Annotated in this window: 103 protein-coding genes, 1 tRNA gene, 1 other RNA gene, 10 pseudogenes and 1 riboswitch (2 of these 116 only partly in view); of the genes and pseudogenes, 43 read left to right on the plus strand and 72 right to left on the minus strand. The window is 41.2% G+C overall.

All coding sequences use genetic code 11. The features are described 5' to 3' along the window. The 5 genes from MY9_RS10065 to MY9_RS10085 form a co-directional block, all read right to left on the minus strand. Window positions 1-1037 carry the beginning of a non-ribosomal peptide synthetase gene (locus MY9_RS10065; RefSeq protein WP_014664165.1) on the minus strand. It extends 6643 nt beyond the left edge of the window, so only the first 1037 of its 7680 coding nucleotides appear in the window; it begins with the start codon at window positions 1035-1037; its stop codon lies beyond the left edge, outside the window. Between the two features lie 24 nt (window positions 1038-1061). Further along, entirely contained in the window at window positions 1062-8744 is a 7683-nt protein-coding gene (locus tag MY9_RS10070; RefSeq protein ID WP_014664166.1) for a non-ribosomal peptide synthetase, read from the minus strand. A 359-nt stretch (window positions 8745-9103) separates the two neighbouring features. Next, window positions 9104-10579, minus strand: coding sequence for a D-alanyl-D-alanine carboxypeptidase/D-alanyl-D-alanine endopeptidase (dacB, locus tag MY9_RS10075; protein WP_014664167.1), 1476 nt, complete (start codon window positions 10577-10579; stop codon window positions 9104-9106). Between the two features lie 33 nt (window positions 10580-10612). Then, window positions 10613-11590 (minus strand): aldose 1-epimerase, encoded by a 978-nt coding sequence (galM, locus tag MY9_RS10080; RefSeq protein ID WP_014664168.1) that lies wholly within the window; start codon window positions 11588-11590, stop codon window positions 10613-10615. Between the two features lie 133 nt (window positions 11591-11723). Then, on the minus strand, window positions 11724-13115 hold the full coding sequence (locus tag MY9_RS10085) for an MATE family efflux transporter (RefSeq protein ID WP_014664169.1): 1392 nt from the start codon (window positions 13113-13115) through the stop codon (window positions 11724-11726). Window positions 13116-13399: 284 nt separating this feature from the next. On the opposite strand from MY9_RS10085, the gene iseA reads away from it, so the two are divergent. Next, complete coding sequence (gene iseA, locus MY9_RS10090) at window positions 13400-13945, plus strand: DL-endopeptidase inhibitor IseA (RefSeq protein ID WP_014664171.1); 546 nt, start codon at window positions 13400-13402, stop codon at window positions 13943-13945. Window positions 13946-14035: 90 nt separating this feature from the next. Here the strand turns inward: iseA and MY9_RS10095 are convergent. The 3 genes from MY9_RS10095 to MY9_RS10105 form a co-directional block, all read right to left on the minus strand. Then, window positions 14036-14108 (minus strand) — tRNA-Arg (locus MY9_RS10095). 52 nt (window positions 14109-14160) lie between these two features. Further along, the gene (locus MY9_RS10100) at window positions 14161-14706 is read right to left on the minus strand and encodes a site-specific integrase (protein ID WP_014664172.1); all 546 of its coding nucleotides are present in this window, start codon (window positions 14704-14706) and stop codon (window positions 14161-14163) included. Between the two features lie 315 nt (window positions 14707-15021). Beyond that, a complete protein-coding gene (locus MY9_RS10105; protein ID WP_003231472.1) occupies window positions 15022-15252 on the minus strand; it encodes an excisionase family DNA-binding protein in 231 nt (76 codons plus the stop codon). A 184-nt stretch (window positions 15253-15436) separates the two neighbouring features. On the opposite strand from MY9_RS10105, the gene ggt reads away from it, so the two are divergent. After that, entirely contained in the window at window positions 15437-17200 is a 1764-nt protein-coding gene (ggt, locus tag MY9_RS10110; RefSeq protein ID WP_014664173.1) for a gamma-glutamyltransferase, read from the plus strand. Window positions 17201-17326: 126 nt separating this feature from the next. On the opposite strand, the gene MY9_RS10115 is transcribed toward ggt, so the two are convergent. Next, on the minus strand, window positions 17327-18184 hold the full coding sequence (locus MY9_RS10115; RefSeq protein WP_014664174.1) for a LysR family transcriptional regulator: 858 nt from the start codon (window positions 18182-18184) through the stop codon (window positions 17327-17329). Between the two features lie 129 nt (window positions 18185-18313). On the opposite strand from MY9_RS10115, the gene MY9_RS10120 reads away from it, so the two are divergent. Then, complete coding sequence (locus MY9_RS10120) at window positions 18314-19303, plus strand: zinc-binding dehydrogenase (protein WP_014664175.1); 990 nt, start codon at window positions 18314-18316, stop codon at window positions 19301-19303. A 59-nt stretch (window positions 19304-19362) separates the two neighbouring features. On the opposite strand, the gene gltD is transcribed toward MY9_RS10120, so the two are convergent. Next, complete coding sequence (gene gltD / locus MY9_RS10125; RefSeq protein ID WP_014664176.1) at window positions 19363-20844, minus strand: glutamate synthase small subunit; 1482 nt, start codon at window positions 20842-20844, stop codon at window positions 19363-19365. Between the two features lie 16 nt (window positions 20845-20860). Beyond that, the gene (gltB, locus tag MY9_RS10130) at window positions 20861-25420 is read right to left on the minus strand and encodes a glutamate synthase large subunit (RefSeq protein ID WP_014664177.1); all 4560 of its coding nucleotides are present in this window, start codon (window positions 25418-25420) and stop codon (window positions 20861-20863) included. 146 nt (window positions 25421-25566) lie between these two features. On the opposite strand from gltB, the gene gltC reads away from it, so the two are divergent. Next, window positions 25567-26469, plus strand: a complete 903-nt coding sequence (gene gltC, locus MY9_RS10135; RefSeq protein ID WP_014664178.1) for a glutamate biosynthesis transcriptional regulator GltC — start codon at window positions 25567-25569, stop codon at window positions 26467-26469. 49 nt (window positions 26470-26518) lie between these two features. Here the strand turns inward: gltC and proB are convergent, their stop codons facing one another. From proB to MY9_RS10155, 4 genes are all read right to left on the minus strand, one after another. Beyond that, on the minus strand, window positions 26519-27634 hold the full coding sequence (gene proB / locus MY9_RS10140) for a glutamate 5-kinase (RefSeq protein WP_014664179.1): 1116 nt from the start codon (window positions 27632-27634) through the stop codon (window positions 26519-26521). Then, a complete protein-coding gene (proC, locus tag MY9_RS10145; protein ID WP_010886524.1) occupies window positions 27631-28524 on the minus strand; it encodes a pyrroline-5-carboxylate reductase in 894 nt (297 codons plus the stop codon). The genes proB and proC overlap by 4 nt, the downstream gene beginning before the upstream one ends. A gap of 147 nt (window positions 28525-28671) precedes the next feature. Further along, the gene (rtp, locus tag MY9_RS10150) at window positions 28672-29040 is read right to left on the minus strand and encodes a replication termination protein (protein WP_003220337.1); all 369 of its coding nucleotides are present in this window, start codon (window positions 29038-29040) and stop codon (window positions 28672-28674) included. Between the two features lie 289 nt (window positions 29041-29329). Continuing rightward, the gene (locus tag MY9_RS10155) at window positions 29330-30046 is read right to left on the minus strand and encodes a 3-ketoacyl-ACP reductase (protein WP_040082991.1); all 717 of its coding nucleotides are present in this window, start codon (window positions 30044-30046) and stop codon (window positions 29330-29332) included. A gap of 152 nt (window positions 30047-30198) precedes the next feature. Here MY9_RS10155 and MY9_RS10160 point away from each other — a divergent pair, with 152 nt between their 5' ends. From MY9_RS10160 to MY9_RS10170, 3 genes and pseudogenes are all read left to right on the plus strand, one after another. Beyond that, window positions 30199-30504, plus strand: coding sequence for a DUF948 domain-containing protein (locus MY9_RS10160; protein ID WP_014664180.1), 306 nt, complete (start codon window positions 30199-30201; stop codon window positions 30502-30504). A 69-nt stretch (window positions 30505-30573) separates the two neighbouring features. Continuing rightward, window positions 30574-31345: pseudogene (locus MY9_RS10165) on the plus strand (hypothetical protein). A 41-nt stretch (window positions 31346-31386) separates the two neighbouring features. Next, window positions 31387-31920, plus strand: coding sequence for a GNAT family N-acetyltransferase (locus tag MY9_RS10170; protein ID WP_014664182.1), 534 nt, complete (start codon window positions 31387-31389; stop codon window positions 31918-31920). Between the two features lie 184 nt (window positions 31921-32104). Here MY9_RS10170 and MY9_RS10175 read toward each other — a convergent pair whose 3' ends face one another. The 3 genes from MY9_RS10175 to MY9_RS10185 form a co-directional block, all read right to left on the minus strand. Beyond that, on the minus strand, window positions 32105-33349 hold the full coding sequence (locus MY9_RS10175; RefSeq protein WP_014664183.1) for an MFS transporter: 1245 nt from the start codon (window positions 33347-33349) through the stop codon (window positions 32105-32107). Window positions 33350-33443: 94 nt separating this feature from the next. Then, complete coding sequence (locus tag MY9_RS10180) at window positions 33444-34907, minus strand: FGGY-family carbohydrate kinase (RefSeq protein WP_014664184.1); 1464 nt, start codon at window positions 34905-34907, stop codon at window positions 33444-33446. A gap of 4 nt (window positions 34908-34911) precedes the next feature. Further along, window positions 34912-35946 (minus strand): 2-hydroxyacid dehydrogenase, encoded by a 1035-nt coding sequence (locus MY9_RS10185; protein ID WP_081483623.1) that lies wholly within the window; start codon window positions 35944-35946, stop codon window positions 34912-34914. Between the two features lie 95 nt (window positions 35947-36041). Then, a riboswitch (SAM riboswitch) is annotated at window positions 36042-36133 on the minus strand. 145 nt (window positions 36134-36278) lie between these two features. Between MY9_RS10185 and MY9_RS10190 the strand changes: the two genes are divergently transcribed. Further along, on the plus strand, window positions 36279-38321 hold the full coding sequence (locus tag MY9_RS10190) for a molybdopterin oxidoreductase family protein (RefSeq protein WP_014664186.1): 2043 nt from the start codon (window positions 36279-36281) through the stop codon (window positions 38319-38321). A gap of 103 nt (window positions 38322-38424) precedes the next feature. Further along, the gene (locus MY9_RS10195) at window positions 38425-38718 is read left to right on the plus strand and encodes a hypothetical protein (protein WP_014664187.1); all 294 of its coding nucleotides are present in this window, start codon (window positions 38425-38427) and stop codon (window positions 38716-38718) included. A 353-nt stretch (window positions 38719-39071) separates the two neighbouring features. On the opposite strand, the gene MY9_RS10200 is transcribed toward MY9_RS10195, so the two are convergent. Continuing rightward, window positions 39072-39476 (minus strand): UPF0715 family protein, encoded by a 405-nt coding sequence (locus MY9_RS10200; protein ID WP_014664189.1) that lies wholly within the window; start codon window positions 39474-39476, stop codon window positions 39072-39074. Between the two features lie 275 nt (window positions 39477-39751). Here MY9_RS10200 and MY9_RS10205 point away from each other — a divergent pair, with 275 nt between their 5' ends. Beyond that, on the plus strand, window positions 39752-39877 hold the full coding sequence (locus MY9_RS10205) for a hypothetical protein (protein ID WP_014664191.1): 126 nt from the start codon (window positions 39752-39754) through the stop codon (window positions 39875-39877). Between the two features lie 43 nt (window positions 39878-39920). Continuing rightward, window positions 39921-40208, plus strand: a complete 288-nt coding sequence (locus MY9_RS10210) for a YozQ family protein (protein WP_014664192.1) — start codon at window positions 39921-39923, stop codon at window positions 40206-40208. A gap of 114 nt (window positions 40209-40322) precedes the next feature. Here the strand turns inward: MY9_RS10210 and MY9_RS10215 are convergent, their stop codons facing one another. Beyond that, window positions 40323-42008: a methyl-accepting chemotaxis protein gene (locus tag MY9_RS10215; protein WP_014664193.1), complete on the minus strand. Its 1686-nt coding sequence runs from the start codon at window positions 42006-42008 to the stop codon at window positions 40323-40325. Window positions 42009-42314: 306 nt separating this feature from the next. Here MY9_RS10215 and hpaB point away from each other — a divergent pair, with 306 nt between their 5' ends. Then, window positions 42315-43766, plus strand: coding sequence for a 4-hydroxyphenylacetate 3-monooxygenase, oxygenase component (hpaB, locus tag MY9_RS10220; RefSeq protein ID WP_014664194.1), 1452 nt, complete (start codon window positions 42315-42317; stop codon window positions 43764-43766). 37 nt (window positions 43767-43803) lie between these two features. Here hpaB and exlX read toward each other — a convergent pair whose 3' ends face one another. Together exlX and MY9_RS10230 are read right to left on the minus strand one after the other, a co-directional pair. After that, entirely contained in the window at window positions 43804-44502 is a 699-nt protein-coding gene (gene exlX / locus MY9_RS10225; protein WP_014664195.1) for an expansin ExlX, read from the minus strand. A gap of 270 nt (window positions 44503-44772) precedes the next feature. Further along, window positions 44773-45450 (minus strand): YoaK family protein, encoded by a 678-nt coding sequence (locus MY9_RS10230; RefSeq protein WP_014664196.1) that lies wholly within the window; start codon window positions 45448-45450, stop codon window positions 44773-44775. Between the two features lie 172 nt (window positions 45451-45622). Here MY9_RS10230 and MY9_RS10235 point away from each other — a divergent pair, with 172 nt between their 5' ends. Together MY9_RS10235 and MY9_RS10240 are read left to right on the plus strand one after the other, a co-directional pair. After that, window positions 45623-46660 (plus strand): polysaccharide lyase family 1 protein, encoded by a 1038-nt coding sequence (locus tag MY9_RS10235; protein WP_014664197.1) that lies wholly within the window; start codon window positions 45623-45625, stop codon window positions 46658-46660. Between the two features lie 231 nt (window positions 46661-46891). After that, a complete protein-coding gene (locus MY9_RS10240; protein ID WP_014664199.1) occupies window positions 46892-47572 on the plus strand; it encodes an SOS response-associated peptidase in 681 nt (226 codons plus the stop codon). Window positions 47573-48071: 499 nt separating this feature from the next. On the opposite strand, the gene oxdD is transcribed toward MY9_RS10240, so the two are convergent. From oxdD to MY9_RS10255, 3 genes are all read right to left on the minus strand, one after another. Beyond that, entirely contained in the window at window positions 48072-49250 is a 1179-nt protein-coding gene (gene oxdD / locus MY9_RS10245) for an oxalate decarboxylase (protein ID WP_014664201.1), read from the minus strand. A gap of 122 nt (window positions 49251-49372) precedes the next feature. Further along, a complete protein-coding gene (locus tag MY9_RS10250) occupies window positions 49373-49861 on the minus strand; it encodes a YdhH/YoaO family protein (RefSeq protein ID WP_014664202.1) in 489 nt (162 codons plus the stop codon). 161 nt (window positions 49862-50022) lie between these two features. Continuing rightward, window positions 50023-50784 carry a GNAT family N-acetyltransferase gene (locus tag MY9_RS10255; protein ID WP_014664203.1) on the minus strand — a complete coding sequence of 254 codons (762 nt, stop codon included), beginning with the start codon at window positions 50782-50784 and terminating at the stop codon, window positions 50023-50025. 333 nt (window positions 50785-51117) lie between these two features. On the opposite strand from MY9_RS10255, the gene MY9_RS10260 reads away from it, so the two are divergent. Then, window positions 51118-51477 carry a hypothetical protein gene (locus MY9_RS10260; protein WP_014664204.1) on the plus strand — a complete coding sequence of 120 codons (360 nt, stop codon included), beginning with the start codon at window positions 51118-51120 and terminating at the stop codon, window positions 51475-51477. A gap of 349 nt (window positions 51478-51826) precedes the next feature. On the opposite strand, the gene MY9_RS10265 is transcribed toward MY9_RS10260, so the two are convergent. Next, a complete protein-coding gene (locus tag MY9_RS10265) occupies window positions 51827-52321 on the minus strand; it encodes a hypothetical protein (RefSeq protein WP_014664205.1) in 495 nt (164 codons plus the stop codon). Between the two features lie 85 nt (window positions 52322-52406). Further along, on the minus strand, window positions 52407-53318 hold the full coding sequence (locus MY9_RS10270) for a VanW family protein (protein ID WP_014664206.1): 912 nt from the start codon (window positions 53316-53318) through the stop codon (window positions 52407-52409). 334 nt (window positions 53319-53652) lie between these two features. Here MY9_RS10270 and MY9_RS10275 point away from each other — a divergent pair, with 334 nt between their 5' ends. The 3 genes and pseudogenes from MY9_RS10275 (at window position 53653) to MY9_RS10285 (ending at window position 55305) form a co-directional block, all read left to right on the plus strand. Then, the gene (locus MY9_RS10275; protein WP_014664207.1) at window positions 53653-54135 is read left to right on the plus strand and encodes a DUF2975 domain-containing protein; all 483 of its coding nucleotides are present in this window, start codon (window positions 53653-53655) and stop codon (window positions 54133-54135) included. Window positions 54136-54145: 10 nt separating this feature from the next. Then, a pseudogene (locus MY9_RS10280) lies at window positions 54146-54402 on the plus strand (helix-turn-helix domain-containing protein). A gap of 105 nt (window positions 54403-54507) precedes the next feature. After that, complete coding sequence (locus MY9_RS10285) at window positions 54508-55305, plus strand: DUF817 domain-containing protein (RefSeq protein ID WP_014664209.1); 798 nt, start codon at window positions 54508-54510, stop codon at window positions 55303-55305. A 127-nt stretch (window positions 55306-55432) separates the two neighbouring features. Here the strand turns inward: MY9_RS10285 and MY9_RS10290 are convergent, their stop codons facing one another. Then, window positions 55433-56305, minus strand: a complete 873-nt coding sequence (locus MY9_RS10290; protein WP_014664210.1) for a LysR family transcriptional regulator — start codon at window positions 56303-56305, stop codon at window positions 55433-55435. A 100-nt stretch (window positions 56306-56405) separates the two neighbouring features. Here MY9_RS10290 and MY9_RS10295 point away from each other — a divergent pair, with 100 nt between their 5' ends. After that, the gene (locus MY9_RS10295; protein WP_014664211.1) at window positions 56406-57284 is read left to right on the plus strand and encodes a DMT family transporter; all 879 of its coding nucleotides are present in this window, start codon (window positions 56406-56408) and stop codon (window positions 57282-57284) included. A 166-nt stretch (window positions 57285-57450) separates the two neighbouring features. Here the strand turns inward: MY9_RS10295 and MY9_RS10300 are convergent, their stop codons facing one another. Continuing rightward, the gene (locus MY9_RS10300) at window positions 57451-57882 is read right to left on the minus strand and encodes a hypothetical protein (RefSeq protein WP_041521356.1); all 432 of its coding nucleotides are present in this window, start codon (window positions 57880-57882) and stop codon (window positions 57451-57453) included. Between the two features lie 326 nt (window positions 57883-58208). Between MY9_RS10300 and MY9_RS21135 the strand changes: the two are divergent. After that, a pseudogene (locus MY9_RS21135) lies at window positions 58209-58373 on the plus strand (class A beta-lactamase); the annotation flags it as partial. Window positions 58374-58606: 233 nt separating this feature from the next. Here MY9_RS21135 and MY9_RS10305 read toward each other — a convergent pair. Beyond that, on the minus strand, window positions 58607-58972 hold the full coding sequence (locus tag MY9_RS10305; RefSeq protein ID WP_041521357.1) for a DUF3221 domain-containing protein: 366 nt from the start codon (window positions 58970-58972) through the stop codon (window positions 58607-58609). A gap of 370 nt (window positions 58973-59342) precedes the next feature. On the opposite strand from MY9_RS10305, the gene MY9_RS10315 reads away from it, so the two are divergent. Then, window positions 59343-59606 carry a hypothetical protein gene (locus MY9_RS10315; protein WP_014664216.1) on the plus strand — a complete coding sequence of 88 codons (264 nt, stop codon included), beginning with the start codon at window positions 59343-59345 and terminating at the stop codon, window positions 59604-59606. A gap of 410 nt (window positions 59607-60016) precedes the next feature. Here MY9_RS10315 and ppsA read toward each other — a convergent pair whose 3' ends face one another. After that, window positions 60017-62617 carry a phosphoenolpyruvate synthase gene (gene ppsA, locus MY9_RS10320; RefSeq protein WP_014664217.1) on the minus strand — a complete coding sequence of 867 codons (2601 nt, stop codon included), beginning with the start codon at window positions 62615-62617 and terminating at the stop codon, window positions 60017-60019. A 334-nt stretch (window positions 62618-62951) separates the two neighbouring features. After that, complete coding sequence (locus tag MY9_RS10325; protein ID WP_041521358.1) at window positions 62952-63506, minus strand: SMI1/KNR4 family protein; 555 nt, start codon at window positions 63504-63506, stop codon at window positions 62952-62954. A 128-nt stretch (window positions 63507-63634) separates the two neighbouring features. Between MY9_RS10325 and MY9_RS10330 the strand changes: the two genes are divergently transcribed. Next, the gene (locus MY9_RS10330; protein WP_148267353.1) at window positions 63635-65071 is read left to right on the plus strand and encodes a flavin monoamine oxidase family protein; all 1437 of its coding nucleotides are present in this window, start codon (window positions 63635-63637) and stop codon (window positions 65069-65071) included. Window positions 65072-65675: 604 nt separating this feature from the next. On the opposite strand, the gene MY9_RS21565 is transcribed toward MY9_RS10330, so the two are convergent. Beyond that, complete coding sequence (locus tag MY9_RS21565; RefSeq protein ID WP_014664221.1) at window positions 65676-66029, minus strand: hypothetical protein; 354 nt, start codon at window positions 66027-66029, stop codon at window positions 65676-65678. After that, window positions 66019-66098: pseudogene (locus MY9_RS21435) on the minus strand (hypothetical protein). Before MY9_RS21435 ends, MY9_RS21565 begins: the two are co-directional and overlap by 11 nt. Before the next feature lie 149 nt (window positions 66099-66247). Here MY9_RS21435 and MY9_RS22120 point away from each other — a divergent pair. Then, window positions 66248-66322, plus strand: a pseudogene (locus tag MY9_RS22120) (hypothetical protein); the annotation flags it as partial. Between the two features lie 86 nt (window positions 66323-66408). On the opposite strand, the gene MY9_RS10350 reads toward MY9_RS22120, so the two are convergent. The 4 genes from MY9_RS10350 to xynA all read right to left on the minus strand — a co-directional run bounded on the left by MY9_RS10350 (window position 66409) and on the right by xynA (window position 69280). Next, window positions 66409-66810, minus strand: coding sequence for a UPF0715 family protein (locus tag MY9_RS10350; protein WP_014664222.1), 402 nt, complete (start codon window positions 66808-66810; stop codon window positions 66409-66411). A gap of 86 nt (window positions 66811-66896) precedes the next feature. Beyond that, a complete protein-coding gene (locus MY9_RS10355) occupies window positions 66897-67091 on the minus strand; it encodes a hypothetical protein (protein ID WP_014664223.1) in 195 nt (64 codons plus the stop codon). Window positions 67092-67278: 187 nt separating this feature from the next. Next, on the minus strand, window positions 67279-68181 hold the full coding sequence (locus tag MY9_RS10360; RefSeq protein WP_014664224.1) for a CPBP family intramembrane glutamic endopeptidase: 903 nt from the start codon (window positions 68179-68181) through the stop codon (window positions 67279-67281). Window positions 68182-68638: 457 nt separating this feature from the next. Then, window positions 68639-69280 carry an endo-1,4-beta-xylanase XynA gene (xynA, locus tag MY9_RS10365; protein WP_014664226.1) on the minus strand — a complete coding sequence of 214 codons (642 nt, stop codon included), beginning with the start codon at window positions 69278-69280 and terminating at the stop codon, window positions 68639-68641. 752 nt (window positions 69281-70032) lie between these two features. On the opposite strand from xynA, the pseudogene MY9_RS21570 reads away from it, so the two are divergent. Beyond that, window positions 70033-70592 (plus strand): annotated as a pseudogene (locus MY9_RS21570) (transposase); the annotation flags it as partial. Window positions 70593-70725: 133 nt separating this feature from the next. Here MY9_RS21570 and MY9_RS10370 read toward each other — a convergent pair. The 4 genes and pseudogenes from MY9_RS10370 to MY9_RS10395 form a co-directional block, all read right to left on the minus strand. Further along, entirely contained in the window at window positions 70726-72015 is a 1290-nt protein-coding gene (locus MY9_RS10370; protein ID WP_014664230.1) for a Na+/H+ antiporter NhaC family protein, read from the minus strand. 478 nt (window positions 72016-72493) lie between these two features. Continuing rightward, the gene (locus MY9_RS10380; RefSeq protein ID WP_373925666.1) at window positions 72494-72829 is read right to left on the minus strand and encodes a hypothetical protein; all 336 of its coding nucleotides are present in this window, start codon (window positions 72827-72829) and stop codon (window positions 72494-72496) included. Window positions 72830-73659: 830 nt separating this feature from the next. Further along, window positions 73660-73974 (minus strand): XkdW family protein, encoded by a 315-nt coding sequence (locus MY9_RS10390; protein ID WP_014664233.1) that lies wholly within the window; start codon window positions 73972-73974, stop codon window positions 73660-73662. A gap of 91 nt (window positions 73975-74065) precedes the next feature. Then, window positions 74066-74407: pseudogene (locus tag MY9_RS10395) on the minus strand (hypothetical protein). Between the two features lie 72 nt (window positions 74408-74479). Here MY9_RS10395 and MY9_RS21900 point away from each other — a divergent pair. Together MY9_RS21900 and MY9_RS21905 are read left to right on the plus strand one after the other, a co-directional pair. Continuing rightward, window positions 74480-74719, plus strand: coding sequence for a hypothetical protein (locus tag MY9_RS21900; RefSeq protein WP_081483625.1), 240 nt, complete (start codon window positions 74480-74482; stop codon window positions 74717-74719). A 251-nt stretch (window positions 74720-74970) separates the two neighbouring features. Beyond that, window positions 74971-75081, plus strand: a pseudogene (locus MY9_RS21905) (hypothetical protein); the annotation flags it as partial. Window positions 75082-75192: 111 nt separating this feature from the next. Here MY9_RS21905 and MY9_RS10400 read toward each other — a convergent pair. The 4 genes and pseudogenes from MY9_RS10400 to MY9_RS10415 all read right to left on the minus strand — a co-directional run bounded on the left by MY9_RS10400 (window position 75193) and on the right by MY9_RS10415 (window position 77235). Beyond that, window positions 75193-75747 (minus strand): annotated as a pseudogene (locus MY9_RS10400) (SMI1/KNR4 family protein). A gap of 58 nt (window positions 75748-75805) precedes the next feature. Further along, window positions 75806-76058, minus strand: a pseudogene (locus MY9_RS10405) (SunI/YnzG family protein). Between the two features lie 268 nt (window positions 76059-76326). Beyond that, window positions 76327-76815, minus strand: a complete 489-nt coding sequence (locus tag MY9_RS10410; protein WP_014664236.1) for a hypothetical protein — start codon at window positions 76813-76815, stop codon at window positions 76327-76329. Between the two features lie 168 nt (window positions 76816-76983). Further along, window positions 76984-77235, minus strand: coding sequence for a hypothetical protein (locus MY9_RS10415; RefSeq protein WP_014664237.1), 252 nt, complete (start codon window positions 77233-77235; stop codon window positions 76984-76986). 145 nt (window positions 77236-77380) lie between these two features. On the opposite strand from MY9_RS10415, the gene MY9_RS10420 reads away from it, so the two are divergent. Beyond that, window positions 77381-77563, plus strand: coding sequence for a hypothetical protein (locus MY9_RS10420; protein ID WP_014664238.1), 183 nt, complete (start codon window positions 77381-77383; stop codon window positions 77561-77563). 433 nt (window positions 77564-77996) lie between these two features. Here MY9_RS10420 and MY9_RS10425 read toward each other — a convergent pair whose 3' ends face one another. Beyond that, window positions 77997-78743 carry an SDR family NAD(P)-dependent oxidoreductase gene (locus MY9_RS10425; protein ID WP_014664239.1) on the minus strand — a complete coding sequence of 249 codons (747 nt, stop codon included), beginning with the start codon at window positions 78741-78743 and terminating at the stop codon, window positions 77997-77999. Between the two features lie 169 nt (window positions 78744-78912). On the opposite strand from MY9_RS10425, the gene MY9_RS10430 reads away from it, so the two are divergent. Next, a complete protein-coding gene (locus MY9_RS10430) occupies window positions 78913-79263 on the plus strand; it encodes a winged helix-turn-helix transcriptional regulator (protein ID WP_014664240.1) in 351 nt (116 codons plus the stop codon). Further along, window positions 79238-79480 (plus strand): hypothetical protein, encoded by a 243-nt coding sequence (locus MY9_RS21755; RefSeq protein WP_014664241.1) that lies wholly within the window; start codon window positions 79238-79240, stop codon window positions 79478-79480. Before MY9_RS10430 ends, MY9_RS21755 begins: the two co-directional genes overlap by 26 nt. Window positions 79481-79847: 367 nt before the next feature. Here the strand turns inward: MY9_RS21755 and csaA are convergent, their stop codons facing one another. The 7 genes from csaA to MY9_RS10470 all read right to left on the minus strand — a co-directional run bounded on the left by csaA (window position 79848) and on the right by MY9_RS10470 (window position 84639). Then, window positions 79848-80180, minus strand: a complete 333-nt coding sequence (csaA, locus tag MY9_RS10440) for a chaperone CsaA (RefSeq protein WP_014664243.1) — start codon at window positions 80178-80180, stop codon at window positions 79848-79850. 64 nt (window positions 80181-80244) lie between these two features. After that, a complete protein-coding gene (locus tag MY9_RS10445; RefSeq protein WP_080478332.1) occupies window positions 80245-80970 on the minus strand; it encodes a helix-turn-helix domain-containing protein in 726 nt (241 codons plus the stop codon). Between the two features lie 14 nt (window positions 80971-80984). Continuing rightward, the gene (locus MY9_RS10450; protein ID WP_014664245.1) at window positions 80985-81728 is read right to left on the minus strand and encodes a GNAT family N-acetyltransferase; all 744 of its coding nucleotides are present in this window, start codon (window positions 81726-81728) and stop codon (window positions 80985-80987) included. Between the two features lie 76 nt (window positions 81729-81804). Continuing rightward, a complete protein-coding gene (locus tag MY9_RS10455; RefSeq protein WP_014664246.1) occupies window positions 81805-82380 on the minus strand; it encodes a TetR/AcrR family transcriptional regulator in 576 nt (191 codons plus the stop codon). 5 nt (window positions 82381-82385) lie between these two features. After that, window positions 82386-83087 (minus strand): MBL fold metallo-hydrolase, encoded by a 702-nt coding sequence (locus MY9_RS10460; RefSeq protein WP_014664247.1) that lies wholly within the window; start codon window positions 83085-83087, stop codon window positions 82386-82388. 77 nt (window positions 83088-83164) lie between these two features. Then, window positions 83165-83647: a GyrI-like domain-containing protein gene (locus MY9_RS10465; RefSeq protein WP_014664248.1), complete on the minus strand. Its 483-nt coding sequence runs from the start codon at window positions 83645-83647 to the stop codon at window positions 83165-83167. 53 nt (window positions 83648-83700) lie between these two features. Then, window positions 83701-84639 (minus strand): helix-turn-helix transcriptional regulator, encoded by a 939-nt coding sequence (locus tag MY9_RS10470; protein WP_014664249.1) that lies wholly within the window; start codon window positions 84637-84639, stop codon window positions 83701-83703. A gap of 206 nt (window positions 84640-84845) precedes the next feature. Between MY9_RS10470 and csk22 the strand changes: the two genes are divergently transcribed. Beyond that, complete coding sequence (gene csk22 / locus MY9_RS10475) at window positions 84846-85391, plus strand: mother cell-specific sporulation protein Csk22 (RefSeq protein WP_014664250.1); 546 nt, start codon at window positions 84846-84848, stop codon at window positions 85389-85391. A gap of 26 nt (window positions 85392-85417) precedes the next feature. Here csk22 and czrA read toward each other — a convergent pair whose 3' ends face one another. Continuing rightward, window positions 85418-85741 (minus strand): Zn(II)-responsive metalloregulatory transcriptional repressor CzrA, encoded by a 324-nt coding sequence (gene czrA, locus MY9_RS10480; protein ID WP_003231284.1) that lies wholly within the window; start codon window positions 85739-85741, stop codon window positions 85418-85420. Between the two features lie 192 nt (window positions 85742-85933). On the opposite strand from czrA, the gene MY9_RS10485 reads away from it, so the two are divergent. Then, entirely contained in the window at window positions 85934-86611 is a 678-nt protein-coding gene (locus tag MY9_RS10485; protein ID WP_014664251.1) for a lysozyme family protein, read from the plus strand. A gap of 88 nt (window positions 86612-86699) precedes the next feature. Here MY9_RS10485 and MY9_RS10490 read toward each other — a convergent pair whose 3' ends face one another. Together MY9_RS10490 and MY9_RS10495 are read right to left on the minus strand one after the other, a co-directional pair. Continuing rightward, window positions 86700-87236, minus strand: coding sequence for a DUF420 domain-containing protein (locus MY9_RS10490; RefSeq protein ID WP_003231280.1), 537 nt, complete (start codon window positions 87234-87236; stop codon window positions 86700-86702). A 137-nt stretch (window positions 87237-87373) separates the two neighbouring features. After that, complete coding sequence (locus tag MY9_RS10495) at window positions 87374-88156, minus strand: VLRF1 family aeRF1-type release factor (protein WP_014664252.1); 783 nt, start codon at window positions 88154-88156, stop codon at window positions 87374-87376. Window positions 88157-88326: 170 nt separating this feature from the next. Here MY9_RS10495 and MY9_RS10500 point away from each other — a divergent pair, with 170 nt between their 5' ends. The 5 genes from MY9_RS10500 to desR all read left to right on the plus strand — a co-directional run bounded on the left by MY9_RS10500 (window position 88327) and on the right by desR (window position 92935). Next, window positions 88327-88824 (plus strand): N-acetyltransferase, encoded by a 498-nt coding sequence (locus tag MY9_RS10500; RefSeq protein ID WP_014664253.1) that lies wholly within the window; start codon window positions 88327-88329, stop codon window positions 88822-88824. Between the two features lie 63 nt (window positions 88825-88887). After that, window positions 88888-89865: a S66 family peptidase gene (locus MY9_RS10505; RefSeq protein ID WP_014664254.1), complete on the plus strand. Its 978-nt coding sequence runs from the start codon at window positions 88888-88890 to the stop codon at window positions 89863-89865. Between the two features lie 161 nt (window positions 89866-90026). Then, window positions 90027-91085 (plus strand): fatty acid desaturase DesE, encoded by a 1059-nt coding sequence (gene desE / locus MY9_RS10510; RefSeq protein ID WP_014664255.1) that lies wholly within the window; start codon window positions 90027-90029, stop codon window positions 91083-91085. Between the two features lie 119 nt (window positions 91086-91204). Then, complete coding sequence (desK, locus tag MY9_RS10515) at window positions 91205-92317, plus strand: two-component sensor histidine kinase DesK (RefSeq protein WP_014664256.1); 1113 nt, start codon at window positions 91205-91207, stop codon at window positions 92315-92317. A gap of 18 nt (window positions 92318-92335) precedes the next feature. Beyond that, entirely contained in the window at window positions 92336-92935 is a 600-nt protein-coding gene (desR, locus tag MY9_RS10520) for a two-component system response regulator DesR (protein WP_014664257.1), read from the plus strand. A 571-nt stretch (window positions 92936-93506) separates the two neighbouring features. Here desR and MY9_RS10525 read toward each other — a convergent pair. The 6 genes from MY9_RS10525 to MY9_RS10550 all read right to left on the minus strand — a co-directional run bounded on the left by MY9_RS10525 (window position 93507) and on the right by MY9_RS10550 (window position 98628). Next, on the minus strand, window positions 93507-94370 hold the full coding sequence (locus tag MY9_RS10525) for a LysM peptidoglycan-binding and 3D domain-containing protein (protein ID WP_014664259.1): 864 nt from the start codon (window positions 94368-94370) through the stop codon (window positions 93507-93509). A gap of 247 nt (window positions 94371-94617) precedes the next feature. Then, window positions 94618-96393, minus strand: a complete 1776-nt coding sequence (gene recQ / locus MY9_RS10530; protein ID WP_014664260.1) for a DNA helicase RecQ — start codon at window positions 96391-96393, stop codon at window positions 94618-94620. Between the two features lie 141 nt (window positions 96394-96534). Next, a non-coding RNA gene (gene ssrS, locus MY9_RS21150) (6S RNA) lies at window positions 96535-96721 on the minus strand. 232 nt (window positions 96722-96953) lie between these two features. Continuing rightward, window positions 96954-97580 carry an FMN-dependent NADH-azoreductase AzoJ gene (azoJ, locus tag MY9_RS10540; RefSeq protein WP_014664261.1) on the minus strand — a complete coding sequence of 209 codons (627 nt, stop codon included), beginning with the start codon at window positions 97578-97580 and terminating at the stop codon, window positions 96954-96956. A gap of 149 nt (window positions 97581-97729) precedes the next feature. Further along, a complete protein-coding gene (locus tag MY9_RS10545; RefSeq protein WP_014664262.1) occupies window positions 97730-98221 on the minus strand; it encodes a TraR/DksA family transcriptional regulator in 492 nt (163 codons plus the stop codon). A 74-nt stretch (window positions 98222-98295) separates the two neighbouring features. Further along, entirely contained in the window at window positions 98296-98628 is a 333-nt protein-coding gene (locus MY9_RS10550; protein ID WP_041521361.1) for a hypothetical protein, read from the minus strand. 76 nt (window positions 98629-98704) lie between these two features. Here MY9_RS10550 and MY9_RS10555 point away from each other — a divergent pair, with 76 nt between their 5' ends. Continuing rightward, window positions 98705-98932, plus strand: a complete 228-nt coding sequence (locus MY9_RS10555; RefSeq protein ID WP_014664264.1) for a hypothetical protein — start codon at window positions 98705-98707, stop codon at window positions 98930-98932. Here the strand turns inward: MY9_RS10555 and yocM are convergent. Next, window positions 98919-99395 carry a salt stress-responsive protein YocM gene (gene yocM, locus MY9_RS10560; RefSeq protein ID WP_014664265.1) on the minus strand — a complete coding sequence of 159 codons (477 nt, stop codon included), beginning with the start codon at window positions 99393-99395 and terminating at the stop codon, window positions 98919-98921. The genes MY9_RS10555 and yocM overlap by 14 nt on opposite strands. A gap of 66 nt (window positions 99396-99461) precedes the next feature. On the opposite strand from yocM, the gene MY9_RS10565 reads away from it, so the two are divergent. Then, window positions 99462-99725 (plus strand): hypothetical protein, encoded by a 264-nt coding sequence (locus MY9_RS10565; protein WP_004399338.1) that lies wholly within the window; start codon window positions 99462-99464, stop codon window positions 99723-99725. Between the two features lie 4 nt (window positions 99726-99729). Then, window positions 99730-99963, plus strand: a complete 234-nt coding sequence (locus tag MY9_RS10570) for a hypothetical protein (protein WP_014664266.1) — start codon at window positions 99730-99732, stop codon at window positions 99961-99963. Window positions 99964-100041: 78 nt separating this feature from the next. Here MY9_RS10570 and MY9_RS10575 read toward each other — a convergent pair whose 3' ends face one another. Then, window positions 100042-100386: a PH domain-containing protein gene (locus MY9_RS10575; protein WP_003220141.1), complete on the minus strand. Its 345-nt coding sequence runs from the start codon at window positions 100384-100386 to the stop codon at window positions 100042-100044. A gap of 354 nt (window positions 100387-100740) precedes the next feature. Continuing rightward, window positions 100741-100944 carry a DUF6501 family protein gene (locus MY9_RS10580; RefSeq protein ID WP_003231245.1) on the minus strand — a complete coding sequence of 68 codons (204 nt, stop codon included), beginning with the start codon at window positions 100942-100944 and terminating at the stop codon, window positions 100741-100743. A 229-nt stretch (window positions 100945-101173) separates the two neighbouring features. Between MY9_RS10580 and dhaS the strand changes: the two genes are divergently transcribed. The 3 genes from dhaS (at window position 101174) to MY9_RS10595 (ending at window position 105495) form a co-directional block, all read left to right on the plus strand. After that, window positions 101174-102661, plus strand: coding sequence for an aldehyde dehydrogenase DhaS (gene dhaS, locus MY9_RS10585; protein WP_014664267.1), 1488 nt, complete (start codon window positions 101174-101176; stop codon window positions 102659-102661). 100 nt (window positions 102662-102761) lie between these two features. Then, the gene (gene sqhC / locus MY9_RS10590; protein ID WP_014664268.1) at window positions 102762-104660 is read left to right on the plus strand and encodes a sporulenol synthase; all 1899 of its coding nucleotides are present in this window, start codon (window positions 102762-102764) and stop codon (window positions 104658-104660) included. Then, window positions 104650-105495, plus strand: a complete 846-nt coding sequence (locus tag MY9_RS10595; RefSeq protein ID WP_014664269.1) for a superoxide dismutase — start codon at window positions 104650-104652, stop codon at window positions 105493-105495. The genes sqhC and MY9_RS10595 overlap by 11 nt, the downstream gene beginning before the upstream one ends. Window positions 105496-105528: 33 nt before the next feature. Here MY9_RS10595 and MY9_RS10600 read toward each other — a convergent pair whose 3' ends face one another. Further along, on the minus strand, window positions 105529-106866 hold the full coding sequence (locus MY9_RS10600) for a sodium-dependent transporter (protein WP_041521362.1): 1338 nt from the start codon (window positions 106864-106866) through the stop codon (window positions 105529-105531). Window positions 106867-107085: 219 nt separating this feature from the next. Between MY9_RS10600 and MY9_RS10605 the strand changes: the two genes are divergently transcribed. Beyond that, on the plus strand, window positions 107086-108051 hold the full coding sequence (locus tag MY9_RS10605; protein ID WP_014664271.1) for a bile acid:sodium symporter family transporter: 966 nt from the start codon (window positions 107086-107088) through the stop codon (window positions 108049-108051). Between the two features lie 47 nt (window positions 108052-108098). Here the strand turns inward: MY9_RS10605 and odhB are convergent, their stop codons facing one another. The 5 genes from odhB to MY9_RS10630 form a co-directional block, all read right to left on the minus strand. Further along, the gene (gene odhB, locus MY9_RS10610) at window positions 108099-109352 is read right to left on the minus strand and encodes a 2-oxoglutarate dehydrogenase complex dihydrolipoyllysine-residue succinyltransferase (RefSeq protein WP_014664272.1); all 1254 of its coding nucleotides are present in this window, start codon (window positions 109350-109352) and stop codon (window positions 108099-108101) included. A gap of 15 nt (window positions 109353-109367) precedes the next feature. Continuing rightward, on the minus strand, window positions 109368-112202 hold the full coding sequence (gene sucA / locus MY9_RS10615) for a 2-oxoglutarate dehydrogenase E1 component (protein ID WP_014664273.1): 2835 nt from the start codon (window positions 112200-112202) through the stop codon (window positions 109368-109370). A 228-nt stretch (window positions 112203-112430) separates the two neighbouring features. Further along, on the minus strand, window positions 112431-114347 hold the full coding sequence (locus MY9_RS10620) for a vWA domain-containing protein (RefSeq protein WP_014664274.1): 1917 nt from the start codon (window positions 114345-114347) through the stop codon (window positions 112431-112433). Window positions 114348-114357: 10 nt separating this feature from the next. After that, entirely contained in the window at window positions 114358-115272 is a 915-nt protein-coding gene (locus tag MY9_RS10625) for an AAA family ATPase (RefSeq protein ID WP_080478239.1), read from the minus strand. A 63-nt stretch (window positions 115273-115335) separates the two neighbouring features. Then, window positions 115336-115343 carry the 3' end of a superoxide dismutase family protein gene (locus MY9_RS10630; protein WP_014664276.1) on the minus strand. Its footprint extends 583 nt past the window's final position, so only the last 8 of its 591 coding nucleotides appear in the window; the start codon falls outside the window, past its right edge — the gene reads right to left on this strand; the stop codon is at window positions 115336-115338.

Genomic DNA, 115343 nt, shown 5'->3' on the forward strand with positions numbered 1-115343 from the left:
AATGGACTATGGTTTTGAATGTCATAAAGCGGATAATACCCGTGCTGTTCAGATGATAAAAAATCCTCCTGCACAGATTTGGCCAGCGAAGAAAACGTCATGCCCTCAGCAGATCGAATTCGCACTGGGACCGTATTAATAAACAAGCCGACCATTGATTCAATCCCGTCAATCGCTGACGGACGTCCAGAAATAACGGAGCCAAAAACGACATCATCAGCGGCATTATATCGATGGAGAAGCATGCCCCAAATACTCATAAACAACGTGTTTAGTGTGACTCCCCATTTTTGGGCGGCCGCAGTCAGTTTCTCAACCATTTCCGGCGCTAAAGAAAATCGGACCTGAGCGGCTTCGTAATCCCTGTCCGCTGGGCGGCTCTTTATCCGGGGAATAGAAGCAGTATTCCCGTACTCCTTCAAATATCCGCTCCAATAAGCAGCAGTCTCTTCTTGATCTTGTTCTCCGAGCCATTCAATATAACGGCTGTACGGCACCGTCCTGCCAAGTTGTACAGGTGAGTTATTTTTGAGTGAATCATACATGATGAAAAACTCTTTCAGAATAATGCCGAGACACCAGCCATCCATAATGATATGGTGATGTGTCCAGACACATGTATATTGGCTGTCGCCTCTATCAAAAAGGGCAAGGCGCATTAATGGATCTTTTTGCAAATCAAATCCTTTTTCCCGATCCTTGGTCATAAAAGCATCAATCAGCGTCTGCTGGTCTTGATCAGCCAGGCGAGAAATATCTTCTCTATATACTGTCAATTCACGGTTTGACAAGACTACCTGCTGCGGCCCTGTAAGATCTGGTACTTCTTTAATGAAAATTGTTCTGAAAATATCATACCTTGAGACAAGAAGGTTTAAGCTCTTTTGAAACGAGTCGATGCATAGATTGCCTGTGATCGTAAACGAGGTCTGTTCGACATAGGCTTTTGAGCTGAAATCCATCAGTGAATGAAACAGCATTCCTTCTTGCATGTGCGATAACGGATAAATATCTTGAATTTGCGCCGATTGTGCCATCAATTCCACACACCTTTTCAAAAGTTAAAGATCTTTCACCAAATTTTCGATGCTAGATAATGCAGACAACGTTAATTCCTTATTGCTGAAATCACTCAGCGTTTTTTCGCGTGCTTTTTTCTGTGAACAATGCTCAATCGTCTCGATAAGATGCCTGTGAAAACGATCCATAAAGCACTCAATCGAGTGTTTGCTGAATACTTGGGTGTATACCGCTTTTACGTGAAGCCGTCCGTCTGTAATGAGAGCATTGATGTCCAGCTCATATTCTCGTTCTCTCTCACCCGCTATTTCGTAACGGGGCTGGTAATATGACAATTGAAACGTTTCAGCTTCCTTCTCTTCGCTAAATTGGCCGAGATAATTAAAGCTGACCTCAGGCTCTTTATGACGCAGTTCTCCTATGTGTGTTAACAATCCGTAACCAGTTCCTTTGTTTGGGACTCTTCTCAGCATATCTTTTGTCATCTTAATTCGGTATGCGAGCGGATCCTCGAAAGGCTCGGGAATACCCATGTCTAGCAGAATAGGATAAATGGAAGTAAACCAACCAACTGTCCGTGAAATATCAATGTTTGGCACATGCCCTTCTCTACCGTGTCCCTCAGTGCTAATCAGGATTCGGTCATGCCCTGTCCATTCAGAAAGCGCCATTCCTAAAGCTGTAAGCAAAAGTTCGTTGACATCAGTGCCATAGGCTTGCTGAGTTTCAAACAGCAATTTTTCAGTCCAGTCTCCGGATAGCACAAACGCTTGTGCATCGCTGTTCATTTGGAGTCTGCCCGGCACATTTTCTATGTCCTTAGGAAGAAAAGCAGTGTGAGCGTCTAAAATCGTTTGCCAATACGTTTTTTCTGAAAGCAATTGTTTACTTTCAGCTATTTGGGCAAGACCATTGGCGTAGGACAAATAAGAATCGGTTTTTGGCGGCAATTGGATTTCTTGTTTTTCTAAAGCCTGCTGGTATGCCGCCGCTAAATCCTCAAGCAGAATCCTCCAAGAAACACCATCCATCACTAGATGATGAAGCGTAATCAAAAGATGATCCCCTTCTGACGTTTTAAACAAACCTGCTTGCAGCAGAGGCCCTTGTTGTACATTCATTTTGCTTTGAATGACGGTTTCCTCAGCCGCTAGTTTTTCATCAAGGTGAGTCCTTTCCAGCGATGCTTTTGTCCAATCTGAAATATAAAGGCCAAATAGTTCATTATCCTTGTGATTGATTCCGCGATTAAACGGAATGACATAGCCGCTTTGGTCACGTTGGAAAATCATGCGAATGGCATCATGATGCTCGGTTATTATACGCAGCGCTAGACGAAGCGCGTTAGCATTGAATCCTTTTTCACTGAAAAGCATGACGGACTGGTTGTAATGATAGTGAAAAGCATGGTCCTGTCCGAAAAATCTTCTCTGAATCGGGGTGAGTTCAGCTTCACCTTCCACAGGTCCCTGGTCCGCTTGAGATGCCAATGGTGTGATATGTCCGCATAGTTCTTGAATCGTTGAATAACGGAATAAGTCGCGTATTGTCATGCTCCAGCCTTCAGCTGCCAGCCGTGCTGCCACTTGTAATGCTTTAATTGAGTCTCCGCCAAGCTCAAAAAAGGAATCGTGAATGCCGACTCGTGACATGCTCAGTACATCTTCCCATATGTACGCCATCGTTTTTTGCATGTCGTCAACTGGTGCAGTATATGGACGAGACAACACGTCATTTGGAGCCGGCAAGGCATTTCTGTCCAGCTTTCCGTTTAGGGTCAGCGGCATGTTTTCTAAAGGAATCAGATGTGCAGGAATCATATACGCTGGCAGCTCCTTTGTTAAAGCAGAACGGAGAGCATTCGTATTGACATCTGAAGGCACAATGTATGCTGCCAAACCTGCATGTCCATTTTTATCATGCTGAACGGCAACAGCAGCTTCTCTGACAAGCCCCGTTTGAAGCAAAACACTTTCAATTTCTTCTGTTTCAATTCTGTATCCATTTATCTTCACCTGATAATCCATTCGGCCAAGAAGCCGGATCGTTCCGTTCGGAAGGAAGCAGGCGCGATCGCCGGTTCTGTACAGCCTTTCTCCAGAGACAAATGGATTTTCTGTAAATTTCATTTTCGTTAAGTCAGTTTTATGATGATAGCCTTTCGCAACACCTGCCCCGCCGATGCACAGCTCGCCGGCAACACCGATCGGCTGAATTTGATCAGTCTGGCTGAGTACGTACATGCGTACATTCGGCAGAGGGCTGCCGATTGGTACGGTATCGCCCGTACACTCTTCACCCATACTTGTTTCATAAAAGCTCGAATCAATGGTTGCCTCTGTGACACCATAGCTATTGATGATGCGCATGCTTTGACCAAAGCGGTCTGTCAATGTTTTGAAATCTTGAGCTTTCACCATGTCGGAACCAAGAATCAGTATGTCTAGGTCAGAAAGCTTGAGCTTGTTACGGTATATATACTCCATAAGCGGGATAATGAGAGCCGGTGTTGACTCCATTATCGTAATTCGCCGGGCGCTCATGATTCCATATAATTCAGCAGGTTCCAGCCTCTTTTCATCTGAACAAATGATTAGCGTCCCGCCGTTTATCAATGATCTCGCCAAATCTCCTGAAAAGACATCGAATGAAAAGCTCGCGATTTGAAGCAGTCTGACAGGCTTCCGATCAAGCTCATAAATTTGACGCCAAGCAAGAGCAGCATGAGTAAAGTTCTGATGGGTGACAATCACACCTTTAGGCGCACCCGTCGTTCCTGACGTATAAATGATATATACCTCCTCTTCAGGAGCAGGAGATAAGTTAAGGTTGCAGTTACTTTCTTCATAAGAGCTCTCATCGTCAAGGCAGATGTGATACATCTCAGATTCAGGCGAGTTCGAAATCAAATGCTCCAACTCTCTCTGTAAAAGAAGAATATCTGCCCCGCTATCACGAAGAATGTATTCAATACGAGCTTTTGGATAGTGTGAATCGATTGGGATATACACTCCGCCAGCTTTCATCACTGCCAGCACGCCAACAATTGCATCAATGGACCGCTTGGCTAAAACTGCCACAGTTGGCTTCGGACCTTTTCTGTTTTGCAATGTTCGTGCCAGACAATTGGCTCTTTCATTTAGAAGCCGATAGCTAATCTCTGTTTCGTTATCAATAACAGCTATATGTTCTGGAATTTCTTCAGCTTTCGCCTCAAATATGCGATGAAAAGGAACATCACTTTGAGCAAATTCAACTTGAGTTTTGTTAAATGTAGTGAGAATTTTTTGTTCTTCTTCACTAAGTATATTTATTTGTGAAAGCCTTGTTTCAGGATTAGAAATGACCGCATGCAGTAATTCGATAAAATGAGCTGCCCAGCGTTCAATCGTATCTTTCAGGAACACTTCTGTACTAAATTCCAATTCGCAGCATACGGCTTCATCTGTTTCGGTTGCTATTAACGTGATATCGAATAAAGAAATGTGATGTGCGAATGTGGCAGGCCGGACTGTTATCTCTTCGAGATCCATCTCCTGCTTTTCCATATTTTGAAGGATAAACATCGCATCAAATACTGGATTCCGGCTCATATCCCTTGTCAATTCAAGCTTATCGACAAGCTCTTCGAACGGATAATCCTGATGTTCATAGGCTTCCAATGCAGTGTCGCGCACTTCCTGCAAATACTGTACAAACGGCTTCCCGCCCTCCGGGCGTGCCCGCAGCGCCAGCGTGTTCACAAACATGCCGAGTATCGGCTCGAGATCCTTGTGCGGCCGGCCGGCAATTGGCGAGCCGACGATGATATCTTCCTGTCCGCTTAAGCGTGACAATAACGCTGTGTAGGCCGAAAGGAGCACCATGTACAGTGTGCTTCCATTCTCCCGTGCCAGCTTGTGGAGCCCTGATGCCGCTTCTTGATCAAGCGTAAACGAGACCTTGTCACCCGCAAAGCTTCGCACCGGCGGGCGGGGTTGATCAGCCGGGAGATCCAGCACCGGCAGCTCGCCCTCGAGCTGCTTCAGCCAGTACGCCTTCTGCGTTTTGTATGTGTCTCCTGTTTTGAATCCTTCTTGCCATACGGCATAATCTTTATATTGAATATGAAGCGCCGGAAGGGTCCGGTTGTTGTACAGCTTTCCGAATTCCTGAATCAGAATGTTGACGGAAACACCGTCTGAAATGATGTGATGCATATCAACCAGCAAAAGGTGCCGCTCATCTGATATCTTTACGATTTGGGCACGGAACAGCGGCGCTTGGCTGAGATCAAACGGCTTGATAAACGCGGCTGCGGCCTCCTGTTCAGTTTGGTCGCCGAGAACTGTCGTCTGTAATGTGAACGGCACCTCGTCATGGATGCGCTGCACAGGATCGCCGCCTCCATCCTGTTCAAAGGAGGTCCGAAGCGACTCGTGGCGATTGATCAGCTCTTTGAAAGCCCTGTCCAGCCTTTCGGGATTGAGCTTTCCTTCCAGCTCCAATACCGCCGGCATATTGTAGCCTGTCCCCCCGTCCTCCAGCTGCTGAAGGACATAGATCCGCTTTTGGGCAGATGAAACCGGATAGGTCTCACGCTGTTCCGTCGGCTTTATTGCTTCATATGGACTGTCCGTTCCTTCACGGATAACAGAAGCCAGTCCTTCTATCGTCGGATGAGCAAACACATCTTTCAGCGGCACCTGTACATCAAATTCTTTTGAGATTCGGGAGACAAGCGCCGTTGCTTTTAAGGAATGTCCTCCGCGGTCAAAGAAGTTGTCGTGAATCCCGACAGGGCCGTTTTTCAGGACGTCTTCCCACAGCTGGGCAAGCTTCATCTCGGTCACATTTCTTGGCGCTGTGTAGGTCTCTGCATCTGCCGCTTCGCCAGGAGCTGGCAGGGCGTTCCGGTCCAGCTTTCCGCTTGGTGTAACCGGCCACTGTTCCATCTCGATCATATGGGCTGGGATCATGTAGCCCGGCAGCCGTCTCTCAAGCTGCGCCCGCACTTCGTTTCTCAGGAGTCCTTCTATATAAGCGCATAATTCCGGCTCGCCGCTGTCTGTCCGTACGGTAACGGCCGCTTCCCTTATGCCTTCTATGCTTCTAAGCGCCGCTTCAATTTCTCCGGGCTCAATCCGGTAGCCACGGATTTTCACCTGATCATCCGTGCGGCCGAGGAATTCCATATTCCCGTCAGGGAGCCAGCGGGCTATATCCCCTGTTTTGTACATGCGTTCCCCCGGGTAAAATGGGTCCTCAAGAAAACGCTCCTCTGTTAAGGCCGGCCGATTCAAATAGCCTCTGGCCACCCCCGCTCCGGCAATGTACAGTTCACCGGAGACACCTAAGGGCTGTACGGCTAAATGGGGATCTAAAACATACAAACGCGCACCGGGTACAGGCTTCCCGATCGGAATCCTAAAGCGGTCCCTGTCCCGCTCTGGGTCCAACATGTAGAATGCCGCGTCAACCGTTGCTTCTGTCGGCCCATAGCCATGGATCAGCGATACCTCAGGCAATAAAGAAGCAAATCGCGCTGCCATACGGGGTGCAAGCGGTTCACCTCCGGCGAATACACGCTTCAGGCTTGTCCCGTCACTTAGTGTTGCGATTTCCGCTTGATCGAGAAAACTGTTCAGCATAGCCGGAATAAAATGAACCGTTGTCACGTTTTCCTGATGAATGGCTTTTACGATCAATGCCGGATCTTTCTCCCAGCCCGGAGGAAGCAGATAAGCCGAAGCACCGGAAAGCGACCACCAAAACAGCTGCCACACAGACGCATCAAAGGAAAAAGAGGTTTTCACCATAACAATGTCATCTTCCTGAAGCGGAAACTGGTGCTGCATGCCGGTCAGAAAGGAAACAGCCTGGCGGTGCTCGACGGCTACCCCTTTTGGCTGCCCGGTGGAGCCAGACGTATAGATGACATAGGCGAGAGATTCGTCGCTAACAGAAGCAGACATATGACGTTCTGTTTCTTCACGCGCAAGAGATAACATGTCAACCTCAAGCGTCTCTCCAGAAAAGCTCGGCGCAAAACATCCTGGCTGTGTCAGCAAGAGAGCCGCCCCGCTGTCTTTCAGCATGTAGCTCAGCCGCTCTTCTGGATACTCAGGATCAAGCGGCAAATACGCCCCGCCAGCTTTTAATACAGCAAGTACAGCGATCAGCATGTCAGGTGACCGCTCAGACAAAACACCTACGATGCTTTCCTTTGAGACGCCGCGTGCCGCAAGGCGGGCAGCCAGCCGGCTGGCATACATGTCAAGCTCAGCATACGTCAGCGAACCGCCTGAAAATCGAATGGCTGTCCGTTCCGGTGTGAAAGCCGCCTGTCGTTCAAACAGACCGTGCAGAGTTGGGGCTTCAGGCGAAACAGCTTCTGTCTTGTTATACTCATACAACAATTTTTGCTTTTCTCTTGTATTCGTCATATCTAATTCTCTTATAAAGCTGTACGGTTGTTGAAGGGCGCTTTCCAGTAAGGTAAGCAGATGGTGTTGAATACGTTTAATATCCTCAAGAGAAAACAAGGTATTTTGATAGTCGAAATTTAATTGTATGGTTCCGGTGTCTACACGTTCCTGTATCTGAACAGAAAGCTCATTCGCGGTGTATCCGCTGAAATACAGCGCTGTTTCATAGTCAAAACCATCTGCATTATGCCACTGAAGTGGCTGATACTGCATAGATATACCGATAAGGTTGTGTAAATCCTTCTGTTCATTTCTTAATTCATTCACAAGCAAATTATAAGGAAACCGTTGATGACGCATAACGGAAAGCTGTTCCCTGCCTATTCTGCGGACAAAGGAAAGAAAATCTGTGTCAGGATCAACCGTTATTCTGATTGGAAGAGAACTGACGAACATGCCGAGCATTTCTTTTTCAGCCTTTGACCCTCTGTTGCCATAATAGGTGCCAATGGCAAGATCTTTTTTAGAAGTGATTCGGCTGATGCATATGTAAAATGAAGCCATAAATAAGGAAATGATATTGATCTTGTGTTCTTTACAGAAGTTTCGAATCGTTTGCTCTAGATCAGGTGAAAGAATAATGGTGTCTCTGGATGCGGCTGTGCTCTGTTTTTGTAAGGACGTCTGGCCGGCTAACGAGTGATATTCCAACGGGCGCTGAAAGGTTTGCGTCCAAAATAAACGATCCTTTGCAAAACGTGAAGATTGTAGATATTGACTCTCTTTTTCAATATAGCTCAAGTAAGAAGGCTCCGGCTGATCTGGTAAAGGATCTTTCTTCTTTATTTTTTGATAAAGATCTATAATTTGATTTCCCATCACATTTAAAGAGATTCCATCCATGATGATGTGATGGAATTTCGCGAACAGCCAAACTTCATGAGAGTCAATTCTGAGGAGGTAAAATTGATAAAGAGGTGAGTTGAACAGTTTAAATGGGATTCTCGCTTGATCTTGTATCCATTGCTCCATTTCTATCATTTCAACATTTGAAAAATCTATTATTTCAAGTGAAACGTATTTATATTCAGTAAGGTACAGTCGCGGTTCAGGCTCTTCTCCTTCTAGCAGCTGAAATCTAATGGCGTCGTTGCGGGCGACGGAATGATTCAGTGCTTCCTCTAGGGCCTCAAGATCAATATCGCCCCTGAATTTCACGCAGGCGGTAAGATTGCAAATGCTAGTACCTGGCTCCAGCAGTTCGGTAAACCACACTCTCCTTTGGGCATGGGTTAAAGAATAAGTATGTACGTTCAACGGATTCCCTCCAGTTCTCATAATAAGAGGATAAAAAAGTAGAAAAATGACAATAAAAGAAATTATATGCCTGTATAATCCATATATGCACTATATTAACGGATATTTTTTAAAGTACAATAAAAAATATTAAATTTTTATAACATTTTTTTGAATATAGTATTATTTCTTTATTTTTAGTTTCCTTTTTTATCTAATTTTCGGATATAAAGTGATAAAAGTATGGTTTCGCGTAAGGTCTTACACACTATTTTTTGATCAAACTAATTTGCTTTTGTGATAATTCTTCTAAGGTTCGACAGGGCGTTGTTACAGACATAAAAAAACCTGTTTTCTCTTGGAAAACAGGCCTGATACCATTATTGATTTGCTAAAACGACAGCAATTTGATCCTCAATATCTTTTCCATCCTCTTCATCAATCAATCCGTTTAGCAGAATAGAGAAAACAAGCTTTTTTCCGCTCTTTGTTTCTGCGTAACCAGATAGAGAGCTGACCGTACTTAGCGATCCGGTTTTTGCTCTTACTTTTCCTTGTGCAGGAGTATCTTTCATGCGGTTTCTCAGCGTTCCGCCTACCATTCTGTCAGGATTGCCTGCAACAGGTAAAGAATTTAGATAAGCCGAGAACCAACTCTGATCTTGAATGTCGTATAACAGCTGTGAGAGTTGATCTGAGGATACAGCATCAATATGTGAGATTCCTGATCCATCCCTTAAGATGAGTGATTTGGAATCAACACCAAATTCCGGAAGCGTACTGTTTAACACTTCGAGCCCCTTCTCCCAGCTTCCCTCTCCTTTTTTCACTTTCCCCATCTCTTTTACGAGTACTTCGGCATGTCCGTTATTACTTAATTTCATGAACGGCACAAAGAGTTTCGATAAAGGCATTGAGCGATGAGCGAGCAGCACGTCTGAAGAACCAGGTGCTGCACCCGTTTTGACGTCCCCTTTCACAGTAATCCCTTGTTTTTTAAGTGCCTGCTTAAATAAATCTAAGGCATATCCGGCAGGCTCCCAGACAGAAATCCATTCCTTTGTCTTGTTTGCGTCAACCGGCACGCTCCCTTCAATTGTAATCGTGTTTGTTCCATGCTCTCTTTCGATCGTGAGGTCTTTCTTTGAGCCGGCCTCTGTCGTTTCGGCATCATTCTTAATCGTTATATAATCGGTTTTCGGAGAGACAGAAACAGCAGGCTTTTCTCCTTCTTTTTTATTTGGTGTGACCTCAACAATCACAGTGCCTGCATCATAGTCTTCATTCGGAGACGCTGTTAGAGCGGAGATTGGCGCACCGTAATATGTGTATTCATCGCTCCAAGGCATATCAGGTGATAATCGCATGTCATCATACCACGTATCATCACCGATCAGATTGCCTTTAATTACTTTTACGCCGGATTCTTTTAATTTCTCAGCCATTTTGTCAAAATCAGATGGTAAAAGTGACGGATCTCCTTTCCCTTTCAAATAAAGGTTACCATTCAGCCTTTTCCCTTTCAGTGCGCCGTCCGTCCGGACCTCGGTTGTAAAAGAATAGTTCTCGCCAAGGACAGAAAGTGCCGCAGCCGCTGTCAATAGCTTTAAAGAAGAAGCGGGCCTCATTCGGGTGTCTCCTGAATGTTCATATAGAACAGCACCTGTTTCCGCGGAGCGAACGGTGATGCCGGCCATTGCGCCTTCGAGTGCAGGATGATCAGCTAAAATCTTATCAATCTGCCCGGAAAGTGCACCTTGTTTTTCAGCGGCAAGCGCAGCCTGATGCATATAAGGTACCGAAGCAACGACGAAAAGCAGTAAAACAGCAACATAAAGCTTTATGCTTTTTTTCATTAATTACCCCGCCTCTCTGCGCTTCATCATTGGCTATTGATGATTCAGTTCAATGGTGATACTGCTTTTGGCTGTCGTTTCTTCTCCCGGCTCCAGCACTTGTAAACCGGTGAGTGATGAAGGTAAATCAAGGTTCACGGCGTTTGTCACCCATGTGTAAGGCTCAGGGCATAAATACCCTTGTTTTCCGTCCGCATTGTATACAACCCATTGTTTAAACTGTGCATCTGCCTTATAAATAATGCTTATATGTGCATGCTGATGATAAATGACTGCCTGATTTTCTCCGCCTCTCTTCTGATAAGAAGATAAAAAGACATCATCCAGCTGCTTGTGGCGCAAATCTATTCCTTCATGCAAAGCTTCTTTATACGGTACATCCATCAGTTTCCCGGTCGGCAGCAAGCGTTCATCTAATTCCCATTGCTGATCTGCTGTCAGGGAGAATAACGAGCTTTCTGCCGGAAATACAAATGTAGTATGATAACCAATTCCCCAAGGAAACGCTTCCTTTCCTTTGTTCATGACCGTCGCATGTTTAAATAGGGTATTCCCCTTGATCGTGTATGTCATCCGAACGACGGCATGATGAGGAAATTGCTTCTGCACATGTGGGAGCTCAGAAAGATCAATTTCTGTTTCAACAATCACTTCTTCATCAGTTTGCTTCGTGGTCACGACATTCCACTTTTCATGGTAAAGAAACCCGTGAAGATGGTTGTGTTTATCCTTCTCGTTGATATCAAAATGATACGTTCTGCCCCGGAAACTGAATGTACCGTCACTTATGCGGTTAGGCGGAAACAGGATTGGAATGCCATACAATGTTGGTGTATCGTGAAAACTTTCTGCTGTTTCCGGTTCACGCAAAAGCTGGACTTTTGTTGTTTTGTCCACGAGTGAAATGACGTTGCTCCCCCACTCGGGGACAACAATCATTTCTAGAAGTTCGTTGCCCGCTTTGATGGCTGGCGTTCCCAAATACGTGATGTTTTCAATAAAGTTTGCCATGTATACTCAACCTCTCCTTGATTCATTGCTAGTATAAGAATTCAATGTACTGTGCCATATTTCCTCCATTTTATGTTTCCCCTATCAAATAAAAAAACACCGTTCAAACTCATGAACGGTGTGATTCGAGAGACTATTGGATGAGACGTGTGATCTGTTTCTTTTTCCACACGAATTGATAATACCCATAAATCAACAGCAGGCTGACGGCAAATGCAGCCGGATAGCCAACCCAGACGCCGAGTATTTCAAGCTTTGTGTAGTGAGAAAGGACGAAGGCGACAGGCACCTCAACTCCCCAGATCGAAAATATACTGATAACGGTCGGCCATAAAACCGTTCCGCTTGCCCGCATCGTTGCAGAAATAATTTGGGCATTTCCAAACAGCAAATAGCTCCACAATGTAATCATCAAGAGACGGTGCGCAATGTAAAGCGTCTCTTGCTCGGTTAAAAATAACGCTAAAATCTGATGTGAAAAAACATAGATCAAAATGATCAGTACGCCGCCAATGATATAATTCAGCCAAATCCCCACGCGAATGACCTGCTTTAAGCGGTCAAATTCGTTGGCACCAATCGATTGCGCAGCGAAAATAGAAACCGCGATACCAAGGCTGACGGCCGGCATTTGTACATAGCTGGCCACCTGGTTGACCACTCCGTATGCAGCTGTTGCATTAGAGCCGTAATGATTGACGAATGAAATAACCGCTATCTCTGATAATGAGACAAGAATCATATTGATGCTTGCTGGAATCCCAAGACGCAGCAGGAGAGCCAGCAGCTCCTTATCCATTTTCAAATAACGCCGCACTGTTTTATCAAATTGCAGCGGGTGTTTTCGTTTTCGTAAATACACCATTAACACAAGAAAAGTCGCAATCGTGGAAATGACAGTTGCATATGCCGAGCCGTATATGCCCAGTTTCGGAAGACCAAACATGCCAAGGATTAAGACAGGCAAAAGGGAGATGTTGATAACCGTACTCACAATCAGTGTATAAAACGGTGTCTTGGAATCTCCTGTTCCCCGCAAAAAGGTAGTATATGCAAAATATAAAAACATAAACGGCATAGCGTAAAATAAAATTCGTGCATAGTTAGCGCTGACATGAATGACATTTTCAGGCGTGCCCATTAAACGAAGGATATCCAGGGTGAATATACTGCCGATGACGGCTAACACAACGCCTAATAAAAATGTAAACGTGAGCGTCGTCCCGACAACAGCCTTTAGCCGTTCTTCGTTTTTCGCCCCATAGGCTTGTCCGATCAGAATCGAGCTTCCTGAACCAATTCCAATCGTAAATGAGATTAAAAGAAAAAATAACGGGAAAAAGGATGATACAGCTGCCACTGCGTCAACACCGAGCCATCTGCCTACAGCCATCATCCCGACAAGCTGGCCGACTGATTGCAGCACATTGCTCAGCAGAAGAGGCACCAAAAAAAGTGACATAGACCGCCAGACTGATGGTTTGCTTTTCTCTTGAGTTACATGAGGTTCTTGTGATGTTTCCATATTGAAGGACTCCTTTATTTGAATTCGTTTTGAACATGCCCTCATTTTTTGACAAAAACAGGAGATGCAACATGTTATTATTCATCACTGTATATATGAAACCCTTCCCGATTCTTCTCATTTTACACATCTTTTTAGCTTATGAAGAATAAGCTAGCAAGTAATGGCGTATTTTTTGCGAGTAAAAGAATAAAAAATAATTTATGCAAAACTATTGTAATCCGGACGTAATTATTGTAACATTTGTAACATAAGAGAAAGAGATTTTGAAGGAGAGAGCGATAATGAAAAAATGTCTTCTATTTCTAACAACCATTGCACTTATTCTGTCATTAAGCACAAATGCATTTGCGAAAAATACATCAGGCGATTTATCACAAAAACAAGCACTGCAGCTGGCGTTATCCGCAAGAGAACATTTTTGGAACACAATGAGCGGCCACAATCCAAAGGTGAAAAAAGCAGTTTGCCCGTCCGGCACATTTGAGTATCAAAATCTTCAATATGTATACATGTGCAGTGATCTAGGCACTAAAGCAAAAGCGGTGAATTACCTAACTCCTATTTTTACAAAAACAGCAATCGAAAAAGGCTTTAAAGATTATCATTTCACTGTTTCAAAAGGAAAACTCGCTGTTCCGATCGGTGACGGAGACAACCTTTTAAATTGGAAAAAATCAACCGCTAAACTGATCTCTAAAAAAGGCAGCACAATCACTTACGAATTTACCGTTCCTACTTTAGACGGATCCCCTTCTGCAAAACGGAAAGTGACATATGTGAAAGAAAATAAAAAGTGGAAAGTTAATCAATTTGACGCAGTTATATAAGAAAAACGCCCTGCATAAGCGGGCGTTTTTTACTTGTGAAAAAAGAAAGACAACAGGCGAAAAGTGCCTGTTGTCTTTCTGTGAATATAACGCTCTAGGAGAGATTCGAACTCCCGACCTGCAGTTTAGGAAACTGCTGCACTATCCGCTGTGCTACTAGAGCTTTTGGTATTTATATAGTAGCTCTGATGATCAATATTTTCAAGCGATTTGTATTAAAGCCCTCCAAAAACCTTATACGCGGCTCTTGTCGTATCTTCATCAATACCGATATACCGCATTGTAATTGAAGGTGATGAATGATTCAGTATTCTCTGCAGCTCGGCGATGTCTTTTGTCCGCTGATAAAAATGATAGCCAAACGTTTTCCGGAGTGTATGTGTCCCTATCTCCTCAAGTCCGCACGCCGCAGCTGCCTCTCTTAAAATTCTGTAGGCCTGAATGCGGGAAATCGGCTTTCTGGTCCGCACAGATTTAAAAAGATATTCATTTTCCTTCATATCTTTCGTATACTCGTATATTTCCTGTTTCAGTGACTCTAAAATAAGAATCTTTCTTTTCTTTTTTGTTTTGCTTTCAGTCGCCCATAAATGATCTTTATGTTTAACGTCCTTCACTTGCAGCGGCAGAATATCAGAAATGCGGAGCGCGCTGTTGATGCCGAAAATAAACAGAAAATAATCCCGCTTGTTTTTGTTAAGCAAATACTGTTTGACTTCTTGGATTTTCTCTAAACTGCGAATCGGCTGTACAATATGCATCAAAAAACTCCTTAAAAACCTTTATGTAACGTTTTGAGGCTTATGTTACTATTATAGCTGAAAAACCTTGAATGTCAAAGCGTGACGGTATTTATGTAACATAATATACATAGTGTTACATAAGCGTGTGAGTAAGCTTCTGTAAACCTTCTTCCTTTTAAATGGCCTTTAGATCCTCTTATAAAGATTTTAATCTCTCAGATACTTATCCCCCTAGTTATGATCAAAAAGCCTCTTAAAACGAAATCTGACGTTCCTGATTTTTCAGCGTTTCTGCAAAAACATACAAAAAAAGACACAATTTCAAATTGTGTCCTAATCTTCATCCTTTACATCAATATCTTCCGGGATTGGTTCATTTAATATTTCCTGCACAAGTGCTTTGTAATTCTCCAGCTGTTCGAGATGCGTTTTGAACTGCTCCTTATAAATCAAAAATTGCTCCCCGTCATGAACGGCCCTGATTTTTCCTTCGAGCACCAAGCTTTTAATATAATCCTCTGAAAGATTTGTATATTCTGCTGTTTCTTCAATCGTTAAATACATATAGCAGTCCCTTCTTAATCCGTATGCTGATTCTAATATAGCACATGGCTCATATCAATATAATCAATTTTGCACAGAAAAACGGCTTTATGTACTATATAATATACCATTTGTCACTTGTGAAAACGCTGTAATTTTTTTACGCTAAGATTGTAACAATACAGCTTCATATAGGAGGGAGAACATGAAAAGAACGTGGAACGTCTGTTTAACAGCTCTGCTTAGTGTTCTGTTAGTCGCTGGAAGTGTCCCTTTTCACGCGGAAGCTAAAAAACCGCCCAAAAGCTACGATGAGTACAAACAAGTAGATGTCGGAAAAGACGGCATGGTTGCGACCGCACATCCTCTCGCTTCTGAAATCGGTGCTGATGTGCTGAAAAAAGGAGGAAATGCCATTGATGCAGCGGTCGCTATTCAATTCGCACTCAATGTAACGGAGCCGATGATGTCAGGCATTGGCGGCGGCGGTTTTATGATGGTGTATGACGGAAAAACGAAGGATACAACGATAATCGACAGCCGTGAGCGTGCTCCAGCAGGCGCAACCCCTGACATGTTTTTGGATGAAAACGGCAAAGCCATTCCTTTCTCTGAACGTGTGACAAAAGGTACTGCCGTTGGTGTTCCAGGCACGCTGAAAGGGCTGGAAGAAGCCTTGGATAAATGGGGAACCCGTTCAATGAAGCAATTAATTACCCCTTCTATTAAACTCGCTGACAAAGGCTTCCCGATTGATTCAGTGTTGGCAGATGCCATTTCTAATTACCAGGAAAAACTGTCACAGACAGCCGCAAAAGATGTATTTTTGCCAAATGGCGAGCCGCTGAAAGAAGGCGATACCCTTATTCAAAAAAATTTGGCCAAAACGTTTAAACTGATTCGCTCCAAAGGCACTGACGCTTTTTATAAAGGAAAATTCGCCAAGGCGCTTTCTGACACTGTCCAGGATTTTGGCGGGTCAATGACGAAAGAAGATTTAGAAAATTACGACATTACAATTGATGAACCGATTTGGGGAGACTATCAAGGCTATCAAATCGCCACTACTCCTCCTCCAAGCTCCGGTGGTATTTTCTTATTGCAAATGCTGAAAATACTTGATGATTTTAACCTTTCACAATACGATGTCCGCTCATGGGAGAAATATCAGCTGCTTGCCGAAACGATGCATTTGTCTTATGCCGACCGTGCGTCATACGCTGGTGATCCCGAATTTGTAAATGTTCCTCTCAAAGGCCTGCTTCACCCCGATTATATTAAAGAACGCCAGCAATTAATCAACCTAGATCAAGTGAATAAAAAACCGAAAGCCGGTGATCCTTGGAAATACCAAGAAGGATCAGCAAACTATAAACAAGTCGAACAGCCGAAAGATAAAGTAGAAGGCCAAACAACCCATTTTACAGTTGCTGATCGATGGGGAAATGTTGTTTCCTATACAACAACAATCGAACAGCTATTCGGAACGGGTATTATGGTCCCTGATTACGGTGTTATTTTAAACAATGAATTAACGGATTTTGATGCGATACCAGGCGGAGCTAATGAAGTACAGCCAAACAAACGGCCTTTAAGCAGCATGACCCCGACGATTTTATTTAAGGATGACAAGCCTGTCCTCACGGTTGGATCTCCTGGCGGGGCCACAATTATTTCATCCGTTTTGCAAACTATTCTCTACCATATAGAGTACGGTATGGAATTAAAAGCGGCTGTTGAAGAGCCGAGAATTTACACAAACAGCATGAGCTCTTACCGTTACGAAGACGGAGTTCCTAAAGATGTCCTCAGCAAGCTGAACGGCATGGGCCACAAATTTGGCACAAGTCCGGTGGATATCGGAAACGTGCAAAGCATATCGATCGACCATGAAAACGGCACCTTTAAAGGCGTAGCTGATTCAAGCAGAAACGGCGCAGCGATCGGCATTAATTTAAAACGCAAATAAAAAGAAAAAACTGTACTCGCTTCAAGTGAGTACAGTTTTTTTATGCCCATCTTTAAAATAAAAACTGATAAACGGCTTTATTCTGCCAATGCAGTGTATCAGACCAGAAATCCAACACGTCTATCTTCATCTTTTCATTTCGTGTATCTCATCAAGAAATGTCTGGAACGCACTCGTAATAAAAAAGTCTTTCCTGTATATAAATACGATCTCTACGTCTTGATATGCCGCCGGCAGCTGATGAATCCATACATTCGTTCGATGCTCGGAGCAATCAATAGCGGACCTTGGGAGCAGCGCCGTACCCATCCCGGCGGAAACTCCTTTTATAATTGCCTCCAATGTGCCAAACTCTATGATTTTTTGGTTGGTTATGCCTGCTTCCTCCAGTAATCTTTTGACCCTGTCACGATGAGAACAGCCTGCTCCAAAAAAGAGCATCGGCTGCTGAAGCATATCCTCGGCCGACCCTTCTCGTGATGAAATCAAAACTAATTCATCATGGGAAACATGGATTTGTCTGACAGCAGTGTGCTCAACCGGTCCATATACAAAAGCGCCATCAACTTTATGATCAAGAACCTGTTGAATCAGATGATGTGTATTAGCAGTGTTCACCGATAAATCCACATCAGGAAAACGTCTGAGGAAGGAGGCGGCATGTTCGGGCAGATGCGTTACCGCCGTCGTTTCTAGTGAGCCGATCCGCAAAGGCCCTTTCGGATGCCGGCTCATCTGTGCCGATTTTTCAGCTTCGTCTAACAGCAATAATACTTGATCAGCATATTGCAAAAGATTTTCTCCCGCAGCAGTCAGCTTCATCCCGCGATTCGTTCGATGAAAAAGTCTGATATTCAAATCTTCCTCAAGGTTATGTATTCTGGCTGTCACATTCGATTGAACATAATTCAGCATTTGCGCTGCTTTCGTTATGCTTCCTTCACGGGCCACAGCCTGAAAAATCTTTAAATCTCCGCTTTCCACGGGCTCTCACCTTCTTGCTATGATTAAAAGTGATATCGGCTATCATATTTGTTCATTTTACTCGAAGAAAACGGCTAAGTAAAATATGTAAAGAATATGAAAATACAATTCAATGAGGAGGAAGACAGCATGAAAGCTGTAATTCACAAAGGAACAACCGGACTGCAGGGATTATCATTTCAAAACGTCCCTGCGAAAAAGCCTGGATATGGAGAGGTAAAGGTAAAATTAAAATCTGCGGGTCTGAATCATCGTGACCTATTTCTCATGAAAAACAAATCTGAACAAGATCCTCACGTGATACTCGGTTCTGACGGCGCCGGTCTCATTGAAGAGATTGGTGAAGGCGTGAAAAATGTTACTGTTGAAACAGAAGTCATCATTTTCCCGACATTAAACTGGGAATTGACAGAGAATGTTCCGCCTGTACCTGAGATTCTGGGAGGTCCTTCTGACGGAACACTTGCTGAATATGTGATCATTCCTTCACAAAATGCAATCAAAAAACCTCCTTATTTATCTTGGGAAGAAGCGGGCGTTTTACCTTTATCCGCTTTAACTGCATACCGGGCCCTGTTTACGAAGGGACAATTGAAAAAAGACGAACATCTATTGATACCCGGCATCGGAAGCGGAGTTGCAACCTACGCTTTATTGATGGCGAAGGCGATTGGGGTAACAGTAAGCGTGACCTCCCGCAGTGAGGAGAAAAGAAAAAGGGCGCTGCAATTAGGTGCTGATTACGCATTTGACAGTTACAGCAATTGGGATGAACAGATGCAGGGAAATAATGCTGATGTTGTTCTTGACAGCATAGGCCCTGCCCTCTTTTCGGAATACTTCCGTCATGTAAAGCCAAATGGCCGCATTGTCAGCTTTGGGGCAAGCTCAGGGGGCGATCTCAGTTTTCCGGTGCGTTCTCTATTCTTTCCGCAGATCAATGTTTTGGGAACTTCGATGGGAAGCGGTGAGGAATTTCGCGATATGCTCGCTTTCATTGAAAAACATAAGCTGAGACCTGTAATCGACCGCACATATCCTTTAGAAAAAGCATGTGATGCATATAAAAGAATGCAGGAAGGCAGGCAGTTTGGAAACATTGGGATCGTAATGGAATAAAAAAAGAAACCGGCTGGCAACCAGACCGGTTTCTTTTTTTATATGATAATCCCCTTTATTTACGGAAGAACTGAACTCCCCATCAAATACCGATCCACTTCACGCGCTACTTCACGGCCTTCATTAATCGCCCATACGATTAAGCTTTGGCCTCTTCTTGCATCCCCTGCGGCGAATACGCCATCGATATTTGTTTGATAATCCCCATATGCTGCACTGATTTTGTTGTTTACAGAATCCACACCGAACTGTTTCAACAGCGGCTGTTCTGTGCCTTCAAAGCCGATAGCGATAAAGACAAGCTGAGCAGGCCATACTTTTTCAGTTCCAGGCAGCTCGCGGAACTCGTATTTTCCATGCTCATTTTTCACTTTTTCCATTTGGATGGTATGGAGCTCCTTCAGCTGGCCATTTTTATCCGCGACCATTTTTTTCGTTTGAATGGAGTATTCCCTCGGATCCCTTCCGAATTTTGCTTCCGCTTCTTCATACGCATATTCAAGCGTAAAGACGTGCGGCTGTTCAGGCCACATATTGTCATTCGTGCGGGCTGGCGGAAGTTTTGGATGTTTGCCGAATTGATGCACGCTTTTGGCTTTTTGTCGCAGAGCAGTAGCTACACAGTCAGCTCCTGTATCTCCGCCTCCGATAACGATGACATCTTTCCCTTTGGCGTCAATGAATTGCTTGTCTTTAAAATTAGAATCTAAATAGCTTTTCGTTGCGAGCGTTAGGTAATCCATCGCGTAATGGACTCCTTTTGAGTCGCGCCCTTCAATTAAGAGGTCCCGCTGCTTTTGAGCGCCTGTGCACAGGATCACAGCATCAAATTGCTCCTTTAACTCATCCGCTGTTATGTCAACACCGATTTCTGTGTTCGTGACAAAATCAATTCCTTCTTGCGTCAGTAATTTAATTCGGCGTTCTACAATGCCCTTCTCAAGCTTCATGTTTGGAATGCCGTATGTTAAAAGGCCGCCCGCTCTGTCTGCTCGTTCAAAAACAGTGACGGAATGTCCCGCTTGGTTCAGCTGGTCAGCACTCGCCAGTCCGGCTGGGCCTGACCCGACAATGGCCACTTTTTTGCCTGTTCGTTTTTTAGGAATTCTGGGTTGAATCCAGCCGTTCTCAAATCCTTTGTCGATAATGGTTCGCTCGATATTTTTAATTGAAACGGCCGGGTCTGAAATCGCTAAAGTGCATGACCCTTCACAAGGGGCAGGACATACCCGCCCTGTGAATTCAGGAAAGTTGTTTGTTTTCAACAGACGTTCCAATGCTTCTTTCCATCTGCCCCGGTAGACAAGATCATTCCATTCAGGAATTAAGTTGTAAATCGGACAGCCGGATGTAAATCCGTTAATGTCCGCACCGATCTGGCAAAACGGTGTACCGCAATCCATACACCGCGCCCCCTGCCGTTTCGATGCTTCTTCTGAAAAAGGAGCAGAATATTCTTTCCAATCCTTTAAGCGAGTGAGAGGGTCCCGCTCAGCAGGTTTTTCTCGTTTGATCTCCATAAATCCAGTTGGTTTCCCCATGTTCCTCTCCCCTTCCTTACTGTACTACCGCTTGTTTTTGTCCAGCTGCTGTATTCTGCTTTGGCTTCGTGTTGGCCTCAAAAGCGAACATGATGGCTTCTTCTTCTGATAAACCTGCAGCTTTTTGCTCTTCGATGCTCGCAAGCATTTGTTTATAGTTTTTCGGAATGACTTTAACGAATTTTTTCACGCTGTCTTCCCATTGAGCAAGCAGATCTTGTGCTTTTTGGCTGTTTGTATACGCAGCATGTCTTTTAAGCATTGCTTTGATTTGCTGGATTTCTTTCTCATCCTCTAATGATTCAAATAAAATCATCTCAAGGTTGCATTTGCGTTTAAAGGCTTTGGCATCTTCAGCCAATACATAAGCGATTCCGCCGGACATACCTGCCGCAAAGTTTTTGCCTACATCACCGAGAACGACAACGCTGCCGCCAGTCATGTATTCACACCCGTGGTCGCCGATGCCTTCTACAACAACGTTCACACCGCTGTTCCGAACGGCAAAGCGTTCACCAGCACGTCCGTTAATATATGCTTCTCCGCTTGTGGCACCGTAAAAAGCAACGTTGCCGATAATGACATTGTCATCCGAAGCAGAGTTGAATTCTTCTGGTGACTTGACGATGATTTTTCCGCCAGAAAGCCCTTTTCCGACGTAATCATTTGAGTCTCCGTCCAAATAAAGTGTCATTCCTTTAGGAACGAAAGCTCCAAAGCTTTGGCCGGCTGATCCAGTAAAGTGCAGCTTGATCGTATCTTCAGGAAGCCCTTCTTCTCCGTAGCGCTTAGAGATCTCACTGCCGGTTATCGTTCCGGCTACACGGTTTGTATTATTGATTTCAATCGATATATCAGCTTCTTTTCCAGATTCGATGGCTTCTTGTACAGCCGGGAGAATCGTTGTGATATCAAGCGATTGATCAATTTTATGATTTTGCGGTGATTGGAACGTCCGTACGCCCTCAGGCTGATAAAGAAGTGTAGACAAATCTAGCTGGCTTGCTTTCCAGTGCCCCTTCGCCCGTTCACTTACATGAAGTGCATCAGTGCGGCCGATCATTTCATCAAATGTCTTGAAGCCTAACGCGGCCATGTACTCACGAACTTCTTCAGCAATGAACAGCATATAGTTCACAATATGGTCGGGATCCCCCATGAACTTTTTGCGAAGCTCTGGGTTTTGTGTGGCTACACCGACAGGGCATGTATCTAAATGGCAGGCACGCATCATGACACAGCCGAGTACAACTAACGGAGCCGTTGCGAAACCAAATTCTTCTGCACCGAGCAAGGCAGCCATCACAACGTCGCGGCCCGTCATGAGCTTTCCATCCGTTTCTAATACAACACGGTCACGAAGGCCGTTAAGCATTAATGTTTGATGTGCTTCTGCAAGACCAAGTTCCCATGGCAGCCCTGTATGTTTAATACTGGTTTTCGGAGAAGCACCTGTACCTCCATCGTAGCCGCTGATCACAATGACATCTGCAGTCGCTTTGGCCACACCTGCAGCAATTGTGCCTACGCCTGCTTTTGATACCAGCTTTACGCTGATTCGTGCGTCACGGTTGGCATTTTTCAAGTCGTGGATCAGCTGCGCTAAATCCTCAATTGAATAAATGTCATGGTGAGGAGGAGGTGAGATTAAACCGACACCTGGTGTTGACCCTCGGACATCGGCAACCCATGGATATACTTTGTTGCCAGGCAACTGCCCGCCTTCACCCGGCTTAGCGCCTTGAGCCATTTTAATCTGCAGCTCATCAGCATTGACAAGGTAATGGCTTTTGACACCGAAACGTCCTGATGCAATTTGTTTGATCGCACTTCTTCTATCATCGCCGTTCACATCTGGAACAAAACGTTTTGGATCTTCTCCGCCTTCACCGCTGTTGCTTTTTCCTCCAAGACGGTTCATTGCGATGGCTAAAGCTTCGTGTGCTTCCTTACTCAAGGACCCAAATGACATCGCACCCGTTTTAAACCGTTTGACAATCGATTCAGCGGATTCAACCTCTTCCAGCTTCAAAGGCTTGCGGTTTCCGTCAAATGCGAACAAGTTCCGCAAAAATCCGATGCGTTCTTCATCTGCCGCTTTTGTATACTGTTTAAACAGATTGTAATCATTTCTGCGGCAAGCCCATTGCAAGGTATGAATCGTTTTCGGGTTAAACGCATGATGCTCTCCGCCATTTCTCCATTGGAAGTCACTTCCCGGTTCAAGCGTTTTGCTGTAATCATCCTGATACGCTTCTCGGTGACGGCGCTGCGCCTCTTCTGCAATTGTTTGTATATCGATGCCTCCGAGCTGTGATGCAGTACCTGTGAAATAGCGGTCGATCACATCACGGCTGATTCCTACCGCTTCAAAAATTTGGGCGCCTCTGTAGCTTTGTACGGTTGAAATCCCCATTTTGGACATGACTTTTACAACGCCTTCAGTAATGCTTTTTCCATATTTGCTGACCGCTTCTTCATAGCTGATATCCAAACGGCCTTCATCAATTTCCTGCTTATAGGTCGCATAAGCGAGATAAGGGTTAATCGCATCTGCGCCATAACCGATTAATGCTGCAAAGTGATGCACTTCACGTGCTTCTCCCGACTCCACAATAATGCTGACTTTCGTACGCAGCCCTTTGCGGATTAAGTGCTGATGCAGCGCGCTTACTGCCAGAAGCGGCGGAATTGGTGTCAAGCTCTCATTCATCTTTTTGTCTGATAAAATTAACAGGCTTACGCCTTGACTGATGGCTTTCTCTGCCTGTGTGAACATGTCCTTTAATCCGCGTTCAAGATCCTCTGAAAACAGCACATCGATTTTTTGGCTTTTTAAATCAGGATGAACAATCGTTTTCAATGCGTAAAACTGTTCATTGGATAAAACAGGTGTATACAGTTTAATCCGGCGAACGTTTCGTTCACTTGGGTGAAGAAGATCGCCTTCCGCACCAAGCCATGTCATCGTTGAAGTGACAAGCTGCTCACGAATCGCGTCGATTGGCGGGTTCGTTACTTGTGCAAACAGCTGCTTAAAGTAGTTAAACAGTGATTGCGCGCGATCGGAAAGTACAGCAAGCGGCGCGTCATTCCCCATTGAACCAAGGGGGTCTTTGCCTTCTTTAATAACAGGAATGAGATATTTTTGGATATCCTCATATGTGTATCCGAATGCCTTTTGGCGAGTTAGAAGATCAGTAAATTGTTCTTCCTCTCTTGATTCCGGATCAGGATTCACTTGGACAAGCTCTTCTTCTAGCCATTTTTGGTACGGGTATTCAGTTGCAATTTGTGTTTTGACTTCTTCATCGGAGATAATCCGGCCTCTTTCCAGGTCAATTAAAAGCATTTTCCCAGGCTCAAGACGGTTTTTATATAAAACGTTCTCCTGTTCAACGTCAATAACGCCTACTTCAGATGAGAAAATAATATAATCATCTTTTGTGACATAATAACGGGCCGGACGGAGACCATTCCGGTCAAGAATTGCGCCGATTTGTTTTCCATCAGTAAATGAAATGGCTGTCGGTCCGTCCCAAGGCTCCATCAGAGAGCTATGGTACTCGTAGAACGCTCTTTTTTCCTTAGACATATGCGTATTTTCCGTCCAAGGTTCAGGAATGAGCATCATTGCTGTATGTGCCGGTTTGCGTCCAGCCATCACAAAAAACTCAAATGCGTTATCTAAAATGGAAGAGTCACTGCCGTCAGCATTGAGAATCGGCAAAATCTTATTTAAGTCCTCACCGAAGCTTTCAGATACAAATTGCTGCTCACGTGCTCTCATCCAATTGATATTTCCGCGAAGGGTGTTAATTTCACCGTTGTGAACCAAATAGCGGTTAGGATGCGCTCTTTCCCAGGTAGGGAATGTGTTGGTGCTGAAGCGTGAATGAACAAGCGCAAAAGCTGAAACGAATGCTTCATCTTGCAGATCAGAATAAAACGCATCAACCTGTTCAGGTGTTAAAAGGCCTTTGTAAACAATGGTCTGGCTTGAAAGACTGGCAAAATAAAAATCAAAACCTTCCGTTACACCCCAGTTTTCAGCCTGTTTACGAATGACATACAACTTTCGTTCAAAAGATAAATTGTCCTTTAGGTCAGAGCTTGCGCCGATAAATACCTGACGGACAAACGGACAGCTTTTTTGTGCCACTGTTCCGATTTTTCCGACATTTACAGGTACAGTTCTCCATCCAAGAACGACTTGGCCTTCTTGTTCGATCAGTGCATTGATTTGCTTTTCAATTTTTTTTCTTTCATCTTCTATCTGCGAGAAAAAGACCATTCCTACCCCATAACGTTCTTTTTCCGGCAGATTGATGTCTTTGCACTCTTTTCTAAAGAAAGCATCAGGGATTTGAACCAGTAAGCCGGCTCCGTCTCCTGTATCCGGATCACTGCCTTGCCCTCCTCTATGGTCCAGTTGGCAAAGCATCTTAAGTCCTTGTTTGACAATGTCATGAGTCTGCTTGCCCTTTAAGTGTGCGTATAGGCCGATTCCGCATGCATCATGTTCAAATTCAGGACGGTAGAGACCTTGAGCTTTTGGCATTTGATTGTACGTCATAATTCCTCTCCCCCGATCAATTTCCGATAATACCGGTCATAAAATCTAACAACTCTATAATCATTGTAGGTTTTCAAAACGATATAAACAATATATAATTTAGATCAAAAGAATCTCAAATTGAGATAGATGGATGTGAGACAAACATGGAGTTGCGCCAACTGCGTTATTTTATGGAGGTGGCTGAAAGAGAACACGTTTCAGAAGCTGCTGATCATTTGCATGTGGCCCAATCAGCAATCAGCAGACAAATTGCCAATCTTGAAGAGGAATTAAATGTGACCTTATTTGAGCGTGAAGGGAGAAATATCAAACTCACGCCAATTGGGAAAGAATTTTTGATTCATGTGAAGACCGCAATGAAAGCCATTGATTATGCAAAAGAACAAATTGATGAGTATCTTGACCCGCACCGCGGAACGGTAAAGATCGGCTTTCCTACGAGCCTCGCCAGCCAGCTTTTGCCGACTGTCATTTCAGCATTTAAGGAAGAATATCCGCACGTCGAATTTTTGCTGCGCCAAGGCTCCTATAAGTTTCTGATCGAAGCTGTCAGAAACCGCGATATTGATCTAGCCTTATTAGGGCCGGTGCCGACGAATTTCTCTGATATAGCGGGAAAAATTTTATTCACTGAAAAAATTTACGCGCTTGTTCCATTAAATCATCCGCTTGCTCAACAAAAAACGGTTCATTTAATCGATTTGCGCAACGATCAATTTGTATTGTTCCCGGAAGGATTTGTACTCAGAAAAATGGCAATCGATTCCTGCAAACAAGCCGGCTTTGCTCCTCTCGTTTCAACGGAGGGTGAGGATTTGGATGCTATCAAAGGATTAGTGTCCGCAGGAATGGGCGTTACCCTTCTGCCTGAAAGTACGTTTGCTGAAACAACACCTCGTTTTACTGTGAAAATTCCAATTGAGTTCCCTCAAGTGAAACGGACTGTCGGAATCATTAAACCGAAAAATAGAGAGCTTGCGCCTTCTGCGAATGATTTTTATGAGTTTGTCATTCAATTCTTCTCTAAGCTGGAGCAGTATCAATAAAAAAATGAACCCGATCTTCTTTATAGAAGCTCGGGTTTTTTGCTGCAAATTAATTAACAGGCAAAGTAAAATCCACATGGCAAACAAATGCTTCTTGATCAATTAGCGCTTTGTTGATCAGTTCTTTCTTCTTTTCTGGTTCTTGAAGCTGTACAGAAGAATAATTAACGATTCCAAGCCCGATTTCTGTTCCTTGTGAATCCATTAGCCGAACAACTGAACCGCTTTTGAATTTTCCTTTAATCTTCTGTACACCGTCCAGGTATAAGCTCGATTGCCCATTTGTTATTTTTCGTGAATAATCATCTGATAAAATCATTTCACCTTCAGGACCGGAATTAAAAGCGATCCATTGTTCCTTTCGATTCAACGGAAGCGTTCCTTTTGCTTCAAAATAGGTGCCTGCCGCCTCTTCACGAACAGCATGGTATAAAATATCGCCGGCATCTGCCTGACCAAGAAAACCTTTAATGCCAGAAGCCATTACGATTTTAAATGCATCAAGCTTAGAGCGCATGCCGCCGGTTCCGACAACGCTCCCACTGTCACCTGCGCACGCTTCGATGTCAGGTGTTATTTCACTCACTCGCTGTATCCTTTTCGCTTCTGGATTTGTGCGCGGATTGCCGTCATATAATCCGTCGATATCTGATAAAATCACAAGCATATCTGCATCAATCAATCCAGCGACTTTTGCTGCGAGCGTATCATTGTCGCCAAACTTGAGCCGATTGACTGTAACTGTATCGTTTTCGTTTATGATCGGGATGATGCCGCGCTCGAGCAGCACATTCATTGTATTCCTGACATTGTTATACCGATATTCATCAGAAAAATCGCTTCTCGTAATTAAAATTTGGGATGCGACATAGCCGTGTGCCAAAAATAGTTTTGAATAAGCTTCCATCAGCAATCCCTGGCCGATTGAAGCTGACGCTTGTTTTTCTGGAAGCTTCTCGGGTCTTTGGATAAATCCGAGCTTCCGATATCCCGCCGCCACTGCGCCTGAGGAAACCAAAATCACTTCATATCCGGCGTCTTTAAGTTTGACGACCTGATCGACCAACGCTTCTAATTTTCGAATGCTGATTTCTCCATGAAGGCTTGTTAATGAACTGCTTCCAATCTTCACAACAACTCTTTTTATGCTTGTATCAGGCGTCACTTTATCACTCCTGATAGCGGCGCTGCTGTTTTTTCAATATCTTCGCTGATTTCCTTTGAACGCTTAGCCGCATGCTTTATCGCTTGAGAAATCGCTTCTCCGCCGCCGCTCTTTTTCAAGGCTTGCAGCCCTGCCGCTGTCGTTCCGTTCGGTGACGTGATATTGTCTCTCAAGATCTCGGGATGTTCTCCTGTCTCCATGAGCATTTTTGCTGCGCCTAATAGCGTCTGTGCACCGATGCTTCGAGATAACTGTTTATCAAGACCCGCTTCCTCACCTGTCTTTTCAATGAATTCCATTAAATAATAAAAGTACGCGGGACCACTGCCTGCAATTCCGGTGAATATGTCCATTTGATTTTCTTGGATTGTATAGACTTCGCCCATGCATCCGAGCAATGCTTCGGCCAGTTTCTTCAAGTCTTCTGACACATACTTGCCAAGGGCAATCGCTGTTGCAGAAGCGCCGATCATACTGGAAGTATTGGGCATCACTCTGACAACCGGCTGTTCATTAAGCAATGATTGTTCAATAAAAGAGGTGGTTATGCCGGCAAGGACCGACAATATTAATTGATGGGGTTGGATACGTGATTTTAGTGATGACAGAGCGTTTTCGGCATCTTTTGGCTTCATTGCCAAAATGAGCACATCCATGTCTTCAATACATAGTTGGTTCGGCAAGGCGCCTTTGATTCCATATTGAAGTTCAAGTTCAGTTAATCGCTCTGTATTGCTGCGGTTTGTAACGCAGATGTTTTGTTTCGGGATTTTGTTGGCACGAACGATACCTGATATCATTCCTTCCGCCATAGATCCTGCTCCTATAAAGGCTACTTTCTTTTGATCAAAGATCGGTAACATCTCCTTTGTTCGCTTTTTTGTTCGCATTTTCACACGTTTTAAATGTTACCACGTGAGGAAATGATGTCAAGTTTGAAGGTCATCATTGATTTGTATTGTTTCTTTTCGACAAATATGTATAATGTAAAGCAGAAAACACCCGGTGCAGCAGTGTGTACCGGGTGTTTGTTTCTATTAAAAATTATCTGAGAGAGCTTTTTCAATCAGTTTTTTACAGCGGTCCAGCTCAACTTTCAGCTGTTTTTTATATAGTTTGGCAGCTTCGTAATCTTTAAATTGATAGAGGACGACTTCCTGAAGCTTAGCCCCTTCTTTTTTTACTTTAATTTGTTTTAGTATCCCGTCATCAAGAAGCTCATGTAAAGACCGGTATACTTCTGTATGATTTGGTTTAAAACCAATCTCTTTAAATTCAGACCGAAGTACTTCAAGCAGCTTTAATCCATAGAGTCTCTCTTGCTCTGTCATTGTTATCATATAAAGCTTCAAAAATGCACGCTGTTTCACTAAAAAGCCGGTTGAACTCCTTTTTTCTTCTTTCATGATATGCACTCCTTCTTCTGTCAATGACAACACTATGTACTAAATATTCAATTTTCTTTTATTGTTTTCCTCCTTATATTAAAGACTGATCGTCGAGTTATCTCATGGTTACTGATTATAGGTGAAGCGGAAAATAAATAAGTCGTTGAACATTTGGCACATAGTTTTCTTAGTTCTATTATAGCCTACATTCACTGCCAGCTTCAATTTAAAACGATTTTCAGATTTGCATATGTCGGTATGAATTTCACTCAAATAAAAAAACCTGTCGAAAGACAGGTTCTCATTTTTACGGATTTGTTGACCATAATCCCGCTGTTTTGATGAAAATACGAGGATCTAATTTCAATTGCGCCACCATGTATTCAGCAAGATCTTCAGGCTGCATCACTTTTTCAGGATTACCGTCTGTCAAGTTCAATTCGATAGACATATCACTAGCGACAGTGCTCGGCGTTAACGCGCTGACTCTGATATTATGTTTTCTCACTTCTTGCATAAGAGACTCTGTTAACCCGAGAACGGCAAATTTAGAAGCGCTATAAGCACTTGTTACAGCAGCTCCTCTTTGACCCGCTGTAGACGAAATATTAATGATGTCTCCGGCTTTGCGTTCGATCATTTCCGGAAGCACCGCGCGAGTCACATGATACACCCCCATTAGGTTGACTTGTATTATATTTTCCCATTCATCGGCTGATAGATCTAAAAAACCGCCAAATTTGCTGATTCCGGCGTTGTTAATGAGAATATCGATATCACCAAGCTGTTCCTTCACTTGAGCTACGGCTTGGTTAACCTGCTCGGCATCTTTTACATCTGCAGCAGCAAATGCAGTTTTTACACCAAGCGCTTTGACTTCTTCTGCCACTTTTTCAACATTAGCGGCAGTCCGGCCGATTAACCCAATATTTACGCCTTCTTTCGCAAGAGCAAGAGCTGTAGCGCGGCCGATCCCTCTGCCTCCGCCTGTGATTAAAGCGGTTTTATTTTGTAAACTTTGCAATTGAAGCACCCTTTCTTTGTTTACCTATGTACGATATCACATTATAAGTAGAATATATCCAATACGCAAATCAAACGAACTGTGCAATCATCATTTCTTTGGATTAAAAAAGCGGAAACAGGGTAATGACAAAAGAAAAAAGGAGTGAACATATGGTTATTGTTTATATCAGTCTGGCAGTATTGGCTATTTCTATCATATTTTTAGGGTTTAATGTGATCCAAAACAAGAAAAAAATAGACCCCGCGCTAAAGGAGCTCACTTCTGTTACGCAGGCTATGCAAAAACAAGTCGAGGGATTAAAAACAGAAGCAGAGCTGCTGACGCAAAAACAAAAGAAGATTCAGCATGATGTCCAAATGAAAAAATACGCGTTTCAGCAGACAGCAGCTGAAGTGAAAGAAGTTCCCCAAGCAGTCAAAGAGGTGTGGCAGGCAGGACATTTTAATAGCAGATAAAGATGAATGAGATCTCGTTGTTACGATCAGAATGGACAATGGGATCTCATTTTTCGAGGAGGCTTACATATGATTATAAACCGCAGCTGCTTAAAGGAGTTCGCAGAGAAACTACATTTTCTTCCCTCTTCACTTACAAAGTCCGATTTACTTACTGATCCATTTCGTCTCCATCAAGAAAACGAACTTGCCATCTACTATTCACCTCATAATGAATTTATCAATCGGGATGCCTCACTTGTGATTGCCGGGATCACGCCGGGTTTTTCCCAGATGAAGACAGCGTACGAAACAGCCGCCGAAAGCCTGCGGCAAGGCGGGACTCTTGAGCAAATGGCAGTAGACACAAAAATAGCAGCGGGTTTCTCCGGATCAATGAGGCATAACCTTATTACCATGCTGGATTTATGCGGGCTGCCACAGGCTTTCGGCATTCAAAGCGCCGCGCAGCTTTTTGGTGACTTACGGCATATGCTCCATACAACTTCCGTTATTAAATATCCTGTCTTTATCCAGCAAAAAAACTATACCGGATACAAACCGGCCATCACTCGCTCTCCTATCCTAAGCACCTATGCTTTTGATCACTTCCCTGCGGAGCTCAATCATGTGGCGGGGCCAGCTCTTCTGATTCCGTTAGGAAAAGCCGCCGAAACAGTATGTGAAACATTGATCAGACAACACAGACTCCAGAATTTGATTTGCCTTAGCGGCTTTCCCCACCCATCAGGCGCAAACGGCCATCGTTTAAAACAATTCGCCAAAAACAAAGAGCTACTAGAAAGACAAATTTATTCTTTTGCTTCCTCATTTCCTCTTTTCTATAGAAAAGAGGAAATAAAAGGGATATGATAAACAGAAACAAACGTGGGGAGTGGTTGAATGTTTCCTGTATTAGAAACGGAGCGGCTTACACTTAGGCAAATGACAGATCAGGACGCGGAAGCCATTTTTGCTTGTTTCTCAAACCATGAAGTGACACGCTATTACGGACTTGAAAACATGGAATCTATAGAACAGGCCATTTCAATGATTCAAACCTTTGCCGCCCTCTATCAAGAAAAACGCGGTATAAGGTGGGGAATAGAAAGACAAGACACGAAAGAATTGATCGGAACAATTGGCTTTCACGCTCTGGCCCAAAAACATAGGCGTGCAGAGATCGGCTATGAAATCACCCCGGCGCATTGGCGAAACGGCTTTGCATCAGAAGCCATTTCAGAGGCTGTCTCCTATGGGTTTACTTCCCTTGGCCTGACGCGTATTGGCGCAGTTGTATTTACCCAAAATGAAGCATCAAATCGTCTGCTTATAAAAATGGGATTTCAAAAAGAAGGCGTTTTAAGACAGTACATGTATCAAAATGGAATTCCAAACGATACAAATGTATATTCTATTTTAACATCAAATGAATGAACAGGCGGCATTCTCTCGAATCCGTATGTACATTCCCTTTTCTCTAATGATTCATGACCTGTACAAAGTATGACATCACGATTTAAGGTTTTCATCTCTAATTCTTAATATAGTCAATATGAGCGTCCAAGCATGGACTGAACAAATCATAAAAAAACGCCCCTGAAACAGGGACGCTTTTTGATTAAGATGCATATTGAGGAGATGTTTCCTCCTTTACCGCTTTTTCTTCAGGTATATGAATGCATTTCGTCATGACCGCACTTGCAAGGTAAAGAACCGCAAAGATCCAGACGACGCCTTGCGCACCGACAAGGCCGATGAACAACCAAGCAAGCGCGGGACCGACAAACGCTGATAAACCTGCAGCCAAATTCAATACAGACATGGCTGCCCCTTTGTCTTTTCCGGCCACCGTCGGCACAATTGCACCGATCGGCACATAGCCTGCCAGCAAACCTCCCCAAATAAAGCCGATCACACTGACAACCGCTACACTTCCGCCGGAGAAAACCGGTGCGTAGTATAATAAGACGGTGAAAATACCGCAGCCGACTCCGCCGAACCACATAACAGTATTTTTCCAGCCGAATTTATCGCCGACAATTCCAAAGATAAGGTTAAACACAATGTTCCCCAGAAAAATGGTTCCCCAAATTTGCAGCCACACATTGGTTGAAATTCCGTGCTGAGCCATGTGCATCGGCAAAAAGACTGGGAATCCATATGTACCAATGCTGTTGATGATTCTGATGATTCCGCCGGTAAGCACGCGCGGATTTGTAAATAGAATCGTAACCCCTTTTAAAAGCTCCTCGGCTGTTTCTGATCGTTTTCTTTTCTTTTTTTCAAAACGGTCTTTATTGATAAACAATGCGAAGAATGCACCTAGACATACCCAGAATATAGAGCTCCAAAGCGTATTCAAATAACCGAACGCTTTGATCGCGTAGCTTGAGTACCAAGCACCGAATACAAACATGCCGAGGCAATAGGCAATCCAAAACCAGCCGACAGCAGTGCTCAGTCTGTTTTGCGGTGTTCTGTAAATGACCCATGTCAAGAAAGAATAAGCAAATAGCGGGTAGCCTAACCCTTTTACGAAGTAAGTCACATACATCACAGGGAGGTTTAGCTGTCCAAACCCAAACACGATAAAGGCGGCTGTACCGATTACATAAAACAACAGCCCCATAAACATCGTCCGTTTTGCGCCAAATGCTTCGAGACATACACCTGAAAACCAGGAAGCTATGGCAAGCGCAATCCCGTAAATGCTAAAAATTGAAGCGGATTGCTGAACAGTAAGTCCGTTTTCGGTCAGAAACGGGCTGAGCCAGCCTTGTTCAAGTCCGTCTCCCATCATAAACAAAACAACTCCTAAAAATCCCCACGCAAGCCGCTTCGGTATACCGATTTTATCCAACATATCTGTTTCCTCCTTAGATGCTTATATCCATTACCGTATTACCTTATTAAAGCTAAAAATTAGACAATTCCTCAAAACATCCGGATATGCCGCCTTATATCAACACTTTGCTTTCTGATCTTGAAAAAAAGCGCTGAGTTTGCTTCCATTCCTCATATAAAGCCAATTCTGTCTGACAGCTCTTCGGTTCGATCACCCGGACATTTGCTGACATCTCCTCCGTTAATTGAAAGGTTTCATTGCAAATGACTGCAGCACCAACGACAGATGCCTGATGATATCCCTCTTTGACATAGATTTTTTTCTGAAGAAGGTCAGCGATATATTGCGTGAGCGCTTTGCTTTGGAATCCCCCTCCACACACCCAAACATAGTCACGTGTAAACGGAGTAACCTCTGTTAAAATGTCAAAATTCCATTTGATTGAAAATGCGATCTCTTCTAGCGCCGCACGTACAAAATGTGCCCTCTTTAAATCTGCTGAAAGCGGAGTGTCAAAAAGAAAACCGCCTCTCGTCAATGCATTCTTTTCAGCTGATAAATAAGAGCCGAGAGCCGCTACACACGCATTGTCTTCTTTTGCAAGTGCAAAAATTTCCTCCTCCATTACGTCGTACGATTCATTCGGATAGAAAATCTGTTTTAATTTTTGATAATTCAGACCGGTAATTCCCGGATTCGTTTCTACTAGCCAATGCCCTTGATCTGTATGGCAGTTCAGCCAGGCTTTATGTTTTGTGTCGCCATGATCCGCAGTAATTTTGGTTATTGGCGTTGTTGTCCCTGATACGATGACAATGTCCCCAAGTCCAGCTCCTGTGCTTTTCACAGCTAGCTGTGTATCCCCGCCCCCAGTTATTACCTTAGCATTTATTGAAAGACCTAATTCGGCTGCATATTCATTTGCTATTGTTCCAATTGCTGTTCCCGCTCTTACAAGAGGCGGAAGGAGAGATGGAGAAAAGCCGAATATGTCGCACATCTCTTCTGACCAAGTATTGTGCTTCACATCAAACAGCAGCGTTTCTGTTGCCTGCGATGGTTCATATGTTAGGATTCCGCTCAGTTGGTATGTCACCCAATCACTGATGCTTGTAAAACTTGCAGTCTTTTCCCATAAAGAAGGCTGGCGCTGCTTCAAACCATAAAGCTTGAGCGCAGAAAAAAGCGCAGTCGGCAGACGGCCTGTACGGCTGTATATCTCTTCCCGATCGGGAATGCTCTCCTCCCACTCTCGGCCACGGTTATCTATGTTCGGCAGCCCGAGAAAAGAGTCACCGTTTTGATCGATCAGAACAATCCCCTGTCTTTGACTCGTCGATGTCAACCCAATGATGTCAATATCACGCGAACGGGATAGCGCACGTTTTGCCAACCTCATTACTTGCTTCCACAGTATCTGAGGAGAAAAATAACGGCTGTCCGGGTAAAGCGTCTCAGTGGAATACTCGATGTCCTCCCGTTCAACCGTTTGAACAATGCCTGAGACACTCACGACCGCTACCCTCGCATTGCCTGTGCCGATATCGAAAACGAGATAGCCTTTTTGTTTTTTCATTCTGTTAACCTCTTTTCTTTACCTCTGTTCTCAGTTTGTCTTTGTTATACAATGTCGGAATATTGGGAATTTTTTCAACCTTCCACTTTTTGAGGGCACCATTCATGATCGACACGTGATGATCCTCTACTTCAAAGGTTGCTCCAGCGAGATGCGGTGTTGCCAGAACATTAGGCAATGAGATCAATTCATAATCTGATTCCTCTGGAGGTTCATGATAAAAAACGTCTAGTACCGCACCTCTGATTTTATGTTCTTTTAATACAGATAAAAGATCTTCACGGTTTACGACAACTGCTCTTGAAGTATTGACGAAAATCGCACTCTCTTTCATCAAATCAAAATATTGCCGATCTATCAGTCCAAGTGTTTCCTCAGTGCGAGGCAGATGGACAGAAACGATATCACTGTCTGAAAACACCGTTTTAAGAGCTACTTTTTCATACAGCGGATGATCGTCTAGAATGTATGGATCGTAATACTTTATTTTACAGTCAAACGCAGTCAGCAGTTTTGCAATCCTTTGGCCAACCGCGCCGAACCCAATCATGCCAACCGTTTTTCCTGTTAGCTCATTTCCTTTAAATTTGACATAAGCCTGCAGGTAATCACTTTTCCACTTTCCATCCTTCAGCCATTGATTCGAGGCGCTGGTATGACGGAGAAAGGAAATCACATTTCCAATAAACATTTCGGCAACGGCTTGTGCATTCCGCCCTGGTGTATAAAAAACAGGTATACCCCTTTTTGAAGCAGCTGCCACATCCACATTGGAGGGCATTCCCCTGCAAACACCGACAAATGAAAGTTCGGGAACAGAAGCAAATACGCTGTCTGTTACCTGATCAAGCTCAGTAATCAAACCTGTCGCATTTGTTGCCTTTAGCAGATGAATGAGTTCATCCTCCCGATATGCCCGGCCTTGTTCTTTCCAAGATTGATAAATAACTGAGCCAAACAAGTTTTCAAGCTCTTTTCGCCCTTCTTCGTTGTACGGCGCTGTAACCAAAACCGTCATGGTGCAAAACATCCTTTTCATCGTATTTTCTCATAAAAAAATCTCTTTCCGAAGATGGAAAGAGATTCATATATGGGCGCGTTCTGTTACAGGCAGACGCCGGTATAAACCTTGCTTTCCTATCTTTCAAGCTGACGCTTGCTGGAATTGGCACAATAATGTTGCCGAGGTTTCATAGGGCCAGTCCCTCCACCTCTCTGGATAGAAAATGTTGAGTATGTAATTTTCAGAATTAAGAATACGTTTATCATAAAGAAGTCTCAGATTGATGTCAATCTCTTTTTTCAGAATTGACGTTATCATCCGAAATGTTATAATTCTTACAAAATATCTAACTAGAGAGGAACTGGGCCATGAAATCTTTTGCCACACAACAAAACGGCATTTTTAAATCCGTTTGCTCGCTGGACTGCCCGGATCAGTGCGGATTATTAGTACATAAAAAAGACGGAAAAATCGTGAAAGTGCAGGGAGATCCCGATCATCCTGTCACAGCTGGAAACATATGCAACAAAGTCCGAAACATGACGGAGCGCATCTATGATGAAAAGCGGCTGACTACACCGCTTAAACGGACAGGCGCGAAAGGCCAAGCGATATTTGAACCGATTTCTTGGGAAGAAGCGATTGATACGATCACCTCCCGCTGGAAGCAGCTGATTGATGAAGAGGGAGCTGAAAGCATACTTCCATACAGCTTTTACGGAAATATGGGGAAATTGACAGCTGAAGGAATGGACCGCCGCTTTTTTTACCGCATGGGATCAAGCCAGCTTGAACGGACGATTTGCAGCAAAGCGGGATCTGAAGGCTATAAATATACGATGGGTATTAGTGCTGGAATCGATCCTGAGGAAACCATTCATACAAAACTATTTATTTTTTGGGGAAATAACGCTGTCAGCACAAACATGCACCAAATTACAATCGCCCAAAAAGCGCGAAAAAAAGGTGCCAAAATTGTCGTGATCGATGTACATAAAAATCAGACAGGGCGTCTTGCAGATTGGTTTATTCCAATAAAGCCGGGAACTGACAGCGCACTTGCTCTTGGCATCATGCACATTTTATTTAAAGAAAATCTTCACGATGAAGCATTCCTGTCTGAATACACGGTCGGCTACGACAAGCTCCGTGAACACGTGAAACAGTATAGTCCGGAAAAGGTATCAATGATCACCGGGATCAGCACTGAAGATATTTATCAGCTGGCAAGAATGTATGGGAAAGTCTCCCCTTCTTTTATCAGAATCGGAAATGGAATCCAGCATCACGATAACGGCGGGATGATTGTAAGGACGATTGCCTGTCTTCCGGCGATCACCGGCCAATGGCTGCACACGGGAGGCGGCGCAATTAAGCATAACAGCGGAATTTTAGAATATAACACAAATGCCTTGCAGCGGCCCGACTTATTGAAAGGACGCACACCGAGGTCGTTTAATATGAATCAGCTTGGCAAGGTGCTTTTGGAAACAGATCCGCCTATCCGCTCTCTTTTTATTTACGGAACAAACCCTGCCGTCGTTGCGCCGCAAGCAAACAAAGTCAGACAAGGCTTGCTGCGGGAAGACTTGTTTACTGTAGTTCATGATTTGTTTTTAACGGAAACGGCTGCATATGCGGACATTGTACTGCCTGCAACATCCGCTTTTGAGAACACTGATTTTTATACCTCCTACTGGCACCATTACATTCAGCTTCAGCAGCCGGTGATTGAGAACTATGGAGAAAGCAAGTCTAATACTGAGGTGTTCCGATTACTGGCTGAAGCAATGGGATTCACAGACCAGGAACTCAAGGATTCAGATGAAGAATTAATCCGCCAAGCGCTTGACCATCCAGATAATCCGCATTTGGCAGAGATTAATTACGATTCACTTACTAAGCATTCATTTATGAAAGCGAAACGCGATAAACCGCTGTTTCCTGGCAAACTTCCAACGCCAAGCGGAAAAATAGAATTATATTCAGAACAAATGAAACAAGCTGGCTTCCCGGCTTTACCGACATTTACGCCTCTTGTAACCGATAATGAACATCCTTTTATGTATGTTCCGGCGCCAAACCATAATTTCTTAAACTCAACGTTTTCAAACAATGAAAAACACATCAAGCTCGAAAAGACGCCAAAGCTCTTTATCAACACAAAAGATGCTGAAGAACATGGAATCGTTGATGGGGCTCCTGTACGAGTTTGGAACAGCCGGGGAGAATGTGAGCTGACCGCATCAGTCGGAGAACAAGTGCTGCCAGGTGTCGTTGTCAGCCAAGGATTATGGGCAGATGAGCAAGGAAAAAAACAGCTTGTAAACGCGCTAACCCCAGACCGGCTGTCCGATATGGGAGGCGGCGCCACCTTTTTTTCAGGCCGTGTACAGATTGAAAAGGTTTGAAAAAACAGCCAGTATTCGTTTTGGCTGTTTTCTTTCAAATTTAATGAAACCCGGAGCATGCCAAGCCCGTATATCATAACATTGACATAATGGAGGCATGCATATGGACGTTTTTTTAGGAATCGGTATTGCTTTGGCTGGCTATTTTATCGGTGAAGGCTTAAAGCAAATGAACCATCCAAAAGCATATGAAAAAAGTGATACCTATCTTATAAAAGAACGAGATATTCACTTTTACATCGGACATTTTTTAGGAATTACTACAGCTGAGGCTAAACAGTTAGCCGGAGATATGAAAGACATCCCTTACATCGAAATAAACGGAAAAAGATATGTACAGAAACAGATGTTAAAAGAATGGACATTCACATTAGTTGAAAAACAGCAGGGTGAATAAAGAAAAACTGAGGAGAGCGCAATGCTCTCCTCAGTTTAGTTTAGCCCTTTGCCATAAGCGATGTTAAAACGATTAACCCCATCAATTTCTTTCCTCAAACAGGACAAAATGTCCGTTCCACTACAATAGATTTTATATTCTCTTTGATTGATGACGTTTCATCTTGATGAACGTATGTATCGTAAAAACTTAGAAAACCTATTCGGATTGAATATGTGCTCTCATTATGCCCTTCCATACTGGGCCTTTATCCTAAAACTTTTAGGTTCACGCAGCAATGTAAATGCAATATCCTCAATTTTTAATGAATCCCCGACTTTTTTCATATTCGACTTCAGTTTCTCTGATTTGCTTTATACGCCCGAAGCTGTACGTTTATAAAAGATCAGAGAATCCCAGAACCAGTAAATCACTGCAGCTGTAATACTTAACAGATAATAAATATACGATTGCAATGTCCATGCTATTGACGCAGGTTCACCAATAAAAAATAACAGGAAAGCTACGATAAAAGCAATCACACTGTAAATCAATAAATACATGACATTGAATGTTCTCGCTTTTTTCTGCAACATCATTTGCAGCGGAACAGCAAAAAGGCCATACATCATAAAACCGTATAATAAAGCAATTGCTGCTGTAAACAATGCAATTATCATATCGCCATACATAACGAAAGAATATAGCCCGAAAAACAAACCAAACGTAAGGCTGGATAGCCCTAATGTCATTAGATAATATGCTGCGATTTTTTTCATTTTTTCACCCCCCTTGTTTGATTTATTCACAGTGCTGTTAGTATACATTCACAACCTTTGCATTTCTTTTATCGAGATGTCTTCCCCCACTGCCATACGCAATGCGATGATAAAAAGTTTCAAAAATGCCGGCTTTTTATTAAATAATACGATTGGCATGGAGATGCCTCTCCTGATTGTCCAAATCGCGAATGAAAAAAACGAATGAATACCTGATCAACAGACAAAATAAGAAGAGTTGATATTTCAACACTTTTCGTAAAGGAGTGAAACCTATGAGCCAAAAAGGAATTCAAAATTCAAGTATTGAACAAATAAAAAATGACCATGAGACTGAGACAGCTTTTAAAGCAGATGATCCTAAAAAACATGGTTCTTCTGATCCTAAAAGAACGAAATAAGTTCTTGCCCTCATTAAAATTTCAATAATCTGGAGGAAGTAAAGTGACTCAAAAAAACGGAGCCGACAGACCTGATGATTATAAAAGATTTTCTTCAATAGACAAGGAATATAATTTTCAGCAATCTGTAAGCAGCAATGCTGAGACAGAAAACACTGAAACACAAACTCATAACAAAGAAAACATAAATGACACAACGGGTGTAGCCGGGAAATCCTTTGAGCCCTCAGATTATAAAGGGACCACACAATTAGAAAAAGGATTGGCTGAAACTCATGAACAAGTCAGCGATGACTATTTTGAAGGGACGATCGATCAAAACTTGGACTAGTCATTCAAACGGAACGAGCTTGAGAAAAAAGCCGGTTCCGTTTTTAGAAACAATCTCAATAAAGGCAGTAAAACCCCACCTCATGAGATGGGGTTTTGCGCTTTAGTAATCTGATTAATATTTAAAACGGTTAATGACGGATTGAAGTTCTTCCGCCAACTGAGATAAAGATTCTGCAGCATAGGAGATTTCCTCCATTGAATGTAGCTGTTCCTGTGATGATTTTGCAACCGCTTCTGTATTTGCTGACGTTTCTTTTGTTCCAGCGGCCAGTGTATGAACTGTGTGCTGAATCACTTCAACGCCTGAAGTAAGCTGTTGAGTTGCTGCTGCGACTTCTTGTATTTGAGAAGTGACCTGTTCCACCAGGTTCAGGATTTCATTGAAATTTCCTGTTGTTTCTTGAGAAAGAACAATACCTGAGGTCACATTTTCTTGAACAACCTTAATATTATTTACCGTTTCTATCGATTCGTTTTGGATGGTCGCTACCACCGATTGAATGTGGTTTGCTGATTTATTTGTTTCGTCCGCTAATTTCCGAACTTCTTCAGCCACCACAGCAAATCCTTTTCCTTGCTCTCCCGCTCTGGCCGCCTCGATCGCTGCATTTAGGGCCAACAAATTGGTCTGCTCGGAAATTGTTGTGATAAGCGAGGAAATATCACTGATTTCTGCTGTGCTCGCTACCAATGCCTGTAATCCATTCCCGGCTGAATCTACGGATTTATCAATAAATTTCATCTGATCTAACATCTTGTTAACTGATTTAGATCCTATTTCAGCCTTGTCTCTCATCGAAGAAGAAAGATCCGCTATGTTCCCTGTATTTGAAGCAACAGATGATATACTGTCTAATAATTCAGTGATGGATTCTGCGCTCTTTTCTGTCATTGAGCTTTGCTTCACATTGCTGTCTGCAGCCATCTGCATGGATTGGGAAATATGTTCAGATGTTGATTTTGATTCTTCTGCGCTTGCCGATAATTCTTCGGAGGAAGCGGCGACTTGTTCAGATGAACTGCTGATTTGCTTCACAATTTGCGATAATGAATGAGTAAAAGCATTAAAAGATTGGGCAAGCTGGCCAAATTCATCTTTATTTTTCACTATGACTTTTTTGGTTAAATCAGCCTCACCGTGGGCAATTTCTTCTAGCTGCTTATTTATACTTCTTAGTGGCACCATAATGGACTTTAACAGCATTATGCTTAGAACAATGCCTAATATTACTGATATTCCTGTGACAGTGATGATGAGCCATTGACTCATTTTCCCATTGCCCCGTATTTCATCCTTTAGATCCTCTACCTCTTGATCCAGGCGATCAGACAGCTTATTGACAGCCGGATCTACGACTTCTTTTCTTAGTGTTCTTTCTTCTCCAAAATGGATGGTTTCTGCTTTTTTCGGATCTGAAGAGTAGGCTGTTAATACTTGCTGATTCAAAGCTCTATACTGAGTAAAACTTGTCTTAATGTCTTCAATATTGGATTGATACTTCTCTTCATCAATCAAGTCATTAACCCGATCAAGGCTCTTTAAGACATCGTCTGATTTTTCCTTCATGCCTTCGTCATATTCTTTGTCTCCAGTAATCAAGAAGCCTCTTTCATCATTTGATAACCCGGTCAATTCATACTGAATGTGTTTCATCTCTTTTTGGAATTCCATTTTGTCTTTAAGTTCTTCATTCTTTTTCACAATAGAAGAAATCATAAAAACTGAGGAGCCCCCAATTCCAATGATTGAAACAACTAGTATTGATATAATCCCCAGCAATTTTGTTTTCACTTTCATGTGTCGTTTTCCCTTTCTCCACGAAGTAATGGCTGAAATAAAATATATTCAAGCGTATGAATCCAATTCGTTTACGCTTATGCCCATAATATCGACACGTGTTATCAAGTTTTATAGTGATGCTTTCACATAAATAAGCAAGTGTTTTGACGTCTCTGAACTTACAGAAAAACCTTTACGGTATGTAAGTCACTCTTATTTGTTTTTCTAAAAAAGGCTTTTCCCATCTCAAATTGGCTGAACAGGCTGTTTTCTCGAAAATATAATGACAATACGCAGCATACATTTAAGGAGCGATACACTAAAATGGGGATCATCAATGGCAAAGAATTCATTGACCGATTGAACAAACTAGAAAACGAAATATGGTATGATGGCAAAAAAATAAAGGGTAACATTTCTGATCATCCGGCATTTAAAGGAATACTCAAAACAAAAAGCTCGCTTTATGAACTGCAAACAAAGGATGAGTTAATAAACGAAATGACTTATTGCCTTCCTGGAGATCATGATCGAATCGGCCTTTCCTATCTCCAGCCTAAGACCAAGAATGATTTGAAAAAAAGAAGAAACATGATTGAACATTGGGCTAGACACACTCACGGAATGATGGGGAGAAGTCCGGATTACATGAATACGGTTATGATGAGCTTTGCTTCGTCAGCAGAGCTTCTAAAAGATAAAGAGAATTGCTTTCCTGAACATATACTAGATATGTATAAACAAGCTGCTAAGCATGACCTTTCTTTTACCCATACATTCATTACCCCGCAAGTGAACCGGTCACAGTCCTATTTCGGGCTAAGTGAAAAACCGATATCTGCTAAAGTCATTGATAGAACCGAAAAAGGTTTAATCATTCATGGCGCGCGTCTGCTTGCAACACAAGGCGGGTTGACTGATGAAATATTGGTTTTTTCAGCGCCTAAACTTTTCTTTGAAACAGATGAAGCTTATGCTTTTTCACTCCCTTCTAATACAAAAGGCGTCAAATTCATCACAAGAGAATCATTTGTGTTAAGCGACTCTGCCTTTAATCACCCCTTAAGCTCAAGGTATGAAGAGATGGATTCAATTGTAGTTTTTGATCATGTGTTAGTGCCATGGAATCGTGTGTTTTTTTACGATAATGTGGAAGCAGCTAAAGAATTTATGACAAAAAGCTCATTTCATGCTTTTACCTTTCACCAGGTTGTCATTAGGCAAATGATAAAAATTGAATTTCTATTAGGCGTTGCACAGCTTCTGGTTGACACCATTAATGTTTCCGAATATCAGCACATACAAGAAAAGCTCTCTGAAATCATTGTGGGATTGGAAACAATCAAAGCGCTCATTGACAAGTCGGAAAATGACGCTCAATTAGATGAATTCGGCTATATGCGCCCTAGTTTAATTCCTCTTCAAGTCATCAGTACGATTATTCCTAAGCTATATCCTCGATTTACTGAAATCATACAATTAATTGGAGCTAGCGGAATGGTGACACTGCCTACTGAAAATGCATTTGATTCAGAGATACGGGAAGATCTTGACCAATATCTTCAAGCAACCAATACAAATGCTGAAGAACGGGTGAAAATTTTCCGATTGGCATGGGATTTAACAATGAGCTCATTCGGAACAAGACAAACCCATTACGAAAGATACTTTTTCGGAGATCCTATTCGGATTTCAAGCAGGCTGTATACCAGCTATCCAAAGCAGGGGCAGTTGAACATCATAAAAGCATTTTTACAAGCAGATGTAGAACAATGAAAAAAACAGCGGAAAAAGATCCGCTGTTTCGTATTTTTTATTTAGGAAACTGTACATGCCCTGGCACTGTATATGCATTGGACGTTCCGCTTTCAGGAAGCTTTGGAAGGGTGTCTTTCACGACTTTCCCGCGAATGTCAGTTATTCTGACTTTGAGAGAGCCTGTCCCTAAATTCGTACTGACAAAATGGTTATAATCCATTTTTTCCATGTTAATCCACTTGCCATCTTTTTCATATTCCATTTTCATAACAGGATATCTGTGGTTTCTGACTTGAATTGCCGCCCACCACCTGCTGCTGCCTTCTTTGACCCGGTACGTGAAATTTCCGGTGATTGGAGCTTTGACAACACGCCATTTAATATTGATTTTTCCATCTTTCATATTCCCGATTTTACGGAAGGCATTAGGTGACAGATCGAGAGCTCCCCGAGCACCTTCGGGATATAGATCAGTAACATAAACGATTGTTTTCCCTTTTGGCCCTTCAACTTCCAAATAAGAGCCGGCAAGAGCTGCTTTTACTCCTCCGTAATTGAGATCCGCTGGATTTATTGCAGTAATCTCCATATCGGAAGGAATGGGATCCAACAGGAAAGCTCCTCCTGAATAACCTGACCCTGTATACGTTGCATATCCTTCATGCAGGTCGTCATATGCTGCCGAAGCTTGCGGGGAAAAACAGAGGATCGTCAATAAAACCATACCAACAAATGCACTCATGATCTTTTTCATACTTGGTCCTCCTCAAACCAGACTTCAAATGAGAATCATTATCATTATAAGACTCAATCCAACTGGTTTGAAAGAGGAAATAGATTCATAGTTGATTTTAAGGCGAATTCACTATCATTCATATATCTAATGAAGCGTACTTATGAAAAAAGCAATTCGAATGAACGAATGTGCACATCAGCCGAATTTCTTATTTTCACCTCACAAAATTCACATAACAATCACGAAATGAGACAGGCTGTTGGCCTGATAACAGCTATGCAGGAAAAGCTATTTTTCCCCGCTTAGTTTCAACTTAGCTGTCATCATAATGCCAAAGATCAGCACAATCGGCACCCAAATAATGAAGTGATTAAAATCAGGCTCAGCCAGAGCAACAATAATAGCTCCCACACAATATAAAATAATAGCCAGTGCTCTTAACACAGTATCTCTTAAGAAAGTCTTCTTTTGCTTCTTAAAAAACAAACGGCCGGATATATCCTCTAATAGAGAAGCGAGTGTTCCGGTCAATACAGTTGAAGAAATACCTGCGATCCCCAGTTTTTTGGCTGCTATCGTTTGAATCCCCATGGAAATGCTCATGAGTATAATCAAAATGTGCACAGGAACAAAAGCCCGGTAAAAAGAAAGACAAGCAAAGACAAATAAAATGAATGCTTCAAGTGCAAGGGCTTTTGTTACAGCAGCAGGCCAAAGGGTATTTTCCGCCTTTCCGACAATCAGTGTTGCAATGATCACGCCGCATATAAATCCAATGAGCGCAGTTAAGGAATTGAAAACAGTGACCTGAAGGGATTTGCCGATAGCTAATCCCAATAATACAATGTTTCCAGTCATATTAGCTGTGAACACATGTCCCAAGCTTAAATACCCAATTACATCCACGATTCCAGCTGTTAAACATAAAAATGATAGCAAGGTGTTTCGATAAGCGGCTGCAGTCAACGTTGTATCAATCCTTTCTTCTATTTCAATTGTTAGTATGTCTTTTGGCGCAATCTGTATTTTTTAAGTAACCAAGCGTTAATTGGGAAGATAGAACCTATCATTCCTTTCCATTAACTGTAATAATAATCTCCGCAAGGAAATGATTAAAATTGAAAGGAAGTATATTGTAATGAAACGATTTTGTTTATGGTTCGCCGTGTTTGGTTTGTTATTGGTTCTCTTGCCTGATAAAGCGTTAGGCGCAGTCGATTTTCCGAATACCTCGACAAATGGCCTTTTAGGATTTGCCGGAAATGCTAAAAATGAAAGAGGCATTTCCAAAGCGGGCACAACGGGTGGGAAAAACGGGCAGATTGTTTACATTCAAAGCGTAAATGATTTAAAAACCCATCTAGGAGGATCCACACCAAAAATTTTAGTGCTCCAAAATGATCTTTCCGCATCTGCGAAAACAACAGTTACCGTTGGCTCAAATAAAACACTCGTGGGCTCTTACGCGAAAAAAACGCTGAAAAATATTTATTTAACAACTTCTTCAGCTTCTGGAAATGTCATTTTTCAAAATTTAACGTTTGAACACAGTCCGCAGATTAACGGAAATAATGATATCCAGCTTTATTTAGACTCCGGCATGAACTATTGGATAGATCACGTCACATTCTCAGGCCACAGCTATAGTGCAAGCGGGAGTGATTTGGACAAACTCCTGTATATCGGTAAATCAGCAGATTATATCACGATCAGCAACTCAAAATTTGCGAATCATAAATACGGTTTGATTTTAGGATACCCAGATGATTCTCAGCATCAATATGACGGCTACCCGCACATGACAATCGCAAATAATTATTTTGAGAACCTGTATGTTAGAGGCCCGGGTCTGATGAGATACGGATACTTTCATGTTAAAAACAATTACAGCAACAATTTTAACCAGGCGATTACGATTGCCACAAAAGCAAAAATATATTCCGAATATAATTACTTTGGGAAAGGCAGTGAAAAAGGCGGAATCCTTGACGACAAGGGCACCGGTTATTTCAAGGATATAGGCAGCTACCCTTCACTCAACAAGCAAACCTCCCCTTTGACTTCATGGAATCCGGGGACAAATTACAGTTATCGCGTTCAAACACCGGAGTATACAAAAGAATTTGTCACGAAATATGCCGGATCACAAAGTACAACTCTGGTATTTGGCTACTGATATAAAAGAGGCCTGCGTAAAAAACGCCGTGCCTCTTTTTGTTCTTAAACGCGATTTTTAAACGATCCTTGGTCAAACCAAAAAGCATTATTTCTTTTTCACAATAACTTCTTTACTGTCTTTCTTATTATACCAGTTTATCGCAAGTAAAAAGAAATCATTGTCTGGTCCTGTATGAAATGAACGTTCGTCCCACACACTATTCAAAAACCCCTAAAAAGGATGATGGACATGTGCGGCAGGTTTACTTTATTCTCTGCATTTGATGATATTATTGACCAGTTTGACATCGATCAATTTTTTCCTAAAGATGAATACCAGCCGAGCTATAATATCGCACCATCACAAAACATTCTTGCGATCATCAATGATGGATCCAATAATCGCTTAGGCAAGCTTAGATGGGGGCTTATTCCTCCTTGGGCAAAAGATGAAAAGATCGGTTATAAAATGATCAATGCTCGAGCCGAAACAATAACCGAGAAACCGGCTTTTAAAAGACCGCTTGTCAGCAAACGCTGCATCATCCCTGCCGACAGTTTTTATGAATGGAAACGGTTTGATTCCAAAACCAAAATCCCATTGCGGATCAAATTGAAATCATCTGCTCTTTTTGCGTTTGCTGGCTTATATGAAAAGTGGAACACACATCAAGGAGACCCTCTTTATACCTGCACCATCATAACAACTGAGCCTAATGAGCTCATGAAAGATATACACGACCGGATGCCGGTTATATTGGCCCGTGATTTTGAAAAGGAATGGCTAAATCCTCACAATACAAACCCTGAATATCTGCAAAGCTTGCTTGTGCCTTATGAAGCTGATGACATGGAAGCATACCGGGTTTCATCATTAGTAAACTCACCTAAAAATAATTCATCTGAGCTTCTTGATGTACAGAGTCTGTAGTGATTGCGCTCTATAGTAAGAACTTGCAAAATGGCTTTGTTCCTTAGGGCCAATCTATTTTTGTTTCAATGAATATTTAGTACACAGATCAATTAGTTATTATTTTTCAGTTTTAAATAATATCATTATGTAAACTTAATGTTAATCCAATGATGTAAAAAGAATTTACATCGCTTATAAAATTTCACTTTTCAATTTTGTCAGCAAAAAAACTGAACCACATTAAACTGATAAAACCTGCCGCACCTGTGATTGCAAATATGATATACGCCCATATAGGTAAATCCATATCCTTTCCTCCTAAGAATTAAATTTTTTTATCTTACATTAAGGTCTTCTTTCTTTGTCTATCCAGTGTAATACCTAAACAGTTTAAAGCTCATTACAATACGATTCAAGCAGAAAACCCCTACATAACGCATACATAGGGATTAAATAAAAACGCAGGCCGACACCTAGCTCTAGTTACTTTAAGACCACTGTGTGATCGGTTCAGTCTTTACGTGCCTGGATATTTTACAACAGGCACTTTCTTCTTACGCAGAGAATCAAGCATGACTGATCCAACATTTAAGTTGCTTTGCACTAATTCTTTAGGGGTCAATGCCATCCATTGATTGAGTGACACATCTGCATAGCGGTCACTTTTGAACATTTCTAAAAACCATAAGGTTTCTGTACCAGTGTTTTGTATATAGTGTCCAGCATTAGAAGGCACGTATCCAACGTCACCTGCTCTATAGTCAAATGTGCGGGCAGTCCCATTCCCGATAAATACTGTCATGCGTCCCTGCCCTGTTAGATAATACTGCCACTCATCGCTATTAGGGTGCCAATGAAGCTCTCTCATCGCGCCAGGCTCAATCTGAACAAGTGCAGCGGCTATCGTTTTTGAAATCGGGAAGTTAGAAGAATCCACAATTCGTACGCTCCCCCCTGGCATTTGAATTGGGGGTTGATTTAGCAACTCGTGTTTAAAGGTCATGGGTACTTTTCCATATGGTGACTGAATGTCTTCACTTTCGACTGATCCCGGCACATTCCCTTGGTAAATATAGACTTGCTCTGAAGGAAGAGAGTTGAAAGCATTCTCCGGCACACCAAAATTCGCAGAGAGAACATCTTTTGGGGTGTGTGCAAGCCAATCAGAAATGGTTAACGTTGAAAACTCAGAAAAGTTTCCATCATCGAAAACGAGCAGAAATTCGCAGTGTTCTAATCCCTGTATGGAATGCGGAATTCCTGCCGGGAAGTACCAAAGGTCGCCGGGGCCAACATCAGCAATGAAATTTCGTCCGTCTTGGTCAACAGCGGTGATACGTGCCCGTCCCAAAAGCATATAAGCCCACTCCGCTTGCTTATGCCAATGAAGCTCGCGGACACCTCCCGCAGTTAAGCTCATGTTTACCCCTGCAATCGCAGTCGAAATCGGAAGCTGTCTGACGGTGATTTCTCTTGACCAGCCGCCATGATCTAATTTCATGGGAGCGTCTGAGAATGAAAATCTCAAGTTAGGAATCATACCTTCATCTGTAACAGGAGGAACAAGTATATTCGGATTTTGAATATCTCGCATCATATTTCGCGGGCCTGCATCGATAGCTCCAGCTCCATCACTTCGAATAGGCTGCGGCACGTTTCTGTCTTCATGATTGATTGGTTGTTGTTCCAACAGCATGCACCTCTTTTTAGAAATGAACAAGATTTTATTTCAGCCTATGCAGAGTCTTAGATTGCTGTGCCTAGGAATCCGCAAATAATAAAGTGACCACAAATGTGATCACAAATACATCAAATAAGCTATTGTTTATACCATGGCTTCTTATGTAATTTGATTTCTTCTGTCTGTTTTTTCTGGCCTGTCTTCCACTCTACCTTCACTAATACATCATGTCCTATCACTTCATCTTCAGGCATATAATCAAAGGTGGCGATATGGTCCTCCATACGTCCCCCACCTGGCATTTCTTCACCTGTGTATTCTGATAAGTCGTACTCATCTATGTGATCATCTTGATATTTTTCGCCATCTACATAAAGAGTAATTCTTTCAACAACAGTTCTTTTCTCATCTTTCTTACTCCCCTGCCAATACAAATTCAGAAAGTAATTAGGTCCAATTGAAGTTTTGTCTGATTTTTCAAGGTTAGACATCCACAGTCCGCTTTTCCCGCTGCCCTCATATTTCACTTTGTTTCCTGGCACCATTACAAATAATGCGATGACGCAGATGATCAAGAATCCAGCAATGATCAATAGCCATTTCTTAAAGTTGTTCTTTTTTATCATGTTTTCCCCACTTTCCTGATTCTTTAGTAGGAAAACATGATCAAAATGTTACTGAAAAGAAAATAAAAAACTTCGAATTTAAATTAAAGCTCTTTCAGAGACAAAATTTAAACGTATATCACGCCTTACATAGTTTTAGAATGGGCTTATATTTTTAAAAATCAAGCTAACAAGAGTTTAATAAGTAACTTTTCAAATTTATTTACACTCATAATCTCATGAGTCACAAATCTCCCATCAAAAAAAACGCTAAAAGTTGTCCAAATAGCTGGTGACTTTTGTGCCTCTTCTTTTGAAGATAAATGAATTGACTGAAATTGAACCCCTTTCTTTTCAGTCAATTCCCGCAAATCATTTATCATGCCCACTGCAAACGGGCACTGAGCTGTATAGTATATGGTAATCCCCTTTTCATTGACGGAATCACTTTTCACCTGGTCCTTAAATGCAGGAGAAGCTGCAAGGCCATTCCAAGTTAAAGCCATTAATTGAAAATAAGGGTCAGCTTCATCTTGTAGAGTAAACCCCATATGCTCAAAGAAACGCTTATCACTTAAATAGGGACGTTTTTTCTTGCCTGCGATATGGATAATGCCATCCATGCCGCGGACTTTCGCATCTGCTATACATTTGTCCAATAATCGTTTCGCATGGCCGTTATTTTTATATGTGCCAGATACCCACAAACAATTAATATACATAAAATTAGGCGCATTGATAGGCACCCATGCCTCATTCGCAGGTAGATATTCAATAAAGACTTTTGCCCGTTCATGTAAGCGATAAAACACCAATCCTTCATCCATTCGAGCTTTGAGCCATCTCTTCTTTTCATGAACTGCATGCTCATATTGTTTCGCGCCTAATGCGCAGCAAATATGATTGTCTTCAATATTGTCCTTTGTGATTTCAATGTAGCGCATCTCCTCTTTTCCCCTCCTTTAACACAATTACTTGGAATTCAACTCATTTTACCCGTCCCAACTCAAATACTTTTCATATCTTCTATTTTGCCAATTAATAAAAAAAACCTTCTTATATTGAGATTTTATCTTGATTTCTCTATCACCCATTTCAAATTGCAAGTGTGTTCATCTTCAAGGCTTAGATGCACTCCTCTCGCTTTACGAAATGGAAAAATAATACAAATATCGGGTATTATACTATAAATATATAGTATAAGAAGTTTATTATTTGAAGTAATATTTGTTACGTGACAGCAAAAGCAAATAACAGTTAAAGGAGGATTAAACTTAGTGGAAAAATGTTATTCTTGTTTAATTTGTGGATACAAAGGATTACTTCAAAATCCTTTGTATAAAGGAGAATATCAAAAAACGTTTGACATTTGTCCATGTTGCGGTTTTGAATTTGGCTACAGTGAGGATCATGATGTGAGATTAGGTTTTATTGTAACTCCTGATCATTTAATTGAGGCTGCATTTCAATTGTATCGCAAACAATGGATTGAGAGCGGGATGGAAATTGCTAATCCGGAAGATATTCCAGAAGAATTGAAAAATGGTGGTTGCTTAAAATTCGACGTTTTGCTGGAACAATTAAAAAACCTAAATCTTGACATAGAAAATTTTGAAATGACCGGCTTTAATGATTAAGTGGAGTATTTTTTGTTTTTCAGAGGGGTAACCATACATTTCAAGCTAAAATGCAGAGCAGTGATTCAACCGCTTGTTCATTTCCACGCTTTCTCTATTCGAATTCAATGACTTTATGCATGAACAAACATTTCACTTCGTTCGGAGCCTCCTCTGGTTCTTCACTATAGTGATACTGTGATTGGCTTTCCAACTGTCATTTTTTTCTCTGGCATTGTACTGGCTTCATCATCAAAACCACACCATATTCGTATTCCTCTCCCCTTTCTCTGCGGTATGCTCAATGCTGGTTAATCTTATCTATCTAAGAGATATGACTTTTCATATCGATGACTGACAAGTTTTTTGCCTAATTAACGCCATCCTCAGTGAATTTAAAGGTCTGTTTTAAATTTCTCCCTTCTTGTCCCTCTTGCGTCCAAATAATGACAACCTCTAATTCGGAGGCCTTATCTGCCAGCATAAAATGATTGAACTTCAGCGGTGAGCCATCGTTTAAACTTTTAGCTAACATTTTATGATCTTCTGGTTTGTCACAGTTTTCATCAGGGCATCCAAAAAGCGAAAACCGTGTGATTGAATCAGGATCATTTCTATACAATTGCACATCTACAGCAGCTGCTTTTTCTCCTACATTTTTGACTTCCAAGGAATATACTTGATATTCTCCTTTTTGAGATTCCGCAAATTCTTTTGCATTTTTTGCTTCACTTACTTTTACTGACCACTGGTCTGTTTTTTGTGTAATAGGCAACACCGTAAAAGTCAGAGCGTGCGCTTTTGATTGGCAAAAAGCAAATCCAACTACTATTACCGCACATACGGAAAAGAATACCCTTTTCATTTCATTTGTCCCTCCTTTCTTTTCACTGGCGATCCCTTAAAAAATTGAGCTCTCTTAAGCCATAGCCTTAACTACGGTTGTGTATTTACTGCTCAGCATTTATTTCTTTCGGTATCCGAGATGGAGCTTTTGGGATTTTTCTCAACTTGTTGTTGATCACATCAGAAGAGTATAGCGTAACAATCATACTTCCCCCATACCTTTTTGCCCGAATTAAGATTGGCTGGTTATATTGGTTTTGAAAACGAAAATCAGGGCCTCCCCAACTGACCGTAGCATCCCGTCCGGGTGGAACGTATGGCACGCTTCTAGTATGAGAATAGCGCTGAACGACCTGCAGCCCTGCCTGGTCGACTGCATTGAAAAGTGTTGAGGACACCTGGCAAATTCCCCCTCCTACACCTTCAGACAACTCCCCTTTTACAATAATGGGCGCACTTTTATATCCTTTGTCCCGAGTTCTCATGCCTACAACTTGGTTAAACGAAAACGTCTCATTAGGGAAAACAACGTGATTGTCAATGGCTTTTGCAGAAAGAGAAATATTGTGTGAGCGGCTTTTATTGCTTGAATTAAAATAAGTCACGTACTGACCAAGCCGCTGCGTACTGATGTGAGAAAGCAGCTCGCTGTCAACCTTCGGATAAATGTTCATTTCCGGCACTTCTACCTTGGAAGGGCCATGGCCATAAAAATACGCATAAAACTTTTCCTTAAAAGCCTGTTGATACAGTTTGTAGCCAACCCTGCCCGGGACGATGCTTCCATGATCGTTAAGGACAGCGTTTATCGGCTCCCGGTACACTTTCTGATCAAGCTGTTTGATAAATTTACTGTATTTTTCATCGTCGACCATTGGAGTGCCGGGAAGAGGCATTGTAAAGTCTTCACGGTGAACAGTGGCAATTGTCCGTCCTTGCTGTGTAACCGTTAAGCTGTCATCCGGCCCACTCGGCTGAGCCAATAAAAAAAGACCAGTGATCAAAATTTGTATCATAAGTGGCTTTACCTCCCGATCATTAGTATGAACAGCAGCTTCTCCTTTGATGTATTTCTTCCCATCGTTTGTTTGAATCTTTAGATGTTCATAAATGCTATCACTTTAATTGTTCACACCGATCCCTTGAGCCCACTGAAGTATACGGTTCATTCACTCGCCAAGTTTAAAATAGCAGAGCATCTCAGTGATGTGGGATGCTTTTTTGTCTTGCTCAAAAATGAAAAAGGGTTTCCCATAACAACAACAAATTAGTCCATTTCAATATTTTTTTATTGAGAAACGATAAATTTTTTGTTACATTCAAATAGACAACAAACAAATGAGGTGCGTTATGAATCGAATGTCAACACTCTTTTTAAAAATAGCTGTTATTTTTATTGGAATTCCAATTCTTGCTTTATGCATTTTTTTAGTGCCTAAGATAGCCAACTATTCAGCAGAATTACTTCCAAATATCGTTTATATGAAATATTTCGTTTTCATCTATTTGTATGTAACGGCGATTCCTTTTTACTTTGCTCTTTATCAAGCGTTCAAACTTTTAAGCTATATTGACAAGAATAAAGCTTTCTCGGGATTGTCAGTAAGGGCTTTGAAGAATATAAAATACTGTGCGGTCACTATCAGTATCTTTTATGCAGCAGGTATGCCTGTCTTTTATCTGATAGCCGATATAGACGACGCCCCGGGTATCATAGTCATCGGATTGGTTATTATTTTTGCTTCAATGGTCATCGCGGTCTTTGCTGCTGTTCTGCAAAAACTATTAAAAGAAGCGATTGATATAAAATCAGAAAATGACTTAACGGTCTGAGGTGATGACTATGGCAATTATTATTAACATTGATGTGATGCTTGCTAAAAGAAAAATGAGCGTAACAGAGCTTTCGGAGAGAGTTGGCATCACTATGGCTAATCTTTCGATATTGAAAAACGGAAAAGCAAAGGCCATTCGATTATCAACTTTAGAAGCGATTTGCAAGGCTTTAGAATGTCAGCCCGGAGATATATTGGAATACCGAAGTGATGAAGACACAAAGGAGTCGTAAAAAGCAAATATGTGGCATCAACAGAAAAATAAAGTGATTGGCGGTGAGCCTATGGACATAACCTTATATCCATCCAGCTCCTATACTAAGCGTCCCTTACATACACGAAGAATACTCCTTTGGAGGGCGCATATAACATGAGAGCTTTAAAACAAATCGTTCATTTCGGCTGGGAACAAGCGCTTTCATGTTTGTTTCCTGTCGTTATTTTTGCCTCTTTGGCTATTACACAAACGATCCCACTACCCTTCTTGCCGCGGTACGACTGGCTTCTCATGATCTGCGTCCTCATGCAATTGTGGATGGTGCGTTCTGGTCTTGAAACTCGGGATGAATTAAAAGTGATCACATTGTTCCACCTTATCGGGCTTGCTCTGGAACTTTTTAAAGTCCATATGGGCTCTTGGTCTTATCCAGAAGAAGGATACTCCAAAATATTTGGAGTACCTTTGTATAGCGGCTTTATGTACGCAAGTGTAGCCAGTTATTTGTGCCAGGCATGGAGAAGGCTTAAGGTTGAATTGGTTAAGTGGCCGCCTTTTTTTGCGGTTGTTCCGCTTGCCGCTGCGATTTATTTGAATTTTTTCATCCATCATTTTTCGATTGATATTCGATGGTGGTTATCTGGACTTGTCCTCATTGTCTTTTGGCAAACATGGGTTACATACGAGGTGAATGGAGCTCGTTACCGTATGCCGCTCGCACTTTCTTTTGTACTCATCGGATTTTTTATATGGATAGCGGAAAATATCGCTACGTTTTTTGGGGCTTGGAAATATCCAAACCAAATCGATACATGGAGTCTTGTACACCTTGGAAAGGTAAGTTCATGGCTCTTGCTGGTGATTGTTAGCTTTCTTATAGTAGCATCGTTAAAACAAGTTAAGGAGCAGAGTCCCACAAAGGCAGAGAGGGGTGAATCTTTTTTAGGTTAACAGTCTGCTGGCATACAAGACTCCAGCTAAAAAGAAAAGCAACGTTCAAATGTGTTGCTTTTCTTTTTTGTCACTCTGCCTGCGGGTATCCATCTTCTTCAAACTTCGTCGCACCACGAGAACTGATTCAGATTACGACTGCTTTCAACGACTTGACAAACTCATGCGCCGCCGGCGTTATCTCTTCAAATGAATGTGCGATGACGCCGATATCGCGTGTGATCCTAGGAAAAATGTCCTTTTTACTTAATTGATGCGGGACGGATGAAAGTGTAAAGTTTGAAATAATGCCTATGCCCAAGTTGTTTTTGACCATATTAATCAAGGTTTCGGCATTTTGCACAGTCAAGTTTTCCTTTAATTCGATGTTGTATTGCGAAAATGCGTTTGACATCGCGATTTCATGACCGCCTTTACAGAAAATGAGGTCATCTTGATATGTTTCAAGGTTGACATGCTTTTCCTGTTTTAATTCATCACGCTGCGGCGGGATGACGGCCACCATATAGTCGTTACACAATAGCTGATTTTCAAATGGTTCAAATGGAGATGCTGCGATTCCAATATCAACCGTCCGATCCTCAACCCATCCTTTTATTTGGTCAGAGGTCCCCTCGATCAATTCGATGCGGATCAACGGGTAGTTTGATCTGAATGCCGCAATCGCCTGGGGCATGGTATTTGTTGAAACTGCAGGAAATGAACCAATTTTCACCTTCCCGTTTAACAGCTTGTTTTCCCGGTTGGCTATTTGATATATTTTGCTTTCAATTCCCTTCATTTGCCTCGCCAGCAGCAAAATTTCTTTTCCGACGTCAGTCAGCATTAAACCATGATGTTTATCCCTGATCAATAATTTGAGCTGCAGCGAGCTCTCCAGGTTTTTTATCGCTTTGCTTACCGCCGGCTGAGAGATGAACAATTCTTTTGCCGCTTCTGTAATATTCAATTTCTCCCCGACTTTTACAAATATGTGAAGATGGTTCATGTTCATAACCATTTGGTTATACCTCCGATAATAAAAATGTATTTCAGTTATATACAAATGTAACATATGATAGAAACCAGCACGATATTTAAACAAGAAAGGCGGCTTCATCATGGTAAAAGTCATGCTGGGAATCTTATCTGTCACATTTATTTGGGGTTATACTTGGGTTGCAATGAAAGTAGGAATTCATGACATCCCCCCGCTTTTATTTTCGGCTTTGCGCCTGTTCATCGGAGCGGTTCCATTATTTCTCATTCTCTTCATTCAAAGAAAAAAGCTTTCAATTCAAAAAGAACATCTCAAAAGCTATATCATCATGAGCCTGCTGATGGGGCTGGGTTATATGGGGATCTTAACGTATGGAATGCAGTTTGTCGATTCAGGAAAAACCTCTGTTTTGGTATATACGATGCCTATATTTGTTACGGTGCTCAGCCATTTTACATTAAATGAGAAAATGAATGCGTATAAAACGATCGGACTGATATGCGGTTTCTTCGGACTGTTATTTATATTTGGAAAGGAAATACTTGCTATCGATCAAAGCGCTTTATTTGGAGAGCTGTGCGTCCTTGCGGCAGCGCTTAGCTGGGGAATCGCGAATGTGTTCAGTAAGCTACAATTCAAGCATATCGATGTTATTCATATGAATGCCTGGCAACTTATGATGGGGGCCGTCATGTTATTGGTGTTTTCCTTTATATTTGAGCCGGTCCCTTCAGCCGAGTGGACATATCAGGCGGTATGGTCATTGGTGTTTAATGGCTTGCTTTCCACCGGCTTTACCTTTGTCGTATGGTTTTGGGTGCTCAATCAAATCGAAGCGTCAAAAGCATCCATGGCATTAATGTTTGTTCCCGTATTGGCCCTATTTTTTGGATGGCTGCAATTGCACGAACAGATCACCATCAACATTATCCTCGGCGCACTGCTGATATGCTGCGGCATCTTTATGAATACATTTACATTTTCACGACGAAAAGTGTGAATGGACAGAGGGTACACTTTTTTTTACGATTTGTGCCTCGTGTGACAGGAGACGGCTGTCTTTTAAAATCCTGCCGGCAGCCTATTAAACAATAAAAAAAGCTAATATCTGCATGTGAGACATTAGCTTTTTTTATTGGCGTTTAGGTTGCCAAAATTCTTTTTTATTACCATTCCGGCTGATTAAACTGAAAACCGTATAGACCTTTTACTTTAACATCTCCGCAATCTGGATCTTTTGTTAAAATCAAATAATGAGTCTTATAAGGCATCGCCTCAACTCGATCAGTTGCACTAAAATCATAATGATCCCCTGAGAAGTTTTTTTCACTAACGGTTATCTCGTATCCAGACAAAGTCATTCGCATGATTCTTGCGTTAATTGTACATCCTTCAGTATCGAAAATGGTGAATCTGTATCCAAAGTAAGACGTCCAATGGTTTGGATTTAAATCATCAGATTTCATAAACCATTTTTCATTTTCTGTCATTGTAAAGCTCACTTTCTCCTCATCTTTCACTATAACTGCCGAAGCTTCCCTAATATGAATAGTCAAAGCCAAAAGAAATATGAAAGCTAGCATCAACATCTTTTTCAAAAGAGTTCCTCCCGATATCTTTTTACTTCAATATATTGGAAGGATCTTTTCTGATCAAGACCGCCTTCTTCAAATGAATCTTTAGCACCATGAAATGAGCCTTAAAGAGAACAGTTTTCATCCGAATCTATTTCCTTTTTAAGAGCCAGTGAATCTTTTATATTTAATTTGATATGTCATCTGAAGTCTTTCCTGATGTTAAAATCTGAAACTTTAAAGGGGTTTGTTACACTAACTGTCATGGGAAACATTTCATTGGAAAAATATTATTTTTATATCTGCTTTTGCGAGGTTAATTAGAAGGCAATACAAAATCATTTGAATTAGGAGCCGGAAGTTACGGGACACGAAATGACATTGCTATCGTTTGGCCGCCTAACAGAGCTCCTATTGTTTTGGCAATCCTATCAAAGCGGTTTACGAAAGATGCAAATTATGATAATGCTCTTATTGCTAAGGCAGCTAAAGTCGTCCTTAACGATCTCAAATAAAAGCACAATATTGCGAATTGCTTTATCCTTTTGCCATAAAGGATAAAAGACATTACTTTTTTAAACCCCACCGTTCATTTTTAATGAACGGTTTTTTCATATTCTCACTAATACCTCTTTTTTTAAGTATCTTATAACACCACAAACACGAATCGTTAACATGAATGGCAAGTTTTCATTTATGAAACCAAGTAAAGTTTGAACAGACCATCAGAGGTTATCTATATGAGAATTCAATTATTTTTTTGTAATAATTTATATTGCTGTATCGTTGCACTTGGTGGATTTGACTCTTTTCGTGTATGGAACCACACTTTTACTTTTTCACCTCTTTTGAGATCAGCTGTGCTATCAATCTCACTTAATCCCACTATGACTATCTTATTTTTAAACTTGTTCATCAGTTGTTCTTCCGAAAGATTATAATCTTCTTTCGCTAGGGCTTCCGTATCAGTAATGAGAATTGCCCTATTATTGTCTTTAAACCCGACATAGCCGACTAGGCTCTGCATCATTGTTTCGTCTCCGTTTTGTTCATTTTTATTGCAGCCAGCAAGGAAAATCATGAGCACTATCAAGCTTACTCCGATTTTAGGCACCTTTCTCCCTCCTCTTTAAACCTCTTTTGATCTTTAAAATAAACAACAGGATCACCCAACCCATCTACTTCTTTTTGCAATTCATAACAGCAGCATACGCCATTCTCCAATTCCTCAAACTTCTTTTTGTTCTTTCTCAAATGTTTATATGTGGTTGCCTTCGACATTATCCCCTTACTCTTTTACGCTTTTAAACTTGAAGGCTCCTTCTTTGTGGAGTCCAGCATAAATATACTTATCATTACTGTCGTTTACATCACGACTCCCATTAAAATCAAAATTTTCACATTTTATGATCCATTATTCACTTCTAAAACGACTTCCAATCGTTACACAATATATGTATTAATTGTAAAAGGAGTTGGTATAATTGAACATTAAGAAAATCTTATTGGGTTCTGTTTTATCCTTTGGCATGCTCATATCCGCGGTTCCCGCATTGGCTGCTGAAAATTCGCCTGAAGTTGCAGTAAAAAATGAAGAATATGATTACGACACTATATACCGCATTAGTCCTCGGCCAATGAACTTCCAGCCGACAATAGAATATAACGGTTATACTTATACGCTTACACGTCATTATTTTGATTACTCAATCGGGTTTTACATGGCTATTTATACAAAAGTTGTTTAACCTTATAAAGGAGCTTTTTAGCTCCTTTTTCTCTTGTTTTAAGCAAGGTGTTTCTTTCTATGTAGTCTTCTATCAAATACAATATCAACCTCTCTGGTTCTCTTCTTTTCCGGATCTCAATATTCTCAATATAATACGATTGATTCACTGTTGTTCAATTTCCTTTAAAGCCGTTCTTTATTTTCGACACGAACAAAAAGTAAGCTCAGTTTAAATGCTGATAATAAAAAAATTCACTTTAAAAAGTTGTCGCCCGCAAAATCGGCTTTCTCACACTACACCGATTTAAAATAAAAAGCCGGATCTCCTCTAAGAGGTTCCGGCTTTTCTTGGTACAAATGCTATTCCATCAGCTTACAGCTTCTGAGAACATGGAAAAATATCTGATAGCTCGCTACACTCATCAGCCATTATCGTATTTCAATGTAGCCTTCTGTACCATGAACGCGAATCTGTTGCCCATCTTTTATCAGTTGCGTAGCATTTTCAACGCCAACAACTGCAGGCAAGCCATATTCGCGCGCTATAACAGCTCCATGGGTCATCAGTCCACCAACTTCGGTGACCAGGCCTTTTATGGATACAAACAATGGTGTCCAGCTTGGGTCAGTAAAGGAGGTGACTAATATATCTCCATCTTCTAGATCTGCATCTTCCATGTTTAAGATGACACGTGCTCGCCCCTCTATCACTCCCGAGGAAACAGGGAGACCTGCAATTGCTCCGGCTGGGAGATTCTCTCGCTTGTATTCGCCTGTAATGATCTCACCATCAGACGTGATAACACGTGGTGGAGAAAGTTTTTCATATAATGTGTACTCGTCTTTTCGTTTGCTGATGATTTGATCATCAAGTTTATTTGTGCGTACGACTTCGTGAAGTTCCTCAAAAGTAAGATAGTATATATCTTCTTTTTCATGAATAACGCCCATTTCTACGAGTTTTTCGGCTTCTTTCAGTAAAGCCTGCTTATAAACAAAATAGCGATTAACCATTCCGTATTTTGGATATTCCCTGAACCCGCTGAAATTCCGGATGATGTCGATCATCCGTTTGGTTTCTTTGGCTTTTTGTTCACCATCGGGCAATTGCTTTAAGCGATCTAATAACTCTTGTTCTTTCTTTAAAGCCTCCTCTCGCCCTTGCTCAAATTTCCGCTGGCCGGCATTAGGCTCAAAATTTTTGATATTATTAAGAATCATCGGGACAAGTGTAGTTGGTTTTTCGCTCCATCGAGTTCTTGTAATATCAATCTCTCCGGCACATCGCATTCCGTATTTGTTCAGATAAGCATAGATCGCGTCTTGAATTTCCTGTCCATTTTCAAACTTAACCAACTCATCCAAAAAGTGATCATCTTTGACATCCTGTAAATAAGCAATTACCTCTGGATAAGGACGAATCACATCTGCGACGTTTAATAGTGCAAGACCCATTTCTGACGTAATATTATGGGGCACAGATTGAGAAAGCGTATCTGCTGCGTTTTTTTCACCTAACCACTCGTTCATTTTTTCGTTAATCCATAATGAAGCATTCATAGCAGATCGAATCAGAACCGAACTTTTTGGGTTAAATAAAATCTTCTTTAATTCCTGGATATCTTCCAGAATAAAACGAAATAAATTTGATCCTGATTTCGTTTGGATGTTTTGTTTTAACTCTTCTATTGATGTTTGACTGCTCTCAATTAAATCTGACACGATTGTCGGATCGTTTTCAACTTGAGCTGGCAAATCTGCATTGCCTCTGGTGGGATTTGGTGCTGTTTTATCATTTGGTATCGATTTTATGAAATCTCGTCGCTTTATTAGAGTCATAAGTGCGTCTTTTAAGAGCTGATCGTGCTGTCCCATGCCTTTTAAGAAAACTTCTCTGCTGTCAGAGGATGCCAGTTGATGTGTGACATCAACAAATAGCCTTCCACCGGCTTTCCGCATGGGTGCAGCAGTCGTCAACAGAAAAAAAGACAATCCCAGTGGTTTTATGGGATCCGTCATCATTTGTTGATGACCTACAGAAATATAGACGTGATTTTCTTGGTCACTCGCTTCAGGGATGGGGAATAAAGTAGTGATTGGACGACTCTGTACAATATAAAAAGTATCTCGGACCAAACACCATTCGATATCTTGCGGCTGGCCGAAATGAGCTTCGATCTGTCTTCCGATGCGTGCAAGCTGTAAAATTTGTTCATCAGTCAGCGTTTGAGCCTTTTGCTGATCAGGCTCGATTTGCTGTGTTTCTGTTCCGCCTTCTTTCCGTCCATAGATAGCTATTTTTTTAGTTGCTATTCTCTTATCGACGATTTGCCCATCCTGTACTTTATAACAATCGGCAGATACCAAGCCGGAGACCAGAGCTTCACCAAGTCCAAAGCCAGCATCGATGGATAACACCTTTCGGTTAGAGGTAATCGGATCAGCGGTAAATAAAATCCCCGAAGCCTGAGGGAAAACCATCCTTTGAACGATAACGGATAAATAGACTTGGCTGTGGTCGAATCCATTTTGCATGCGGTAGATTACCGCTCGATCCGTAAATAGGGAAGCCCAGCATTTGCTGATATGCTGCAAGATTGCATCGACGCCGATAATATTTAAGTAGGTATCTTGTTGACCGGCAAAAGAGGCATGTGGTAAATCTTCAGCAGTCGCACTTGAACGCACGGCATAGGCATGTTCCTCACCGAACTGGGAGAGATAGTGAGCCACTGCTTTCACAACATCGGAAGGAATATCTACTTCCATAATGATTTGCCGAATCTTCCGGCTGATGTTACCAATTTGATCTCGGTCATCAACTTTTAGCATGGCCAATTGATCCAACATCGCATGTAACGTTTCGTTTTGTTCAATGGCTTTTTGGAATCCTCTTGTTGTAACACAAAATCCTTCTGGTACTTGTATTCCTTGAATTTTTAATAATTCTCCTAAATTTATTCCTTTTCCTCCAACGAGCGAATGCTGTGTTTTTTCAATTTCGTGTAAACCGAGAACGAAAGAACTCATTCTACATCTCCCCTTCAAAAAAATATTGACAAGAGCTTCCCAGTAGGATATAATAAAATTATAAGATGGATAACTATGACTTTTTAACTAGGAAGCGCACGTAGTGTGATTATATCACCGTGTCTGTTTTTGTGCAATATAAAAAGAACCTGGCCAATTTCACCAGGTTCTTTCTTAATTTCCGCGACTAGTAGTCACATAAAAAAACTTGGTTCCAACTTTGTTCTTTTAGTCCCCCATTCATAAATTAGACTTATTTTTTGTGTAAGAAACTTCGAGTCATAAGTTTCGATCCTATAAACTTTATCAGTCAAAGACTGTCTTATACATAGAGCTATCTTGTTCTGTAGTAGTTTTCTGCTGTATAGTAGCGCCATTCCCAAAAAGTTGCCCCATTGGATTCTATATACCGATCTAGAAATATCTCAAAATTTAAATTTAATGGTGTATATTCCCCTATTCCTAATATGAAAAGATAGTTGGGATCCCCTTTATCCAATTTATCTTTGTCGATCATCAAATGGCACCCTTCTAATAAGTGACCAATTGGAATACCATTGATACTTTCAAACAAATCCTCATATTTTAATTCCTCTTCAATCTCTTCAAGGCTAAATAAATAAAGTCCTCCACCTATATTCTCCCCATCAGCAAGTATCTGAAAAATTTTCGCGCCATTATGCAGTGTAATAAACTTCTTATAATCATCTGGAAGGGTAAGCTGGTGTTTAGCCTCAAAACTTTGAATGTCATTCTGGGTTGCTTTGTCCTGTGAAAATGTAACAAGGAACTCCATGATATCCCCTTCAGAACAAAACAATTTAATGGCTCCTTTTTCATCTAAGAGACTTTTCAAACCGTTTACTGTCTTATGAACAAAGTTAGTCAAATACATCACCCCTTTATTTCCTTTTAACAATAACCCTTCAAATTCCAAAAGATGTGAACAGATTCGTGATAGACGCCCTTTTCAGTGAATACAATGCAATAAATCCTAAAAAGAGGTGCCTCCCAAAAGTGAATTTTCTAAAGAATGATGACATGGTGAAGATCATTCGAAATGGCCTTAGTGCATCGCAGCACCCAAAGCATATTCTTGTTGTAGGAGCTGGATTGTCTGGGCTTGTATCAGCATCATTGCTGAAAAATGCCGGTCACAGAGTAACGATTCTCGAAGCGAGCGGCAGAGCGGGCGGCCGTGTCTGCACTTTGAGAGCTCCTTTTAGTGATGATTTGTATTTTAACGTTGGACCGATGCGCATACCGAATAACCATTTGTTAACCTTAGAATATATCAAAAAATTTAAATTGCCAACAAATGTATTTATCAACAGAACCCCTCTGGACATCATTTATGCTAATGGAATCAAGACACGTCTCCACATGTTTGAACGAGCTCCTGGAATACTGGGGTACCCAGTCGCACCACATGAACAAGGGAAAACGTCTGAAGAGCTGATGCTTTCTGTACTGCAGCCTATTCTAAATTTTATCAATCAAAATCCAGCGAGAAATTGGCGGATTGTCGAAGAACGATACAAAAATGATTCGTTAAGCTCTTTTTTGAATAGATATTTTTCCTATGGCGCGATCGATATGATTGGTGTACTTTTGGATATGGAAGCATATATGGGGATGTCTCTTGTTGAAGTATTGCGGGAATCCATCTTTTTTTCATCACCCGCTCACTTCTATGAGATAACAGGCGGCATGGATCTGCTTCCACACGCGTTTCTTCCCCAATTAAAAACAAACATTCTATACCATCAAAAAATGATGAAAATGTCTCAGGATGAAAATCGTGTTACGATCCATTGCCAGCATCAACAATCGGCAGAATTTGCAGCGTTTACAGCTGATCTCGCTATTGTAACCATTCCCTTTTCAACTTTGCGATTTGTAAAAGTCGAACCATACCATTCTTTCTCGTACTATAAACGGAGGGCCATCCGTGAGTTAAACTATATCAGTGCAACAAAAATCGGCATAGAGTTTAAAAGCCGTTTTTGGGAAAAAGCCGGGCAGCGCGGCGGCAAATCTATTACTGATTTACCGATTCGTTTTTCGTATTATCCAAGCAGAAATATTGGAGCAAATGGACATGCTGTCATTCTGGCCAGCTATACATGGGCAGATGAGGCACTGATATGGGACAGTCTTTCAGAAGGAGAGCGTATCCGGTATACTTTACTGGATTTATCTAAAATCTATGGTGATATTGTATGGTCTGAATTTGTATCAGGCGCTTCTTTCAGCTGGAGCCAGCACCCCTATTCTGCGGGGGGATTTACAGCTTTCGAACCAGGACAAGAATTAGAGCTGTATCCCTATATTCCTGTCCCTGAGGGCAGAATTCATTTCGCCGGAGAACACGCCTCACTCACCCATGCGTGGATGCAGGGCGCAATTGAATCTGGAATACGCGTTGCTGATGGGGTCAATCGCTTACCTTAGATCATGCTCATCTTCTGACTAAAGGGCAAGCAATTCTGAATTAGTAATAATTAATTAAGCACTCATTAGTCATTTTCCGCTTTAATTTTTTCGATTATTTTTGTGAAAGGTAGTTAAAATCACTGTTTTGAATGTTGTTAAGATGTATGTTTTTATTTATCATTTGTGCATAAAGGTGCAATCAAATGCACTATAGGTGTCATATCAAAAGGGAAATCAAAGTTCAGGAACTCAGAAGCTGAATTATATACCTGTTCTTTAATAAAAAATTGGCAATCTGGTTTCATGTTTAACAGACCATCTATAAAAGAAAAGGTATCAGCTGTAAAGTTTTCAAGATATCTTTCTTCAGTGAATGCAATTACTTGAATATAATTTGAGGAACCCTCATTTTTATTTTCATCCTCTATACCAATTAACACTGGATTATCAGACAGCTCTCCTTTTCTTTTTGAATCAACGATTAAGATATAGCCGTAAATGTTTGAAGTTTCTTTTTGTATAACCTGAAAAAACTCGACTTCACTTGTTCTAAGAAGTCTGTAAAATTTTTAACATGATTATTTTCTTACTGTTTTCCATGGTCACACTAAACAAAAAGCAGTCAATTAGACTGCCCCTTCGTGTTTTCTTCTTTTAGCTTTTTGTTTAGTGTGAACCCAATTAAGACATTGACAATAGCTGCTGGAAGATACAAAACTCCTGAACCTATTATTCCTAATGCAGTACTTGAAGTCACTATAAATGTCTGCATTTCTGTGTTTCTTGACTTCAAGCAAAGTAATACTAAGAGGCCAGCTAAAACCCCCATAAGCCGTGCAATACCCGGAATAAAGAAATCTGTCAGGGCTCCAAATAATTGCCCTATAATTGATAGCATAATCCCAAAAAAGCTGGATAATAAAACTAATTTTTTAATGGTGTCTTCCCCCTTTTTAAAGCCGCTTCTATTCAACATACCCAAACCTTTTCTGATATAGGTCTTCAAGTATAGCGCCCATTCAATCCAACCTTGTCCGTCCTCAATCCACTCTAGTCAAAACACATGGAACGACTCTTACGTCTTATTTCCATCACCTAACAAGTGAAGACATAATAATTTTGTAATCCTCATTGCTAATCGAAGGAAATTTGCTATTCTTGAATATGCTGAATAAATTATGTAGGTAATCTTGCGAGAAATTTGAAACAAACGGGTACGATACTTAAATTGTTTGTGATTACACTCTGTTCAAAAGCTCTGTAAAGTCAAAACGATTAACCTTTTCATTCCCTCTCCTCCCTTCACCTAATTATATAATATTTTGGTAATTTAGAAGTTGGTGATATAACTTAGATTACTTAGCTGCTATTTTTTCCTTATTTTGCAGAAAAACTGAGTCCCATACCCAAAAGATTAGAGCAAATGAAATGCCAAATAAGTAAATTTCGTATCCCATTAGAAAACCTATGGTTGCCTTTGGGTCAGTAGTTACAGCAAAGATTAACCACACTAAGAAGGAAAAGAATATGTATATGAGTAAATATTTCAAGCTAAACCTTTTTGGATTGTGATTCAAAAAATATTGAACAGGTGCAGCAAAGATTAAATAGAAGATAAAGAGAATAACACTTATTAAGAAGTATGGAATATAGCCATCGTAATCACTTCCCCAAACATAAACAACAGCAGCTGTTAATGCAGACAAGACATGAACAATAAAGATCTTTAAAAGTTGCATATTTAGTACCCCTTTCATGTTAGAACCTTCTTCAATATTGTTCAGCTCCCCCTTAATACCACTTTAAAATCTAGGTTTTATTTGATTAATCTGAAAATCCCACTTTATTTTCTTTTAACAACGACTTCAATTTCATCACCTTCAATAAGTTCAAAGCTACCTGGCACATTATTTTCCGTTAATATATCAATTCCGGTTAATAACTCACCTGCATCTTGAATAACGCCATTTTCATCTTTTAGACACCACAATTCATTCCTTAATAACACCACTGTACCCTTAAACCGAAATTGTTTCATAATTATTTCTCCTTATCAAAATAATTTTAAAAAGTATTTTGTTGATATATGTACATCTTACCTTATATATACAACCGAGCATACATCTGGGTCTATCCTGTTTAAACTGCTAGTCACGTTCAGTTCATTTTCACCAGGTTAATCTGTTGCCTAATTTTAAGTGTAAAACTGCTGATTTATTCAGAAATTAAAAATCGTGGTCGTCTTTCTTATTCTTCCGCCATTGAATAGTATTTCGGCGAGTGATTGCAATAGGTATTAATAGTAGAGTCCCGACAATAAGCAACATAAAAAAGACCACAAACAGCACTCCTGTTCCCGGAACAATTTCTTCGTAGGTAATAAAACGCTCCTCCCCCTGCAGAACGAAAAACCGAGAATTTTCGAGAAAAGCTAGATGAAAAGCAATAGACGTCCACAAGCTGCCTGTTACAATACGCAGAAGTTGAAGGATGAATCCAAAACACAACAATAAAATGATGTAATCTAATGTGATAGCAGATGATTCAATTCCAGCTATATATTGCAAGCCAATTACAGTTATTGGAGCAAGCACAAACAGGATCGGCTGTAAGAGCAAGGCCGTGAAACAGTTACATCGCTTATTTAGAGCATAGTACACCGTCCCGCGAAAAGTTAATTCCTCTGGAAAAGCTTCATAAAAGAAAGCGATAATCATATTCAAGAAAAATGCTGTCACTAAATGGACAGAGACGTGAAATTGCGTAACTTTGATCCAGCCTAATAAATGGGCGATAGCGAAACCAGACCCGGATAATACAATCACATACATTGCCCCTATCAGGACCTTCGGAATGGCTTGCCGCCACCCATGCAGTCCTATAGTGTCAAATTGTCTACTAGATATCCGTTTAAGAAGAATGTAGAGTAACGGGACAGTAATTAATGTGACTAAACTTGCTTGGATACCTTGCTGCAAAAGCTTAGAAGCTCCTGCTTGACTAGCCATTGAACCGACTAAAGTAGCTATAAACAAAGCAAATAAGAACGTTCCCCAACTGAGCAAGACGGTTCCAAACCATTTACGATGATTGTCTTGTTTTCCCCTTTTGGTCAAATAAATTTGCATTTGAATACCCCTTTCAGATCATTCATGCTAAGCACTATTATCCCTACTGTCCCTATACGTTCTAAAGCTGTATTTACTCTAATCCCACTACTTTTATTTTCATTAAAAAATGTTGTTTTATTGAGTTCTCCATAAAAAAAACGCTCTGCTTTCATGCTACAGATGCGCTTCTAAGTTCTTCGAGTATATTCGGCGTCAGCTAAACCATTCTTTCGCTTCGCAATAAAGTGAGAGGGATACGCGGTCAATTAACAAGGCCATTGTACGTTTCTTTGAGAATACCCTACCTCCAGCAATACCAAGGCCGGAGTAGAAAACGACCTTTACCCTACTAATATCCGAGGCATATATTAAGATTCAACTAAAAGACCATCGCCTCTTAGTAACTGACAATAAACAATGATTAAAGGAACGATCATCAGCAGCTCGTTAGCTATCCCTGATTAAAGATCATCTGTTACCACACTGTTACGTTAGAACTTCCACTACTTTGATATCCTTCTGTCGCCATGACTTGGTAAGCCCAATTACTGCCCAGATTCATTCCATGGCTCTTCCATGCGTTCACATGATTGCTGAAAGTGATTGTAGCGTTGCTTCCGGTTGGTCTCTTCGACTGGCGAACACTCCAGTACTGCGTAAAAGTAGTGCGATCGCCATCAATGGAAGGTGCGTTATAACGTGTCGTTGTATATATGTCATATGTACCTCCATCACTCTTTACAGTACCTTTATACGTTCCGGTAGGTCTGTAAGTACCCCATGAATCCACTACATAATATTCAATGAGAGGTGCTCTCGTCCAACCATATAAAGTCAAATATCCATTGCCATTCGGCGCCCAAACTCCGGCATTATAGTTTATCGTCCTAAATGGCGAACCTGTAGTCCAGCCTTTGCCAACAACGAAATTTCCGGTATTAGACCAATTAACACTGTAATTCCCGCCAGACCCATTGACGGCGTTTACTGTTCCGCCACCATCAGTCCAATTTTGCCAGTAGTCTGTGCTAGCTGCAGAGGCGGTTGCCGAAAACAAGCTTATACTCATTAAAGCTGCCGTTAATCCAACTAAGAAATTCTTTTTAAACTTAAACATTTGTTACCTCCTATAATTTTTTTCTGACTTTGTCATGAGGTAGCACTTGTATATATTTAAAATATTCTAATGACTAACGCCATAGCTTTTGATCGTTCCCTTCAGTATAATACCACGAATTCACGAGTGAATATTAAAAGTATTTGTAATTTAATTACAAATACCTAAAAATCATATTATAGATGGTTTTGTTCTGCCATATTCTAATTCTTTCTTCGCAGGATCACAATTCTTGTTTCTAAATCTGATGGAGTAACATCTGTAACGAATTCCCATTGGAACCATTTCGTATAAAGGTGATATTCATGAGAGATTTTGAAATTATTGTAGCTGATCCAGGTAGTGATCTTGACTTTCAAGCTCTAATGCAACGTTTCTTGTCCAAAAAATTAGCTTATATGATTGTTTACTGTGTCTTCCATGTTATGTATAAAGAAAGTCAGTCAATTGCCTCTAAACCGCTCGCTCACTGTGCGTAAGACCTTTTGAATTCACTATAGTTATAGAATTACTCACGATTAATTTAGACAAAATAAGAAAAGTTTTATCACGTTTTCAATCGCATTAACAAAGTAATCCTTGCATTCCTTCGCCCTCCATGCTTTATTCAGATAGCGATGAGCTGAATTGTGTAAGCCGATGTACATGCCCTTTGCGGCACACACGAATGTGGTGTGGTCAAAGAGGTATGACAAAGCCTTACACAGCGCAGTTCATCGCTTTTTTATTTCGTCAGGCCACATATTAAGACACGATTTGGTTTTCAAGTAGAAGCCGTCGCCCTTGATTCCGGATATTTAACGACTCCGATCTGTAAAGGATTATCTGACCGCCAAATCTTTGGTGTCATCGCACATAGACGTTAACACTCTATCCGAGGCTTGTGTCCAAAATGGAAATTTCATTATGACAGTGAACAAGACAGATACATTTGTCCAAATCACCAAACACTTACATACTCAACAACTGACCGAAAAGGCTACCGATCATACAAATCAAATCCTGAAATCTGTTCCGCATGCCCGCTGCTTGAAAACTGTACAAAATCAAAGAATCGGCAGAAAGTGATTACTCGGCATGTTTGGGAAGATCATAAAAAAAAGGACAGACAAAATCGCTTGTCTGTTTCAGGAAAAAACCTCTACAAAAAAAGAAAGAAAAAATAGAGCGAAGCTTTGCAGATTCAAAACAGCTGCATGGGCTTCGCTATTGCAGGTTGAGGGGAAAACGAAATGTGAGTGAACAAGTTCTCCTCACAGCCGCATGCCAGAACATGAAGAAGATTGCCACATACCTAGCCAAGCAGGGCTAGGCATGTGGGAGCGCTTTTTCTGCATCTCTGAAACCTGATGAATATCTAAAGAAACTGTATAAAACAAAAAAGCTTGTAGATAAACATCGTTTTCTCTACAAGCTGAAGGTACCATTTGGTACCTTTTTTATCTTCACTTCGTATTTCTTGTGAATTTTGGTAGTTCGAATATAATTGCTATAATGCCACAGATCCCGATTAAAACAGGATAGAAGGAGTAATGCAAGATGCTGACGGGTGAAACATTTCCAAACTTCCCGGCCGATAACATCTGCGCTCCATAAGGAATTAAACCTTGTATCATGCAGGAAAAGATATCTAAGATACTTGCCGACTTTCGATTGTCGATTTTAAATTCATCAGAGATATTTTTGGCAATCGGCCCGGCTGTAATAATAGCAATCGTATTATTGGCAGTAGCTAGGTTAGTAACGCTGACCAATCCGGCAATACCGGCTTCAGCACCTTTTTTCGAATGGATTTTTTTAGAAATGACTCCCAGTAAAAAGTCAATCCCGCCGTTTTGTTTCATGACACCGACCATTCCGCCAATTAACATTGAAAGGACGATAAGATCAGACATTCCGGCAATTCCATCTGTAATTGCTTTAAAATAAGACTCAAGCGTTAAGCTGCCGCTTACAAACCCTATAATTCCTGTTAAGATCAATCCGCCAAAAATGACAGCCACCACATTAAAACCAATTAACGCAAAGACTAACACGGCAACATAAGGAAGTACTTTAAACCAGCTGTAAGATTCAGCTCCAGTATGTCCTATGTGTCCTGTCGGTATAAAAAATAATAAAATGATAGTTATGATAGCAGCAGGCAAAACGATCAAAAAATTCGTTTTAAATTTATCCATCATTTGTGTTTTTTGTGAACGTACTGCCGCGATGGTGGTGTCCGAAATAAAAGAAAGATTATCTCCAAACATAGCTCCGCCGACAACAGCTGCAATTGCGACTGCAGAAGACAAGCCCAGTTCTCCACTCATACCAGCGCTAATTGGAGCAACTGCCGCAATCGTCCCCATTGATGTTCCCATCGAAACAGAAATAAAACAAGCAATGATAAAAAGCCCTGGCAGTATAAACTGCTGCGGAATAATGCTCAAAGCAAGGTTGACGGTTGAGTGTACCGCTCCCATCGCTTCAGCTGCAGAAGCAAAAGCACCTGCTAATATAAAAATGATAACCATAATAATAATATCAGGATGTCCCGCACCGGAAGCAAACCATTCAATTTTCTGATTGAGCGATTGCTTCTGGTTAAATGATAGCGCGAAAGCTGATGCTATAATTGCCGCAATCAATATTGGTAATTTATAGAAATCTCCAGTCAATACACCAGAGCCGACAAAAAGACCTACAAATAAAACTAGCGGCAATAGCGCCCAAGGATTTCCATTCTGTTTCATCTAAGTAGCCACCTCTAATTTCAATATCAAAACCGTTAAACATAGTCTAAACAACATTCCATACTTTAAAAGGCTACAGTAAAAAAGTCAAGCTGAAAAATAGTATTAGTATTTATTAAATTAATAACAGAAAAGAAAGAAGGATTATTCAAGGTGAGGAAAAAACACTCTTATCAACAGATTATTTGGAAAGTACAATATGCAAATACAACTGTTTGATGAGGTGTGTTTAAGCGGGAATATCTAAAAATTAAAACTTTTTTATTAAACTTTGGGGAAGTTGGCAACAACGATATTCGGCAGAAAACACAGTAAGGAAAGGGTTCATACCCTTCCTCTATATGCACCAACTCAATCTGCGGTTGTAGCAACTGTTATTCAAACAAGACAAAACAATTTCAGAGAATATGAGAAGAATTTACAAGAAAATGATTTCAATAAGAAAAACGCCCAGCACTTTATTAAACTGGTCCCTGTTTTATATGTAAATTGAATTTTTATAAGCATTAATTGCTTCGTTTCGCAACAGCATATTATCTTTATTAACCATGCCTAAGTTGTAAGCTTTTTTGATCATATCTAATAACTGCGAATCCAATGCAGAAAGGCTGTCTCCACCATTTAATCTTGATTTCCAATAATCTAAAGACTTATTTAGGTCAAGTGAGCTTTTTTTATTCTCGGGTTCTACTACCTCATTTTTCTCAAGTTTTTCACAGAATTCACTAAAACCAACGGATGAAGGAGTTGGATTATTCCCTCCATACCCTTCTGTAGCCAAGCTGCAAAATGCTAAGAATTTTGGATCATACATAAGTTGACTTGAGTTTACATTTACCAACCTAATCACAATCCTTTCATGCTTTTTATAATTATAGAGCACCCTTTCCATCTTTTTCATATGTTAGATATCGACAATTTCTCAAATGATATAATATCTGTGCCAAAAGGTTATAGAGCCACCAAAATGATCTCGATAGTGACTAACTTTCATTTTTGGTTTATAACTCTTTGATTTTAAGTAGTCGGCAATTTCTTCAGCGCCAAATTCTTAACCTATTTGACCTCTTTCTTTAAACACACTCTAAACCTCACAATGAATAAAATAATTATTTTATTACTATTATACTATAATTTCCCATAGTTCCAATAAACAAAAAGCAGTCAATTCAGATCTGCTTCTTAGTGTTTTCATCCTTTAACTTTTTGTTTAGTTTGAACCCAATTAAGACGTTGACAATCGCAGCGGGAAAATATAAAATCCCTGCACCCATTATTCCTAACGCGGTACTTGAACCCACTATAAATGCCTGCATTTCTGTGTTTCTTGACTTCAAGCAAAGTAATACTAGGAGGCCAGCTAAAACCCCCACAAGCCGTGCAATACCTGGAATAAAGAAATCTGTCAGGATTCCAAATAATTGCCCTATAATTGATAGCACAACCCCGAAAAAGCTGGACAATAAAACTAAACTTTTAATGACATTTCACCCCTTTTTATAGCCGCTTCCATTCAACATACCCAAACCGCTTTTGAAACAGTTTTATGTTCTTCGGGTATATAAGCGACAGATTAACTATTCTTTCGATTTCAAAATAAAATTATCATTTTTAATATAAAAAGCCCCTATAAGGGACTCTTTGTTAGTTTGTTCCTTCAACCTTACTCGTTAAGTAAGCCACTTGTTTTTCTAAATCAGCAACTCTTTCTTCAAGAGTTTTTGGCTTAGGCGCATTTTTCTTCTCTTCAAGCTCAATTGCTGCTTTTTCAATTTCCTCTACTGTAGGAATAGGTTCACTTTTTCTCCAAGCAGTAAAGATATGTCTCCCGTTATCATTTACAAATTCCCAATGATAAGATTCGTCTGAATGAGGGAACATATACATTAAAACTTCCGGAAGAATCGATCCATGAATATTCCAAATTTCTGATACGTCTTGACCAACTTTAAACTCCACAAAAACATCTCCTCAATTATCAAACTCTTCTATATTCTATCATATTTTCATTATATAGGTAAAGAGTTTACTATAATTAAACAATTTCACTTCACAGCCACATATCTATTGTTTGCAATGTAAAGCCGTCAGGCAGCTTCTTCATTTTCACATTAACATTGAACCTCTTGCCGACTGTTCTATGTACAATAACTAACTCTTCTACATTAAAGTAACGTACAATGGCCTCATCAAATACAATTGGCTGATTAACCACGTATCCTCTTTTAATGCTCTGTTAAACAAATAAGGGTCATTTTTATACAGCTCGCAAAGGATATTTACATAATATTCGTTCTTGTCTCTAAGTAGTTCAAAATTAATCAACGGTATGTATAAATCTTTTTTGATAAATTTAATTTTCATCTTGCACTTTAGAAATAATGTTTGGCATTTTTCTATTCTCCTTTTTATATAATGTTTTAATACAAACTTAATTGGGTAAAAATCTGTAGAGGTGATTTTTTTGAATAATGATCATAAAGTTACTCATTACTCTTCATTTATTTTTTCAACAATCATGGTTTTGCTGGTTGCCATCTTTCCAGAATACACTTCTTGGTTTGTAACAGTTTTCTTCTTGGGTTTTGCACTTATCTATACATTCCAAAAACATAGAACAAGTTCGTCAAAGGCACTTTCTTATATTTCGTATTTTTTATTCATCGTATCATTGACTTACACTTTAATCCTCCTCCAAACGTAAAATTGTGGACATTCGGAAATCACCCCACATTTATCCATTTAAACTATAAAATGAAATTTTTCAACTAGTCAGCCTTAATCACTCATATATTCATTCCATTCAATAAAAGCATCAATTAAAGGTTGTCTGTTTCCTGAATCCGTCATCCTGCAAAACCAATAAATATATCCAGATTAAATCTAATTGCTTCTCGTTAGGTAAAATAGTGACTCCTTATGTATAGATAACCATTTTTTAAAAGGATGATGAACATGTGTGGTAGGTTCACTTTATTTTCTGAGTTTGATGACATCATCGAGCAATTCAACATAGATCAATTCTTACCTAAAGGTGAGTATCACCCAAGCTATAATGTCTCTCCTTTCAAACTTCATAATATTCTCCTTACATTTTTACTCTATGTAAATTTTACCAATATCATTTATTTGAATAACAAAAAAAGACAGCTAAATCAGACTGTCTTATACAACGTGCTATCGTGTTCTATAATAATTTTCTGCTGTATAGTACTGCCATACCCAAAAAGCTTCCCCATTTGATTGTATATACCGGTCTAGAAATATCTCAAAATTTAAATTTAATGGTGTATACTCACCTATTTCTAAAATATAAAGATAGTTGGGATCACCTTCATCTAATTTATCTTTGTCGATCATCAAGTGGCAGCCTTCTAATAAGTGAGCAATTGGGATGCCATTGATGCCTTCAAACAAATCCTCATATTTTAATTCTTCTTCAATCTCTTCAAGGCTAAATAAATAAAGTCCCCCACCTATGTTCTACCCATCAGCAAGTATCTGAAAAATTTTCGCACCATTATGCAGTGTAATAAACTTCTGATAATCATCTGGAAGGGTAAGCTGGTGTTTCGCCTCAAAGCTTTGAATGTCATTCAGGGTTGCTTTGTCCTGTGAAAATGTAACAAGGAACTCCATGATATAACCTTCAGAACAAAATAATTTAATGGCTCCTTTTTCATCTAAGAGACTTTTCAAACCGTTTACAGTCCTATGAATAAAGCTAGTCAAATAAATCACCCCATATATAAAAGCTATTTATAATCACAAATACATGGCAAATGAAACTTTAAGCATTAACAATTTTACTCATAATTGAAGCAGCATTAGTGGTGAACATAATATAAGTGTTATTTGCTGTTTTAATTACTATCCTTCCGTAGCCATAAGGAAACCCAATCCTTATTGCGCTTTTCTTCTCTCTCCCATATTTTGGATCAAGGAACATATCGTTAATTTCTCTGATTGGAATTTCAATTTTGGATAGCTGCCATTTGATAATTAAGTTTTCATTTAGATTTTTCAACGTTGATCCCGAGCATAAAACATTCTTCTTTTGACTATGAATTCAGTGAAATTCTAACATGCGCCTGGAAGTTTTAATGCGGTGATATTAAGGTAAAATTAAATTCGCAATCATTGGATACTGGGTTATATCGATTGATGGTTTACCTATATAAATAGAGATTATTAGGTTTTGCAGCATCACTTTGAGCTTATCGTTGGCGCCTGGCAGCTCAAATGATTCATATGCATCTACGGATGTATTACAGAAGACTGACCAAATTGAAAGCCTTTGTGGCTTTCTTTTTATTTCTCGGATTGTTTATAATTGAGAAAAAATATTAGCATCTCTTCAATTTCTTTTTCTAAGTCATTATTATTTAAATCCAATAATGTTCCACAACCGCTTCCTACAAAGCCACCATAGTAATACCATAAATCAATTGTGAAACAGTCCAAATCTTCATCATAGGCTTTTGCAGGTTGATAATAATTAATGGTTATTTGTGAACGGTATTCTTTTTCCAAGCATCTCTCAGCCGTTAAATCATTTATTAGATCTCCATCTATGTCTCTACAAACTTTGATGCTGAGATTTGGTTTACCCTGAGCTTCAAAAACACCTGCGTACTTATTCTGCAGCTTTTCGGATACTGCCTCCCCCAGGCTCTCCAACTCAAATATCACTTGTTTTAATACTTGATTGATATCCTTTTCTGGAATCTGTATATAATCTTCATCGATTGGACTTTGATTCTTCTGTTTCTTGAATAATTGTCTTAAAGTTTTCCACACATTACTGTCTCCTTCCAAGTTAAAACGAAACAAAAAGCCAGAGAGTGTGTGAGGGAACTCTCTGGCCTATAGTGGTTGATACACCAACTAAATACATCTACAGGATACTTTATATTTGGGATGTATTCAAGATAAAGGATATTTTATTGTTTAAATGACCAGATTGAGTTACGCCTGATATCTTCTGCTGCTAGAACCAACATTTCTAAAGAGTAAGGAAGCAATCAAAGCTAAAACAAAATAAACAACAACAAACCCGCCCCAGAAGACAAGCGCTTCATCGAAAAGAAAAAACGGGAAACCTAGTAAAAAGAAGACGTCAAGCCCGAAAACTGCAAAACTGGCATCTAAAGTCTTAAGAGATGGAAGATACAGTAAAGATTCTAAAACATTAGCTGGTTCTGTGTTAGGCTCAGTCAAGAGGCAAGTAATCCTTTAGAAAAGAAGCGAAAGTCTCCTTATTCTCCTGTTTCAAATGGTTCATTTACATAGATTTTGTTTAATTGGAATATATTACTCTGGTAGGTATATACTATTTTATACAACCGGAAAGGAGAATACTAGTATGCAAATGAGCGAAGCAGCTGAGTTAAGAAAAGCTTGGAAAGAAAAAGGGAATCCACCTTGTGACCATCCTAATAGACCTGATAAAGAGTATTACCTTGGTACAAGCACAGGTGATTATGTATGCAGCATTTGTGGTTATTCAGGACATAAGGATTCCTTTAAATATTTTCAAAAGTATTAGAATACAAGGACAGGGATATTATTTTTTATTAAAATCCAATAAAATGTTTAATATTATTAATAATTAAGCAACCAAATAAAATGTCACACATTTTATAAACAAAAAAAGAGGATAGATGAACAGGGTGAAAATGCCTGTATTCAACTATCCTTTTTTTGTACAACAAATGACCTCATTTACTACAACAACGGTGTTGTTTGTTCTTCAATTAACGCCCCCGTTACTTTAAGTACATTTATTCACAAAGTAATCTTTTTTACAGGTCATTTAGTGGTAGCCCCAGGTAAATGCAAATTTACAACGTTAATCAAATTCAAACATAAAAAAGTCGAATTCCCTGTCCTTTAAGGAAAACGACTTTTTTATACGACTTCTTCAAGTAAATCCCCATTAACCTTTTTTGGGGACTATTTGTAATCTCTGCGCAGTGAAATTATACCTGTGCTAGCCCGCCATCTACGAACAATTCAACACCCGTCAAGTAACTGCTTTCGTCTGAAGCAAGGAAAGATACAGCGTTTGCTACTTCTTCAGGTGTCCCAACTTTTCCAGCTGGGACAGTATTTCTGGTATTTTCCATTGCTCCTTCAAGTGCATCACCAAAAAGCTCATCGTATGCAGGTGTAAGAATAACTCCTGGACTAACCACATTTACACGGATTTCAGTACCTTTTAGGTCAAGAATCCAGTTGCGAACTAGTGCTCTTAATGCTGCTTTAGATGCTCCATATACACTAAACGCAGGGTTGCCAATTGATCCAGCAGTAGAGCCCGTTACAATAATAGAACCTACTTGGTCCGGGAATAGTGATAACGCTTTTTGAACAGTAAAGATGGTTCCTTTAACGTTAATGTCGAACGTCCTATCAACCTGCTCTTCAGTAATTTCACCTAATGGAAGGAAGTTGCCGATGCCTGCATTAGCAAAAAGAATGTCCAACTTACCTTTTTCCTGCTTTATAATGTCATATAGTTTGTCTAAGTCTTCAAGCTTAGATATATCACCTTGAACACCGGTTACGTTCTTGCCAATTTGATTAACAGCTTTATCAAGTTCGTTTTGTCTACGTCCCGTGATATAAACATATGCACCTTCGTTTACAAATTTTTGTGCTGTAGCAAGACCAATCCCGCTTGTTCCACCCGTTACAAGCGCTATTTTACCTTCAAATTTACCCATACTTTAACACTCCTTTAGAATTAATTTTATTTTATGGCTAGTACCTTTAAGTACTTGAAGAACAACTTACAAGATATAGTATCCTTCAGTAAGCACTTTATCGGAAGTACCCACTTTTTTGTGATATAGTAACTAAAAAGTAATAAATGTGGAATGGAGAGCTTTCGACATGAAAAAATTTAGCTGTGGGTTTGAAGTGACAAAGGAAGTTATTGGTGGAAAATGGAAAGGCCTTGTATTATACTTTTTAATGAATGGACCAAAGAGAACGAGTGAATTAAAGCGCATTATCCCAAATATAACTCAGAAAATGCTGATTCAAACACTTAGAGAGCTTGAAGCCAGTGGACTTGTGAGCAGAAAGATGTATAATCAAGTACCGCCGAAGGTTGAATATTCATCCACTGAACTTGGAGAATCTCTTAAACCTATCTTGCAGGAGCTATGTCAATGGGGAAGCCATTATGCGGAGCAAGAGTATGCAGAAGGCGAATATGAAATTGTACAACCAGACAACTAAAGTTAGGATTGATGTAGCTGCTGAAGTAAATGCTAAACAACTTCAATACCATCACCTAACAGATGAAGAACAGTCAGAAATAAATGAGATATTCAATTTTGAAAGCGGAGTTTTAATAAGAAGTGTCATGGACTATATTCAAGAGAACTTTGATGAGATTCAAAAAAGACTGTTTCAAATGTTAAAGAGAAGGTTCAGAAACTTAGCCAAAAAATAAATGAAGATATTGATAATAATATTTAATGCCTATGATCTCTAGATAAGCATTTTTTTGTGCATAAAAAAGACCTGAATTAAAAATTCAGGTCACACTACTCCCCTGTATTCACCTTATTATTTAGTACGTGTTTATTGATTTAACAGGTTTTATTCACATTATCAAAACGGTGACGATTTCTGACAACAAATTCACTCACAATTACAAATTTACCTTGCATTCCTACGCCCGCCATGCTATATTCATATAGCGATGAGCTGAATTGTGTAAGCCGATGTACATGCCTTTACGGCACACACGAATGTGGCGTGTGGTGCATCGCCTCAATACGCAAAGACGTTTGCCTTAGGCAAACGTCTTTTTTGTGTTATCCGATTTTTGTTCCGTTTGAAACAGGCTGATCTGGCTGCAGCAGAACGACGTCGCCCTGGCCGGGAATGCCGCCAAGGACCAAGACTTCCGATTTGAATCCAGCGATCCGGCGGGGCGGAAAGTTCACGACTGCTATGACTTGCTTGTTGACGAGAACTTCCGGCTGGTAACGCTTCGTGATCTGCGCGCTCGATTGTTTTATGCCGATTTCCGTCCCAAAATCTATTACAAGCTTGATTGCCGGTACTCTTGCTTCAGGAAATTCTTCCGCTTTTACAATTGTTCCCGTTCTGATATCCAATTTCTCAAAGTCTTCAATGACTGCCATATCAATAACTCCTTTTTCTCCTATTGTAAAGGAGATATTCAAGATTCGCTTAACCAAAGAGCCATTATTTTTTATCTGAATATAAGGTGTTTCGATACAGGCGGGGCGGCATTCCTGTGCTTTTTGTGAACCATCTGGTAAAAGAAGAAAGGTTTTGAAAGCCCAGCGCCTCGCTCACAACGGTAAGAGTTTCATTTCTCTCCATCAGCATTCGTTTTGCTTCCTCAAGGCGAAGGTCGGCAATATAGTTCTGCGGGGACTTCCCTGTCTGTTTTTTGAACCAGCTTGAATAGTAAGCTGGGTGATAATGCTCGATTTCTGCCAGCTTCTTAATCGTCAGCCGCTCAAATAAATGGCTGTGAATGTATGCAATTGAAGCGTAGCTATGGGATTGAAGCTTTTCTTTTATGTATTGTACTAGCATATGAAGCGAGTTGGCTGTTCCGGCCTTTGCTTCCTCTGTCAGCAAGTACCTGATCGAAGACCAGAAAGGATCGAGTGCAGCTTCAATTCCCGATCCTGCACGATACTCATCAATTTTCATTGCATGAAGCGGAACATCCAGTACAAGACATTCATTTCTTCCGATAGAACGGAAGCGATGCTCGCACTCCGGAGGAATATATAAAAAATGATCCGGATTTAATTTCACCTGGCGCCCCTCAGTCTCAAGATCTATACTTCCTTGAAGCGGAAATAGAAATTGGCTGTACGCGTGCTTATGTGAATGATATAGGCGTGTGTATGTCCGTTTTTCGCAAATAATCTCTTGAAGCGATTCCATCAGCAACCCCCTTTCTTTGGTCATCTTTTCATCCGGTAATGGTGTTCCGATATAGGCGAGAATCCGATTTTTTCATATAACGAAACTGCCGCCAGATTTTCTTTCATCACTTGTAAAAACATGCGTTCCGCTCCGTTGTTTTTTGCCCATTCAGTCAACACCCTGATCACTTGGGTTCCCGCCCCTTTTCCTCTGTGCTCCTCGGCTACAACGATATTACTAAGTCCGCCATAACCATCAATAACAGAAACCGTGCCAAGCGCTGTCAGGCTTCCTTTGTCATACATCTTAAAAAAAGTTTTACACGGCGGCATGCGTTCGAAAATGTGTTTGTAACCTTGGTGACGCTCGGGCGAAAACCCTTCTAATTGAATAAATTCATCTATCCAAACAGATGATGGCTCTTGTTCCCACTTGTATGTAAATCGGCTGTTGTCATTTGTTCGGCTCATAATCGACCGGCACAACGCCGTCATTTGGAAGCACTCGTCAACCTTTTCATATCTGCTTTCTGCCAATGCGTCATCAAGCCCTTTCGGTGATGCGTTGCTAATATGAAAACAAACAGGCAAGCCTAAACTTTGATAAAAAAGTTCGGCCTCAAGCTGAAAATCACCTTCAGGCATATCCGCAGAAGTCCATACACTATTTGCCCTTTTGGTTACGCCAAAATTCGCTCTGAGAAGCCATTGCCCTATGTTTTTTTGAATATAAGGCGGCCATGAAGCTGCCGCTAACCGTTCAATCTTGTGAATGTCATCCATTGCATAATGCCTCTCCCCTATGTATACTTCCTTGACATTATACAATATTCAGAAATATAAGACACCTTTTATAGGTTTACATAATAGTTTTATTGCTTATTAATAAACCTGACAAAAACGTTCTAATTGAAAATGACAGGCTTTCTGAAATGTTCTCCTCGCGTTCAAATGCTTCTTTTGCAATTAAAGCAGCAAAGCCATGCAGCAGGCTTCTAAGCCCCCTTGTCACATGAATGGCAGTCTTTTCACTTGCATAGCCGTTTTCAATGAGCAGCTCTGTCACAAGACGGACAATTTGATTTGAAGCGATTTCCGCTCTTTTGTCCTGAACCTTAAGCAGAGCCGCTTCATAATATCCGGGATTTTTAATTGCAAAATCAACATATGCATGAGCTAAAGAAAGCATAGCGGAATCTCCCTTTCGTTCCGTTACGGAGTCCGCCATTTGATCAAAAAGCTTTGTCAGTCCTCTGACAGCAAGTTCTGTTCTGATTGCTTGCAGCCCGTTGATATGGTTATACAATGACGGAGGGCGTACATTCATTTTTTTAGAAAGCGCTGCAAGTGAGACACCATTTACCCCTTCCTGATCAGCGATCTCAGCTGCAGTATCTATAATCATTTTTTGGGTTAATCCTATTCTCGGTGACATGCTCATCATCCTTTCTTTGCTTTTTGGATTGCCTGTCTCATCCGCTCTGTAGGTGATCGCAGGAAATTTCCATGTCCGACAGCGAGACAGGAAGGCGCCTTATCGGCGAGCAATTGTGCACTTTTGATGGCCTCCTCCTTATTCCATGTGGCGAAAGCGGGAAAAGGAAACGTCCATTTTATCTGGCCTGATACAGCGACTCCTCCGCGCAACTGAAGCGCATCCCCTGCTATTAAAGTGCCGTTTCTTGTATCAAGAAATGACATGCTGCCTGGTGTATGGCCGGGTGTAGGGATGGCAAGCAGGGAACCAATTGTTTCACCGCCCGTCAGCAGTTGGTGAGGCTTTGTTTGTATGTGTTTCGGAATACCTCCTTTTATAGGCGTCTGCGGCTCATCTTGCCGCAAGGATGTGTCACCTTGAAGCAAGAATGAATCCCGTTCCGAGATCATGACCTTCGCATGCGGAAATGTTTGTGCCAATGTATCCAGTGATCCAACATGGTCCCCATGTGCATGAGTCAGTAAAATATGCTGAAGCGGTTTTCCAATCTGATTCACAGCTTGAATGATTCCTTTATAGCTGCCTGGAAGCGCGGCATCAATAAGGGTGACTTCGTTTTCTTCCTCTACTAAATAGCAATTGACTGGAAACAATGCTGGAAAAAAAGTCAGCTGCCAAACGGTTTGATACTGAGTCATTCTCATCTTTTTATTCCCCCTAACAAAAAACTAATGGCGTTAGTTTTATTATTAACTAATGCCATTAGTTTTTCAAGAGTTTATTATTTTTTTATCGCTACATAAATGTTAACTTGTGCCCGCTGTGGCACTGCAGCACTTCGATCATACACCTCAAAGTCACCTGTAAACGTGCGCAGATGTCGCTTATCCCACGTCCAAATTTCCTTCCACGTCTCAAGCACAATCTCTTCAATAGGACCGATTCTGGAAGTGAAAACGGCATAAGCGGAAGCCGGCAAATCAATGTTTTCATATGGTTCCGGAAGGATGTCGTCGTATTCCTGAAACGTTCCGATTGAAAATGTGTAAAGCCCATTTGTCTCCTGTTCATAATTCGAATATAAGGCAATAATGCTCTGGTCTTTTTCTCCCTGTGATAAAAGAACGCTCATATCCTGCTTCCAGAATTGGTCCCACAGTGCCGGAATCCTCCTTTCTTCCGTCATTTCCAGTGCGTTGCTTGTCCGTTGTGAAAGTCCGGCAAATCGTTTCCGGTCTAAGTGTGTCATATGTGAAAAGCCCATACGATCTCCTCCTTTTTTTAAGATTATAGACAAAGAAACCTGACAGCAGTGTGTCAGGTTTCATATATTTTTTGCATGTGATGAATGGTTTCTTTTACTTTATCCCGTATATGAAGAGGCTGCAGAACCTCAATATCCTTTCCGAACTGGAGCAAAAAACCGATCAGCCATTGATCTTCAGGAAGCGAAATCACTGCCCGGCAGATTTCATTTTCATCACAGTGAAGGACATCGTATCCGAACCATTCACCTATGCGCTGACGTGCTGCCGGCTGAACAAGAATAACCAATTCAGTTAAACGGTCCTTTTGGTACCATCTCTTATCCCATGGCAAAGTGTCCAGCTGAATGTCTTTTCTGATAAAGGTCTGATGTAAGATGGCCAGATCTTTCATCCGGTTTAGTTTAAAAAAACGAAAATCATTTCTTACCAGGCAGTAGGCATATAAATACCAGTGCCCCGCCTTGCAAACCAATGTATAAGGTTCAGTTTCCCGAAGTAATGTTTCCCCGCTTGCGCTTGTATATGTAAAAGATATCGTTGACAATCGATCGATGGCGGCGCTGATTTTCTCACGAAGCGCCTTTTGATCCTCAGTCTGGCCCCAAGCCGTCATGTCAATAAACCATTTTTCAGTTTGGTGCTTAAATGCTTCGGCTGACTGCTCAGGTATGAGGTGCTTGATTTTTTGATAAGCTGTGCTGTGAGAAACAGGTTCGTGCATAGATGAAACACTCTGCAAAGCAGAAGCGATCGCAAACAGCTCCTCCTCCTTCAGCCACTCTCTCTCAAGCCGATACGTCTCCATAATGCCAATTCCGCCCCCGGAGCCCTGTGAGGTCACAATTGGAATACCAGCCCTATTGATCGTCTCAATATCACGGTAAATGGTTCTGACTGATACTTCAAACAGCTCAGCAAGTTCAGCAGCCTGCACTTGTTTTTTGCTGATTAATAATACAACCATCGCTAACAAACGTTCCAGTTTCATTCTGCGCACCTTTTCTTCTTGTATTTCCCATCAAAACAATCATAACATTTTGATAAAGCTTGGGCATATCTATTATGCGGCCACATACACCTCGCATATGTTATGAAAACAGGGGTTCCCCCTTCTTTTTTGTGTTCAGTATTTGATTTCAGCTACTATTTCCAACCGGATAAGCATACACTTCTCAACGGAGGGGATTTCACATCATGCATTTTACACTTCAAAGCGTTTATCCTGCCATGATCATCATCTTTTTTCTGTATAAAAAAATTAAAAGGTCCATCGGATACCAGCCGCTGAAGCCCCGCTGGCTGTTCACCCGCATCATTCTTTTCTCGCTGTTTGCTTTTGTGCTTTCAATCTTCAGCCTCATCCACCCTTTTTTATATGGATATCTCATTATGGGTATTCTTGGCGGATGGCTCCTTGTCTTTTTCGCTAAGAAAAACATCTCCTTTAAAAAACGCAGAGGAAAGATCTATTTTCGGACTCATATTTGGGTAGAGATGATTCTCTTAACTTTATTTCTATCAAGATTTCTGTATCGAGTGACGGAGCTTTATCTTACCTCACCTGATCTAAACAGCCTTGGATCATACAGTCAGTCAATCGGAACGGACCCTCTGACAATTGGCGTCTTTTTTCTGATAGCCGTTTATTATATCGGTTTTTCCTCTTTTGTCATCAAGCTTAGCCGAAACGAACTCGAACAGCACAGACACAATAAAGAAAAAGACATCCTTGCCCGCTAACAGCGAGTTAAGCAAGGATGTCTTTTTCAATCATGCTGTGTATGATGGATCATTTGCTGAAGAACATCTAAAACATGTTCATCCTCCGGAGAGTAATAAATTGATGTTCCTTCTCTGCGCGATTTGACAAGCCGGAGATTTTTTAAAAATCTAAGCTGGTGGGACACTGTAGACTGCAGTAAATTCAGCTTTTCTGCAATTCCGTTTACTGCATGTTCACCCTGTGACAATAAATGAAGAATTCTGATTCGGGTAGGATCAGAAAGCGCTTTGAATGTTTGCGCTACTAGAAACAAAGTCTCCTCGTCCAGATCAGCAGCCGATTGTTCCGTTTCTCTAAATTCAGTCATATGTATCACCTTTCTTTATTCATAATTTTATCTTATAACAAATGCGCTTGAGTGCAAAACAGCCTGCTTGTATTCCATTTCAATCTCATAGTTTAAATTTATGTTTCAAATTAGGTTTTTACTTGGTCTGATTTATCGTTCTATGTCATAATAAAAAGGTCATACTGCTCCAAACATTGAGGGTGAAACACAGTGAAGAAAAAGAGAAAAGGCTGTTTCGCTGCTGCGGGTTTTATGATGATTTTTGTCTTTGTCATCGCCTCTTTTTTATTGGTATTGCTTTTTTTTAACAGGGATTTAATCAAAAAACTTCCGATCGATACAAAAACGATTGTTTTGGAACGTTTAACCGATTACAAACCCTTGGTGGAAGAAGAGCTTGAAAGCCAAGGACTCTCTCATTATACATCACTCATATTAGGCATGATGTATCAGGAGTCAAAAGGAAAAGGCAATGATCCCATGCAGTCCTCTGAATCTCTGGGGTTAAAACGCAATGAGATAACAGACCCTCAACTCAGTGTTAAACAAGGCATCAAGCAATTTACCCTCATGTACAAGACCGGTAAGGAAAAAGGTGTGGATTTGGATACCATTATTCAAAGCTACAACATGGGGGCAGGTTACATTGATTTTGTAGCTGAACATGGAGGAACGCATACTGAGGAATTGGCAAAACAATACTCCGAGCAGCAAGTCAAAAAAAATCCTGATCTGTATACTTGCGGGGGAAACATGAACAATTTCCGCTATCCGTATTGCTACGGTGATTATACGTATGCAGAAAAAGTAAAAGAAAAAACAAAAACTGTTGAAGAATCTATGCAGGTTGCAACACTTGAAACCATGGAATCCAAGGCTCATGAATAAGAGTCTATCAATTTGCTGATAAAAGCCCAAACATGAATTTGGGCTTTTGTCATGTTTACATGTAAAAAAGCCATACTCAGTATGGCTTTTAATAATATGGTGAAATCATCAAATATACAATAACGCCTGTAAGGCTTACATACAGCCATAAAGGCATTGTCCATCTGGCGATTTTTTTATGGCGCTCTACCTGCATGCTGAAGCCTCTGATCAGCGTAAACAGCGCAAGCGGCACAATGATTGCAGAAAGGCAGATATGTGTAATTAAAATAAAGAAGTAAATCGGACGCATAATACCTTCTCCGCCATAAAGCGTATTTTCCGCAATCGAGTGGTAAGTCACATAGCAAATCAAAAATAGTAATGTTGTTGTGAATGCGGCTAAGATAAAGCGTTTGTGAGCTTTAATATTTTTCTGTTTAATCATAATCAGCGCGGCCAATAAGAAGATAAACGTAAAGCTGTTGAATATCGCATTCAGCATGGGCAAAATGTGAATATTCGCATGGCTGAACTGATCTAATTTAGGCATAAAAAACAGCACTGCGATTAAACCGTTAATCAGAACTGTCAGCGTGAGGACAATCCCCGTGTAATTTTTCGGTTTATTTTCTGTTTGATTCATTTGGTGATCTCTCCTAATTTGTACTGGCTATCCAAATCGTATGCAAATTCAAAGAAGATGTCAACGTTTTCGACTGCTTCGTCAGAAATTAGACACACTTCAAAGGCCGGCGGCTATTAGCCCCGGCCCTGTTAGGTTTACGCTTCTTTTATCAGATGTTCAATGACCTTATGTTCATTTTCATTCAGCAGGTTCTTTTGAATTTTCGAATGAATGGGTTTATTCATATGCTGATCCAAGATATCAGCCGTTTCTTTATCCCCGGCGATGACCATTCGTTCCCATCTTTTCGCAGCAGCTTTTTGATCTAGGCTGGCAGCCAGCCGCTTATATAGTCTCGATTGGTTCTCTGTTACATGTTCCCTCATCCGGTTCTCTTCAAATGCTTCCGCTTTGTTTACAGCGGAACGGCAATTCTTCCAAGACTCATTGATCATATCATACTCATAACGCTCCACCGTCTCAATTTCCCCTAAAACGGTTTCAATAATTTTCACTTCATGCTGCTGAGTTAAAATAAACGCCGTACTTGGGTATGTTTGGCGCAAATCCCTTAGCTGATCCAGGACAGCTGTTTCTTCCCAGTAAAATCTAGTATCTACAGGGACTTGAAGCTTAATCGCTTCCCATATGCCACTGTCGGAAACAAAAAACACGAGACTGCGGGGCATGTCTTTTCCCATTGCATTCAGGTATTGATTCATTTTAGCTCTGATTCCATCCAGACACTTCTCCTCCTCTGGATTACTAGCAGCCAAATACTCTTTTAATCGGCTGAATCCTGACTTTAGGGCAATCTTCCATTCCCCCCTCTGCTGATCTGGATCTCTCGTATCTGTATTGAGATACAGGGAGAGAATTTTATCCGGCGGTTCCAATTGGACATATTGTAATTTGTTAATCAATGAATCAATCGCCATTCCGCTTCCTCCTTTTTCACAGGTTAGTTTTCTTTTTCCTCTCTTAAAAATGATCAAACCTGACTTAGCGCTAATTTCTAGTAATAATGGAATTGTTGTTTACAATACGCCTCTCTTCTAATACAATTGGTAACTGTGTTTCTAAGCAGTTTTTTGAAAGGAGTTTGATCTTGTTTACTATTAAAGAAAAAAATCGTCAAGAGCTTGAGGAAGAGCTAAATGAATTAGAATTTCAAATTTACCGAATGCAGGAGAATATGAAGGATTTATCTAAGGATGCCAAAGTGCTTGGTATTGATCAATCGAAACATCAAGAGTGGATGATTGTTTCCTCGATTGATGATGGCCAAACATGCAAAATTATGCTTACTGATTGTAAAACGGCTTACAGAGGAAAAGGCAGTTTTTCACTTGTAGCGTCTTACAAGGATAATGCCATTCATATCGGAGACATCAAAGGCCCTCCGAATCACGGGTTTGGTTCCATTTGCATGAAATATTTAAAAGATATCGCCAGAGACCACAATATTCCGAAAGTCACAGGCGACATTGCCAAGCGTGATTGGAATCATGTAGACCGGCTGATTCATTTTTATGAAAAACATCAATTCAAAGTATGCGTCGATCCTGATACACAATCCGGCAGCATTAAGTGGGTTGATTTGTAAAAAAATCTGGAATAATGAGCCTAGATGTGCTGTAATGGTGTAAAACCATTGATGGAGGGTTCTATGTACGCCTCAAAACTGAAAAAGGGAGACGAGATTCGGATTGTGTCTCCCGCAACCAGCATGTCTATATTATCAAACGAAGCAAAAGTTCAAGCAAAAACAACATTAGAACGCTTAGGTTATCGGGTCACCATTGCTGAACATGCAAATGAATGTAACGAATTTGATTCATCCTCTATCGAATCAAGAGTCCATGATCTGCACACGGCCTTTTTTGATCCAGGCGTCAAAGCGATTTTAACGACACTCGGAGGCTTCAATTCAAATCAGCTGCTGCGCTATCTTGATTACGAAAAAATCAAACAGCATCCAAAAATTCTGTGCGGCTATTCTGATATAACGGCCCTCAGCAATGCCATTTATCAAAAAACGGGTCTTGTTACGTATTCAGGCCCCCACTTTTCAACATTTGCAATGAAAAAAGGGCTCGATTATACACAAGATTATTTTCTTTCTTGCTGCGCTTCGGACGATCCGTTTGAGATTCATCCTTCGAGCGAATGGAGCGATGACCGCTGGTATTTGGATCAAGAAAGCAGACGCTTTTATCCAAATAACGGACCTGTTGTGATTCAAGAGGGTTATGCGGAAGGCACTTTGATTGGCGGAAACCTATGCACGCTTAATTTGCTGCAGGGAACGGAGTATTTTCCAGAAACAGAACATACCATCTTATTGATTGAAGATGATTATATGTCAGACATCCACATGTTTGACCGCGATCTGCAATCACTCATCCACCTCCCCGCTTTTTCACATGTAAAGGGTATTTTGATCGGCAGATTTCAGAAAGCATCAAACGTATCAATGGATCTCGTAAAAGCCATGATCGAAACAAAAAAAGAATTATCCGGCATCCCGGTCATCGCAAACATAAATGCTGGACATACCTCGCCAATTGCCACATTCCCTATAGGGGGAACATGCAGAATCGAAGCTGTTTCGGGCACATCGCGAATATGGATCGATAAACATTAATCAGCTTGTAAATTTTTTTACAAGCTTTTTTAGCGCAATCGGTTATGCAAGGCGCACCAGACATGACAAATGTCATATAGGAGGCATGATGTGTGCTACTACAAAAGACTTCTCTCATTAGCGTATACTGAACCGAGACACACAATGAGAGGATACTTACTATGACTGAACAAACCGTTGCACATAAACAAAAACAGCTGACAAAGCAAGTCGCTGCATTTGCTCAGCCTGAAACGAAAAACAGCCTGATTCAGCTTTTGAACACGTTTATTCCATTCTTCGGCCTGTGGTTTCTTGCTTATTTCAGCCTCAATGTCTCCTATCTTCTTACGTTAGCATTAACAGTGATTGCCGCGGGTTTTCTGACAAGAATTTTTATCATCTTCCATGACTGCTGCCATCAATCTTTTTTCAAACAAAAACGCTATAACCATATTCTTGGTTTTCTGACAGGTGTCCTGACTTTATTCCCGTATCTTCAATGGCAGCACAGCCATTCGATTCACCATGCGACAAGCAGCAATCTGGATAAACGCGGAACAGGTGATATCTGGATGTTAACAGTGAACGAATATAAGGCTGCATCCAGACGAACAAAGCTTGCCTACAGACTTTATAGAAACCCGTTTATCATGTTTATTCTCGGACCGATTTATGTTTTTCTGATCACGAACCGTTTTAACAAAAAAGGCGCAAGACGCAAGGAGCGTGTAAACACATACCTTACGAATCTGGCAATTGCCGCGTTGGCTGCCGCTTGCTGTCTGATCTTTGGCTGGCAATCGTTTTTGCTGGTGCAAGGCCCGATATTTCTGATTTCAGGTTCAATCGGTGTTTGGCTGTTTTACGTGCAGCATACCTTTGAAGATTCTTATTTTGAAGCGGATGAAAACTGGAGCTATGTTCAGGCCGCTGTTGAAGGCAGTTCATTTTATAAGCTTCCGAAGCTGCTTCAATGGCTGACAGGCAATATCGGTTACCACCACGTGCATCATTTGAGTCCAAAGGTGCCTAACTATAAGCTTGAAGTGGCTCATGAACATCACGAACCATTAAAAAACGTACCGACTATTACCTTAAAAACAAGTCTGCAATCACTTGCATTCCGCCTTTGGGATGAAGATAAAAAACAATTTGTGTCCTTTCGGGACATCAAACATAAACCTTCAAGCTCTTCGCCTGGTTCACCAGATAAAGAGCAGTTGCGAAAGAACGCCTGATGATGAAGGAGGTCTTCTAATATACTAGAGGACTTCCTTTTTATTATTGGAGGGTGCATTCCGGCTTTCACAATGATAAAGTTACAAGTAAGATGAAAAGCTGAAAATGAGGTAAGATCATGATTAAAAAGCATTTTACATTTCAAAAACTAAGCGGAATTACTCCCTATATATGGACAATATTTTTCATTCTCCCCTTCTACTTTATATGGAAATCATCATCTACATTTGTTATTATTGTCGGCATCATTTTGACGCTTTTATTTTTTTCCGTATATAGATTTGCTTTCGTCTCAAAAGGCTGGACCATTTATTTGTGGGGATTTTTATTAATCGGCATTTCGACGTCCTCCATTACTCTGTTCAGTTATATTTATTTTGCGTTTTTTATCGCGTATTTTATTGGAAACATTAAGGAACGCGTCCCTTTTCATATTTTATATTATGTCCATTTAATAAGCGCGGCTGTCGCAGCTAATTTCAGTCTCGTATTAAAAAAGGAATTCTTTTTGACTCAAATTCCTTTTGTCGTCATTACCCTCATCAGCGCGATTTTATTGCCCTTCAGTATAAGAAGCCGCAAGGAACGCGAACGGCTGGAAGAAAAGCTTGAGGATGCAAATGAACGGATTGCAGAACTGGTAAAATTAGAAGAACGGCAGCGAATTGCCCGCGATCTCCATGATACGCTTGGACAAAAGCTTTCTCTTATCGGATTAAAAAGCGACTTAGCGAGAAAATTGATATACAAAGATCCCGAACAAGCAGCTCGTGAACTGAAAAGTGTTCAGCAAACAGCGAGAACTTCTTTAAATGAAGTAAGAAAAATCGTATCCTCCATGAAAGGCATCCGCCTCAAGGATGAACTGATCAACATCAAACAGATTCTCGAAGCCGCAGACATTACGTTTATCTATGAAGAAGAGAAGTGGCCCGAAAATATCTCATTGCTAAATGAAAACATTTTGAGCATGTGCTTAAAAGAAGCTGTCACAAATGTCGTCAAACACAGTCAGGCTAAAACTTGCCGAGTAGACATTCAGCAGCTCTGGAAGGAAGTTGTCATTACAGTGTCTGACGATGGAACATTTAAAGGAGAAGAAAATTCCTTTTCTAAAGGACATGGCTTACTCGGGATGAGAGAACGGCTTGAGTTTGCAAACGGAAGCCTTCACATCGATACCGAAAACGGCACCAAGCTTACCATGGCAATTCCTAATAATTCAAAATAAACATAAAGGATGGCTTACATGATTAGTATATTTATTGCAGAAGATCAGCAAATGCTGCTGGGCGCTTTAGGATCACTTCTAAACCTAGAAGACGATATGGAAGTCGTAGGGAAAGGGACAACCGGCCAAGATGCTGTTGACTTTGTCAAAAAACGCCAGCCTGATGTATGTATTATGGACATTGAAATGCCTGGAAAAACAGGCCTCGAAGCTGCCGAGGAGCTAAAGAATACAGGCTGCAAAATTATAATCCTAACCACCTTTGCCAGACCCGGCTACTTTCAGAGAGCTATTAAAGCAGGCGTAAAAGGCTATTTATTAAAAGACAGTCCGAGCGAAGAGCTCGCCTGCGCCATCCGTAGCGTTATGAACGGAAAGCGCATCTATGCACCTGAGCTGATGGAGGACTTATACAGCGAGGCTAACCCTCTTACAGATAGAGAAAAAGAAGTGCTTGAACTTGTGGCTAACGGTAAAAATACCAAAGAAATCGCTCAGGAACTCAGCATCAAAAGCGGAACGGTGCGAAATTATATCTCAATGATTCTAGAAAAACTTGAAGTGAAAAATCGAATTGAAGCCATTACCCGTTCAAAAGAAAAAGGCTGGTTTAAATAAAAAAAGATCTTGGCAGATGCCAAGATCTTTTTTGTTAACCTGAATACCTCGCCGGAACCGGAATAAGACGGATCGATATCCTTCACTCTTAAAGCCAGCTGAACGATGATAAGCTTAACAGCCTCAGATTGACTTGTTGTCCTGTTAAAATCGTCGGCCACTGCACATCTGCTGAATTGCTGATATCGATTGAATTGCGTATTTAATATGGAAAGTCATCTGCTGTCCAACTCCGCTCACAAGCTGCATTGCCCAACTGCAAGAGTGCCTAATATGACAATAAAAAACCGCCTAAAATGAGTCCGATTCCGTATAGGGCAACTGCTACATCCAACTGCCTTTTATCCGCAAAAAAAGATACACAACAGCTCATTTCGCCGATCAAGGATATTAACAACCAGCTATAAATGCCATGGTGCAAAATGTCTCTGGAATGTGAAATCATTCATTGAACACGGAGCCCCTGAATCGCACATAAAAAGAAAAACGGGACCACTTTTCTTTATCAGCATATGATAAAGAAAAAAAGACACAAGCCAAAAGCTCATGTCTTTTATCACAATCTATATCATTAGTTTAAGACTTTCACACTTACAGTTTTGACGCCCCAATTTGATGCATCGCTTTTATTTGGTACAAATACGTCAATTTTATTTCCTTTAATAGCGCCGCCAGTGTCTGCTGCTGTTGCTTCCCCGTAGCCTTCAACATAGACTTTAGAACCTAGCGGAATCACATTAGGATCAACCGCGATAACTTTCGCGTTCGGGTTCTTATTTAAGTCAATGCCTGTTGCCGTAACGCCGGAGATGCCGCCGTCGTTAGCAGTGTAAGCAGTAGCAGTAACTGTTAGTTCTTTTGAAGCTTCTTGATTATTTGTATTTGATTGAACAGCCTTCTCTTCTGTGTTAACAGAAGTTTCTGCCTCAGCTTTTGTTTCTTGTTTAGGTTGCTGTTGTACAGCTTCTTGTTTAGGTTGCTCTTTTTGCACAGCCTCTTGTTTTGGTGCAGCTTGAGGTGCGCTTGTTTGCGCATTCTCAACAACTGTGTTTGCTGCTGTTGCCTGACCTTTTACTGAAAGAGTTGATCCAGCATAGATCATGTCAGAGCTTAAGTTATTCCAAACTTTCAGGTTGTTGACTGTCGTGCCGAATTTTTGAGCAATCTTAGAAAGCGTATCTCCCGCTTTAATTGTATATTGCCCATTAGTGGTTGTTTCTTCTGAAGAAATGGTCAGTTTTTCTCCTGCAATGATTTTATCAGAAGTTAACTTGTTCCATTCTTTTAAGTCCTTTAGGTTCACTCCGTTTTTCTGAGAGATTCCCCAGAGCGTATCACCCTTTTGCACCGTAATTTCTTTTGCAGAAGCGTGAGCTCCGAATGCAGTTGTTGAAAGTGCAGCAACTGCCACAAAGGACATAATCGTCTTCTTCATAAGTAAATCCTCCCTTGTTAGCTTTTTATTGGCGGCTAACAGGTGATATCGTAACACACGTAAATGTCAAATCAATAACAAAAAGATATGATTTAGATTACAGTTCCTTTACATGAAGGATTTCTCTCTGATGGAAAGACTTGCTGAACCCTTGATATAATAGGCTTCGCAAGTCTTTTTATTTTAAGGCAAAACAGAGAAAATAAAATGTGTTTTTTATAGAAAAAAAGATTGATTTTCTGTTTTTTTAGTCTGTCATCCTTGCATAAGCCTGTATTTCTTGTAAAAAAAGCCGGCCGTATTTTGCTCTTTTTTGTTCTCCGACTCCTTTTATAGACAAAAGTTCCTCATCATTTACGGGCTGTTTTCCTGACATTTCTTTTAACGTTTGGTCAGAGAAAACAACAAATGGCGGAACACCCTGCTCAGCCGCGATTTCTTTCCGAACCATGCGCAATCGTTCAAACAGCTCGTCATTTTCAGTAATCGCTGCCGCTTTTAACGCTTCTTTTCTCGTGACTGATAATTCTCCTCTCAGCACATTCCTTCCTTTACTGCTGACAAAAAGAGTCGGAAACGTACCATCTGACATCCTGATAAAGTCGTCAGAAATAAGAAATTCAATAAAATCACTGATTTCGCCAACTGATTGGTGTTTTAATATTCCGTATGTTGAAAGGTCCGAAAAACCGTTTTCAAGAACTTTTTTATTTTTGGAGCCGGCAAGCACTTGGGCAACTATCGTCTTGCCAAATCGTTCTTTCATGCGAATGATACAAGATAAGACCATTTGCGCCTCCCGCGTCACGTCATGGGCCGCCCTTGTATCAGTGCAGTTTCCGCATTGTCCGCACGCATCGGGCTCCTTTTCTCCGAAATACATAAGGATAAAACGCTGCAGACAATCTTCCGTATGACAATAGTCGACCATTTGTCTCAGCTTTTTTAAATCCTGCTTTTGTTTCTCTTCATGTTCTGATTGCTCAATTAAGAAGCGCTGCACCATAATATCCTGCGGTGAAAACAGGAGAACACATTCACTGGCAAGGCCGTCCCGCCCAGCTCGTCCAGCCTCTTGATAATAGCTTTCCATATCTTTTGGAATTTGTGCATGCAGAACAAATCTGATATTTGATTTATCAATCCCCATTCCAAAAGCAGAGGTTGCCACCATCACTTGAAGCTCATCATTAAGAAACCTTTCCTGCTGCTCTTTTCTCACATCATCAGCCAAACCTCCGTGATACCGCCCTGCCCTGATCTGATTTCGTTTCAATCTCTCATATATCCGATCAGCTTCTTTTCTGGTCGCGGTATAGACAATTCCTGCTTCATGTCTGTTGTTTTGCACATATTCATCTATAAAACGGTCTTTATTTTCTCCTTTTACTACTTTAAAGGTTAAATTTTCTCGTGAAAATCCGGTATATACCGTGTTCTCTTTTTGAATGTGCAGCTGTTTGCAAATATCATCATGAACCTCGGGTGTGGCTGTTGCTGTTAACGCCATGATGACAGGCTTGTCGTGTAATTCACGGAACAAAATTTCAATATTTCTGTAGCTTGGCCTGAAATCGTGCCCCCATTGAGAAATACAGTGCGCCTCGTCTATTGCGACCAAAGGAACATCTATGCCCTGCAAAATCCGGATAAACTCCGTGGACGTTAGTCGCTCTGGTGTAATGTAAAAAAGCTTATAAGCCCCTTCTTTGAGTCCGTTCAGCCTCTCGTATATTTCCTGATTGGATTGTGTGCTATTAATGTAGGCGGCGTTAATCCCCGCTTCTTCTAATGCATCAACTTGATCCTTCATCAAGGAAATCAACGGTGAAATGACGATCGTCGTCCCTTCAAACATTAATGCTGGAATTTGATAGCAAATCGATTTGCCGCCTCCCGTTGGCATAATACAGGCCGTATTTTGCCTCGCTTCCGTTACCAAGCGGATCGCTTCATCCTGGCCGCTGCGAAACTTTTCATAACCAAAATAATGAGCCAGAAGGGATTGGGCTCTATGTAACATAATGTGTAAACCTCGCTTTTCCTTGAATTTCTCCCATCATATCATAAAAAAGAGGCCTTCATTTCTTTCACACAAAAATTGATTTTTTTGCTATACCAACCTTTTCAGATAAAATAAAAAGCCATTTCCGAAAAGGAAATGGCTTTCGCTACATCTTGCCGTATGCAAGTAAGAAAGTTTTAAACCACCACTCCTCAAAGTGGGTGTTTGCAGAAACGTTCCTGTCGTCCTCAGCAATGGAGGCATGACATTCCGGCTTCGATATAAAACTCCCTATTACAGCTTAAAGGTTAAAACTTAATTAACAATACGCACAAAGTAGCTTCTTTTATATAGTACACCATCGGGCGGTTTTAATCAAGAGGCCAGAACAATTGTTTAGAAAAACTTTTTCCAGCCAATAAAAATGTTTTTTCGCTATTATATCCAAAGATTCGACAAATCAAAAAATATATTACAATAAAAAAACAGCCTTTTTTCGCTAAGAGGATTCATCACTTTCTTCTATATAAATATGTATACAAAAAAACTCCTATCGCAATGATAGGAGTTTTTGTTCATTAGAATTTTGCAGCAAGATCTTTTGCTTCTTGTAAACCTTTTTCAACGATTTCTTGCGCTTGATCAGGCGCTGCGTTATGTCCTTCGATGACAACTGTGTGTAAGTCTTGAACACCCCAGAAACCAAGAACTGTTTTCATGAAGTTTAATGACATTTCTAAAGAAGCCATTGGTCCTTCTGAATAAATGCCGCCACGCGCGTTAAGGAGTGCAACTTTTTTGTCGCCCATTAAACCAACTGGTCCTTCTTGTGTGTATTTGAATGTAACGCCTGCACGAGACAGGTAATCAACATAAGTATGAAGCACTGCTGGCACTGTGAAGTTCCAAAGCGGGAATGCGAAAACAACTTTGTCAGCTTTTACAAACTGATTCAGATATTTGTCGGCAATTGCTGCTTGTTTTTTCTCTTCTTCTGTCATTTCCATTCCTTGACCTGCTTTAAATGTTCCGTTAATCATATCTCTTCCGAGGTAAGGAAGGTTTTCTTTATGAAGGTCTAATTCAACCACTTCATCATTAGGGTTATTTTCTTTATAAGCAGCTAAGAAAGCTTCGTAAAGTTTAGTTGAAACGCCTTCTTCAGCTGTACGGTCGCTTGATTTTACAAATAAAACTGTAGACATTTGTATTCCTCCCGGTAAACTTTTTATATTTACTTACAAATAGTATGTTACTTTCTTTTTTACTCAAAGTCAATCACTTTATTTTGAATATGAGATTTTTTTCAAAAAAAAAGCAAGTACATCTAATATCGGTGTACTTGCTGGCATTTTTACTTCGAATCTTGTTCACGATCCAAGATTTCATACGTCTGTGAGCTTTTTTGATCAATTGTTTCTTTGTTGGATAGATCTTTTACCTGTTCGTGAAACGCTCGTTCATATGAAGGAGCATCTGCCTCAAGGTCATCCTCCATATCAGCTTGCGCCTCAACTGTCATTCTCGCATAGGGAACAGCTTCAAGTCTTTCGTAAGGAATGTCTTGGCCCGTTTTTTCACACACCCCGTAAGTTCCTTCTTTCATCTTTTGTAATGCATGGTTAACCTCCTCTAACAGCTCCCGGTCAATCTCTCTCACCGTTTGGTCTGTCATCCGGTCTGTGACGAGCGTACCGTGATCTGCCATATGGTTGTCAACCCCATTGGAAAGCTCCCCCACTTCTTCTGTCATTGATTCTGTTTCCTTTTTCTCTCCAGACAATTCTTTTTGCATATCGAGCAATTTATGATAGAGATGCTGTGTTTGTTCATTTGTCAGTGCCATGTATATCCTCTCCTTTCTATTCTGTTTCCCGTTTTGCCTCCTGTCAAACATGGGAACATGGATGGAAGGATGAGCTACTGCCTTTTTGAACGGATCGTGACCGCTGGTGTTGGTGGCGTTTCGGATTTTCGCCGGCACTTTTTGTCTTTCTCTTCTGGCGGCATATAATAGGTTGCGCCTATATTTAATCTGCCGCTCAGTTCATCAATGGTCAGCTCGCCGAATTCGAGATGATAATCAATTTTTTCAACATTCAGCGTTTCAATATGTATATAGGTTTCTTCAGCCTGCTGTTTGCTGCTGTTGTTCTGTTCCTCAAGCCGTGAAAGCCTTTCTTCACATTCACGCAGTTTGTCAAATTCTGATTTCAAACAATGCCTGATCAGGGACCTAAGCATTTTTTTCATGACATCACGACCCTTTGCATACTCCTCTTTCGTCTACATATATAATGTGTATATCCCAAAGAAAGGAGAGGTTTTCATGCTTCCGACTAACATCAATATTGCTCATCTCAAAACTAACACGATAGGCAGCGGCTCATCCCTTACCTTTGGTTCTGCGGAATTAAGGAACAAGTGCTCTGCTATCAAAAGAAATAACGGTTTCGGGGAACAAAATGCAGATTTTGTGGTCATGGTCATTCCGATTGAATCAATTGATGACCGTGACGGAGCAGATGCACTCAGTATGAAAATCAATCATCAATAACAATGGTTTTCGCTTGACCTTCGTCTTTTTGAATGGTGATGTATAGGATTCCGTCTTTAAAAATGGCACTCATCTTTCCATGAAGATGGTCGGAAAGCGGAATTTTCTTTTCAAAACTTCCGTATTTCCCTTCTTTTTGGCGAAAGTCCTGTTCATTAAAATAGGAAAAGCGCTGTCCCTTCACCACTAAATAATCTCCGTACGATAATATGTGAACGTCTTGTTTACGGTAGCCTGGAAGATAAATTAAAAACTGGACTTCCGTAACGGTATCTACAATATCCATGCTTGGAAATGAAGCATCTCCTTTCCCTCGCTGATCTTGCTGCGAAAACGGAAACGGAGATTGGCCATTTGTCATAAAAGGGGTTTTTTGGTCTTCATCAAATACCTGTTTCCAAAAGTCACCGCCGTACATCTGCTGTGCGAATTCCATCCACTGCTTCATCTTTTCGAAATCCATTTGAAGCCCCCTGTCTTAACATACTTTATAACCGCCAGCATACAACTATAGAAAGGAGGTTTGCCTGTGGTTCAACCAACTCCGTATATCAATATTAATATTTTCATGCTGAAAATTAATTCCTTTGAAAATGCTTCAGCGGTTAACGTAGGACAAAATTTATTGGCAGAATGGCAAAATTCAGATAAGAAAAATCAAGGCTACGGACAGAATTTTGGAGATGCGAGCGGATTTATGGGCACGAGAAGCCATGTGGATGACAGAGACCAAATTGATTCTCCGGCCTCTTTTGAAAGTGAAGCGGTTAACTCTTCGATCAAAAGGAAGTGATGATATGTTCTTTTCACCCTCCGTCGTGAATGTCGGCGGATTTAAAATCAATACGATGGACCGTGGTTCCTCTTTAACACTCGGTCCGTATCAGCAGGTCGATTACTTTTTATCAGCCAAAATAAATCAAGGCTTTGGAGAAGAAAATGGCGACTTTACTCCTCTTGTCGTACCGATTTCAAATGTATTAGATGCAGATCTTATTGATTCGAACTCAGCGAAAAACAGTGTGGTATAACCAGAACAGGGCGCATATGCCCTGTTTTTTTATAAAAAAAAGCCTAACCATTTTTTGAACGGCTGGCTCATGAAATATTCAGCTGCACAAATGCTTTGTCAGCACCGCCTGAACTTCGCTTAAATCGGTGTCTTTCGCAAATTCTAATTCGAACGTTTTGCTTCTTGTCATCAGTAAAAGCCCAGTGTCCGGATCAAACATTCCCGCTTCTTGGATGGCAAAGCTTTCAATTGTTTTATATGGAAGAAATACACGAACCTTCTTTTTGGAAAACATTTTATTGTCAAAGAAAATGATCCGCTTATTTGTAAAGCAAATTTGGTCCACTCGGAGCTTATAAATCGATTCTATTCTTTCCCCTTCAACGAGCAAAGCTTCAAGCTTCTTTGCGTCCGTTGATCTGCTAACAGAAAAAATACCCAATGAAGAACCCCTCTTTCTGCATTTATCTATTTGTTTTATCATTCACTACATAAAAATAAGTCCTTTATCCCTATATAAGAATACGACATAGAAGACATTTAAACCATTACGAACAGATTACATTTTTCAAATTTTTGATTTGTTTTTCGGCTTTTAAGCTGTTGTCATCAAGTAATACGCACATATTGAGGAAAAAGTTTCAATATTCAGCAATGTTTTTATAAAAAAAGTTGTTTTTAATGTTTCATGCATTTTGTTTTATATTTCCTGTTTAATCACAAAAAAACCGCAGCTGAGCTGCGGTTTTATGTATCGACTGCTTTTAACTAGTTTGTCTGATGCTTTAAGGAAACATTACATCTCTTCGAAGTATTCTTTATAGTAGCCGCCCACTTTATTCGTATTGTCGACCACAAAGAGAAACTCCTCTGTTTCATTTTTCACTTCATATTCTTTTCCCGGAGTTAAGACCCGGTTTACGATATATTTTTTTGCGTTTGTCTGCACACATTTTACCTTTTTGATTGTTTCTTTTTCAAGCCAATTTTTATGAATCATGATGAAATCTCCTTTACTTATCTATAAGCTTATTGTAGCTTTTTTCTTTTGTAAATTGCAATATCGGTTATTCATTGATTTTGCCTTGTTTTCTATTATAGAATGTTTGTATACGCTTACGTTTGCAGCAAATATCACATCTTATTTCTGCTATGCAATCAAGAAATCAATGTGCTATCACCAAGAATCTCAGGACAGACCATAAAAAATGACTGGAGGTTTGTTACGAATGAGTTCTTTAACGATGCAAGTGACGAAAAGGCTGGAGACATTTTTACAGGGAACAAAGAAGCTTTATATTGATGGTAAATTTGTTCCGAGTGCCTCAGGGGCAACCTTTGACACTCCCAACCCGGCGACCGGCGAAACCTTGATGACGCTGTATGAAGCCCAGGCTGCGGATGTGGACAAAGCGGTGAAAGCTGCCCGGAAAGCCTTTGATCAAGGCGAATGGAGAACAATGTCTCCAGCTTCGAGAAGCAGACTGATGTATAAGCTGGCAGACTTAATGGAAGAGCATAAAACTGAGCTTGCTCAGCTTGAAACACTTGATAATGGGAAACCAATTAATGAAACGACTAATGGAGATATTCCGCTGGCTATCGAGCATATGCGCTATTACGCCGGCTGGTGTACAAAAATAACAGGACAGACGATTCCGGTTTCCGGCGCTTATTTTAATTATACGCGTCATGAGCCTGTCGGTGTCGTCGGCCAGATCATTCCATGGAATTTCCCGCTCCTGATGGCGATGTGGAAAATGGGCGCGGCACTTGCAACAGGCTGTACAATCGTCCTCAAACCGGCTGAACAAACACCTCTTTCAGCTCTTTATTTGGCAGAATTAATTGACCAAGCCGGTTTCCCTGACGGTGTAATCAACATCATCCCAGGATTCGGTGAAGATGCGGGAGAAGCGCTGACGAACCACGAAGCAGTTGATAAAATTGCCTTTACCGGTTCGACTGAAATTGGAAAGAAAATCATGTCCACCGCAGCGAAAAGCATTAAGCGTGTTACATTGGAGCTGGGCGGAAAATCGCCTAATATTCTTCTGCCGGATGCGAATTTGAAAAAAGCAATCCCGGGCGCTTTAAACGGTGTGATGTTTAACCAGGGCCAGGTCTGCTGTGCGGGCTCCCGTGTCTTCATTCATAAAGACCAATATGATGAAGTTGTTGATGAAATGGTGTCCTATGCTGAGTCACTCCGCCAAGGAGCGGGTCTTCATAAAGATACGCAAATCGGGCCTCTCGTAAGCAAGGAACAGCATGAACGCGTTCTTTCCTATATTCAAAAAGGAAAAGATGAAGGAGCAAAAGCAGTGACTGGCGGAAGCTGTCCTTTTGAAGAAGGATATTTTGTCGCACCGACTGTGTTTGCGAATGTTGAAGATGAAATGACCATCGCAAAAGAAGAAATTTTCGGACCCGTGCTGACTGCCATTCCGTACGAAACAGTCGATGAAGTTATTGAACGGGCAAACCATTCAGAATATGGGCTTGCGGCCGGACTGTGGACAGAGAACGTCAAGCAGGCGCACTATATCGCGGACCGCCTTCAAGCCGGAACCATTTGGGTGAACTGCTATAATGTGTTCGACGCGGCATCTCCATTTGGCGGTTATAAACAGTCAGGACTCGGACGAGAAATGGGATCATATGCCTTGAATAATTACACAGAAGTTAAAAGTGTTTGGATAAATCTTGAAGACTAACATGTATGTTTAAAAAACTGCTGCCTGCCAGCAGTTTTTTTCTTTCTGTAATGCCCATAAAAGATGCTGAATATATATGCTTCTGAAGGAGTTGAGCGTGGTGGGCACACTTCAGGAGAAAGTGAGGCGTTTTCAAAAGAAAACCATTACGGAGTTAAGAGACAGGCAAAACGCTGATGGTTCATGGACATTTTGCTTTGAAGGACCAATCATGACAAATTCCTTTTTTATTTTGCTCCTGACCTCCCTAGATGACGGCAAAAATGAAAAAGAACTGATATCAGCACTTGCCGCTGGCATACGTGCAAAACAGCAGCCCGATGGCACATTTATCAATTATCCCGATGAAACTCCCGGAAATCTAACGGCTACCGTCCAAGGATATGTCGGGATGCTTGCTTCTGGCTGTTTTCACAGATCTGACCCACACATGAAAAAAGCCGAACAATTTATCATCTCACATGGAGGTTTGAGACATGTACATTTCATGACAAAATGGATGCTTGCCGCGAACGGGCTTTATCCTTGGCCTGCTTTGTATTTACCATTATCACTTATGGCGCTCCCTCCAACATTGCCGGTTCATTTCTATCAGTTCAGCTCATATGCCCGTATTCATTTTGCTCCTATGGCTGTAACACTCAATCAGCGATTTATCCTTAATAACCGCAATATTTCATCTCTTCGCCATCTCGATCCGCACATGACAAAAAACCCTTTCACTTGGCTTCGGTCTGATGCTTTTGAAGAAAGAGATCTCACGTCTATTTTGTCACATTGGAAACGCATTTTCCATGCGCCATTTGCGTTCCAGCAGCTGGGCTTACAGACAGCTAAAGCGTATATACTGGACCGGATTGAAAAAGACGGAACATTATACAGCTATGCGAGTGCAACCATATTTATGGTTTACAGCCTTCTGTCACTAGGTGTGTCGCGCTACTCCCCTGTTATCAACAGGGCGATTAACGGTATCAAATCACTGATGACTAAATGCAACGGGGTTCCTTATCTAGAAAACTCTACTTCAACTGTTTGGGATACAGCTCTAATCAGCTATGCTCTTCAAAAAAGTGGTGTGACCGAAACGGATGGCTCTGTTTCAAAAGCAGCCGACTTTTTGCTAGAGCGCCAGCATACCAAAATAGCAGATTGGTCTGTCAAAAATCCAAATTCAATTCCCGGCGGCTGGGGATTTTCAAACATTAATACAAATAACCCTGACTGTGACGACACTGCAGCTGTTTTAAAAGCGATTCCCCGCAATTATTCTCCTGCAGCTTGGGAACGAGGGGTGTCTTGGCTTTTATCGATGCAAAACAATGATGGCGGATTTTCTGCTTTTGAAAAAAATGTGAACCATCCACTGATTCGCCATCTGCCGCTTGAATCCGCCGAGGACGCTGCAGTTGACCCTTCAACCGCCGACCTCACCGGACGTGTACTGCATTTTTTAGGCGAGAAAGTTGGCTTCACAGAAAAACATCAGCATATTCAACGCGCAGTGAAGTGGCTTTTCCAGAATCAGGAACAAAATGGGTCATGGTACGGGAGATGGGGTGTTTGCTACATTTACGGCACCTGGGCTGCTCTTACGGGTATGCATGCATGCGGGGTTGACCGAAAGCACCCCGCTATACAAAAGGCTCTGCGTTGGCTCAAATCCATACAAAATGATGACGGGAGCTGGGGAGAATCTTGCAAAAGCGCCGAAATCAAAACATACGTACCGCTTCAAAGAGGAACCATTGTACAAACGGCCTGGGCTTTAGACGCTTTGCTCACATACGAAAATCCCGAACATCCGTCTGTTGTGAAAGGCATGCACTACCTTACTGACAGCAGTTCATACAGCGCCGATAGCCTCGCATATCCAGCAGGAATCGGATTGCCAAAGCAATTTTATATTCGCTATCACAGTTATCCATATGTATTCTCTTTGCTGGCTGTCGGGAAGTATTTTGATTCTATTGAAAAGGAGACAGCAAATGAAACGTGAATCTTATCAAACGGAGATGTTCAATTGGTGTGAAGCACTGAAAGACCAGATTCAAAAGCGGGGACAGCTTGACCAGTTCGAAGATCAAATTGACAAGATGATTGAGGCTCTGGAAGATGACCAAACAACAGAAGAAGATTGGTATAAGCAGGCAGCTGCCCTTTACCGGGATATTACAGAATCAGATGATACAAATGAAAGACGCGCTTATGTCCCTATAGGGAAACATGTGCTGCCAAAGCTTCCATACAAATATTCCGCCTTAGAGCCTTATATTTCACGCGATATTATGGTCCTTCATCATACAAAACATCATCAAAGCTATGTTGATGGGCTGAACAAAGCAGAATTGGAGCTTAAAAAAGCGAGGGCGACAAAGAATTTTGACTTGATCACTCATTGGGAAAGAGAGCTTGCGTTCCATGGAGCAGGCCATTATTTGCACAGTATTTTCTGGTTTTCCATGCATCCAAACGGAAAGCGGCGCCCTACAGGGGCATTGTTTCAAATGATTGACCTTTCATTTGGAAGCTATTCCGCTTTTAAAGAACATTTTACCCAAGCCGCTAAAAAAGTGGAAGGTGTCGGCTGGGCCATTCTGGTCTGGGCACCTCGATCAGGACGGCTGGAGATTCTAACAGCAGAAAAACACCAGCTCTTCAGCCAGTGGGATGTGATCCCTCTTTTACCGCTTGACGTATGGGAGCATGCCTACTATTTGCAATATAAAAATGACCGGGCCAGCTATGTCGATCACTGGTGGAATGTCGTGGATTGGCGCGAGGCAGAAAAACGTTTTGAGCAGGCAAAAGAAGTCGTTTGGAAACTCTATTAAAAAAAGCCCCCTTTCCCCGGGGGCTTCGTGTGTTTAAAAAATGCCTATCACATGCAAAAACACGATGATGATGGCAACAGGAGATAGATAACGAATAAGCAGCAGCCAAACCGCAAACCACTTCCGTTTGAGGCTGGAACCGCTTTTCAGTTCGTCAAACAAATCCTGTTTCGGTATTTTAAGCGGGACAAAAATCGAGATCAATAACGCGCCTAACGGCATTAAAATATTGCTCACAAGATAGTCGGCCGCATCAAAAATGGATAAGTGAAATATAGAAACGTCACTTAAGACACCGTATGATAGTGCAGACGGCACACCGACAATAAATATAGCGATTCCACCTAACCAAGCGAATCGTTTTCTCTTATTGACATCACCTTTTGAAAGCACTGCGACCAAAATTTCCAGCATTGAAAAAGCGGATGTCAATGCAGCAAATAAAAATAGAATTAAAAATGCTAATAAAAAGATAATTCCGAACGGCAATTGATTAAATATAGTTGGCAGCACGTTAAATAACAGAATCGGTCCTTGGTCTGGCTTGAGACCAAATGAAAATACAGCTGGAAAAATCGCAATCCCTGCCATAACTGCAACAAGTACGTTCAATACAGTTACTGATACAGCGGACTGCACAAGATTTTCCTGTTTCCCTAAATAAGAGCTGTACGTAACCATGACAGATACACCGACACTTAATAAGAAAAAGGACTGGCCCATCGCATACAAAATCGTATTAGCGTCAATCGCTGAAAAATCAGGCATCAGGAAAAACTTGAGCCCTTCCATCGCACCGTCAAGGGTAACAGAACGCACCATTAAAATAATAAATAATATAAATAGCGCCGGCATTAATACTTGGCTAGCTTTTTCAATTCCGCTGCTAACTCCTTTTGCAACAACCAAAATGGTCACTGCCATAAAGAGCAACTGGCCTCCTACAGCCAAATAAGGATTTGAAATGGTACTTGCAAATATCGTATCAAAACCAGATGTTTGCGACAAACCGCCAGTGAAGCCTTTTATAATATAAATTAAAATCCACCCGCCGACGACACTGTAGAAGGAGAGAAGAATAAAGCACGTTACCATGCCTAAATATCCGATCCAATGCCACTTCGTTCCTGGAGCAAGTGTTTTATAGGACTGAACGGCATCTTTCTGCGTTTTTCTGCCTATGATGAATTCACCTAACAATAAAGGCAGTCCGATTAAAACCGTAAATAAAATAAAAATAAGTAAAAATGCGCCTCCTCCGCTGGTTCCAGCTACATATGGGAATTTCCATATCGCGCCAAGCCCAATAGCTGATCCTGCCGCGGCTAAAATAAAGCCGATCTTCGAAGACCATTGATTCGCTTCCTTCACCCTATCACTCCTATTTTGTCTAACCATTATAAAGGTTCATTGTAAGAATATCTTCCTATATAGTCAAGAACATTTTGATTAGTTTACATAATAAATTTATCGACTATTATTCGGCGATTGATATTGAATTATTCAGAAAATTAATTATAATAAGAGAATGTTTAAAAATCTGTGAGAATTTCTGCTGAAGTTCTTGATGAATGTGTTAGGAGTGTTTTTATGAACATCATTAGAAAAATAAGCCATTTTGCGGGACAAACCTTTGGCATATGGGTCATTGTGTTTGCCGTGCTGGGATTTTCCTTCCCGTCTTTTTTTACGTGGATCAGTTCTTATATTACGATTTTTCTTGGTATTATCATGTTTGGGATGGGACTTACACTGCAAGCCGATGATTTCAAAGAGCTGCTCAGAAAACCTTGGCATGTCATTATTGGGGTGATTGCTCAGTATACCATCATGCCGCTCGTTGCTTTCGGGCTTTCAATTGGACTGCATCTTCCGGCTGAAATCGCAGTAGGTGTTATTCTTGTCGGCTGCTGTCCAGGAGGAACTGCTTCTAATGTCATGACATTTTTAGCAAAAGGAAATACTGCCCTTTCTGTTGCTGTTACAACAATATCTACCTTGTTGGCACCCGTTTTAACTCCGGTTTTGATTATGCTGTTTGCCAAGGAATGGCTTCCTGTCTCGCCAGGATCTTTATTTCTTTCAATCTTACAAGCGGTTTTATTTCCAATCATTGCAGGTGTGATCGTCAAAATGTTTTTCAGAAAACAAGTGGCGAAAGCCGTACATGCCCTTCCGCTTGTTTCTGTCATTGGCATCGTGGCGATTGTCTCAGCTGTCGTCAGCGGCAACCGGGAAAATCTGCTTAAATCAGGGTTGCTGATTTTTTCAGTTGTTATCCTGCATAACGGTATCGGTTATTTGCTTGGATTTATGGGCGCAAAGCTTTTAAAAATGGATTACCCTTCTCAAAAAGCGATTGCAATCGAAGTCGGCATGCAAAACTCAGGACTTGGGGCTGCACTTGCCACGGCCCATTTCTCACCGCTATCTGCCGTACCAAGCGCAATATTCAGTGTATGGCATAACCTTTCAGGTTCTATGCTTGCAACATATTGGTCTAAAAAAGTGAAAAAGAAACAAGCAGGATCCAAAAGCAGCAATCTATCACTTTAAATATCATCAAAAAAGGTACATCACGATAAAGTGATGTACCTTTTTTATTATCCTTCTAATAAAAGCTGTTCAGGATCTTCCAGTAAATTTTTGATTGTCACGAGGAAGCCAACCGCTTCTTTACCGTCTACAATCCGGTGATCATAAGATAAAGCGAGATACATCATCGGACGGTTTTCGAAACGTTCTTCATCAATTGCTACTGGGCGCAGCTGAATCTTATGCATGCCCAGTATACCGACTTGAGGGCTGTTTAAGATCGGAGTTGACATCAGTGAACCGAAAGTCCCTCCGTTTGTAATCGTAAAGGAACCTCCCTGAAGCTCGCTAAGGGTTAATTTATTGTTTCTTGCTTTCTTCGCCAGCTCGCCGATCTCTTTTTCGATTCCTGCAAATGTCAGGCGGTCCGCATCACGTACTACCGGAACAACAAGGCCTTCATCAGCCGCAACAGCGATACCGATATCATAGAATTTCTTAACGATCAACTCATCGCCCTGAATTTCCGCATTCAACAGTGGATATTTTTTCAATGCAGCGACGACCGCTTTCGTGAAGAAAGACATAAAGCCGAGCTTCACTTCGTTTTGCTCAAAGAATTGATCTTTGCGGCGTTTTCTGAGATTCATGACAGCCGTCATGTCCACTTCATTAAATGTAGTCAGCATCGCCGATGTTTGCTGCACCTCTACAAGGCGTTTTGCAATCGTTTGTCTGCGGCGTGACATTTTTTGCACTTCGACAGGTTTGTCAAAGCTTTGCTGTGCTTTTTGAGCCTGAGGCTGCTGTTTTTGCTGAGGAGCAGGTTTTGATGCTGGTTTTTCATACGCTTCGACATCCTGCTTGCGCACTCTTCCAAACGGATCTCCAGTTGGAACTTGAGACAGGTCAATTCCTTTTTCTCTCGCCAGCTTACGGGCTGACGGAGAAGCGATCGTTCTTGATTTTGCTTCAGATTGCGCTTCCTCACTCACATCTTGTGCAGCTGGTTCAGCCTGTTTCTCTTCTTTCACGCTTTCCTTGCTTTCTGCTTTCTCTGTAGGAGCAGGGGCAGAACTTTCACCCGCGCCTTCTGAAATCGTACCGATAATTTCTCCGACCTGGACGGTATCACCCGAATCTTTCAATACCTCTTGAAGTACACCCGATTCTTCTGCTGTCAATTCAACATTCACTTTATCCGTTTCTAGTTCAAGCAGATATTCACCCTGTTCTACATAGTCACCAGGCTGCTTTAACCATTGGGCTATTGTTCCTTCTGAGATTGATTCTGCTAATTCAGGTACCTTAATTTCCGCCATTTTTTCATTTCCCCCTTAGTTTTTGCGAGTCAAGCTATCAGATACAATACGTTCCTGTTCTTTTTTATGAACTGTCGGATCTCCCTCTGCAGGGCTGGATCGTCTTCTTCGTCCAATATATTGAACGCTTACTCCCTCTGGTGCAATCTCTATCAAATACGGGCTGATATAACTCCAAGCTCCCATGTTCTGCGGCTCTTCCTGCACCCAAACGATTTCTTTCAGGTTCGGAAGTTTTGCAAATAATTCTTTGACTCCTTTTGCCGGGAATGGATACAGCTGTTCAATTCTCGCAATGTGAAGCCACTCTTTACCGTCTTCTAGCTTATTAAAATGATCACTGATGTCTATTGACACTTTACCGCTGGATAACACAAGTCTGGTTACTTTTTCATAGTCATGAGAAAGTCCCGACTGTTCATAAACAGGCTGGAAGCGGCTTTCGCTTAGCTCCTGCACTTCCGACACTGTATTTGGGTTGCGAAGAAGGCTTTTCGGCGTCATAATGACGAGCGGTCTGATTTCTTCACGAAGCAGCATTTTAGCCTGTCTTCTTAAAATATGGAAATACTGTGCCGCGCTTGTCAGGTTGGCAACCGTCCAGTTGTTCTCCGCGGCAAGCTGCAGGAACCGCTCGATTCTTCCGCTTGAATGCTCAGGCCCCTGTCCCTCGTAACCGTGCGGAAGCAGCATGACTAATCCGGATTTTTGGCCCCATTTTGCGCGTCCGGCAGAAATAAATTGGTCAAAATACACTTGAGCAGCGTTGGCAAAATCTCCGTACTGCGCTTCCCATAACACAAGCGTTTCTGGTGAATGAACGTTATAGCCGTATTCAAACCCGAGAACTGATCCTTCCGACAGCGGGCTGTTATGAACGGCAAATGATGTGCTGCAGTCCGATAAGTGATGAAGCGGCACAAATTCTTCGCCCGTCTCACTGTCATGAAGCACAAGGTTTCTTTGGGCAAACGTTCCGCGCTCGGAATCCTGTCCTGTTAAACGAATCGGTGTTCCGTCTTTCAAAATCGAAGCAAACGCAAGTGATTCTGCTAAAGACCATTCCACTTTTCTGTCATCATCAAACGCCTTGGCGCGTCTTTCTAAAATGCGCTTTAGCTTGCCGAAAACATTAAATGACTCCGGCCAGTTGATCAATTCGCCATTCAGCTTGCGAAGCACATCAAAATCAATCGATGTGTCCACATCAGGGAAACCGTTTGATACAGGCTCTGGAAGTTCAATTTCACAGGCGATATGTTCCTTTTTAGACGGTACTTTCTGATAAGCGTCCTCAATGCGCTTCGTTACCGATTTTTCGATATTTTGAACGACTTCCTCGGTAAGCACACCTTCTTTTACGAGTTTTTCAGCGAAAATTTGTTTGACGGTCGGATGCTTTCTGACAGCATCATACAGCATTGGCTGAGTGGTTGACGGCTCATCCATTTCGTTGTGTCCATAGCGTCTGTACCCGATCAAGTCAATCAGGAAATCCTTGTTGAATGTTTTTCGGTATTCGACTGCAAACTTCACAGCAGAAAGACAAGCTTCTGGGTCATCCGCATTCACGTGAACAATCGGAATTTCATAGCCCTTTGCCAAGTCGCTGGCATATTTTGTTGATCTTGATTCAGCGCTTTCTGTTGTGAATCCGATCATGTTATTGGCGATAATATGAATCGCACCGCCTACTTGATACCCTTTTAAAGAGCTTAAATTCAATGTTTCAGCGACGATTCCTTCCCCAGGGAATGCAGCGTCTCCATGAATTAAAATGGCAAGCGATTTTGTTTCGTCTTGCACCGGATATCCGCTTTGTGTTCGCGTTTCCTGTGCCGCTCTTGTGCTGCCTTCAACAATCGGATTGATAAATTCCAAGTGGCTCGGGTTGTTTGCTAACGTAATTCGCGCTGATTTTGTTTCAGCGTCTTGAAGCTCCCGATTCGCCCCCAAATGGTATTTGACATCCCCTGTCCAGCCGTAGCTGATTCCAATTGATCCCTCAGACGGAACAAGATCTTTGTTCGGTGCATGCTGGAATTCGGAGAAGATGATTTCATACGGCTTGCCAAGCACATGTGCCAAGACATTCAGGCGTCCCCTATGCGCCATCCCGATGTTAACGCTTGTCGTTCCTGATTTGACAGATTGTGCAATAATGTCATCAAGCACTGGAACAAGAGCGTCCAGACCCTCAATGGAAAAGCGCTTCTGTCCGACGAATGTGCGGTGCAAAAACTGCTCGAAGCCCTCTACTTCTGTCAGTCTTTCCAACACAGCTGACAGCTTTTCATCTGAGTTCTTCTGGAACAGCTCGCCAGATTCAATCATCTTTGTCAGCCATTCGCGCTCTTTGAAGTCATGCACATGGTCAAATTCAAATGAGATGGTTCTTTTATACGTATTTCGTAAATACTGAATGGCTTCTAAACCGTTCGTAATGTTTTTAGGAGCGTCTTTACAGATGACTGACGCAGGTATTGCTTTTATTTCCTCTTCTGTTAGCCCGTAATCGGATAATGGAAAAAGTTCACTCTTTTTCCCATCCTTTCTGAGCGGATTGACGGAAGCGTTTAAATGGCCATAGGTTCGGATATCTTCTGCAAGTCTGACTGCGGATGCGATCTTTTGAATCAGATCGGCTGTAACACGTCCCTTTTCTTTTGTTCCCGAGGCCTCTTTTAACTCGCTTGGCGGAGCACCGAGCTCGTCGAACATTTCCTTCAAATCCGGGTCAATGCTGTCCGGATCCTGGGTATATTGATCGTAAAGCTCCAGCGCATAGCCGAGGTTCGGACCGTAAAAATCTTCCCAATTCATTCGTTGTTTCATACTATTTTGAAACATTTGAATATTACCCCCAACTTAGATAATCAAGTGATTGATTCACTATCTTGAAATAACTTTCGAACGCTGTGTCCAAAATTATGTAATAAAAACGCTTCCAACGATATTTTACCACTGTTTGCAATTTGATTCTACCTTGATTGTTCACAAAATAGTAAAAAACCTTTATAAAAAACAAAAAATTTAATCATTCGAAAAAAGAAACGCCAAAAAGCATAGGATTAAGGGCTATCCTATGCTTTTATGAAGCAGTTTTTTCAGCAGCGGATACAGAACATCCGGTAACTGATCAACATCCGGGACAAATATACTGAATTTTCCGTACATATCCTGAATTGTCTTCATTTGCGATTCTTCTATTTCTGAGTTGGAGAGAAAAACATTTATCACTTCTATTCCTCTTTTTCGAGCTTCGATAACCGCCTCACTTGTATCGACGATTCCGTTTTGTTCGTAGCCAAATGCAGCCGGCTCTCCATCTGAGAAAACAATTAAAAACTTTTGCGCCTCGCTGCGCTGCAGCATTTTTTTTGTCATCTGGCGGATCGCGTACCCGTCACGGTTATCTTCCTCTGGCTCAAGCTGCATAATTGCCGGCCCAGATTCTTGTCTTAATGATGATTGGAAGGGAATAACCGTATTGAAATAGTTTGGCTGGCTTGTTTCGGTCGCATCATTTGTGTCCTCCCAGAAGCCGACAATCTGATGCGGAACCGCTACCGATTTCAACGCTTCGTGAAAGAGCACGATTCCTCGTTTTGTTTCGTCCATTTTGTCGAACATGCTGGCTGAACAGTCCACCAGTAATGTAAAAACAGCGTCGATTTCTGAAGATGGTTCTTGCTTTTTATAAAACAGGCGCGGATTTCGCTCAGTGAAATACCGGAGAAGCTTATTGTTCAGTCTCCCTGCATGAAGGTCTGTTCTTGGCAATGTTTTTTTATGCTCCAGCGTTTTTTGAATCATTTGTTTCAAACGCTTTTGATACGATTCTATCGTTTTTGCCTGCTGTTTATAAGAAAGCTCTTCTTCGTTTGTTGCCGGCTGCGGTTCTTTATAAATTGGGAATGCGTATTTATTTTCTTTGCCGTCAGCCATACCCGCTCCATTCGGCTGATCTTTTTGGGATTCCAGCGCTTCCAGCTTGGAATAGTCTTTCCGTTTCGTTTGTCTGGCTGATCCTTGAACAGAGCCAAGGGCCTGATCTCCATCGTCGCCTTCCCTTGCTGCATCTTTTCCTAAATCCGATTTTGCGCCGTGCTCAATATCAAATTGAAGAAAACTTTTAGACGGTGCTTCTGTTTCCCTGTGCCATGTCGGCATTTCTTCTTCATGAATATCCTCATCACCGTCTGATTGTTTTGGAAGCGTAATGTCATCACTCAGCTTCGGCGCTTTTTTCTCTTCTTCGAATAACGGCTGATCAGCAGCTTTTGCATAATCCAGCTCCGGCAAAAAAAAGTAAGTGTTGAGCATATCTTTATCGAGCACCTCTTCAAGCCCGTCCATGAGGTCCTCCACAATTTTCAGAACCTGCCGTGTCGAATCTGCTTCATACACAAGCAAGAGCTGCTGCTCAATAAATGGGCGCATCAGATCGATATCTTCACGCATGGACGGAAGGGTCTCAAGCGGTGATTCCGCAGTGAGCTTGACATAGATCGCGCAAAAGAGCGCATCCGTAAAAATGCTTCGTTCCAAATTTAAGGTGAGCTGGGTTGAGAAATGTTTTCTGTACATGTCTTTTCGTTTTGCAAATACATGTTTCGTACCCGGGCGCTCACGTTTGATGCATTCTTCGATCCTGATGTCTTCAAGCAGCATAAACAGCTGCTTGGCAAAACTTTTGAATGTAAGGCGGCGATGGATATCACTCAAAAAGTTCGCGAACTCATGCAGCGAGCTATATCTTGTTCCGACTGAACGCAGGTAGACGTCGCTTTTCAGCCCCGCTTCCATGTCCTCAGCTGCCCTGTCTTTCCAAAAGTGGCTCATATAGATTTTCTTTTCGAATGGATTGTAATAGGACTGAACGCCATACTCTACTTCTACCGCTTCACTCTTGGTGAGTGTTTTGGCCAAATCAGCCAGCATCATAAATAAAAACGAATCAATCGTGCTGTCGTTAAATTTGATAAATTTCATCGCAGCCCCCTCATTCAAACAGAGTTTCTGCAATATTTCGGACGGCGGCTTTTTCCCGGTCATCATCAAGCTTTTCTACAATTCCCCGCTCAATGGCACGGCGCGGCGGAATATAAGCGGCTAAATCACATGTATCGATTAAAGCTCTGATGGATGCCGCTTCTTCAGACACCTGTCCGTTATTGGCCTGAACAATCAAATCAGAGGAAAGCGTAATAAATCTGTCAATCAATTTCTCGTCTTTCAAGGCTGACTGAGACATAAGCACTTGTTTCAGCAGCTCGCCTTTAATATAAGGCACATCAATGATGACAAAACGGTTTTTCAAAGCTTCATTTAGAGGAACAGTTCCGACATAGCCTTCATTGATGGCTGCAATGACTCCGAAACCGCCTTTAGCCCGTATGACCTCGCCTGTAAACGGATTTGTCATCATTTTTCTGTAATCTAAAACACCGTTTAAAATAGGCAGTGTTTCCGGCTTCGCCATATTGATTTCATCTATATAAAGAAAATGTCCTTCCTTCATTGCCTTTGTAACAGGCCCTGAAACAAACTCGATTGTCGCCTGGCCAGATTGATTTTCAATCGTTTTATAGCCGACCAATGCCTCGGCGTCCAAGTCGACTGAACAGTTGACGCTGTGCATCGGTTTATGAAAATAGCTGGACAATGTTTCAGCCAGCTTTGTTTTCCCTGAGCCTGTAGGCCCTTTCAGCAGGACATTTTTTCCCATGGCTAATGCAATAATGGCATCGAATAAAATGGCTTCATCCTCCGCCTCATAGCCTGATGTTCCGATGAGCGATTGAAACTCTGGGGAAATTGGCTGATCTTTATATGATAATAGCTTTTGTTGTATATCTTCCGGCAATGTTAAGTGCTGTAGTTGAGTTGTCATAGACAGATTCCCTTTCCTATTCATATTCCATTAACGAGTATACTAAAAAAGCCCCTGTATGCTCAATACAAAAGGGCTTGGATGATATTACTGCT

Source organism: Bacillus sp. JS (genome assembly GCF_000259365.1).
Lineage (GTDB): Bacteria > Bacillota > Bacilli > Bacillales > Bacillaceae > Bacillus > Bacillus stercoris.

What these genes read in the sequence shown, in the direction of transcription:
- dacB (WP_014664167.1), bottom strand. Translation starts at nt 10,579, where the DNA reads ATGAAAAAAAGCATAAAGCTTTATGTTGCTGTTTTACTGCTTTTCGTC.
- galM (WP_014664168.1), bottom strand. Translation starts at nt 11,590, where the DNA reads ATGGCAAACTTTATTGAAAACATCACGTATTTGGGAACGCCAGCCATC.
- MY9_RS10085 (WP_014664169.1), bottom strand. Translation starts at nt 13,115, where the DNA reads ATGGAAACATCACAAGAACCTCATGTAACTCAAGAGAAAAGCAAACCA.
- iseA (WP_014664171.1), top strand. Translation starts at nt 13,400, where the DNA reads ATGAAAAAATGTCTTCTATTTCTAACAACCATTGCACTTATTCTGTCA.
- MY9_RS10100 (WP_014664172.1), bottom strand. Translation starts at nt 14,706, where the DNA reads ATGCATATTGTACAGCCGATTCGCAGTTTAGAGAAAATCCAAGAAGTC.
- MY9_RS10105 (WP_003231472.1), bottom strand. Translation starts at nt 15,252, where the DNA reads ATGTATTTAACGATTGAAGAAACAGCAGAATATACAAATCTTTCAGAG.
- ggt (WP_014664173.1), top strand. Translation starts at nt 15,437, where the DNA reads ATGAAAAGAACGTGGAACGTCTGTTTAACAGCTCTGCTTAGTGTTCTG.
- MY9_RS10120 (WP_014664175.1), top strand. Translation starts at nt 18,314, where the DNA reads ATGAAAGCTGTAATTCACAAAGGAACAACCGGACTGCAGGGATTATCA.
- gltD (WP_014664176.1), bottom strand. Translation starts at nt 20,844, where the DNA reads ATGGGGAAACCAACTGGATTTATGGAGATCAAACGAGAAAAACCTGCT.
- gltB (WP_014664177.1), bottom strand. Translation starts at nt 25,420, where the DNA reads ATGACGTACAATCAAATGCCAAAAGCTCAAGGTCTCTACCGTCCTGAA.
- gltC (WP_014664178.1), top strand. Translation starts at nt 25,567, where the DNA reads ATGGAGTTGCGCCAACTGCGTTATTTTATGGAGGTGGCTGAAAGAGAA.
- proC (WP_010886524.1), bottom strand. Translation starts at nt 28,524, where the DNA reads ATGCGAACAAAAAAGCGAACAAAGGAGATGTTACCGATCTTTGATCAA.
- rtp (WP_003220337.1), bottom strand. Translation starts at nt 29,040, where the DNA reads ATGAAAGAAGAAAAAAGGAGTTCAACCGGCTTTTTAGTGAAACAGCGT.
- MY9_RS10160 (WP_014664180.1), top strand. Translation starts at nt 30,199, where the DNA reads ATGGTTATTGTTTATATCAGTCTGGCAGTATTGGCTATTTCTATCATA.
- MY9_RS10170 (WP_014664182.1), top strand. Translation starts at nt 31,387, where the DNA reads ATGTTTCCTGTATTAGAAACGGAGCGGCTTACACTTAGGCAAATGACA.
- MY9_RS10175 (WP_014664183.1), bottom strand. Translation starts at nt 33,349, where the DNA reads ATGTTGGATAAAATCGGTATACCGAAGCGGCTTGCGTGGGGATTTTTA.
- MY9_RS10180 (WP_014664184.1), bottom strand. Translation starts at nt 34,907, where the DNA reads ATGAAAAAACAAAAAGGCTATCTCGTTTTCGATATCGGCACAGGCAAT.
- MY9_RS10185 (WP_081483623.1), bottom strand. Translation starts at nt 35,946, where the DNA reads ATGAAAAGGATGTTTTGCACCATGACGGTTTTGGTTACAGCGCCGTAC.
- MY9_RS10190 (WP_014664186.1), top strand. Translation starts at nt 36,279, where the DNA reads ATGAAATCTTTTGCCACACAACAAAACGGCATTTTTAAATCCGTTTGC.
- MY9_RS10195 (WP_014664187.1), top strand. Translation starts at nt 38,425, where the DNA reads ATGGACGTTTTTTTAGGAATCGGTATTGCTTTGGCTGGCTATTTTATC.
- MY9_RS10200 (WP_014664189.1), bottom strand. Translation starts at nt 39,476, where the DNA reads ATGAAAAAAATCGCAGCATATTATCTAATGACATTAGGGCTATCCAGC.
- MY9_RS10205 (WP_014664191.1), top strand. Translation starts at nt 39,752, where the DNA reads ATGAGCCAAAAAGGAATTCAAAATTCAAGTATTGAACAAATAAAAAAT.
- MY9_RS10215 (WP_014664193.1), bottom strand. Translation starts at nt 42,008, where the DNA reads ATGAAAGTGAAAACAAAATTGCTGGGGATTATATCAATACTAGTTGTT.
- hpaB (WP_014664194.1), top strand. Translation starts at nt 42,315, where the DNA reads ATGGGGATCATCAATGGCAAAGAATTCATTGACCGATTGAACAAACTA.
- exlX (WP_014664195.1), bottom strand. Translation starts at nt 44,502, where the DNA reads ATGAAAAAGATCATGAGTGCATTTGTTGGTATGGTTTTATTGACGATC.
- MY9_RS10235 (WP_014664197.1), top strand. Translation starts at nt 45,623, where the DNA reads ATGAAACGATTTTGTTTATGGTTCGCCGTGTTTGGTTTGTTATTGGTT.
- MY9_RS10240 (WP_014664199.1), top strand. Translation starts at nt 46,892, where the DNA reads ATGTGCGGCAGGTTTACTTTATTCTCTGCATTTGATGATATTATTGAC.
- oxdD (WP_014664201.1), bottom strand. Translation starts at nt 49,250, where the DNA reads ATGCTGTTGGAACAACAACCAATCAATCATGAAGACAGAAACGTGCCG.
- MY9_RS10250 (WP_014664202.1), bottom strand. Translation starts at nt 49,861, where the DNA reads ATGATAAAAAAGAACAACTTTAAGAAATGGCTATTGATCATTGCTGGA.
- MY9_RS10255 (WP_014664203.1), bottom strand. Translation starts at nt 50,784, where the DNA reads ATGCGCTACATTGAAATCACAAAGGACAATATTGAAGACAATCATATT.
- MY9_RS10265 (WP_014664205.1), bottom strand. Translation starts at nt 52,321, where the DNA reads ATGAAAAGGGTATTCTTTTCCGTATGTGCGGTAATAGTAGTTGGATTT.
- MY9_RS10270 (WP_014664206.1), bottom strand. Translation starts at nt 53,318, where the DNA reads ATGATACAAATTTTGATCACTGGTCTTTTTTTATTGGCTCAGCCGAGT.
- MY9_RS10275 (WP_014664207.1), top strand. Translation starts at nt 53,653, where the DNA reads ATGAATCGAATGTCAACACTCTTTTTAAAAATAGCTGTTATTTTTATT.
- MY9_RS10285 (WP_014664209.1), top strand. Translation starts at nt 54,508, where the DNA reads ATGAGAGCTTTAAAACAAATCGTTCATTTCGGCTGGGAACAAGCGCTT.
- MY9_RS10290 (WP_014664210.1), bottom strand. Translation starts at nt 56,305, where the DNA reads ATGGTTATGAACATGAACCATCTTCACATATTTGTAAAAGTCGGGGAG.
- MY9_RS10295 (WP_014664211.1), top strand. Translation starts at nt 56,406, where the DNA reads ATGGTAAAAGTCATGCTGGGAATCTTATCTGTCACATTTATTTGGGGT.
- ppsA (WP_014664217.1), bottom strand. Translation starts at nt 62,617, where the DNA reads ATGAGTTCTTTCGTTCTCGGTTTACACGAAATTGAAAAAACACAGCAT.
- MY9_RS21565 (WP_014664221.1), bottom strand. Translation starts at nt 66,029, where the DNA reads ATGTTGAATAGAAGCGGCTTTAAAAAGGGGGAAGACACCATTAAAAAA.
- MY9_RS10350 (WP_014664222.1), bottom strand. Translation starts at nt 66,810, where the DNA reads ATGAAAGGGGTACTAAATATGCAACTTTTAAAGATCTTTATTGTTCAT.
- MY9_RS10355 (WP_014664223.1), bottom strand. Translation starts at nt 67,091, where the DNA reads ATGAAACAATTTCGGTTTAAGGGTACAGTGGTGTTATTAAGGAATGAA.
- MY9_RS10360 (WP_014664224.1), bottom strand. Translation starts at nt 68,181, where the DNA reads ATGCAAATTTATTTGACCAAAAGGGGAAAACAAGACAATCATCGTAAA.
- xynA (WP_014664226.1), bottom strand. Translation starts at nt 69,280, where the DNA reads ATGTTTAAGTTTAAAAAGAATTTCTTAGTTGGATTAACGGCAGCTTTA.
- MY9_RS10370 (WP_014664230.1), bottom strand. Translation starts at nt 72,015, where the DNA reads ATGAAACAGAATGGAAATCCTTGGGCGCTATTGCCGCTAGTTTTATTT.
- MY9_RS10380 (WP_373925666.1), bottom strand. Translation starts at nt 72,829, where the DNA reads ATGTATGATCCAAAATTCTTAGCATTTTGCAGCTTGGCTACAGAAGGG.
- MY9_RS10420 (WP_014664238.1), top strand. Translation starts at nt 77,381, where the DNA reads ATGCAAATGAGCGAAGCAGCTGAGTTAAGAAAAGCTTGGAAAGAAAAA.
- MY9_RS10425 (WP_014664239.1), bottom strand. Translation starts at nt 78,743, where the DNA reads ATGGGTAAATTTGAAGGTAAAATAGCGCTTGTAACGGGTGGAACAAGC.
- MY9_RS10430 (WP_014664240.1), top strand. Translation starts at nt 78,913, where the DNA reads ATGAAAAAATTTAGCTGTGGGTTTGAAGTGACAAAGGAAGTTATTGGT.
- MY9_RS21755 (WP_014664241.1), top strand. Translation starts at nt 79,238, where the DNA reads ATGAAATTGTACAACCAGACAACTAAAGTTAGGATTGATGTAGCTGCT.
- csaA (WP_014664243.1), bottom strand. Translation starts at nt 80,180, where the DNA reads ATGGCAGTCATTGAAGACTTTGAGAAATTGGATATCAGAACGGGAACA.
- MY9_RS10450 (WP_014664245.1), bottom strand. Translation starts at nt 81,728, where the DNA reads ATGGATGACATTCACAAGATTGAACGGTTAGCGGCAGCTTCATGGCCG.
- MY9_RS10455 (WP_014664246.1), bottom strand. Translation starts at nt 82,380, where the DNA reads ATGTCACCGAGAATAGGATTAACCCAAAAAATGATTATAGATACTGCA.
- MY9_RS10460 (WP_014664247.1), bottom strand. Translation starts at nt 83,087, where the DNA reads ATGAGAATGACTCAGTATCAAACCGTTTGGCAGCTGACTTTTTTTCCA.
- MY9_RS10465 (WP_014664248.1), bottom strand. Translation starts at nt 83,647, where the DNA reads ATGGGCTTTTCACATATGACACACTTAGACCGGAAACGATTTGCCGGA.
- MY9_RS10470 (WP_014664249.1), bottom strand. Translation starts at nt 84,639, where the DNA reads ATGAAACTGGAACGTTTGTTAGCGATGGTTGTATTATTAATCAGCAAA.
- csk22 (WP_014664250.1), top strand. Translation starts at nt 84,846, where the DNA reads ATGCATTTTACACTTCAAAGCGTTTATCCTGCCATGATCATCATCTTT.
- czrA (WP_003231284.1), bottom strand. Translation starts at nt 85,741, where the DNA reads ATGACTGAATTTAGAGAAACGGAACAATCGGCTGCTGATCTGGACGAG.
- MY9_RS10490 (WP_003231280.1), bottom strand. Translation starts at nt 87,236, where the DNA reads ATGAATCAAACAGAAAATAAACCGAAAAATTACACGGGGATTGTCCTC.
- MY9_RS10495 (WP_014664252.1), bottom strand. Translation starts at nt 88,156, where the DNA reads ATGGCGATTGATTCATTGATTAACAAATTACAATATGTCCAATTGGAA.
- MY9_RS10505 (WP_014664254.1), top strand. Translation starts at nt 88,888, where the DNA reads ATGTACGCCTCAAAACTGAAAAAGGGAGACGAGATTCGGATTGTGTCT.
- desE (WP_014664255.1), top strand. Translation starts at nt 90,027, where the DNA reads ATGACTGAACAAACCGTTGCACATAAACAAAAACAGCTGACAAAGCAA.
- desK (WP_014664256.1), top strand. Translation starts at nt 91,205, where the DNA reads ATGATTAAAAAGCATTTTACATTTCAAAAACTAAGCGGAATTACTCCC.
- desR (WP_014664257.1), top strand. Translation starts at nt 92,336, where the DNA reads ATGATTAGTATATTTATTGCAGAAGATCAGCAAATGCTGCTGGGCGCT.
- MY9_RS10525 (WP_014664259.1), bottom strand. Translation starts at nt 94,370, where the DNA reads ATGAAGAAGACGATTATGTCCTTTGTGGCAGTTGCTGCACTTTCAACA.
- recQ (WP_014664260.1), bottom strand. Translation starts at nt 96,393, where the DNA reads ATGTTACATAGAGCCCAATCCCTTCTGGCTCATTATTTTGGTTATGAA.
- azoJ (WP_014664261.1), bottom strand. Translation starts at nt 97,580, where the DNA reads ATGTCTACAGTTTTATTTGTAAAATCAAGCGACCGTACAGCTGAAGAA.
- MY9_RS10545 (WP_014664262.1), bottom strand. Translation starts at nt 98,221, where the DNA reads ATGGCACTGACAAATGAACAAACACAGCATCTCTATCATAAATTGCTC.
- MY9_RS10550 (WP_041521361.1), bottom strand. Translation starts at nt 98,628, where the DNA reads ATGAAAAAAATGCTTAGGTCCCTGATCAGGCATTGTTTGAAATCAGAA.
- MY9_RS10555 (WP_014664264.1), top strand. Translation starts at nt 98,705, where the DNA reads ATGCTTCCGACTAACATCAATATTGCTCATCTCAAAACTAACACGATA.
- yocM (WP_014664265.1), bottom strand. Translation starts at nt 99,395, where the DNA reads ATGGATTTCGAAAAGATGAAGCAGTGGATGGAATTCGCACAGCAGATG.
- MY9_RS10570 (WP_014664266.1), top strand. Translation starts at nt 99,730, where the DNA reads ATGTTCTTTTCACCCTCCGTCGTGAATGTCGGCGGATTTAAAATCAAT.
- MY9_RS10580 (WP_003231245.1), bottom strand. Translation starts at nt 100,944, where the DNA reads ATGATTCATAAAAATTGGCTTGAAAAAGAAACAATCAAAAAGGTAAAA.
- dhaS (WP_014664267.1), top strand. Translation starts at nt 101,174, where the DNA reads ATGAGTTCTTTAACGATGCAAGTGACGAAAAGGCTGGAGACATTTTTA.
- MY9_RS10595 (WP_014664269.1), top strand. Translation starts at nt 104,650, where the DNA reads ATGAAACGTGAATCTTATCAAACGGAGATGTTCAATTGGTGTGAAGCA.
- MY9_RS10605 (WP_014664271.1), top strand. Translation starts at nt 107,086, where the DNA reads ATGAACATCATTAGAAAAATAAGCCATTTTGCGGGACAAACCTTTGGC.
- odhB (WP_014664272.1), bottom strand. Translation starts at nt 109,352, where the DNA reads ATGGCGGAAATTAAGGTACCTGAATTAGCAGAATCAATCTCAGAAGGA.
- sucA (WP_014664273.1), bottom strand. Translation starts at nt 112,202, where the DNA reads ATGTTTCAAAATAGTATGAAACAACGAATGAATTGGGAAGATTTTTAC.
- MY9_RS10620 (WP_014664274.1), bottom strand. Translation starts at nt 114,347, where the DNA reads ATGAAATTTATCAAATTTAACGACAGCACGATTGATTCGTTTTTATTT.
- MY9_RS10625 (WP_080478239.1), bottom strand. Translation starts at nt 115,272, where the DNA reads ATGAATAGGAAAGGGAATCTGTCTATGACAACTCAACTACAGCACTTA.